Raw genomic sequence first — 115,343 nt, forward strand, 5'->3', positions numbered from 1 at the left:
AAACTTATATTTAACTCTGCTTGAATATATCGTGAGCTCCTGTTCTTAGTTTGCGATCGATTATTCAGCAAACCCTAGATAGGGCTTGCTGAATAAGTTAGAGGATATTTTAAAAGTGGGGGGCTATTGTAAGAAAGCTCACAAAGCTTAAGCTGAGATTTGTAGATAACAGCACTTTGTGAGCAAATGACGTGCAGCATATCCTAACAACTTGACGTGGGAACAGTGGGAACTAATAGCAGACCTGTTTCCAGAAGCTTGCGCCCGGTGTCCTCGCACAGTATCGATTTATGCCGTGATAAATGCAATCCTCTATGTAGGGCTTGCTGAATAAGGAATGATTAATTTTTAAATAGTGGTTCTTGATAAAGCGGCACAGTAAAAGTAACAGTAGCTCCGAGTCCTTCCCCCATACTGTAAAAATTTACTGTACCCCCCATTGCTTCTACCAGTTTTTGAGAAATAGCCAATCCCAAACCGGTGCCGCCGTATTGCCTGGTACGAGCGCCGTCTACCTGAAAAAACGACTCAAATAATTTATCCTGCTTGTCGAGAGAAACCCCAATGCCAGTATCAGCAACTCGGATTTTCACCATTCCGGGGAACTGCTGGTTGTGAACAGTCACCTTTTTCTTAATAACCTCGGCACTGATGCGAATTCCTCCTTCCCCGGTAAATTTAATCGCATTGCCCGTGAGGTTCAAGATTACCTGAAGCAGGCGTTGGTAGTTGCCGTACACAATAATCTCGTCCTCCACAGGGGGTTTTTGGATTTGAAATTGCAATCGCTTTTGCTCGACTTGAACCCGTGTAAAATTCTCAACTTGTTGCAACAGTTCACCGAGTTTGACGGGAGCGAGGTCTAACTCCATTTTGCCAGCTTCGATTTTAGCGACATCCAAAATATCGTTAATCACATTGAACAAATGTACTGCTGAGCGGTAAGCTTCTTCGATAAATTGGTGCGCTTCTTCGGGGTCATCTGCCATGCCGTCCATAAGCAGTTTTAGAAAGCCGAGGATGCCGTTGAGGGGGGTGCGGAGTTCGTGAGAAGTATTAGCAAGAAATTGACTTTTAAGTTGGGAAAGAGCCACGGCTTCGGCGCGGGCCTGTTCTAATTCTTGGTAAAGTGTAGCGTGGGCGATCGCACTGCCGACTTGAGCGACTAACTCGCGGGCGAATTCGAGTTCGACTGGACTCCATTTCGGGGAACTGCCACAGCGGTGCAAACATATCAGTGCATTGGGTTGGTCTTCATAGGAGGTAGCTGCTACGAGCACGGAATGGCGGTGGAAGGGATCGGTGGCGGGGGAGGCGTAATCGACTGCTACTGGTTTTAAGGTGGCTAAAGTTTGAATCCACCCTGGCTGTTCGGCTGCGCGCAATTCTAATCCCAGCATAGAAGAGTAAGCTTCTTGGCGGTATTCAGCTACTACTTTAAAAGTTTTCGATTGGAGATTTTCGATTTGAGTTGGGGAAAGCGGGGGCGAAGGGTAGCTAGCTATTGACTGTTGTAATTCGGCTGCTGCGGCGGTCGATTTTTGCTGATTTTCGGAGGCAAGGAAGGGGGAGGTTTCGAGATTTTCGCTGTCTTTTTTGTAGGAACAGATGATGCAGCGACTCGCGTTTAAAACTTGACCCAAGCTGTTAACAGTTTGCTGCCAAATGGTGGCTAAATCGAGGGTCTTGTGCAGGTTTTGAGCGATTTGGGAGATGACTTTACGATCGATTTCCGAGTACGGAGGGAGCGATCGACCGGGGATACGGCTCGCTGGAAGCGACATTTGTTGGCGGGCGTCCAAGGGGGATGGCAAAGCTCGATAGAGCATGAATTCTGGGGAGTCGGGCCGTCTGTCTGTGGGTTTGTCAGACAGCAGCCTTCCCATAACTAAGACTTTTGTAGCTTTGCCGTTTGAGTCGATCGCCGGAGTGAGTGTCAAATCGAAGAGAAAATATTGTCCGGCGTGGCAAAATGGATAGCTGAACCGTTGCGGTACGAGGGTTTCGAGCGCCCGCCGCAGGATATCGAGATAAGGCGCTGGGGCGATGGGTTGCAGGGTTTCGCTGAGGGGGCGATCGACAAGTTGTTCTGCTGTGAGGTTGTACTGCTCGGCTTTTTGCCAGTAAAAAGATAGATATCGACCAGAGGCGTCTTGGGTAAATACTAATTCTGCTCCTAACTCTTGAAAAAAAACTGTAGAGGCGAGGCTCGATCGCCGGAAATCTGTGTTAGAGTCCATCAGAGTAGGGGATGAAAGTAGTTCGGCTTTTGGATTCTTGAGTTTTTAATAAAGAACTCAAGAGTCCCCATTGTTTTTGGCTTCTACTGTTAATTTGTGAGTTATTAATCACTTAAAAAGTTGTTGGCTTCTTAATTAAGACATTAATTGATCAAAACTCACAATTGGCAATTATTTTAGGCTTATACTATTGACTCTTGAGTGATTAATGAGTTCATAAAATGTTAATTCGTTAATTCTGAACTCAACTCAAAACTCAAAACTATTCGTTCTCAGCCTTTTTGGGTAATTTAAAGATAAAAATTAAGATTGAGAAATTAGGAATCTGCACCGATTAACTATCAAGTGTGAAAATTACGCCAAAATATGAGGCTGCGAACAACTCTAGTCCGGGAATGGCTCACGCATTTTTTCACTCACCTGGAATAGTTCCGAGGTTGTGATTTAGCCGAGTTCACTCGCCCACCACCTGTAGCTTTAGCCACGAAATCTGCAGGAGATCGCCCGCGCGCTCTAAATTTCACAGCCTGCAGATTTGCGCGCGCCGTCTGGGGCGAGAGTACCTCAGTCGTTCCATTCACCACGCGGCGGGACTGGGGGGTTGCGGCGTAAACTCAGAGCCAGCTCGTCTTCGCGGCGCTCGCCTCTGAGCCACTGCTTGATTGCTGTTTCAATGACTTTGCTGGGGTCATTCGTCAAGTGCTTAATTTGGTCTAGCAGTTCAGAATCTATATGGATAGATAGTTCCACTTTTTCTGACGAACTGTGGGAGGGTATACTTGACTGGCTCATAGTTAAAAAATCCTAGTTTTAATTCTTAGGTTTCAATTCTTTTGATGACAAGCGACTGGACTAGATATTTGCAGTCCCTGATTTGCACCCCACCTTTCCTCAACCGCTTAACAGCTTTCTGTACAATGAGACAGAGAAAAGTTTTTTCCTTTTGGGTATCCGGGCTCGGTCGGACACTTGATGGGTAATAACTGATACTCTTGAGGTTTGCCTCAGTTGTGGTTTCATCTCAATCCCCAGTAAGAGGTTGAAGTAAGCACTCTACTCTTGCTTGTGTAATCATACAACAAAAAGTATCCTTTGCCGATTAGCTCTTCGATAAAAAACATGACTAACGTCCCTGTATCTCGCATTCGTAATTTTTCGATTATTGCTCACATCGACCACGGAAAATCGACCTTGGCAGATCGCCTGTTGCAGGCGACTGGGACTGTGCAGGCACGGGAGATGAAGGAGCAGTTTTTAGACAATATGGATCTCGAACGCGAACGCGGCATTACGATCAAGCTGCAAGCGGCTCGGATGAATTATACTGCCAAGGACGGTCAGGAGTACGTGCTGAATCTGATCGACACTCCCGGACACGTGGACTTTTCTTACGAGGTGTCGCGATCGCTCGCTGCTTGCGAAGGGGCGCTGCTGGTGGTTGACGCATCTCAAGGCGTGGAAGCACAAACCTTGGCAAATGTCTACCTTGCCTTGGGAAATAATTTGGAAATTATTCCAGTTTTAAATAAAATTGACCTGCCGGGAGCAGAACCGGAACGGGTAAAAGGGGAAATTGAAGAAATTATCGGTCTGGACTGTAGCGGGGCGATTGAGGCTTCGGCTAAGGAAGGAATTGGTATAGATGAGATTTTGGAGTCGATCGTCGAATTGGTGCCGCCGCCGCAGGATACTGTTGACAAACCGCTGCGGGCGCTAATTTTTGATAGTTATTACGATCCTTATCGCGGGGTAATTGTGTATTTCCGGGTGATGGACGGAAGTGTCAAAAAGGGCGATCGAGTTTTGTTGATGGTTTCGGGTAAGGAATATGTCATCGATGAATTGGGCATCCTTTCACCGACTCAAGTTCAAGTAGACGAACTGCACGCGGGGGAAGTGGGTTATCTGGGCGCGGCAATTAAAGCAGTAGCTGATGCTCGCGTTGGCGATACGATTACTTTGGTCAAAAAGCCGGCACCGGAGCCTTGGCCGGGTTATACAGAAGCAAAACCGATGGTTTTTTGCGGCTTGTTCCCGATCGATGCTGACCAATTTCCAGATTTGCGGGAAGCTTTAGAAAAACTCGAACTCAATGATGCGGCGCTTTCTTACGAACCAGAAACTTCGAGTGCGATGGGATTTGGTTTTCGCTGCGGTTTCTTGGGTTTGCTGCACATGGAAATTGTGCAAGAAAGGCTGGAGAGAGAATACAATTTGGATTTGATTGTTACGGCTCCTTCTGTGGTTTATCAAATCACAACAATTAAAGGGGAAGTGTTAACAATTGACAATCCCAGCCACTTGCCAGATCCTCAGTATCGCGAGAAAATTGAGGAACCTTATGTGCGGGTAGAAATGCTGTCGCCGGAAACTTATGTGGGCGCGCTGATGGAACTGTCTCAAAGTCGGCGGGGCATTTTTATGGATATGAAGTATCTGAGTCAAGGCCGAACTACGCTGGTTTACGAGTTGCCTTTGGCCGAGGTGGTGACTGACTTTTTCGACCAGATGAAATCGCGATCGCGCGGTTATGCGAGCATGGAGTATCACCTCATCGGTTATCGCGAAAATCCGTTGGTGAAAATGGACATTTTAATTAATGGCGATCCGGTTGATGCTTTGGCGATGATCGTACACCGGGATAAGGCTTATAATGTGGGCCGCGGGTTGACGGAAAAACTCAAGGAGTTGATTCCCCGCCATCAATTTAAGGTGCCGATTCAAGCGACAATTGGCGCTAAGGTGATTGCTTCGGAACACATTCCGGCTTTGCGGAAGGATGTGTTGGCAAAGTGTTACGGCGGTGATATTTCGCGGAAGAAGAAGTTGCTGCAAAAGCAGGCGAAGGGTAAGAAGCGGATGAAGTCTGTGGGTACTGTGGATGTGCCGCAGGAGGCTTTTATGGCTGTGCTGAAGCTCGATCGAGATTCGTAATCTGTGTGGCCTTTTGTCAGGAACAGGCAAGATGCCTGTTCCACAAAGAGTCTGTTTTTTGTAGTTGTTTGCAGTCATCTAGAACAGGCAAGATGCCTGTTCCACAAAGAGTCAGTTTTATTGTGGGATTGGCCGGAGAGCCCGTCCCTGTGGAAGCCCAGAATATGGCTGCAGCGTGAGTGGCGATCGCCCGATCGCATCACAGATTACTACAACTTAAACAAGAATGCTTTGTTGCAACTCGCGCCGAATTTCATCTACAACTTTGTGATCGCTCAAATCGCGATGCCACCAGTGGCTACAGCCATCTTGACAATATTTGCAGTACCTGCGCGCATCGGCAATTGCCAATAAACTCATTAACAGGAAAAAGGTTTTGATAAATTCTGAGGGCGGGAGTTTCAAAAGCTTTGCCATTTGTTCTTTTAATCGCCCTCTACTCAGCAACACACAAGGGGTGTAAGTTGGGCGAAGTTTTGATTTGGCAATTGCTAGGGAAACATCTTCTTCTCGCGCCCCTGCTTGGAGGGTCATGTAGGATAGCCGCTGCAATATTTCCTGCTGGTATTCGGTTGGGAAGCTTAAAAACCAGTTTTTTGCATCTTCTTGGCTAATTAATTCTTGTTGAATTTGATTGATTGTAATTTCATCGGCTAGATTCATTTGCCTCTCCTAAGTCTGGCTCAAATATAACGTGAGGTTCTCCTGAGATGAGGGGGCCAGTAAAAATATCGATTCCCGTTTCTCGACCTGAACTATTAATTTCGCCGCCACTTGTACCGCGAGGGACGGAACTGCTAGCGGAATGCCGCTGGCGAGACTTACCTAACATTATATAGTCCCAGTCAGAAGTTGGCGTACTTGTCCCGTTTGCTCGACTGCCAACAACTATGATGGTTTGTTTTGTCCGATCGGCTGCATTCTGAATTCTCCTGGCATCTTCTGGAGATATGCCTGCTTCTTGCCAGGTTTTTACACCTCTCATTTAATGAATATTAGCATTGCAGTAGGGGAGTTTTTTCGCACTTCTCGATTTAAAAATTAAGCACGATAAATCAAGCTTTAGTTTCAGTCATCTGTTGATTTGAGCTTGCCGGATGCTTTTGCTTGGTCGATCGCCTCTTGAATCAGAAGGTAGACAAAGTTGGAGATCGATCGCTTTTCGAGATCGCACAACTTTTCGAGATCCTTTTTAGCCTGTGTTGGCAAAACCACTGAAATCCGCTCGCTGTGGCTCATGCCTTGCAATCTGTTGGAAGTTTCCCTTATTGTGCCACCTCGTCCGTCCAGCTTGCAATGGGCGATCGTCCGTCGCTATCGCAGCCGGATGCGGAGGGACATCTTCAGTTGTTTCGGCAAGGAGTACCCAACATCCGATTTGAAGTGGTGTTTGATTTACCCTCTCGCCGAGGATAACTTTTTTGAGGGAGGGTTTTTGATAAGTTAACAGTCAAATTATTGAGAGCGATCGCACTTTTGGAGATTAAGGGCGATCGCTTTTCAATTTAAGGGGATAGGTGAAGGGGCAACCCACACTAATAAAGGTGAATCAAAACACCCATTCATGGTCTGGATCATTAAGTGCAGCTTTTACTGATGCTAAGTTTGCAAGGTCTTGGAAAGGACTCGACTTAGCTATTTCTGTAATTGAATGTAAAGCTAATGCTAACTGTTCATTATTGCCACTAGCTATTGCCGAATCCACTACGCTAAAAAGATCGCGAAAATTTTCTGCACGCTCATCAAATGAGCGATCGAGGTACTCCATCATCCAATCGCTCTGGGCTTTAATCTGAGCGATGGTTGTTTTTTCCCATGCATCAATTTCACGCCGTTTAGTCTGCTCCTGCTCTGCCACCATCTTGTACTCAGTGTAAGCTGAGACAAGTTCCTGTAAGCATTCAGCAGGACTGGTGATTTTTGAGATGCCTCGCGAAACTTCTTTTGCTATCATGTCAACTTGCCTCAAATAGTACCGTATTTAGCTTGGATTTTAGCAGTCGCAGGGTTGAGGTTTCCTTCGCTATCTAAGACAGGGGTCTTCATAATTTCTGCAAGCGATTTTACCAGAAGCGCTACCTGTTGCAACTTACGCACATCTGCATTTTGATTTCGCTCAAATGCCTGGGATTCAAGTTCGTTAAGTCCGAGAACAGCACGAGAGTTCAAGTTATTCACCACATAGTTAAGTTCATCAATCCGTCGCTGGACTCTTTCCAAAAAGTCTTTAGCAGCATCAATTTTAGCGATTTCTGTATAGACCTTGGCTTCATATTCTCGTGCTTTTGTCAAAGCTTTTTCACCTTCACCAGCAAGCATGAAGCCACCAATTGCCAAGGCTGGACCAACCATAATACCTCCAAGTACAACTGTACCAACTGCCATGCCACCGCCACCAGCAGCCAGAGAACCACCTCCCAGCCATGCAAGAGTCGCATTCCAAGCTGCTGCACCGCTGAGCCCAGCGATCGCAGTGCCGGTACTTGCTGTCCCAAACAGTCCGATCAAGCCAACTGCACCTTGACCTGCCGCTACTGCTGCCCCAGCAGCTTTAAAACCACCTTTGACAAATTGTTCTGCTTCTAAAGCCGCAGCTTTGTACTCATTAATCTGCTGAATAGAAATGCCTTCTAATCCCTCCAAAAACTGCTTGTCGCTTAGAGAACCACGCTGACCAATATGCTCAATAAATTTGACAAATCGCCCAATTGTACGAATTTTGATATTTAGTTGCAGTTGACCGTACTCTTCTGCAAGATTTTGAGTGCATTCCCATTCGTTTTTCAAACGATTGCAAGCACGTTCATGCTGTTCTTGAGCGCTCTTGCCCATTTCCTTTGCATCGTTCATGTCGGAAACACCTGCAATACCAGCTCCAATGCCAAGAGCGGAAGCAGCTATAGCAGCAGCACCCAAAATAATCGGGATTATAAAAATCATAAAATTTTCCTCAAAACTAATGATTCAGCAATGCTCAATGAGTCTAGTTATTAGCTACTTCAAGCTAGCTCTCTCGTCATTTTGACTCATTGCACGTAGATCGGGATATTCTACTTATAATAATCTAACTAACCATAGCTTTTATCTTACACTCATCAGTAATTATGTTAGACTTATATCAGGAATTTTCACCCCACTCCGCTATGCCGCCAGCCGACGAGCAATTTACCGAAGCCGCAAACCACTGGGACTTAGAAAACCTCTACGCAGACCTGGCCTCAGCCAAGGGAAAACGCCTCACCCCAATGGAAAAGCTTCACCTGCGGGGGCTTCTGTGCGGTCATAGTCCCGGAGAAATAGCGGAAAAACGCCAAAAGAACCCCAAGGGAGTTGAAACTGACCTATGCGCTACCTTATATAAGTACGTCAAAAGTCTGGTGGGTAAAGGCGTTGAAAAGATAGAAAACTGGAGAAACATTGCTGAATGGCTTGAAGATGCTGGATATAAAACTAAGCCACCTGCTAAATTCCCTATTCAAAACGGTTTATCTGAAAATAGTAAAGTTAACGTAAGCAATATAACTTTTGAGAACAATCAAATAACAATTGATGTTTTCCTACAAATAACTGTACCGCTACCTTCAGAACTCTCAATACAAAATCTAGACATCAACGATAACAACGTTAACTAAAATTTTGCCACAAATCAACAGATTGGTAAGGTGAAGCGACTAAAATCTGGAAGCGCGATCGCACCTTTACCCGATCGCGCGGGGCGATCGCACATTGCGTTTCTCAAAAAATGGCGATCGCACTTTTATTGTGCTACCATTCAATGAGAGCGTCAGTGAGTAAAAAAATGGCAACAATTACCCTTCAAATTCCCGACGAACTAGCACTGCGGCTAGATACTCTCAAAGATGAGTTACCACAGATTTTGATGCTGGGATTGAGGGAAGTCGAAGCCAATCCTTCAAGCGGATTTTCGGGGCTAACGAAGATATTAGAATTTATAGCAAGTTTACCCTCGCCACAAGAAATATTAGCCCTGCGTTTATCCGACGATCTTCAAGCTGAAATCGATACTTTATTAGAGAAAAACCGCACGGAAGGACTCACGCCGATCGAGCAGCGCCTGTGGCAACAATACGAATTTGTCGAACATTTAGTACGCATTGCCAAAGCGCAAGCCCTGCTGAAACTGAGCGAGGCAGCATGAGTAAAACCTACGTTTCAGCTAGTCTGCGACGAATGGTATGCGATCGCGCCAACGGATACTGCGAATATTGTTTAATCCCAGAAACACTCGCCCTCTCGTCTCATCAAATAGACCATATTATTGCAGAAAAACACAGTGGCGAAACAGTAGAAAATAATCTGGCTTTGTCTTGCTCAATTTGTAACAAAAATAAAGGCAGCGACATTGCCTCGATCGATCCAGAAACAGATGAAGTGGTTCGACTTTACAACCCTCGAAAAGATAGCTGGGAAGACCATTTTCAACTTCAAACTGAAAGTGGTACAATCGAACCTCTAACTGCGATCGGTCGAGTCACTGTGCGTTTATTGCAGGTTAATCGTGCAGAATCTCTGACCGAACGTAAGCTATCGCTCAAAATTCGATCGTTAACAAAACCCGATTAATCGATTGTGTTCAAGCCACACCATAACCTCTATATTGAATTTGATATAGAAGACTATGAGTAAAAGTTGAAGCGCAATTATGCCAAATATTTACATTATTTGTAGCCCTAACGGTTCAGGTAAAACTACAGTTTCCCTGAGATTATTACCTGATTTTTTAGAATGTTTTGAATATGTAAATGCAGATGCGATCGCCGCCGGAATGTCCTAATTCACTTCACAGTCAGTTGCATATTCTCGCAGGACGCTTAAGGATACAAAGACTGCGAACTTTATCAGACTCTGGTACTGATTCCGCGTTCGAGACAACTTTAGCCGATCGTAACTTTGCTCGATTCTTGAGAAACTGTAAAACTCAAGGCTACACAATCAACCTGATTTAGTTCTGGCTGCAATATCCAGAAATCCCAATTGAACGGGTGCAACGCAGGGTTGGAAGTGGCGGACATTCTTTTGGCGAAATCGATATAACTTCTGTCATATTGGTTTTGAGATAAATCGACTCTTGTTTTTTCCAAAAAGCCCGTGAAGCGCACCTATCCCGTAGAGCATCGCCCAACCTCAGACCGAAGTCATCAAATAACCAATAAGCCGTAACAAATAACATAACTAATGTCAAGAGTGTTTTTTCGGAAATATTAAAGCTTAAATAAAAATTGCTACCGACATTTGCGAATTATAGCACTTTGTTCCAAGTATTTGAAAATGCTAAGTTAATTAAAGATTTTATAAAAGTGACGCATAAGTATTTACATTGTCGATCGCAATTTTGTTATTCTATTAGTAAGTTTCATTCGAGCGACTGAATTTTTGTACTCCAGTCCTACCCCTAAACAGAACGGCAGTTTCCACAATGAGAATTTTAGTCACAGGCGGTGCGGGTTTCCTCGGTTCCCACCTAATCGATCGCTTAATGGCCCAAGGACACGAGGTAGTCTGCCTGGATAATTTTTACACCGGGACTAAACGCAATATCCTCAAATGGCTGGACAACCCGTATTTTGAGCTGATCCGCCACGACATCACGGAACCGATTCGGTTAGAGGTAGATCAGATTTACCATCTGGCTTGTCCCGCTTCCCCCATACACTATCAGTACAACCCTGTCAAGACAATTAAAACAAACGTCATCGGCACGATGAATATGTTGGGATTGGCAAAACGGGTAAAAGCAAGATTTTTTCTCGCTTCCACTTCCGAAGTGTACGGAGATCCTGATGTCCACCCGCAAACAGAAGATTATCGCGGCAACGTTAATTGTATAGGAATTCGCAGTTGTTATGACGAAGGGAAGCGAGTAGCTGAAACCTTATCTTTTGATTACCACCGTCAAAATGGAGTAGACATTCGAGTTGTGCGAATCTTCAATACCTACGGCCCCCGGATGTTGGAAAATGACGGCAGAGTAGTCAGCAATTTTATTGCTCAAGCTTTGCGGAATCAACCGCTGACAGTATACGGCGACGGTTCCCAAACACGGAGTTTCTGCTACGTTTCTGATTTGGTAGAAGGATTTATTCGTTTGATGAATAGCGACCAAATCGGGCCGATGAATTTGGGGAATCCCGGCGAATACACTATATTGGAACTGGCACAAAAAATTCAAAACACGATTAATCCAGGGGCAGAAATTATCTTTAAACCGCTGCCGGAAGATGATCCTAAACAGCGACAACCGGATATTACTCGTGCTAAAAATTGGTTGGGGTGGGAGCCAACTGTGCCGCTGGATCAAGGTTTAGAGTTGACTATAAAGGATTTTCGCGATCGCATCCAGGGAAACCAAAAGTAGAGACTGGGAGAGTGAGGGATGGAAAAAATCTTCCTTATTCCCAATTCCCAATTCCCAATTTCCAATTCCCAATTCCTACCTGATTTATTTACTAGCTTTGAGGAGATTTCTATGCAGGTTTGCGTCATCGGTACAGGATATGTTGGCTTAGTCACCGGCACTTGTTTGGCCCACATCGGCCACCACGTGATTTGCGTAGACAACAACGAAGAAAAAGTTAAATTAATGAAGTCGGGACAGTCGCCTATTTTTGAACCTGGACTGTCTGAATTAATGTCTTCTGCATCTGCGTCTGGCAATCTAGAATTTACTTCGGATTTAGCAGCAGGAGTGTCTCACGGGGATATTTTGTTTATTGCCGTGGGGACGCCTCCATTGCCCACTGGGGAAAGTGATACTCGCTACGTGGAAGCGGTTGCTCGTGGCATTGGAGCTCACCTCGACGGCGATTACAAAGTAATCGTAAACAAATCGACAGTGCCCATCGGTTCGGGGGATTGGGTGCGAAGAATTGTACTAGACGGTTTAGCAGAACGTCAAAAACCTCAAAGCGGTGAGGGCGCTACTGGTGAGGAAGTCGCAGCAAAAACAGGTGTTCAATTTGATGTGGTTAGCAACCCGGAGTTTTTGCGGGAGGGCTGTGCTGTTTTCGATACTTTTAATCCCGATCGCATTGTTCTTGGCAGCAACTCTCAGCGGGCTATGGATATGATGCTACAGTTATATCGGCCGATTGTCGATCGCAAGTTTGCAGAAAATCCGTCTTTGCCGGAGGTTCCTGTGGTGATGACTGATATCAGTTCAGCGGAGATGATTAAGTACGCAGCTAATGCTTTTTTAGCTACGAAGATTAGCTTTATTAATGAAGTTGCTAATATTTGCGATCGCGTCGGTGCAGATGTTAGTCAAGTTGCCCGAGGTATCGGCTTAGATTCACGGATTGGCAACAAGTTTCTCCAAGCTGGAATTGGTTGGGGCGGTTCTTGTTTCCCCAAAGATGTCTCGGCTTTAGTTCACACGGCTGAGGATTACGGTTACGAGGCGCATTTGCTAAAAGCGGCCGTGGAAGTTAACGAACGCCAGCGGTTGATTGCTATTGAAAAGTTGCAGCACGTTTTGAAGATTCTCAAAGGTAAAACCGTCGGACTTTTGGGTTTGACTTTCAAGCCGGATACTGACGATTTGCGAGATGCTCCCGCGCTGAATTTAATCGAGAATTTGAACCGATTGGGAGCGAAAGTTAAAGCTTACGATCCGATTGTTTCTCAAACGGGGATGCGTCACGGTTTGTCGGGAGTTTTGGTAGAAACTGACCCGGAAAGGTTGGCAGACGGTTGCGATGCTTTGGTGTTGGTGACTGACTGGGAACAGTTTCGTAATTTAGATTACGAGAAAATGGCAAAGTTGATGAATCATCCGGTGATGATTGATGGCCGCAATTTCTTAGACAAGAAGGCTTTAGAAGCGGCTGGTTTCCAATATGTGGGGATTGGAAGGTAAAGAATGAGCGTGAAGTTGCGATCGCAATTATATCTTGAGGATAGCGATCGCAACTTATCCGTTAGGTAAGAATTCAGGCTGAGAGGGTGACAACCGAGGGAAAACCCAGACGGGGCAATTGTTTGAGATAATGCAGAAGTCGTAAAAAAGCGAGTGGCCTTGGGAGCCACCCCACAAAAAATACTAAAGACATTATACCAAAAGTTATTACCAATCCACTTGAGCGAGAGTCAAGCACTCACCTTAGAACTCTTAGTTCTGACGCTTCAAAGCCATCGACAAGTCAGATTATCAAGATTGGCTAACATCTTTCCACAACCGATTAAATACAATAGTCGCGTCCGAAGTCTCCAGCGATTTCTTAAGCTCCCCCAGCTTTCGGCCAAGTTGCTGGGGTTTCCTATAATCAAAGTGGCTTTAAAGTCTGAATTTAGAGAGCAAAGATTTAATAAAGCGCAACGGAGAAACCGTTCAGAATTAACATTCTCAACTAAAAAATATGTAGCCGTTGCTCTCGAAAGAACTCAATGGCGAGACCGGAATCTAATCATAGTCACGATAATTTGGGGCAATCATGCTTTGGAATAAAAAATTAATAACTTGATAAATTATTAGATATAATCAAGAACAAGGCTAGATCGCTGAGTTTACCAAAACACCAGAGCAACTGGCAACAGTTTTTTTATTACCGTACACTATTTTACCTTTAAACCCATGTTTTATTCGAGTTCAATTGAGTCTAAAATGAAGAAGCTTTATAACTCTTTATCAGAGAAGGATAAAAGAAGCTATGTAGGGATAGAGGCTCAAAAATTGGGCTGGGGTGGAATTAGCTATATAATACGACTTTGGGGATGTAGTCGCAATACCGTGGTTTATGGAATTGAAGATTTAAAAAAAATGGAGCAACAGATAGAGACAGTCAATAATTCAAGAATTATAAATTGTGGCGATGGGAGAAAAAGTATTTTTTCTAGCCAAATCGGAATTGATGCCGCATTTTTATAAGTTTTAAAATTTGCGACAGCCGGAGACCCAATGAATGAGTTAATTTAAGGGACTAATTTAACACATAAAGAAATAGCTTAGGGACTGAAGTCGATCGGATTTATTATCAGTCTTCCCTAGTAAATAAACTCTTAAAAAAGCATGGATATGTCAACCAAAAAACACAAAAAAAGCAAACAATAGGAACTAATAAAAATCGTAATGCTCAATTTTACAATATTGCCATGCTCGACACACAGTATGGAGAAGCAGGCAATTCCATTATTAGTTTTGATACCAAAAAGAAAGAAGTTTTAGGTAATTTGTATCGTCCCGCTACTTTTTATACAACCGAACCTGTCATTACTTTAGACCATGATTTTTGGAGTTTAGGTTGCTGGAAAGTGATTCCACATGGAATTTACGATTGCAAAAAAAATCGAGGTTATGTAACATTAGGTAACAGTAAGGAGACCAGTAAATTTGGTTGTGAATCCATCAAACACTGGTGGAACAATTATGGAAAAGCTACCTATCCTAATCCCAATTCGATTTGAGCTATAGTTATTTCAAATAAAAATGAGACACTAAGTTGCACAATAAGCGCGAATAATCTCATCAAGAGATGTGGCAGAATGTGAATACATTCTAGCTCTCTTTAATGCACTAAAATCATGCTCAATATCATTTAAGTCAGGAGAGTATTTTGGTAAAAAAAGTATCTGATGGCCTGCTTCCTCCACCAGGAGTCTAATTGCTGTCTTACGATGAATCGGTGCATTATCCATGATTAATATTGATGGTATTGTTAAAGATGGCAATAAATATAAAGCTAACCACCCTTCAAAGCTTTCTGCAGTCAAGCTTCCTGTAAAGACCATAGGTGCAATCAAGTCCTTGTTTCCTTTTCTTCTTCCTGCTACTAAATTTTCTCTTTTTCCCCGTTTCCCTTGTCTATCCCCATAGACTTTTTTTCCTTTTCTTGACCAGGCATAAACACAAGCATGAAACTCTTCAAATCCTGATTCATCAATAAATACCAGGCTTTTACTGCCATGAACCTTAATTAAATTTCTCAGTGTTTGGTAGTATTTTATTCTTTCTTCTCTATTCCTTTCTCTATAACGAAATTCTTTTTTTTTCTCGTAATTTTCATTTTCTTTAAGGCATAGCATATGGCACTCGCTCTCACCCCGAATTTCCTTGCTCTTTCTATTAATCTTGCTTCGGGATTTTCTTCTACATCTTTTCTGAGCGCTTCCCAGTCTATCTTTCGCTCACGGTGTTTTACCTTAGTTGCTCGAAGGTCTTCCCTCCCTAGCCATCTGTATATTGTTGCTCTTCCTACTTTAAATAGGGCGGCGGCTTTGGTTATACCCCCTCCATTTTCCACATAATCCACTACTCTTTTTCTCAAATCTAGACTGTAAGCCATTTTTCGGCTCCGAGTTAACAATTTTTCTTAATTTTACATCATCTTGCATTTGTCTCACATTTATTTGAAATTACTATAAGTGTGATGGTGGCGGCAGCAATAATGCTAATCATTATATCTTTAAACAAGATCTACAAAAGTTAGTAGATCAAATCGGAATTGAGCTCAAAATTGCTCATTATCATCCCTATAGCTCTAAATTATAATTCCATTAAACATCGACTCTTCCCTCATATTACCAAACCTGAGCCAGGAGTATTTTTTACAAGTCTAGATTTAGTCAAGAGTCTCATGGAAAAAACTCACACTAACTAACGATGGTCTATCTGTAGTTGTAAATGTGGCAGATAAAATCTATAAAATTGGTCGAGAGGTGACTGATGATTTCAAACTCAATATGAAAATTGCTTTTGATGAATATTTACCCAGATGGAATTCTCGAGCCGTACCTCAACTCAATCATCAATCAAGTTATTAATTTTTTATTTCTTAGCAAAACATGAACGCAACCTGAAAAAAAAGCAGCAAAAACTAGCCCGAAAGGAGAAAAGAAGCAAGTCTAGAAATAAAGCCAGGAAACTGGTTGCTAGGGTTCACGAACGAATTAGCAATGTCCGTCAAGACTACTTACATAAGCTACCCTTGAAAGCTTGTTGACGATCACCAAGTCATCGTAGTCGAAAGTCTCAACACAAAGGGCATGGTTCGTAAGCACAAACTAGAAGAGAGCAATTTCTGATCTAGGTTGGAGGATGTTTGTCAATTTCTTGCAGTACAAACTAGACCGTGAAGGTAAAGTGTTGGTAGAGATTGACCGATGCTTCCTTAGCTCGAAACTCTGTTCAAACTGCCACTATCAGGTGAGTGAAATGCCATTAGATGTTAGGGCATGGACTTGTCCTAGTTGTGGTACCCATCACGATAGAGATGGCAACGCTTCAGCAAATATTAGAGCAGAAGGACTCAGAATGCTATCAGTCTTGGGAAGCAGGACTGCTGAGTAGAGGAGGGGATGTGAGTCCGAGACGGGGACGCAAGTCTAAGTTGACGCAATCCCCGTTGAAGTCAGAAGCTCACGCTGTACCTTTATGTCAGCGCTGGGTAGTTCACGAAAACAGGACGCTCTCCGTTCTATGTGAAAATCATAAAGATCTTGTAAAGACACCGCAAATACTTAGTAATGTTTGACTGTCTGTGGCAATATTTAAGTAGAATTACGTAATCAATAAGTCGGACAGCGGCAGGCTGGCAAATTCAGTAACTCCCTGCTCTGTTGCCGGAGTGGTAAACTTTTGCCAGTCTAGTAGAAAAAGGGTTGCTATGAATCAGCAAATATCAGCTCAATCGCAAAAGCTTTTACTCCAAATTGGCAGAAATATTCGTCGAACATTGGATCTCAATACTATCTGGCAGCAAACAGTTAACAGTCTGGGAGAAACACTAGGCGTCAGCCGCTGTATCCTTTGTCCCTATGAAAGTTCTAGCCTGCAAGTCAAAGTAGCTGCTGAATACTGCCAAGAACCATTTTTACCCATGCTGGGAATGGAAATCTCGCTCACAGCAGCACCTCATTTCCTTCAAGCTCTAGCCACCCTCGAACCGGTGGTAGTAGAGTCCTTTGCAGCCAATGACTCTTTTGGGCCGCAGTCGCTGCTAGTGGTGGCTACCGCTTACCAAGAGCAACCTAACGGCATAATTAGCTTGCATCAGTGCAAAAGTCGATCGTCGGGAAAGGGTAAGACCGATCGACCTTGGACTCAATCCCAGATCGAATTCGCACAAGAACTTGCCGAGCAAGTAGGAAGTGCGATCGCCCTTGCTACCCTCTACCAAGAGCGCACCAAGCGAGTACAAGGACTATCCCAGCTCAAAAAGCAATTTTTGTTGAAGGCGTCCCACGAGCTCCGCACTCCCCTAAATCACATCATCGGCTATCTACAACTAACCATAGACGACCAAGCTGACGATCCCATAGAGGAGAGAGATTTTATCCAAGAAGCTCACCGTTCAGCTATTCATCTTTCTCAGGTAATTTCCAATATCTTAGATTACATTGAGTTAAGTGAAGCTTGCCAAACTCACGCAGAGTTAGCCACTTTCAGGAGTCAGGAAAAATCGGGGCATCAGTAAACCTTCTAGTGGCGTATTTAACAAATCTAATATTTACGTTTCCACAAGTTTTACCAGGAAAAACCGGACACTTTATCGATAGATTCCCTCACTAAATTCGATAGCTGGTTCATCAATTATTTTTAGGGAATTATAGTTTTACACAGTACAGCATAGCAACTACTACACGTAGTAAGCTGTCGAGCATTTAAATTACATATTGTCTGTTCCCCGTTTCCCATTTCCTGTTCCCTTTCACCAAATCCTCACACCCTATTTAAATGCACAACAGCTTAGCGCGGTGTATTTATCATATTATGTCCGCTCGAACGACTCACATCAAATAGGTTATTTGACCGGAAAGGATATTGCAAGCATAAGATTACACTTTTGCACTTTTAATGCTTTTAACTTGTGCTTGATAGAATTACCCGCCGCCCTTTTTTTTCGGAGTTTTTGGAGGGCTGACATAGCGCGCCCAAAAAGGTTCCTCCATATCTTTCATCGCTGCTAGTTTTTGGCGCTCTTCCTCTATGCGCTTGCGTTCTGAAAGATTAGAAAATATGTTGATACTGCCGACAGTCTGGCCGCCCGCATCTCGCACACGTGCGGCCCAAAGCCAAACATCGATCGAACTACCATCTTTTTTCAACAAAGATATTTCCAAACCGTTTTGCGGTTTGCCATTAGACGCAGACTTTAGCAGCGCGTAAAAATCTTGCTTTTGGCCTTCAGGAATATTCGGTAAAGGTTTCCCTAAAACCTCAGCCGCAGTCCAGCCAAAAAGTTGTTCGGCGGCGCGGTTCCAAACAACGGTATTCCCGTCATTGCTGGTACAGTTAATTGCCAGCGGCGCCGATGCTATCTGGGCTTGCAAAACTTGGTTAACGAGTTGCAGTTTCAATTCTACTTGCTTGCGATCGGTAATTTCCTGACAAGCACCCCACAAACGGACAACCCGTTCAGCAGTTTTGTCCCACACCACTTGCCAGTAGTCCCGCACCCAGCGCACCTCGCCTTTTTGATTAATAATGCGATACTCATTAGCTCCAGTGCGGCTGAAAGTACAGCCTTCTAACTGTTTAATTAACATTTCCCTGTCGTCGGGATGAACGAGTTCCGAGTTCCACCAACCAAACGATTCTAATTCTTCAGGAACGCAACCGGTGCAGCGCTCAAAAGCTTCTGTCGCCCACTCGCAGGCGAACTTGCCGTCGGGCTGCCCCTTAAAAGAATAGGCAAAATCCGAAGTAATTTGCGACATAACTCTGTAGTGGAGTTCCGACTCTCGGACTGCAATTTCCGCTTGCTTTCGTTCCCCTATTTCCCGCGAATTAATTATAATTCCCTGCACGCTAGAATCGTAAAGCAAACTGTTACCTATCGACTCCATGTAGATCCAAGAACCGTCAGCATGGCGTTTCCGATATTCAATTGTCCCCCCAATTCCGGGAGCTTCTAACAACTTACCAAAATACGTCTGCCAAGCCAGCAAATCGTCTGGATGGATTAACTCGCCGTGAAATTTGCCAATTCTTTCTTCGGGATTGTAACCCAAAAGCCGCTGTAGAGATCCGCTGTGGTATCGAACTCGTCCGTCGGAGCCAATAATGCTAATTAGATCCGGAGAATTACGCAGCATAGCTTGCAGTTTGGCTTCACTTTTAGTTAATGCTTGATTGTCCCTGCGATGCTGGCTGATTTGTTTTTCCAACTGCTCCCGTAACTGTCTAATTTGCCCTACTTGCTGGGCTACAGTGCGTTCCAATAGGCGATTATTTTTTTCAAGGTCAACCAGCTTTGCGGCGTTATTTGTGGCGCTTTCAAACAAGCGACTGCCTGCCATTTCTTGTAGAGAATTTGATAAATCTTCCAAAATTTTTGTAAAAATTGCCTGTTGGGGGTGTGGCAATTCCCTAGCTTGTTCCTGCAATGTTTCTAAGTGTTTGTAGACAGTTTCTAGCATTTTATTAAGGGGGGAATCTAATAGTTGCCTGCGGGTGCAACCCCTAAAAAGCGGACACAAGTTTTTTCAACATAACCCATAACTAAGACTGGTGTCTGGCGATCGACCAATCGCGCTCTCAATAACCAGGCATTTTGGGACTTTCTCTTCAAATCATAGCAACCGATAGAGAAAGTAAATTCTTGTTGCGCCCTAATTGCCAGCCCAGCCGCACCCCCAAGAAGTGCTCGCCAGGAGTGCGGGTAACTCCCCTACCCAGTGAATGTAGGGCTTCTCGCGGTTAAGCTAAACTAGATGGGTGTCAAGAGAAAGAGGGATTTATGACAGAGCAAGCCAACGCTCGCGATTTGTTTCGCGCTGCTTACGAACACCGCTATACCTGGGATGCCAATTTTCCCGGTTACAGTGCCGATATTGAACTCAAACAGGGCGACGAAGTATATACGGGTCATGTTTCCATCAAACCCGACATGAGCGTGGAAGTCAGTGGCATTGAAGATGAGGAAGTGCAGCAAAGCGTCTACACCCAAATGCGCGATATTGTCACCCACCGCAAACGCTCGACATTTGAAAAATCTCACGGCAAAAATAGCTTCACCCTGGGCGAGAAAGACAGCACCGACGCTGTGGACATCTTGGTGCAAGGCGACTCAATGGGATCGAATTATAAAATCCGAGGTCTCTCAATTTGTCAAGTCAGCCGGGTGATGGGCCGCATGGCTTTCGTAATTGACACGCACAAAAGCTTAGAGACACCCGAAGGTTCTTTGGCCAGCCACTACGATGCCGTTTTCCGCAACCCTCAAACCGACGAAATCATCAAAGAACTCGAATTTGAAGATACCTTTGACAAGATAGGCGACTATTATGTCATGACCAAGCAAGTAGTTCGAGCCAAAGAAAAAGGTCAATTGACAACAACCGAGTTCAACTACTCCAATGTCAAACTGCTAGAACCAGCAGTAGTGTAGCGCGATCAAAAACCCGATTTCTTAAATAAAACGGGTTTTTTTGATTAACGTATCAGAATCAACTTGATTTGGCGGCAAGTAACGCTACGATCGAACGAGAGAGCGAATTCAGATCGAGCATCAGCGTGACAGAAACCGGGTTTACGGCAGCCAGCTCATCTGAGTACGCAAGTCTTTTTTCAAGAAACCCGGTTTCTTAAATCTCGCGCGGTTGAGAATGCTGTCCTTGAGTCAAATCGAACTTTCATCAACTGCAATAAATCATCACAGAGGCGAAATATGACACTAGCACTAACCAGAGATAACGTCGAAACAGTTCTCGATGAAATGCGCCCCTACCTGATATCCGACGGTGGCAACGTCGAACTCGTAGAAATTGACGGCCCCGTGGTACACCTGAGACTGCAAGGAGCTTGTGGCTCTTGTCCGAGTTCTACAATGACTCTGAGAATGGGCATTGAACGTCGCCTGCGCGAGGCTATCCCAGAAATTGCTGAAGTCGAACAGGTAATGTAATTAGTCAGTTGGCAATTGGTAGTTGGCAATTGGTAGTTGGCAGTTGACGGTTGACGGTTGACGGTTGACGGTTGACAGTTGCCAATTACCCGTTGACTGTTGCCAATTACCCAATTTAATTGCCAATTACCAATTACCCAATTTAATTACCAATTACCAATTACCAATTACCAATTACCAATTACCAATTACCAATTACTAAATGCAATGTCTCACCCCCTTTATGTAGCCTTCATTTGGCACCAACACCAACCGCTCTATAAATCCAGAGTATCAGCTAGCGCAGGAGCCGCCCAGTACCGACTGCCTTGGGTGCGCTTGCACGGAGTCAAAGACTACTTGGATTTAGTGCTAATGCTGGCAAAATATCCCAAACTGCATCAAACCGTAAACTTGGTTCCATCCTTGATTTTGCAGATAGAAGACTGCATCGCAGACAAAGCATTAGACCCTTACTTGACGGTGACATTAAAGTCAGCAGAAATTTTAACCCTCCCAGAACAAGAGTTCATTTTAGAACACTTTTTTGACGCCAATTACCACACTCTGATTCAGCCGCACCCCCGCTACGCTCAACTCTACACTCAGCGGCAGGAAAAAGGCATTCAGTGGTGTTTGGAAAACTGGAAATTGCAGGATTTTAGCGACTTGCTGGCTTGGCACAATTTAGCTTGGATTGACCCGCTGTTTTGGGACGACCCCGATATTGCAGGGTGGCTAAAACAAGGACAAAATTTTAGTTTGGTAGACAGAAAAAACATCTACTCAAAACAAAAAGAAATCCTCGCTCGCATCATTCCCCAGCACCGTAAAATGCAAGCTGAGGGACAGTTGGAAGTCTCCACAACCCCCTACACGCACCCGATTTTACCGCTGCTTGCCGACACTAATGGCGGCCGCATAGCTATTCCCAACATGACGCTGCCACAACACCGGTTTCAGTGGGCAGAAGATATTCCCCGACACCTGAGAAAAGCCTGGGAAATGTATGAAGACCGGTTTGATTGCCAACCGCGCGGTTTGTGGCCGTCGGAACAAGCAGTTAGCCCGGAAATTTTGCCCTACATTGCCAAACAAGGCTTTAAATGGATAGTCTCGGACGAAGCAGTATTGGGGTGGACAATTAAACACTTTTTCCACCGCGACGCGACAGGGAATGTCTACGAACCAGAATTCTTATATCGCCCTTACCGTTTAGAAACTCCTGACGGCGATTTAGCCATAGTATTTAGAGACCACAGATTGTCCGACTTGATTGGGTTTACTTACGGTTCGATGGAACCGGAAAAAGCAGCATCAGATTTAGTGGGACACTTAGAAGCGATCGGCAGAACTCTCAAACACCGACAACCCGACGGTCAAACCGCTTTAGAAAATCCCTGGTTAGTGACGATCGCCCTAGACGGCGAAAATTGCTGGGAATTCTATCCCCAAGACGGTAAACCGTTCTTAGAATCCCTCTATCAAACTCTCAGCGACAATCCAGATATCAAATTAGTCACAGTCTCGGAATTTCTCGACAAATTCCCAGCAACCGAAACAATTCCCGCAGCCCAACTGCACACTGGTTCCTGGGTAGACGGTTCCCTCACAACTTGGATCGGCGATCCCGCGAAAAATCGCGCTTGGGACTTGTTAGGGCCTGCGAGACAAATGCTGGCAAACCATCCAGAGGCCACAGAAGAAAACAACCCAGAAGCTTGGGAAGCGCTTTACGCTGCCGAAGGTTCCGACTGGTTCTGGTGGTTTGGCGAAGGCCACACGTCGAACCAAGATGCTATGTTCGACCAGCTATTTCGGGAACACGTAGCGGGAATTTACGAAGCTCTCGGCGAGCCCGTACCCCCAGAAGTGCGACGGCAAGTAGAGGTGCACGAGGTTCAAGGCGACCACCTGCCGCTGAGCTTTATTCACCCGGTGATTGACGGTATCGGCAACGAACAGGATTGGGACAAAGCCGGCCGGATTGAAGTTGGGGGAGCAAGGGGTACGATGCACCGGAGTTCGGCAATTCAGCGCCTTTGGTACGGGGTTGACCACTTGAATTTTTACATTCGTGCCGACTTCAAGGTAGGGGTGCGGCCGGGAATTGATTGCCCGCAGCAGTTAAATTTGTTCTGGTTTTATCCCGATCGCACGATGAACAACAGTCTGATTCCGCTGTTGGGTTTGCCTGACGAAGCACCGCTAAACTATAGATACCACCATCAGTTAGAGATTAATTTGCTGACGAAATCGATTTGGTTTCAGGAAGCAGAAGATGGGGATGAGTGGCAGCCCCGCATTAGCCGCGCCCAAGTGGGAGTGGATAAATGTTTGGAGGTAGCAGTGCCCTGGGCGGATTTGCAGATTATGCCCGACTGGCAGGTGAGGCTGATTGCGGTTTTATCGGAAGGGAGTCGTTACTCTAGCTGTATGCCGTTCGATTCTTTGATTCCGATCGGAATGCCGTAAAAAGTCATTAGTCATTAGTCCTTAGTCATTAGGGTGTAGGGGCGGGTTTCACGAGCAAAGTAGAACTGCTAACCCAAATACATATAAACCCGCCCCCGCCAACAGTCATTCAACAGTCATTAGTCATTAGCCCTTGTTTGAAGGAACAAACAATTAAATAATTATCAATTATTATTGAATAGGGGCTTCTACTCTGGCTGCCTAATGCCTTCATCATTCGGATCGCGTCCGGTCGATCTAGCGCTATAAAACTTGTGGGTAGTGAGGGCTTCAATCCTCATAAAAAATAGGACTTTAGCCCTCACTACTAACGAATACTTAATTTACCGCACATCATATCATTAGGCATGGGCAAATTAACAAACTCATGAGCCGCATTTTACTATTGGTCGATCGCCACCAACAACTTAATTTGCCGATCGCCCACCTCAACACCGAGCATGAGGTGATCGTACTCGATCGCGCTTTAGATCCCAACTCCGAATTTCCCATTCCCCCAATCGCTTTTGACTTGTGCATTCTCGACGAGGCAAATTTCGATCGCATCGGGCCGCTGGTAGAAGCATTAAAAACTGCCGCCGAACCGATATTTTTACCGTTCTTGCTGGTTAGTAAATCCCAAACGCCTGCTCTTGCTGAGCAGCCATTTTCGCAGCAGATCAAACAACTCGAACGCAGAATAGACGAGGTGATAGTAAGTCCTGTCGAACCCACCCAACTGCACTTGCGGGTAGAGAATTTGTTGGCCCGCAGGCGACTGTCGGTAGAACTCCACAGACTTCAAGAAGTAATTAAAGAACGGAATTTTACAGAAAGTTTGTTAAAGGACTCGCTGCAAACGGCAAACGAAAACCTGCAACGGGAAATCGCCAAGCGGGCGGAGGTAGAAACTGCACTGCGAGAAAACTCCTATCTCAACTCGCTGATCAATGCCATGCCAGATATTGTGTGCTTCAAAGATGGCGAGGGCAGGTGGCTGGAGGCAAATCAAGCGATTTTGGAAGTGTTCGACCTAGAAAAAATAGACTACCGCGGTCTCAAAGATTCTCAACTAGGAGAACTCAGCAGTTTTTACCGCGAGGCCCTACAGGCGTGCGAGGTCAGCGATAGAGAAGCGTGGGAAAAAGGCGAGCTTTCTAGGGGAGAAGAAGTGATTCTCCGCTCAAACGGTACTGTGAAAATCTACGACGTGATTAAAGTACCCGTATTTCACCCCGACGGGAGACGCAAAAGTATAGTGATTTTGGGTCGCGACATTACCGAACACAAGCAAACTAGAGACGAACTCGTGCGCTTGGCGTCGATTGTTGAGTCTTCAGACGACGGCATCGTCGGCAAAACCCTCGCGGGGACAATTCAGAGCTGGAACTCAGGAGCAGAGAAGATTTACGGCTACTGTGCTGCGGAAATCAAGGGCCAGTCGATCGAGATTTTAGCCATACCCGAACGACCCAAGGAAATGCCTCAAATATTGGAAAATATTAGGGCGGGAGCCAGCATCGACCATTACGAAACCGTACACTTGCGGAAAGATGGTCAACAGATAGATGTCTCCCTGACGATTTCTCCGATTAAAGACGCCACTGGAGCGGTAACGGGGGTTTCGACAATCTCTCGCGACATCAGCGACAGCAAGCGAGTCGAAAAAGCCTTTGAACAACTCCGTCACCAAACAGAAATGATTTTGTTCTCCGCAGGAGAAGGAATTTGCGGGTTGAACAAAGAGGGAAAAGTAACTTTTGTCAATCCTGCGGCGGTGAGAATGGCTGGGTGTGAATCGAAGCAATTGATTGATCGACCACTCTATGAAAGCTTACACCGTGCACAGGAAGAATGCTCAAGGGCCATCAAGCAACTGTCACCTGCAACAAACATCAATTCAGGCTCTGAACTTGTCCCACACTGCGCCGCACAGCAGGCGGGCAAACTGCTGCCGAACCGGGTAAGTTCTCAAATTTTAGCCACCTTGGAAGACGGAGAGGCGCGGCGCGTCACCGATGAGATTTTTTGGCGGCGAGACGGCAGCAGTTTTCCGGTTGAGTACGTTGTCGCTCCGATGCGAGAAGAAGGCGAAATTATTGGAGCTGTGGTGAATTTTAAAGATATCACGGAGCGGCTTGCCGTCGAGCGCATGAAAGATGAATTTATCTCTGTTGTCAGCCACGAACTGCGGACGCCCATGACCTCAATTCACGGCGCCCTCGGCCTCCTCAACAGCGGTCTGCTGGACGCTTACCCCCAGAAAGCTAAGCGGATGCTGGAGATTGCTGTCACTAATACTGACCGCTTGGTGCGGTTGGTCAACGACATCCTGGATTTAGAGCGGATGGAGTCGAGTTACAGCACTGTCATCAAACAAACTTGCAATGTGGCTGAGCTGATGTTGCAGGCGGCTGACGAGATGCAGGGAATGGCTCAGCAGGCGGGAGTTACTCTGTCGGTGAAGCCTGTGGGGGCGCAATTGCAAGCTGTTCCCGATCGGCTAATTCAAGCCTTGACAAATTTACTCAGTAATGCTATAAAATTTTCTCCCTCCGGCGCTACGGTTTGGCTGAGTGGGGAGTTGACCCACAATCTGGATGTGGCAGAAAAAGCAGCGCACAAGTTGGTGTCGTCTCCGTCTTTGTTATCTCCTGAGCCTGCCGCCGCGCCTCCGCATTTGCCAGTTCCGAGCTCGTGGTACATCGTGATTGCTGTGAAAGACCAAGGGCGGGGTATTCCGCCAGACAAGCTGGAGATGGTTTTTGAACGCTTTCAACAAGTTGATGCTTCTGATTCTCGCCAGAAGGGAGGTACTGGTTTGGGGCTGGCTATTTGTCGCAGTATCGTGCAGCAGCACGGGGGGCGGATGTGGGTGGAGAGCGTTGTGGGGGAGGGCAGCACTTTTTTCTTAAGTCTGCCACTTCTGACGGAGGGGCTGGCAACTGAAAGTTAATTTCTACGCAGGTGTACCCAAAGTTACTGATTTTGTGCAGATTGTTCGATCGAGTCATCGATAAACAATCTCAGCCTTTTCTGCAGTTTGGGGACTGGGGGCAAAAAGCACAATTTGAGGTCGAAAAGCGGCTATTTTTGGGTGGGATATTGTACAGCAACTGCGCCAGACGGTTAGGACGATCTTAGTTGAAACCCTGGCTGTCGATGGCAACTTAGGCCTTCCTTGTTCCTTCTTCCTTCAACATTTGCTATACAGTTTTGAAAATTTACTGTACAGTCCGATCGGGTAAGATAATTTGCTTTACAAAATATTCACATTTCGCCTCTAATCTATGATCAGTTCTCATTCATAAAAAAATGTTAATTTTGACTGCCAAGCGCATCTTGGTTATTGACGATGCGGAAGATATTCGGGAAGTAGCTCAAGTCAGTCTTGAACTGGTGGGGGGCTGGGAAGTCCTAACAGCGAGTTCGGGTCGCGAGGGTGTTGCTAAGGCTCTTGCCGAACAGCCTGATGCTATTCTATTGGACGTGATGATGCCCGACCAAGACGGGCCTACTACTTTTTTACAGTTACAAGCTAATAATGCTACGCAGCACATTCCGGTAATTTTATTAACGGCTAAGGCTCTGGCTGGGGACAGGCGGATGTTCGCGGATTTGGGGGTGGTGAGCGTGATTGCTAAGCCTTTTGAACCGATGTTTTTGGCCGCTCAGGTCGCTGAGGCTTTGGGCTGGGAGCAAGAATAGATCGATCGCGCGCATTGAATTGTGCAGCTTTTCAAGCAGTAGTTTTGCAGGCAAAGAGAGTTAAAAAAACTTGGTTTCTTTGGTATGGTTCATTAGATCCAATCGGGGCGATCGGACAGGATATATGTAGCGACTTAGGCGCCGTACCTTTCGTCCTGTCAGCTTAAGACTAAAAACCTCAGTGGGGTATCAGTTTCAACCCTGTTGGTATTGGGGTGAAGTTGATACCAATTAGGGATGCCTAAATCCCTATGGGTAGTGAGTTCATTTAACCGAATTCGGCCTCAGCCATGAGAACAGTATTCCTACTGATGTATCGGGAAAATATAAGCTAGCAGGATTATTTTACTTTTTGTAACAACTCACTCGTCTTCATAAGTTCTTCAGGTTTTAGTTTTATGTTTAAGCAGAACGTCAGGGATCGCTCCTGACTGTTGGCAGACACATTGGGAGAAGACGACTATGCCCTCAGCTTACATTTTGCTACTAATAGTTTCTCTGGCAGCAGTCTGGGTTTACTGGCAAACCTCTCAAGATATTTTTGTTCTTGTGGCTTGGGCCGGGCTCGGTTGTTTTATTTGGGGTTTCTCTTGGGCTCCTTGGAGCGTTCAGCTTTTGATTGTGGTGTTACTGTTGGGCCTCCAAAAGTGCTACTTGCGCGACACTCAAAGCTGTGAGTGAAAAAGATTTTTTATTTTTGTGCCTGGAATTGAGAAGTGCAGGCATTCGTGAATCTCTCTAATGATTGGGTTATCGCTCCATATCTTCAAAAAAGGTTTAAAATATCATGAATAGTTGCCCTTGTTGCTCCTCTCAATTGCTCCGCCACGCTCGCCACAATCGCGTTTATTGGTTCTGCTCGCACTGCTGGCAGGAAATGCCGGATCTGTCGGAGATGATTTTACTTAACGGGGGGCGGACTAACAAACGCGACGGTTTGGTGAAACATCCGGCTTTGACTCCTAAATTGAGGATTTTGGATTCCGTAGGAATTGCTTAGTTTGCTGGAGTTAGTCTCGCGATAAATATTGAGACGGAAAAGATTTTTGATCGTGCCATTTGTTGGATTTTTTGATTAAAAATGCAAAAGCCCCCTCCGTGTGAAGTGAAGGGGACTTATTAGCGGGGGGCTTTTGCACTTGTGATGGGGTCGATCGCCTGAATTTCAGCTATTGTATGCAGAAGAGCTGATTACATCAAACCGATTTGAGAGAGAATGCCTTGACCGGTGAGGAATTCGGTAGCTAAGCCGATAACGAAGCCCAACATTGCCAAACGGCCGTTCCAGGTTTCAGCAAACTCAGTGAAGCCAACTTTTGCGTTTTTGTTTTCCATGACCAGAAACCTCGTTTAATTTCAACCTTATGTAACTAAACTTAACACAGCAGTACAAAGTTTGCAACATATTTTTACATTGACTGTTCAAATGCCGGAGATCAGCGGGAGAGGCCTGCAGGGAGAGGGGCTCGCGGGGGGAGAGATTGACATCGAGCTTCGCTGTCTGCTAGGCTTGAGCGAAATCATTGGGTCATCAAAATTCCAGTGCCAAGCGTGGGCTGCTGTCTCACCTATCGTATATGTATATTTTTTTACATATATGCTTCAATATGGGATTAGTAAATAACATTGCTAAGTATTTATCTAAATATCTATTGCAGTTGTCTATTAATCTCATATAGATGTATACATACTAAGAATATTTACATATACGGTAGATGAGACATCAGCTCACACCTAGCGTCACCTGAAAAGTGTTTGCTTAGTGTGAGTTGTTCTCATTTATGAATTTTCCGACAGCAAATTATCCATATAAGATAAGTAAATTAGAAGTAGCATTAATCCCTACTTTTAAATCTTATTTGTTTGGGAATATTCATCTCTTGCCAATCCCTAAGCAACATTCCTTATGTGCTGGATAACTGATGTTTCAATGCTGTTGTAAACAACAAGCAAAAGGAAACCGAAATGAATCCAAAGCAGAAGCATAACAAGAAGCACAAACTGATCGATGATTATGGTCAGAACTGTTGGTGGTGCGGTAAATGTCTCCCAAAAAATCAACTGACTATCGAACATTTGCGCCCCAAAAGTCGCGGTGGATCTGACTGTATAGAAAACCTACGACTTGCTTGTCTTTCATGCAACCAGTCTCGCGGAAACAGTCTCTACCCTCCCAACTGGGTAAAGGGTAATTGTCTATAGGTAACATCTCAATTCACAAACCCGGTTTTTCAAATAAACCGGGTTTGACCCGGAAATAAAAAACCATAATCTACCCTAAGCGATCGAGAGAAGGAAATAACAAAAATGGCTATGAACAATAACGAACGAGTTGGCAATGCTTTAAAATTTCTCTGTCAGAGATTGTACCCTTATGTGGAACAGCAAATGCAAGCATTTTACGGCGAGCGCTGGCTGGCCAAGGCTCAAGATTGCTTGGTCAACAATAAGATCCCCAAAAGAAAAATAATAGAGAATATTCTGCGTGAAGATGTTTTAACCCTGTTATCAGTCATGTCAAAGCAGTGGGATAATGTCTTCAAAAAGCATCTAACTCCTTTTGAAAATGCTCTAGTGATTGAACTTATAGAAGTCCGCAATAATTGGGCGCACAATTCCTCATTTTCCAGTGAAGACACCTATCGCGCTCTCGGCAGTATTGCCAAACTACTTAAAGCGATATCTGCCTCAGATGCAGATATTAAAGAATTAGAAAAGCAAAAACAAGATGTCATGCGACTTCTTGCTCAAGAGCAAACTCGTCACGAAACTAGAAGTTCTTCTGCTGAAGAATCTCGCTTTAGAGCAAGTTTAGCAGAATTACTAGAAACACTCAATTTTCAGGATGCTTCTTTGTTAAACCAGGCACTTACTCACCGATCATTTCTTTTTGAAAATCCGAAAGAAGTAAGTGAAGACAACGAGCTACTAGAGTTTCTTGGTGATGCCTTGTTAACTTTCCTGAGCGCTGAGTATCTCTATCGTGATTATTCAAATAAAAGTGAGGGTGAACTGACTTGCATACGTTCGGCGTTAGTAGATAAGGCACAGTTAGCGAAGTTTGCCATCGAGTTAGACATGGGCAAATGGATGCGGTTAAGCAAAGGTGAAGTAACAAGTGGAGGAAGAACAAAGAACACGCTGCTTAGTAATACTTTTGAAGCTGTTATCGGCGCGTACTTTCTCGATTCTGGTATTGAGGCTGTGCGTGAGTTTGTAGAGCCACTGTTTACTTCAGTAGTTGAAAACTTCTTGTCTCTTACGCCTGATATCGATTCTAAACACCTTGTAGATTCAAAAAATCGGTTTCAGGAATGGGTACATCGCAATATCGGGTCAATTCCACCTCAATACATCACAATTAATGAGGCTGGCCCTAGTCATGCTAAAGAATTTACTGTTGAACTGCGCGTGAATGATAAGCTGTACGGTCAAGCTACAGCTAGCAGTAAAAAAGACGCTGAAAAGCTTGCTGCTGAAACTGCACTCAAAAAAATAGAGCGAATGTAAAGACTTTTTCCCTACAATTGATTTGCTGAATAACTAAACAAACACAAATGCCAAAACTTCCAAAATTTCCAAAACTTCCAAAATTTAAAAATGAATCACTTCTAAGTCGCGCGCTCACTCACCGTTCCTACGTTAACGAACACCCAGAAGCAGGCGAACACAACGAGCGACTAGAATTCCTCGGCGACGCCCTGCTAGGTTATCTAGTTGGCGAAGTCTTGTACAAGCGCTATGAAAATTTTAGCGAAGCTCAATTAACTCGCTTGCGTTCTGGATTAGTCGATCAGGATCAGCTAGCAAAGTTTGCTGAGCAACTAGGTATAGGCAAGTTAATGCGCCTGGGAAAAGGGGCAGAACAAGATAAAGGTCGCCAAAATCCCTCTTTGCTTTGCGATACTTTTGAAGCGATTATTGGTGCATACTATCTCGACTCAACCATTACACCTGTCCGCGCCTTTGTTAAAAAGCTGTTTATTCCAGTTGCTGATAGTATGATTTACCCTCAGTCCGATGCTGGGCAAAAAAACCTTGTAGACTCTAAAAATCGATTTCAGGAGTGGGCTCTGGCAAAATTCGGTCAAAATCCCGAATATTCAATCATTGATGAGGAAGGCCCGGATCATGCCAAAGAGTTCACTGCTGAAGTGTATGTCAGCGGTAAAATGTACGGTGTTGGCAGGGGTCGTCGCAAACAAGATGCTGAGAAAAGTGCTGCTGAAGATGCGCTAGCAAAGCTGAAAAAACGCGAACTGATATAAACTTGAAAACAGCGGTAAAAACTACTAGCTTTTTTGTGCGATTCGGGCATTGGCGAAGTCCTAGAAGACGATCGCCCGAATTGATGGCCAGAGCACACAATGGGCTATAATCAGGACTTGTGCAAGTGTTACCGCCGTCGATCGAGGGTTGCAATGGCAGAAATTCGTTGACGAGTACCCCAGTGTCGATCGTAATTTTGGGAAATATCAGAGCAATTCATGTCTACTCACAACCCGACTACCCTAACTGTTGAAGAAGCACAGCAAATCCTCAAAGATTTCACTTGTCTGGATATGCAATCTGTAGCATCGCCGCTGGAAAAAAAGGCACTCCGTCAAGCGATTTTGCTGGTAGCAAGTTTGTCGGATTATCAAATGTTGGGAGTGTGCGCTTCTTCGACGGATGAGGGGTTTTTAGCTTTAGAAGCTTATTTAAAAGCTTTGGGATATCAAGCTGTTTTAGATCCCAATGCTGTCTCGACCTTTGCGGGTTCCGTTTATATTAAGTTCAATACTTTGAAGGGGTCGTATTATGTTGACGGCTATCCCGGAACTTACCGGGGCGTTTTGGTGTCGTGTCAATCTGCCTCAGAAGATGGAGTTACTGGCACTTACGGTCATTTACCTCTCGATTTATTTATTGATTAATTGGTCAGTAGTCAGTAGTCAGTAGTCAGTAGATCGATTAAATTGAATCAAAAACCGACGGAAAGCATCCAGGATACAAGCCCCCGGATTCATCCGTGGGGTCAATGCTTCAATGCTTCAATGCTTCAATGCTTCAATCTAAAATCGATTGACTGATGCACCTTACAAAGCTGTAGGGTGCGTCAGCCGATCTCCCTTCGATTCAGTTGAATCAAACACCGACTGACGCACCTTACGAAGATTAACCCTTACCAACTATCAATTCTGCCTCTGGTGCGGGTGCGGTTTCTTCCGGCGGCAGTCCCAAAATATCGCTGTACAAGTTGACGTATTTCCGGGCCGAAATATCCCAGCTAAAATCTTCTCTCATGCCGCGCTGTTGCAGTTCTCTCCACTTATCTTTGTAGCGGAAACCTTCCCAAGTTCTGATCATGCAGGTGAACAAGTCGAGGGGTTCGTAGCGATCGAAACAGTAACCGGTACCGGTATTGTCGATCGGGTTGTTGTGGGAAACGGTATCGACTAAACCGCCGGTGCGACGAACCATTGGCACGCACCCGTAGCGGAGGGCGAGCATTTGGCTGATGCCGCAGGGCTCGAAACGGCTGGGCATCAGGAAGCTGTCGCAGCCTGCGTAAACGCGCCGGGAGAGGGCCTCGTTATAAAGTAGTTGGGTGGACATCCGACCGGGATAGCGGGCTGTCATTTGCCAGAGTTGGGTTTCGTAGTAGCGATCGCCCGTTCCGAGTACAATAAATTGAGCGTCCGTATAGGCCATGAACAGATCGAGCATTTGAATTATCAAATCCAATCCCTTCTGTTCTACCAGCCGCGTCACCATGCCGATCAAAAAGGCATTTTTATTTACTTCCAAGCCGACTTCTTCTTGCAGCGCAATTTTATTAGCGGGGCGCTTTTCAATAGTATCAACACTAAATTGTTGATGGAGGTACTTGTCAGTTGCTGGGTTGTAAGATTCTGTATCAATTCCGTTCAAAATGCCCGATACTTTACCGCCGAGGTAAGACAGCAAACCTTCCAAAGTTTCCCCATAAGCTGGGGTTTTGATTTGCTCCGCGTAAGTCGGTGAAACTGTATTTACTCGATCGGCAAACTGTACTGCGGCAGCCATTGTATTGTGACCTTGCATATACCAAGGACACCAAGTCATCTGCTCCAAACGCCAGCGCCACGGTCCTTGATAAGCTAAATTGTGAATAGTAAAAACCGTGCTGATATCGGGGTCTTGGCTCATCCAAACAGGTATCATCCCCGTATGCCAGTCGTGACAGTGAATAATTTGGGGCTTCCAGTGATTCCAGGCAAATTCAGCCGCAGCATTGGCAAAGAAAGTGAACCTCCAATCTTCATCTAAACCGCCGTAAACGCGGCGCGGCAAGAAAGATGGATGTTGCATTAAGTATAAAGGTACATCGGTTCCCGGCAAAACAGTTTCAAACACCGAGAAGCTTTGGAACATGGCAGACCCATCCCAAACAGGTTTTTTGGGAACGTCCATTTTGTCGGGGACGAAACCGTAGTAGGGCATGAAGATGCGGACATCGTGGCCCATGCGCCGCAGAAATTTCGGCAAAGCGCCGACGACATCGCCCATACCGCCGACTTTGGCGAGGGGTGATGCTTCGGCGGATACAAATAAAATACGCATTATTTTTTTGTGTTCCTTGAGATTGTTAGTCTAGAGTGAAATACCTAGCACTGACCTTCGGTCAGCGTGTAGGCTTCGTGTATCATCTGCCGTTGCTCTGTTAGGTATCTCATTACTGAGATTCGTCACTGAAGACGATCCGAGTCTGACACTGCATCTCTAGCTTTGCAGCCTTTATCCCTTCGTAGGGAACCCACGCAGAAGTCCTGTTTCCCAAGACCAAAAACTGTTTTCGTACAACAAACATGGTTTATATTTTACGGTAGGGCATTACCTTGCCAACCAGCGGTCTGTTTTTTCCCCCTTTCTCTCGCAGTTATCCTTGGTAAGCATACTACTGCTACTGTGACCTGTTGTTTGCAGTGGAGTGGGTGGGTCGCAACCACTTATATCTTACAAGTTTTTTTGCTAGAGAAACAGTAAATTGTCGCTCTTTTTCATATACCTTGCTTGGCTTATATCCCAACGCCCAATTGAGTACAATTACAGCGTGGGACTTACGCCAATTGAGTTAAGGAAATAGCGATCGCCTTTTCCATCCCCTCTGATAAAAAGGGCGATCGCCCGAATCACATATTACGGAAACTCCCGACTAATTCTGAGAATTGTCCTCAAAAGTCTCCTCAAATCCCGCTAGAAAATCATCCAAAGCTTCCGAGGCGATCGCCAAATTAATACTGTCGGCATCTTCCAATCCCCAGGTATTCACACCAACCACTTGACCAGCCATATTAATCAACGGGCCGCCAGAATTTCCCGGATTAATCGCCGCATCAGTTTGCAACACCTTCACCTCAGCAACATCATCTTCATCGTCGCCTTCCTCATATTCCTCGGGTTCGCGAATTGCACTCACAATACCTTGAGTTACAGTTGAAGCAAACTGCCCCAAAGGATTGCCGACGGCAATTACTCTATCTCCCACTTTCACATCAAAAGACAACTCTAGGGGAGGATATTCTTGGGGAGAGTCCACTTGTTCCCCTGTGTTCGGGTCGAAGGTAAAATCGCTAATTAAGAGTAATGCTAAATCTTCTTCAGCATTACCAGTAAACACCACCTCGGCCAATCTCAATTTTCCGTCGTGAGTTTCGACTAAAACCTGTTCGATTTCATCTTCTTCATAGAAGTAATCTTGATCGGCAATATCTTCTACAACGTGATAGTTCGTGACAATTATGTCCGGCGATACAAAGAACCCACTTCCTGAAGAAATCTCTTCTTCTGTATCCCAATCCATGACGTAAATTGAAACTAAGGACGGCAAGACTTGCTCGACTACATCAGAAAAATTTCCTGCTTGAGTTTTGAACTCTTTCAATTGCTTCTGCAAAGCTTGTTGGTCTGCTTGCATTTTGCTATATAGTTGCTGAACCTTTTTCAATTCCAGCTTTAATTGAATTTCTCTAGCGCTCATATTGGGCCTTTACCTGAAATAAATTGCTGATTAATTTTGGATGTGTGGTTGTAGATTTTGGATGGGTATGTTAAGAATTATAGGACTTACGAAAAAAAACCGGTTTTTACCATAAATCTTGGGCTATACAGCGAGACTTACATCAGAAACCGGGTTGCTTAACACCCGTGCGGAGCGTCCTAAATTAGTCAGATATTTTTGAAATCTATCGCACAAGTCCTACCTAAAATCCCATCAAAAATCTACAATCAGACTGCTACTCTACCTGTGAAAGCCAAAGCAAACCGCCTGTTATTTTTATTTTACAAAAGGCGATATATTGCGTCTCAAAGCATTTACAAAGAGATGCGGATCGGTTTTATGAACCACGTTGAACTTCGACAAATATTTCCTCCAAAATTGCACTAGCACCCTGTTGGCGCAGTCGGTGAGCGAGGTCAATTCCCAGCATTTCAGCAGTCTCGGCGGCGCCGGAAACAGTATCTTTGACGAATCGCTGGCCGTCGAGACTCGATACCATTCCGGTTAAGGTTAATTGACCGTTTTCTATTTTGGTATTGACGCCGATCGGCACTTGACAGCCGCCTTCTAATTCCCGCAGAAATGCGCGTTCAGCATAACATCTTTGGGCGGTTTCCGAGTGTTCGAGAGCTTTAATCACTGCCATGATTTCTGTGTCTCCGGCGCGGCATTCGATGCCCAAAGCACCTTGTCCTACGGCGTGAAGGGAGATATCAGCAGGGATAATTTGGTGTATGCGATCGCCCATTCCCAATCTTTCGAGGCCGGCAACTGCTAAAATAATCGCGTCGTAACCGCCCTCATCTAATTTAGCGAGTCTAGTATTGAGATTGCCGCGAATATCTTTAAATTCAAAATGAGGGAAATGGTGCCGCAGTTGAGCCAGCCGCCGCAGGGAAGAAGTGCCAATTACTGAACCTTCTGGGAGGGTGTCAAGTTGCTTGTCTTTGTGCTTGGAGTGAACTACCAGGGCGTCAGCGGGATTTTCCCGTTCGGTGACGCATCCTAAAATTAAACCTTCGGGCAAATTGGTAGGCAAATCTTTGAGGGAATGAACGGCAAAGTCCGTTTCATTGTTAATCATCCCCGTTTCTAATTCTTTGGTGAAAAGTCCTTTATCGCCAATTTTAGCGAGGGCGACATCAAGAATTATGTCCCCTTGGGTGGACATGGTGTGGACTTCAAAAGTGTGTTGCGGGAAGTGTTTCTGTAGCTGTTCTTGCACCCAGTGGGTTTGCACGAGAGCGAGTTGGCTTTTGCGGGAACCGATGCGAACGGTTCGGGAAGGGGCAGATGTGGTTGGGGACATAAGATCGATCGGAGGATAGCTTGAAATCAGCCAATATATTCACCTGATCTAGCGTACCGCAGGTGGGGACTTTAATTGCTGGTTGGGATAATTCGGGCGATCAAATAGAAATACCAGATTTTGACCGCCTGTTTGAACAAAGGATGCAACGGCAGGCAAGCTCCAAACCTTTACATAATAAGCCCTTGCCAATCTAAAATCTAAAATCGTATGACTGCCAGTAGCAGTGAGTCTTGATGATGTTTCCCCTCCAGCAGTGGGCGTCGCTGGCACGGGGGCGATCAACATTCCGAAGCAAAGGCTGCCGGCGATGTACGATTTACCTAGGGTCGAGCCGGATGAACCTGGTTGACATGAGGAGTTAGCTTAGCTGCAGCGAGAAAGAATTAGCTCAAAGGTTGCGAGATTTGGGGAGAGAAATGTAGTTGTGAGGGGAAAAGGTCGATCGTATTTATTTTTACCAGCTTCCTTGACAAAAGGGCGATTCCCTACCGTTGGGGAACGCCTGCGGGAAGATAGCTTCGCTGGCGCGTACCTTTTCCATTTCTAACCAAAATTTAACGCTGTCCTGCTTGAAGTGCAGAATTTGCTATCTGGACAACTTCTTGCTGCCGTGCGTTTTTCCTTGTGACTCGGTACAGAACCCCCAGCCTTTGCCACTCAACAAAAGCAGTGCAGTAAGCACCGCAATTATTGAAATAAATCCCCCTGAATCCGCCCGCCAATTCAACGCTTCTGTAAGTATCCTGCGGCAATCGCGAAGGAGGCGAAAACGGTTCATTTCTTTTAGCTTCGATTGTGCCGAAATAACAAGCTCCCGCACGGCATCCTTTGCCTAAATACATTCCCACAATGTAACCGTTGGCACCGGCTTGCACATCAAAATCAAGTTGCTGAATGTCAGATAAAGGAAGTCTACTCGGAAGAAAAACAGGCACTCGCGTTTTGCCTTTGATTTGTCTGAAGATGTTACTCGCAGGAAAACGACTGTTAGCCTGTTTTGCACCTGAGTTATCGGGGAGTGAGGGAAACTTTTGCACAAACTCCCTCCACTGCACAACTCTATTTTTAGCAATGTTGAGAGTGGGAATCGAGTATTTTTCTAGCGCAAAAGAAGGGCGACCGTTGTTCAGGTTGAAGTTGCGGCGAATCACTGTAATTTCGGGTTTTCCTAAGCCGTAAGCTGTTGCTATGGAACGGGCGAGATTGCAGGTAATTTTGAAGCGTCCCATCTCAATACTGCCATTTTCTGCTTGATAAGACCAATTGTAACCCTCAGAAGCCCGATCGCGATCGCACAGAAAATGAGAAATCTCAAACATCTTGGCAATATGAACATCGTACAACCGCAACTTGCGCGGGCCGACAGATTTTGCAGTGTTGCGATCGGGTACAATAAATTGTATCGGTTGCCAGCTATCTTCAGGGGAAAAATTAAACCAGCGGATTTCTGTAATCGGGAGTTCAGTCCTTGCTAACGCTGAGTTTGGTGTCAAAGGTGCGATGGTAAAAGCAGTCACCACACAAGCAAAAATCGCCGCAAATAGCCATCTTCTCCTCATCCTGATTTCCCCCTAAGTAGGTCAGCGCAAAAAAACCATAGCATCTTGTAAGAGGCGAGTGCGAGTTAAGATATATCATACAATAACGGTCAGGTACGCACGGATCACCCTACAGATAGAAGTTGTGCGTCCCCGACTACAAAACTTAACGCTTCCGAGCTAGAATAGCTGAATTTGCTATTAAAATTAAATCAGATTCTCGTCCGTTCTTAAGGGCTACGGTATACATAAAACCCTGACTTTTCCACTCAAGAGTTGCTGTGCAGTAAGCCCCGCAACCATTGTGAAAAACTCCTTTCACTCGGTCAGCCAGTTGAACATTTTTTAAAGTCTTAGTTACCCCTTCTACTTTGGTCGAAAACTCACCGCCTTTCTGACCTCGAATTTCCCCAAAAGTGCAAGCTCCCGCACCTCGGCAATCTGCTGTATACTCCATAGAAATAGTATAGCTGTCCGTTGTCGCTTGGCTTTGATAGTAAAGCTTCTGCGAGATAGGAAGCCGGCTGGGGAGGAAAATTGGTACTTGTGTTTTGCCTTTTAACTTTTGCAAGATTTGACTTACCGGAACAACAGTACCCGCTACAGCAACAGATTGGGTTTCCCGCGGTCGCTGCGACAATTCGCACGCACCAAAAACTCCCGGTACAGGTACTAAAACAGTCAATACACACGTAGAAGTCGCCAAAAGTAATAATTTATTGTTCATTATTTTTTTCCTTACTGTCGAAATAGTCCTGTTTTTTTGTGAAGCGCATTCACCTATTTACAACCATACTCCAAAATACAAACTTCACAATAGGCATTCCGAAAAAAAGCAAGTTTAATTTTTTCTGACAAATTCACTAAAATATGCAGTTACCGATAAAATATAAAAGGCGACAAATTTAGGAAGAGAACGTGGAACTGCAAGATTATTTACGCCAGCACGGATTGGAAACCTTGTCCGAAACTTATCATATCAAAGTTACCCGCCACCGCCAATATCCCGATTTAGTCTGTCTGAAATACTCGCAGATAGAATCTCCCCTAGGCGAAAAAATAGTGCAGCAGTGCCGAGGCATTATTTTAGATTCATCTCAAGATTGGCAGATAGTTTCTTATCCCTACAACAAATTTTTTAATTACGGAGAAATTCACGCCGCTGCAATTAATTGGACAAATGCCAAAGTTTACCAAAAACTAGACGGTTCTCTGACTGTACTGTATTTTTACAAAGGAGAATGGAGAGTGCAATCTAGGGGCACTCCCGACGCCGCCGGCGAAGTTAACGGTTTTGGATTCACTTTTGCCGAACTTTTTTGGAAAGTCTGGCAAGAATTGGGATATCAATTGCCACAAGAAACCGACCAGTGTTTTATCTTTGAGTTGCTGACGCCTTACAATAGAATAGTTGTCCAGCAAACTAACAATCAAATCGTCTTGCACGGCGTTCGCAACACTCAAACACTGCTAGAAAATGACCCCAGTATTTGGGCAAATAAATATGGATGGAAATTGGTCGAATCCTATCCTTTAACTAGCTGGAAAGAAGTTATCGAAGCGGCTCAACATTTAGATCCTATGGATTCGGAAGGGTATATTATCTGCGACGCTAACTTCAACCGAGTTAAAGTTAAGTCTCCGCAATATGTCGCGATTTCCCATCTTCGTGAAGGGTTTTCGACCCGCCGGATGATAGAAATTGTTTTAACTAATGAAGGGGAAGAGTTTTTAGCTTATTTTCCTGAGTGGAGTGAGTTGTATCAACAAGTTAAGGAGAAATATCAATCTTTGGTTGAAGAAATCGAGGAAGTTTACCGACAGCACGAACATATCGAAGTTCAGAAAGATTTTGCCTTAGCTGTGAAACATTTGCCGTATTCCGGGATTTTGTTTTCTTTGCGGGCCCGAAGAGTTGCGGGAGTGAAAGAAGCTCTCCGTGATGTTACGATCCATAAAATAGAGGAGTTGTTGGGTTTAGATTACATCCATTTAGGTTTGTAGAAGCAGAAAGGCACGACACGGATTTTGACACGGATACACGGATTAATGATCGAGCGTGAGGCAGATGTTGAAGGAAGAGGGAAGTTCGGCAACGAGCAATGTACGGGATGTAACGGATGTAACGGATGGAATGAAGAGGTAAGTATTTAAACAATGCCCAATGCCCAATGCCCAATGCCCAATGTCCAATTACCAATTACCAATTACCATGAAAAGAGTTATTGTACTTGTTGGTTTACCTGCTTCGGGAAAGTCTCAATTTGCTAGGGAGTTGCTGCTGTCTGAACCTGCAAAGTGGGTGCGTAGCAATAAAGATTTGCTCAGAGAAATGGCTCACGCTTCTCATTGGTCGCCTGCGAATGAAAAGTTTATTGTACAGTTGAGAGATACGATTATTTTGATGGCTTTGGAAAGTGGCAAGCACGTCATTGTTGATGATACTAATTTCGGGCCTCACATCGAGCAGATCAAGGAGTTGGTTAAAGGTAAAGCTGTTGTGGAAGTTAATGATTCTTTCCTACAAGTTCCGGTTGAGGAATGTATTAAACGGGATTTGAAAAGGCTTAATTCGGTGGGCAAAGATGTGATCATGAAGATGTACAATAAGTACGTTCGGGTTCCCGTTGTGCCGCCGGAATATAACCCGGATTTGCCGGATGCAATTATTGTGGATATGGACGGTACACTGGCACTTCTCAACGGCAGAAATCCTTTTGATGCTTCTACGTGCGATCGCGATTTGCCCAATCAGCCCGTCTTAGATACCGTTCGCAAATGGCAGTCTAGCGCCCATATTATTGTAGTGTCGGGCCGCACAGATGACTGTCAGCCTCAAACTGAAAAATGGTTGCAGCAGTATGAGGTTAATTATGCCGCTCTTTATATGCGGAAAACCGGAGATATGAGGAAGGATGCGATTATGAAGGAAGAATTTTATCGGCAGCATATTGCAGGGAAATATAATGTTAAGTTTGTGTTGGACGATCGCCAGCAAGTTGTTGATATGTGGCGGTCTTTGGGATTGACGGTATTCCAAGTAGATGAAGGGGATTTTTAAGGCCGGGTTTGTTTGCGCGGGCGATCGCAACTTTCAACCATTGTCCCACCCCTAATGCTACAATCAAAGTAACATTGCAAAAAATTTTGTTATGATATCCATTCCCCAAGCGCCCCAAAAAATGACCGTTGAGGAATATCTCGAATGGGAAGCTCAACAAGAGATTCGCTACGAATATGTCAACGGCGAAGTTTTTGCCATGACAGGCAGTACAATTCCTCATAACGATCTTGCACTCAACTTTTACAGGAACTTGTACCCACATCTGCGTTCCAGAGGCTGTCGGATGAACGTGTCAGATGTGAAATTGCAAGTCAGTTTTCAAAGCCGTTACTACTACCCTGATGTGATAGTCAGTTGCGACCCTCAAGACCTCAATTCCCGCACATTCATTCAGAATCCTAAAATAATTGTGGAAGTTCTTTCTCCCAGTACAAGTGCTAAAGATCGGGATGAAAAATTCACTTGTTACCTAAAAATACCGACTTTGCAAGAGTATATCTTGATTGACGCCGAAAAGATTTTTGTTGAGCGTTACTGTCGGGGAGAGGGGAGAATGTGGCTTTACTATTCTTACACTGCTGGGGAGATTATCACTCTATCAAGTATTGGGTTTGATTTGCCGATCGCACTTTTGTATGAAGGTGTTGGATTTGAAACAGAAACAGAAGGATAAAAACACACCTAATTTTGCAGCTTTTTTATGAACCGGCAAGATGCCTGTTCCACAGAGAGTGAATTTTATTTTGTGGTAGGCTCAGACGCCGCCCATAAAAGCCAATAATGAACAGGCAAGATGCCTGTTCCACAATTATTTATCTATCGCGTCCAACCCAGCCAGCGATTAAACAAATTCTTAACAAGCGGAGTCAAACGAGTGCGATTGTAAGCATCTCCGGCTTTCCGAATTGCATCAGCTTGTGTCGGATACGGGTGAATTGTGCTAGCAATCTTTCCCAAACCAATATTGTTAACCATTGCCAAAGTAATCTCGCTGATCATATCCCCAGCGTGTCGCGCTACAATAGTTGCACCTAATATTTTATCGCTACCTTTTTTAACGTGAATTTTCACAAATCCTTCCTCTTCGCCGTCAATAATTGCCCGATCGACTTGACTGAAAGGGATTAAAAATGTATCGATATCAATGCCTTTTTCCTTAGCTTCGTGTTCCCCAATTCCGACGCGCGCAATTTCCGGGTTTGTGTAAGTACACCAAGGTATCGTCAAAGCGCTGAGCTTTTTGCGCCCGAAAAATAGAGTGTTTTGAATTACCATTCTCGCGGCAAAATCAGCAGCGTGAGTAAATTTATGTTTCATGCAAATATCCCCAGCGGCATAAATGCGGGGATTAGTAGTTTGCAAATTGTCGTTGACAAATACACCCGTGTGTGTATCGTATTCGACACCCACAGCCTCCAGATTCAATCCTTCCACGTTGGGCGATCGCCCTGTACTCACAATAATTTCATCTACTGTTACCGATGCTTCCTTACCTTGACATTTATAATAAATTACTTTGCCTGCATTTGTTTTCTCAACGCGCTCTATTTGGGATTCTAGTATTAGTTGAATTTCTTCCCGTAGAAAAGCCTCCTGCACGATTTTAGCAGCATCCGCATCTTCTTTGTCTAAAATCTGAGCATTTTTGTGCAGCAATACGACTGCCGAACCCAGCCTGCGGAATGCTTGAGCCAATTCGCAGCCGATCGGCCCTGCGCCAATTACTCCCAAACGCTGAGGTTTTTCCGTGAGGTTAAAGACTGTTTCATTTGTCAAATATCCAGCTTCTTGTAAACCGGGAATTTGTGGTTGTAGCGCCCTTGCACCTGTGGCAATTACTGCTTTTTTAAACCGGAGAGTTTGACCTGCAACTTCTACTGTATTATTGCTAGTAAAACGACCCGAACCCAGAAAAACATCGACTCCTAATTTCTCCTGATATCGTTGAACAGAATCAACATCGCTGATTCCCGCCCTAATCCGGCGCAGCCGTTCCATCACAGCAGCAAAATCCACTTCTACACTGTCAGAAACATTAACACCAAATTTACTTGCTTCCCAGATATCGCCGACAGTGCGAGACGATCGAATTAAAGCTTTTGACGGCACACAACCGACATTCAAACAGTCGCCGCCCATTAAATGTTTTTCAATTAAAGCAACTTTCGCGCCCAAACCTGCGGCACCGGCAGCAACAATTAATCCAGCGGGGCCCGCGCCAATTACTACTAAATTATAACTGCTAGCAGGCTGCGGATTTTCCCAATCTGGCGGATGCAAATAGGAGACTAATTTCTGGTTGTGTTCGTCCATCGGGGGGACAGTTACGCGATCGACTTTTGACTGCGGCATTCACAAATCCTCCTAATTAAATACTTTCTTCCAAAACCTTGCTGGCTATGCGAGTGATAAAGACAGTAACAGCGACTGTAGCAAGAAAACTGATAATATTAATCAACCATTTTACGGCGGAATCTTGAGGACTTGCATACACACTTTCCGTGCCTATCGCAGCAACCTCTCCCACCAAAGAACCGGAGTAAACGTACATAATTGTACCCGGTATCATGCCAAAGGAACCCAGCACGTAATCTTTCAAAGAAACCTGAGTAATTCCCAGAGCGTAATTCAATAAATTGAAAGGAAATAAAGGACAAAGACGAGTTAAAAAAACTATTTTTAATCCTTGTTGGGAAACTGCGCGATCGAGAGCTTTAAACTTGGGGTGAGATTCCATATATTTTACCACGCGATCGCGGCACAAATAGCGCCCGATCGCAAAAGCAAATACAGCACCTAAAGTCGAAGCCGCAAAGACGTAAACAGCACCCCACCACAAACCAAAAATCGCCCCCCCTCCCAGCGTCAGTAACGAACCCGGTACAAACAGCACAGTAGCCAAGTTATAAGTAGCGACAAAAGCCACTGGCCCCCACCACCCTAAATCCTCAATCCGCATTAACAGACTTCTCAAAACATCTTGAACGTAGGCAGATCTAGTTGCTACAATTAAGAGAGCGAGCAAAAGTGTGATCGAAAAAAACAACACTATGCGTTTAAATTTTACCCTAGCATAATCTTGGATTCGTTCTTTTGCCATGATTCACCCGCAAATATTTATCAGCATTATACTCCAAACTTAAATTATTACGGTCAACTACCATAAAAGCGATAGGTTATGACACCAAAAGCCCAACTTCCGATCCCCGAACATTTCGACCCCAAAAAAGTAGGCGAAGTCTGGCGAGTCCCCTACCAAGAACTGGGCACCCAAGCGAAAGATTGGACAAAGCAGCACAGCATCCAGCCAGCATCCAGCGACAAAAACCGTATTTGTTTGCTGATAATCGATGCCCAAAATACCTTTTGTTTGCCCGAATTTGAACTATTTGTGGGCGGGCGTTCCGGTAGCGGTGCTGTCGATGACAACCTGCGACTGTGCGAATTTATTTATCGCAATTTAAACGCAATTACAACCATTGCGCCGACAATGGATACCCACACCGCCATGCAAATTTTTCATCCAATCTTTTGGATCAACGAAGCAGGCGAACACCCCCTACCAGCGGCAACTTCTATTACACTCGAAGACGTGCAGCAAGGCATTTGGAAAGTCAATCCCGCCATAGCCCACAGCATCAGCGGGGCTAATTTTTCAGCACTGGAAAAACAGGCTTGCCACTACGTCAAAAAACTCAGCGACGATGGGAAATATCCCCTGACAATTTGGCCCTATCACTCAATGTTAGGTGGCATCGGACACGCGCTGGTTTCTGCGGTGGAAGAAGCAGTATTTTTTCATACTATAGCCCGCAACAGCCAAGCACTTTTTGAAATCAAAGGCGGGAATCCACTGACAGAAAACTATTCTGTTTTGCGGCCGGAAGTTTTAGAGGGATTCGACGGCAATCCGATTGCGGAAAAGAATGCTAAGTTTATTGATAAATTACTCGATTTTGATGCAGTAATTATTGCCGGACAAGCCAAAAGTCACTGCGTTGCTTGGACAATTGATGATTTGTTAACGGAAATTTTGGCGCGAGATACGAATTTGGCAAAGAAGGTTTATTTGCTAGAAGATTGCACTTCGCCTGTGGTTGTTCCGGGTGTTGTTGATTTTACAGAACAAGCAGATGCAGCTTATCAAAAATTTGCGGCGGCGGGAATGAATGTTGTTCAATCTACTGAGTTAATTCTGGGCGATTAAAGACGAGTGTTTTATCTTGCGGTTTTCCGTGCAAAAAAGTATACATGATTAACCAGATGCGGTAATTTTTGTTCGCTTGGCACTCGACTGCGATCGCATTTAACTGATTACGTATGATATCATATCCGGTAAATCACTTACGACACAAGCGTAGTTAAGGAGTTTCCCGATGGCTGAAAACAAAATTTATAGTGTTGTTCTGTTTCGGGATGCGAGTGTGCGAGCAATTTCAAAACTATCGGTGGCCATCGCCACTACTATTCTGAGCACAGTTGTAACTGCAACCCAAGCTTACGCAGTTCCCGTAACCTACGATTTCACCATCACTGTTACTAAAGGCGGGTTAGCGGGCAATTCATTCGACGGTTCTTTCAGCTACGATGATGCCAAATTGAAGGGAACGGGAGTCGAAGAATTGGGAATTACTGAGGGATTAACTACCTGCCTAAATTACCTGGGACGCACTTATCGCGAAACCGATGATACCAGTTATCCTAACTTTCCCACACTCAGATTTGAGGATGGTAAGATTACACAACTAAACTTCTGGATTCAGCCGAATCAGCGAGTTAATTGGTGGAATTTACCTGGATGGGAAGTCAAGCTGTCTGAGCCTAAAATGAGCGATTCAACTGTTCCCAATTGTCAAAAACGGTGAGGCGTACTCAATGTGCGATCGACCGTAAAAATATAGGAGGAATTAGATGCAACTGCCTACGTTTACGGTAATTTCAGGCAGCCATGCTACGAAGGTGCAAGCGATTTTTTGCGATCGCTAGGAACGGATGGCTCAACTATTGTTTAAAAAAGACTGCACAATTCCTCTTGCCTCTACGGTTGACGATTTTCAATAACTATTTCCCATCCAATCTGGGGACTTCTTGCAAAAAACTGCCGCTCAACATTAATTCCGTCATCCGGTCTAAGTGGCCGCTGACTTGCAATTTTTTATCTGTTTGAAAGCGCTCGATATCTGCTTTTAAATTGCCGCTATTATATCCTAATTTACTCAAATAGTCAACAGCTTGTTTGTTACTTAACAAGATATCCGCCGAACGAAAAATCGGCACGTATTCTTCGCGCCAAATCTGGGTAAAAGTTGCCCTATCTAAATAGAAAATCCTGCCCCGCGCCGGGTCTCCAATGGCAGCTACACTGTCATTCATGCCCAGCAAAGCGACCGCGTGGGGTAGCTTCCGAGGGCCGTCAAATAGCCAAACTGCTAGAACTCCGGGGCGATTAATTTGCTGAATTTGCTCCCAAGTAGGCCTTAGTTCGATCGCATTTACGCCCAAAGCTCTTGCTGCTATAATTAACTGCGGCATGGAAGTTCCCAAACGACTCGTCCGGGCAAAACGCGCTACACTCGATTCCGTCGCCTCGATTCCCCAACGCCTTAACACTGTTGCTAGGGCCGCGGGGGCGCAACTGCTGTTAGATGTTTGCCGAAATACACCGTTTGGCTGCAAATTATCTATTAAATCATCGTAAATTGGCGCCATAAAATAGTTTTCAGCGCCTGTAAATCCTCCCAATCCCAACAAGCAAATTAAAATTACTGCGATTACTTGGGGTCGCGCTGTCAACCAACTTATACTAAAGCCAATACCGCAGACTCCCATCAACATCACTCGTAGCAAAGTCCAAGTAACTTGCATCCCGTGAAAGCGCCACTCGATCGGCAAAACAGGCATTTGAGGCATATTTAGAGCCAGTAGCAGCAAGGCAATATAAAAAACCAAAAAAGCTAGGGCGATCGAATTTCTGCCCTTAAACAAATCATTAGCCGTCACTCCCGATCGAACTAACACTCGCCCGAACCGCATTCCCCAGACAAACAGCACCGCACCCAGCACCAGCGTCACTACTATTTCCATGAACTCAAAATTTTGTTGCTTAACTAAGTTGTAACATTTATGCGATCGACTTGAACCTCAATCAATAGTGGGAGAGAAGAAGAGTGGGGGAGAGAATTTGACGATGTGTGGGTTTCGTTCTTCAATTTCCCGCTACAATCGAATAAACAAGATTTATCCAACCAAAATCGCAGCAGGTAGAACAACCGTTAATCCTAAAGACTTGGCCTGCATCGCTTGCTCGACATTAAGTTTTGCCAGGTTTTTATTTATGAGTGTGAATCAATGGTGACAATCAGATAATTCAGCTACCTAACCCCAAAGGAGAGATTGCTATGTTTGTCAACTTAAAGCTGAGAAACCAGATGTTACTCGGATATGCAGTTCCCATTGCTTTATTTGTAGGATTAGTAGCGCCAGTTTTCTCTAGCGCTAGTAAGATAGCCGAGTCATATAAACAAACAAAAAGCTCGCTTATTGCCATAGAAGGGACAGATTATATGAGTTTTTACATGGCCCAGATGGTGGCAGATACTAGGGGCTATCTTCTGATCAAGGATGGAGATTATTTAAATGCTTACCAGAAAACTTTACAAACATTTGAAGAAACAGCAGCATCTCTAGGCAAGACGATTGAAAATCCCAGCCAAAAAGAGCGATTGCAAAAATTAATGGGCTTACAAAAACAATATAATGATTTTTCTGGACAAATGATTAATTTAGTCAAGCAAGGAAAGCAAAAAGAAGCGCTAGAAGTTTTTGCCACAAAAAAAGGGACATTAATCATCAATGAATTTAACGAATTAAATCGCTCTTTTAATGAAAAAGAGCATGAAATTTTAGACGCTGCAACTTCCAACGCAGAAGAAAATATCAGATTTTTAGTCGCTGCCGTTTTGGTTGGTGCCGTCTTAGGCATCACGATCGCCTTACTTGCTGCCTTTTTAATCTCTTCAGGTATTGCTAAAACAATTAGTGACGCAGTGAATGCGATCGCCAGTTCTTCCACAGAGATTGCTGCCACAGTTGAACAGCAGGAACGCACAGCCAAACAGCAATCTAGCTCTGTAAATCAAACTACAATCACAATGGATGAATTGGGCGCTGCTTCCCAACAATCAGCCCAGCAAGCCCAAGCTGGTGCGGAATCTGCACGGCAAGCTTTAAAGAGCACTGAAAGGGGAACCCTAGCAGTGGAGCAAACCCTGAAATCGATGACAATATTGAAAGAAAATGTCGGGGCGATAGCGGCACAAATTCTGCAATTGAGCGAACAAACCCATCAGATTGGCAATATCTCTACTGATGTCACAGATTTAGCCAATCAAACAAATATGCTGGCACTGAATGCCTCAGTAGAAGCAGTCCGGGCGGGCGAAAACGCCAAAGGTTTTACTGTCATAGCCACAGAAATCCGCAAACTAGCAGACCAAAGTAAGAAATCAGCCGCGAAAATTAACCGCCTAGTCGATGATATCAAGAATGCGATAAATTCTACCGTAAGGGTGACAAAGGAAGGTACTAAAACAGTAGAATCAGGAACAAACATCAGTCAAGAAACGGCAGCAGCTTTCTCGGAAATAGCAAATGCTGTTAACAATGTGGTATTGAACAATCAACAAATTTCTCTAACTGCTCAACAACAAGCAGTGGCCATTCAACAAGTAGTGGAGGCGATGAACAGCCTCAACCTAGCAGCAAAAGAAACTGCTAGTGGTATTACTCAAACCAAAGTAGGCACTCAACAATTGAACGATGCAGCCCAAAATCTCAATTCAATTGTCTAAATGGCGCTCAGTTTTTTGGGATAGCAGACGAGCAATTGATAGCATTGAGTCATGAATTGAGCTCCCTGCCCTCCCAGCTTGTCAAACAGTCGGCATCCAAGTCAAAGTGTTCGCAGGCGCTCGCATCCCGAAAGCCAGGGCGATCGAATTTCGGCCCTTAAACAAATCATTAGCTGTCACTCCAGAGCGAACTAACACTCGCCCGAACCGCATTCCCCAGACAAACAGCACCGAACCCAGCACCAGCGTCACTACTATTTCCATGAACTCAAAATTTTGTTGCTTAACTAGGTTTTAGCATTTATGCGATCGACTTGATCCCAAATCAATAGTGGGAGAGAGGAACAGTGGGAAAGAGGAACAGGGGGGGAGAGAATTTGACGATGTTTGGGTTTCGTTCCTGAATTTCTCGCTACAATCGAATAAACAGGATTTATCCAAAATCGAAGCAGGTAAAACAACCCTTAATCCTAAAGGCTTTGACCTGCATAGCTGGCTCGATATTAAGTTTTTTCAGGTTTTTCTTGATGAGTCTGAGTCAATGGTTGAGAATCAGATAATTTAGCTACCTAACCCAACAGGAGATATTGCCATGTTTGCCAACTTAAAGCTGAGAAACCGGAGGCGGCTCGGATATGCAGTTCCCCTGGCTTTGAAGTGGCTTAATTTGTTTGTTTTTTAAAGATAGGAAAAAATTAAGATGATTAACTTCAAAGCCACCAAATTAAGAGAGCGTATTCTGTGGGGATATTCCCTACCGATTTTGCTTTCAGTTGGAGCAGCTAGTTTGGTTTTCTTTAATGCTAAAGAAGTCGAAGAAAAAGCCAAGGTTCTAAATAATTCTCATGCGGTTGTTCTAGCATTAAAAGCTCAACAGCTAGGATTTGCAGGTATGCAAAAAGCTGCTCGTGGGTATTTTTTGGCCAAAGATAGTGCTTTCTTAACTGAATACAATGAAGAGGAAAACAGCTTTGACAAATCCTATCAGGATTTACTTAATCGGGCACAAAACCCGCAACAGCGCCAGCGGCTAGATGAAATGAAGGTCTTAAAAAATCAGATAGACCAAGGCTATAGACAAGCCTTTTCTTTGGTTGATAAAGGTAAGCAAGACGAGGGACTTAACTTATGGAAGAGCCAAATTGTACCAAAGCTTCGTCAGGTTGATGCTATAGCTAAGGAGTTTCAAAGCACCGAGGAAGGGATTTTAATTGATCAAGAAAAAGAGCAAATTCAAGCTTTGCAGTTCCTGACTACAGTGGTGATTTTAAGCACTGCTTTAGCTGCACTTACGGCAATTGCGATCGCTTTGTGGATTGCTTCAGGCATTGCAAAGAGCATGAATCAGTCAGTCAATATGATTGTTAGTTCTTCCACAGAGATTGCAGCCACAGTGGAACAGCAGGAACGCACAGCCACACAGCAATCGAGCTCTGTAAATCAAACTACAATCACAATGGATGAATTGGGCGCTGCTTCCCAACAATCAGCCCAGCAAGCCCAAGCTGGTGCGGAATCTGCACGGCAAGCTTTAAAGAGCACTGAAAGGGGAACCCTAGCAGTGGAGCAAACCCTGAAATCGATGACAATATTGAAAGAAAATGTCGGGGCGATAGCGGCACAAATTCTGCAATTGAGCGAACAAACCCATCAGATTGGCAATATCTCTACTGATGTCACAGATTTAGCCAATCAAACAAATATGCTGGCACTGAATGCCTCAGTAGAAGCAGTCCGGGCGGGTGAAAACGCCAAAGGTTTTACTGTCATAGCCACAGAAATCCGCAAACTAGCAGATAAAAGTAAGAAATCAGCCGAGAAAATTAACCGCCTAGTCGATGATATCAAGAATGCGATAAATTCCACCGTAACGGTGACAAAGGAAGGTACTAAAACAGTAGAAGAAGGAACAAACATCAGTCAAGAAACGGCAGCAGCTTTCTCAGAAGTAGCAAATGCTGTTAACAATGTGGTATTGAACAATCAACAAATTTCTCTCACTGCTCAACAACAAGCAGTTGCTATTAAACAAGTAGTGGATACGATGAACAGCCTCAACCTATCGGCAAAAGAAACCGCTAGTGGTATTACTCAAACCAAAGTAGGCACTCAACAATTGAACGATGCAGCCCAAAATCTCAATTCAATTGTGTAAGTTAGTGGGTAGAGGCTGGTTTTCTGTGGCTGTCAAGTAATAATATTTATTATATTGCCCATTAAACCCGCCCCTAGAGTCGCTAATGAAAAACCCTACTAACATCGACGGATATCTGCGTAAAGAAATAGACTAATAACGCAAGTTGCTAGTTATTCCCCCTCATCCCCCAGCCCGCAAATCCGCACCGGGGGAGAAGGGGAGCAAGAGCAGGATTAAAGCTTCTCGCCCATCTATAAAATTTTTTCCTTTTCCCCCCCTCCTCTTGTAGGAGCGGCTGGGGGAGGTGCGAGAGGGGTTGGGGAGAGGGTGAATCAATGTATAGGACATAACTAGCAACTTAGGTTAATAGGACTTACGCAAGGAATCATTTTTCACACTATCTGTTTTGCCAAAGTAAATAACTAATCAAGGAGTAAAAAGGGAAATGTCCCCAAATATTATTCGGCTTAGGAAAGTAGTTCCGTTGGGCTTCGGCTCAATTTTTTTGTTAATGATTAGCATCGGATTGGCCACTAAATTGAGTATGGATAATTTAGCCGCAGCTATTGAGTTGCAAACGCACACTTATGTAGTTAAGACAAATTTGCAAGCCCTAGAAAAAGATTTATTGGATGCTGAAACAGGACAGCGGGGGTTTATCTTCGCTGGAAATGAGGAATTTTTAGAACCTTACCAAAAGGGGAGACTCGCCTTTTATAAAACAGTAAATAATACAAAAGAGCTAATAAAAGATAACCCTGAGCAAGTTAAAAGGTTGGAGCAAGTTGAAAATTTTGCTCAGCAAAAACTAGATGAATTAGCGGCAACTATATCTCTGAAAAGAGCTGGAAAAGAGCCCGAACTAAGAGCATTGGTAATTTCAGGTAAAGGCAAGATATTTATGGATGAAATCAGGGATAAGCTGGCAGAAATGCTTAAGGTAGAAGATGCTTTACTGGTTCAACGAACAAAATTAGCAAAACAGTCGGAGCAATTAGCGACGATTGTTTCTATAGGAGGTACGGTTGTTGCTGTAGTATTGGGTTCATTTATTGTATTATTTATTTTTGATAAAATTATCCGACCAATCAATGAGGTAGCAAATACGATCGCCAGTTCTTCCACGGAGATTGCGGCCACAGTTGAACAGCAGGAACGCACAGCCGCACAGCAATCGAGCTCTGTAAATCAAACTACAATCACAATGGATGAGTTGGGTGCTGCTTCCCAACAATCAGCCCAGCAAGCCCAAGCTGGTGCGGAATCTGCACGCCAAGCTTTAAAGATCACTGAAAAGGGAACCCTAGCAGTGGAGCAAACCCTGGAATCGATGATAATATTGAAAGAAAATGTCGGGGCAATCGCGGCACAAATTCTGAAATTGAGCGAACAAACCCATCAGATTGGCAATATCTCTACTGATGTCACAGATTTAGCCAATCAAACAAATATGCTGGCACTGAATGCCTCAGTAGAAGCAGTCCGGGCGGGCGAAAACGCCAAAGGTTTTACTGTCATAGCCACAGAAATCCGCAAACTAGCAGACCAAAGTAAGAAATCAGCCGAGAAAATTAACCGCCTAGTCGATGATATCAAGAATGCGATAAATTCCACCGTAGCGGTGACAAAGGAAGGTACTAAAACAGTAGAAGAAGGAACCAAAATCAGTCAAGAAACGGCAGCAGCTTTCTCGGAAGTAGCAAATGCTGTTAACAATGTGGTATTGAACAATCAACAAATTTCTCTAACTGCTCAACAACAAGCAGTGGCAATTCAACAAGTAGTGGATACTATGAACAGCCTCAACCTATCTGCAAAAGAAACAGCTAGTGGTATTACTCAAACCAAAGTAGGCACTCAACAATTGAACGATGCAGCCCAAAATCTCAATTCAATTGTCTAAAGGGTACTCAGTATTTTGGGATAGCAGACTAGCAATTGATAGCATTGAGTCAATCGATTTTAGATTTGAGATTTGAGATTTGAGATTCAAGCATTGACTTGCGCGAGATAAATACGTTCGGCAAGTTTCATCGGATACAGGTTTTTTATTTCTGGACGGATGAATCCGGGGGCTTGTATCCTGGATGCTTTCGGTCACAACGATCGCACGCGAGTGCATCGCGACAGCCAGGGCGAGGGAATTTCTGCCCTTAAATAAACTGCGATCGATAACTCCTGACTCGTGCTCAATAATGAATCCGTGTATCCGTGACTTCCGTGTCCTCCCTTTCTTCAACACATCCTAAAATTTGCAAAATGTCAAGGGATTCGATCGACTTTTCCCCACCTTAGCCACCAAGTCCCAAACAAGATTTAGCGCCGGAAAAAATCCCCCAAATTTTTTGCCACAAACGGCCACATCCGTTGTAATATAGATGTAAGTCACAGCCCGTTAAAGTAATCAACCAACAAATAAGCCGCTCAATATATTCACGCTCCAACGAGCGATGAGTTGTATTGAGCGTGCCTATTAAAGAGCGATCGAAGCTCGTCAGACACCCCCAATATTCAGGAAGAATCATGCCATCAAGATCCGCCAACGATGTAGACGTAGCAGAGCAATATTGGCACTACCTAGAAATATCCAAGGTTGCAACTATCTTAGAAACCAACCTGGAAAGCGGTTTAGAACCGACAGAAGCCAACCATCGCCAACAGAAATTCGGGCCCAACGAACTCACGGTTAAAGCAGGGAAACCAGCCTGGTTAAAATTTATCCTGCAATTTAACCAACCCCTCCTGATCATCTTGCTGAGTGCAGGTTTAATCAAAGCAGTGATCGGAGAATGGCTAAACGCTAGCGTAATTTGGGGCGTAACAACCACCAACGCTACTATTAGTTTCATCCAAGAAGCTGGAGCAGAGAAAAAAATTGAAGCCCTAGCCCAAGCTGTCACCACCGAAGCCACAGTCATTCGGGGTGGTAAAAAATTAAGAATTCCCTCCAAAGAACTCGTTGTCGGTGACTTAGTAGTCCTGACTTCCGGCGACAAAGTACCGGCAGACTTGCGCTTAGTGAAAGTGCGCGACTTGCAAATCGACGAATCGGGACTCACCGGGGAATCTGTTTCGGTAGAAAAAGAATTAGGACAGTCTGGAGACATAGTTCTGCCAAAAGAAACGCCACTAGCAGAACGGGATAACATGGCCTATGCCGGCAGTTTTGTCACTTTTGGCCAAGCTAGCGGCATCGTAATTGCGATCGCCAATAAAACCGAAACCGGCAAAATCTCCCAACTATTAGATCGGCACATCGACCTCACCACCCCCTTAACCCGCAAATTCAACCAATTCAGTCAAAACTGGCTGTTATTCGTGTTGGGAATGGCAACCTTGACCTTCGCCGTCAGATTGGGGCGGCCAGTTCCTGCGGGAGTTTCAGCGTTTAAAGAAGCAGTCGAACCCGCAGTCGCCCTGATTGTCGGCGCCATTCCCGAAGGCTTACCCGCCGTCATCACCGTTACCCTAGCCGTAGGCGTTTCCCGGATGGCAAATCGCCACGCGATCGTCCGCAAATTGCCCGCAGTGGAAACCCTCGGCGGCGCTACAGTCATCTGTTCCGACAAAACCGGAACTTTGACGGAAAACCAAATGACGGTGCAAGAAATCTATTCTGGCGGCGAATCCTACTCGGTTACGGGTACGGGATACAGCCCCGAAGGTGAAATTCAACTCAACCAACTGCCAATTACTGTCAGCCAAGCTCCAACTTTGCAAGAATGTTTACAAGCTGGACTCCTTTGCAACGACTCTCACCTGGAATTTAAAGACGATAATTGGATAGTCGTCGGAGATCCGACAGAAGGAGCGTTAATTGCTGCGGGCAAAAAAGCTGATTTGAGCCAGCAAATTTTGTCCAAGTCAATGCAGCGGCTGGATTCAATTCCCTTTGAATCTCAGTTTCAATACATGGCGACGCTGCACCGAACTCCCACTGGCAAAATTTTGTACGTCAAAGGTTCCGTAGAATCAATTCTCGGCCGCTGCGGTTCCAGTCTCGATACTCAAGGAAATCCGGTAGAAGTCGATCGCGAACAAATTCACCTTTCTGTCGATGAAATGGCAAAGCAAGGCTTGCGCGTCTTGGCTTTAGCGAAAAAGCCAGTACCCGAAAGCCAAAATTCCGTCGATCACTCGGATTTGGAGTCAGGCCTGGTTTTCTTGGGGCTGCAAGGCATGATTGACCCGCCGCGGGCAGAAGCGATCGCAGCCGTCCAAGCTTGTCAAACCGCCGGCATCCAAGTCAAAATGATTACCGGCGACCACATCGCTACAGCCAAGGCGATCGCCCGCCGCATGGGATTCCGCAAAACTAAACACCACAGAGAACTTGTAGCCTACACCGGTGCTCAACTCGCCGCAATGAGCAAGCAGGAACTCGGCGAAGCTGTAGAAGCAGGCTCAGTTTTTGCCCGCGTCGCCCCAGAACAAAAACTCCGCCTCGTAGAAGCTTTGCAACTTCAAGGCGAAATCGTGGCGATGACGGGAGACGGCGTTAACGACGCGCCGGCGCTGAAACAAGCGGATATCGGTATTGCGATGGGCAGCGGTACTGAGGTTTCTAAGGAAGCCGCCGACATGATTCTTACCGATGATAACTTTGCGTCGATCGAATCTGCTGTCGAAGAAGGGCGATCTGTTTACAAAAATCTGCTCAAAGCAATTAGCTTCATTCTCCCAGTCAACGGCGGGGAGTCAATGACAATTTTGCTCAGCACGCTCCTAGGTCGAGAATTGCCGATTTTGTCGCTACAAATTCTCTGGCTGAATATGCTCAACTCGATCACCATGACTGTGCCCCTGGCTTTCGAGCCCAAGTCAGCGGGAGTCATGAAACAGCAGCCCCGACCAGTAAACGAACCTTTCCTCACCGGAAATCGGATCAAGCGGATCATCGCTATTTCTCTTTACAACTGGACTCTGATTTTCGGGATGTTTGAATGGGTACGCCAAGCTCCTTGGGGAACCTTGGAACTGGCCCGGACAATGGCGATTCAAGCTTTGGTAATGGGAAGAATTTTTTACCTGTTGAGTCTCAGCCAGTTGTTGCCTTCTTTAATTGCTAAATTTAGCGGTTCTAAGGAAGAAGTTAGCGGCGCTCCTGCCCTCGGTGTGGGAATTGTCCTGGCGATAATTTTGCAGATTATCTTTGCGAATTCTCCGTTTGTCAATCGCATATTTGAGACGGCTCCGATGAACCTGGATCAGTGGTTGATTTGCTTCGGTGTCGCTCTGCCCATGATCGGTGTTGCTCTCTCCGTCAACCGCTTTGACCCGCCCAACTAATCGAACTTGTAGGTACTGCGATCCCTTAGTAATTTCGGGTGTTTAGAAACCGGGTTTCTTGAAGAAACCCGGTTTCTCTGTTTTACGGAAATCGAACCTGAAAGCCCACGCCATATCATATCCGGTAAATCATTTATGATTAAGCGCCAATTTTAGTCCACCAATGAAAACCAGTTAATCGTGTGAAAACAGCTAATTGGTAAATTAGTAATTATTTCTGTATAATTCACTACAATTACTAACCCCAAAACGTAAAGATATATTAACCAAGTAAATGTGTGGTGGGGGCGATATTTGCCACTTATTGACCATGGATTTGAATGCCCCCCGATCGCCATTCGCTACAACCCTTACCCATCCTGTCTTGGTTTGAACCAGTTTGGATGAGCAAACCAGATCGCCCTTCCCCACGATTCGTTATCGATAGCCCTCTCAAAAGATTTACTTATCAATCAAATTTAATAATTGTTTTAGAATTTCTGCAATAGTACGGTAGAGTTAATTATCAAGCCAAGAAAATGTGCTGCTCGCTTTTTGGGAGATCGCACCGCTCGGCCGATCGTCGAGATATTGAGTTAATCAAAAGTGTAAAATCAGCAGGGATAGTTTAAAGACTTATGCTAGCGATAAATCTTTTGCTCCCTCCTGCCAACCAGCGCTCAAAACAGTTCGCTAAATTCCATTAACGAACAGAAAAAAAGCGCATTGATAAACTTCAGTGATGTCGTTACAGAAGATTATGAATTGCAGCGAGGCTAGACTATGACAAAATTTTCAGAGCAATTTTCTCGGCGTAAATTTATCGTTACAGCAGGTGCATCTGCCGTCAGTTCAATACTGCTCAAAGGCTGTTTGGGAAATCCTCCAGAACCCGGTGCCACTGCCGGTGCTGACGGCGCGAGACCCGCAGCTACCTCAGTAATGGCTGTTGCCAACGAGAAAAGAGTCGAAGGAATTGAAAGCACTAAAATCACATTGGGATACATCCCGATCGTCGAAGCAGCACCTTTAATCATTGCCCAAGAAAAAGGCTTTTTTGCCAAATACGGCATGACTGAGGTAACAGTTGCTAAGCAAGCCAACTGGGGGTCTGCCAGAGATAACCTAGAAATTGGATCTGCAGGCGGCGGCATTGACGGTGGCCAGTGGCAAATGCCCATGCCTTATCAAATTAGTAAAGGGTTGATTACCAAAAACAGCGTCCAAATCCCCATGTATGTTCTAGCCCAGTTGAACACTCAGGGAAATGGAATTGCGATCGCGAGCAAACACCAAGGCAAAGGCATCGGGCTCAAACTAGACCAAGCTGCCCAAGACTACATGAAAGGCCTCAAAAAAGCAGGCACGCCCTTCAAAGCAGCCTATACCTTCCCCAAAGCCAACCAAGACTTTTGGATTCGCTACTGGCTAGCAGCTAACGGCATCGATCCCGACACAGAAGCCGAGTTGCTAACAGTACCGTCAGCGCAAACCGTAGCCAACATGAAAACCGGCAGCATGGACGGTTTCAGTACCGGCGACCCCTGGCCCCTGCGGATCGTCACAGAGAACATCGGCTTCATGTCCGCCCTGACTGGCCAAATCTGGAAAGATCACCCCGAAGAGTATCTAGCAATTCGTGGCGACTGGGTAGACAAACACCCCAAGGCCACAGAAGCCCTGCTAGCAGGACTGATCGAAGCGCAGCAGTGGTGCGACAAACCAGAAAATCGCCCAGAATTAGTAGCCATTACTTCTGGCAGAAACTACTTTGACGTAGCTCCGGCAGTTTTGACACCTCCCTACCAGGGCAAGTACCTCATGGGTGACGGCCAACCAGCGATCGACGATTTCAAGATGAGTCCGCTGTACTGGAAAGACGACCTCGGCAACGTTTCTTATCCCTACAAGAGTCACGATTTGTGGTTCTTAACCGAAAGCGTGCGCTGGGGTTTCTTGCCAACTAACACCTTGGCAGATTCTAAGACAATCATCGATAAAGTCAACCGAGAAGATTTGTGGAAAGCCGCAGCAAAATTAGCCGGAGTTGCTGATGCTGACATTCCAAAAAGTACGTCTCGGGGCGTTGAGAAGTTCTTTGACGGCACAGAATTCAACCCGGAAAAGCCAGAAGCTTATCTCAAGAGTTTGGCAATTAAAAAAGTGTGATGGGGTCTTAGCTTCCCATAATTTAGTCTCAAAATTTAGTCTCGAAAATACACAGCACCAGACATAGGAGATTAGCAGCATGGCTGTAAGTACAAGTCGGAGAGGCGGCAATGCACAAGGAGCTTTTGGCGAGTTTTGGAAGAAGAATTCCCCAAAGATCTTGCCGCCAATTTTAGGAGTTTTGGGCTTTCTGTTGGTTTGGCAATTCTTGTCAAGTACGGGACTGATCAAACTGCCGGGGCCGATCAGCATTTGGACTGACGAACGGACGCGGATTTTGTTGCTGTATCCTTTCATGAACTCCAAAACCTACGGAATTGGATTATTTTGGCAGACTTTGGCGAGTTTGGAACGGGTGGCAAAAGGCTACACTCTCGCGGCAGTTGTGGGAATTGGTACGGGTGTTTTGGTAGGTACAAATCCTTTTCTAAACCGCGCTTTAGATCCGCTTTTTCAGTTTTTGCGGATGGTGGCCCCTTTGGCTTGGGTTCCCATTGCCCTGGCTGCACTGCAACAAAACGAACCTGCTGCTTTGTTCGTGATTTTTATCACTTCAGTTTGGCCGATTTTAATCAACACGGCTGAAGGTGTTCGCCAAATTCCCGACGATTACAACAACGTGGCGAAAGTGCTGCAACTTTCTCGTCAGGAATATTACATGAATATTTTGTTTCCGTCGGCGCTTCCTTATATCTTCACAGGATTGAGAATTGCGATCGGTTTGGCTTGGCTGGCGATTATTGCTGCGGAAATCGTGATGTCTGGGATTACGGGTATCGGCTTCTTTATTTGGAATGCTTACCAGCAAAACTACATCAGCGAAATTCTGTTAGCGGTGTTCTACATTGGGGCTGTTGGTTTATTGCTCGATCGCATGATGGCTTGGTTGCAGCAAAAGATTGCTCCTTCTCAAGGAAAGTAGCTAATTAGATATGTTGACTGTTCACAGTTGACTGTTCACAGTTGACTGTTGACGGTTCACGGTTACAGCAATTACGAACTCCCTGGCTGAGAAACCTTTTTTTTTAACTGTTGTTAATGGATTAAAAAAAGTTTTTTGGTTGATTTAAGAAACAGGTTGCTGTCTCCAGTCATATATTAACTATTAGCTGTTATATATCAACAGCGAACAGTCAACAGTCAACAGTCAACAGTCAACAGTCAAATAACAAACTTACAAAAAAGGCAAGAAAATCATGTCTGTTTTGATTGCAGTAGAACAAGTCGGAAAAGTATTTAATTTAACAGACGGCGGCACATACATAGCCCTCAAAGGCATCGACTTAGAAATTAAAAAAGGAGAATTTATCTCCTTAATCGGACACTCCGGCTGCGGTAAATCTACGCTACTAAATATGGTGGCAGGTTTGGATCTACCCACAGAAGGATTGGTGACGATCGACGGACAAAGAATCACCCAGCCAGGCCCCGATCGCATGGTAGTATTCCAAAACTATTCGCTGCTACCTTGGCGGACGGTCAGAGAAAATATTACCCTAGCCGTAGACTCGGTAATGAGCGGCTTACCCAAAGCCGAACGCCTCGAAATCATTCAAAAACACATCGATATGGTGGGCTTGACGCCCCACGCCGAGAAGCAACCCGCACTGCTATCAGGCGGACAAAAACAGCGGGTGGCGATCGCCCGTGCTCTGGCCCTGCGCCCCAAACTGTTACTCTTAGACGAACCCTTCGGCGCTTTGGATGCTTTGACTCGTGGCAACTTGCAAGAAAAGTTGATGGAAATTTGCCAAGAGTACGAAATTAGCGCCCTGATGGTAACGCACGATGTGGATGAGGCGGTGTTGCTGAGCGATCGCATCGTCATGCTCACCAACGGCCCAGAATCGAAGATTGGCGGCATTCTCGAAGTAGACATCCCCCGCCCCCGCAAACGGATGGAAGTAGTCTCACACCCCAGCTACTACGCTCTACGTAGCGAAATGATTTACTTCCTCAACCAGCAGAAGCGCGTCAAAAAACTGCGGGCGCGGAAAGTACCCGCGATCGCCCGCCACGGCCTGGAAAAAGTCAACCTCGAACTCGGCTTTATTCCGCTGGCAGCCTGTGCTCCCCTGGCTGTAGCCAAAGAAAAAGGCTTTTTTGCCAAGCACGGCCTCGATGAAGTCCACCTCGTGCGGGAAACAAGCTGGCGCGGCATCGTAGACGGCATCGCCGCAGGTTACTTAGACGCAGCTCAAATGCCCTCTGGGATGGCGATGTGGTTGAGCTTGGGGGGCCACCAAGAGAAGCCGATTCCGACGGTTACAGCCCTCACCATGAGCCGCAATGGCAACGGAATTACCCTCGCGAGGCGCTTTTACGACCAAGGGATCTACACTCTGGCAGACTTTAAAAAAATGCTCCAGAGAACGCCCGCGCAAACCCACCGTATGGGCATCGTTCACCCTTCTTCGATGCACAACCTGTTGCTGCGTTACTGGCTGGCTTCCGGTGGCATTGACCCGGATCGCGATGTGTTGCTGAAAAATATCCCACCAGCTCAAATGATCGTTGACTTGCAGGGCGGCACTATTGACGGTTTCTGCGTCGGCGAACCTTGGAACTTGCGGGCATCGATGGAAGGAGTCGGCTTTACAGTGGCTACAGATTTGGAACTGTGGCCCGGACACCCCGGCAAAATTCTCGGAGTTCGGGAAGACTGGGCAAATGCTTATCCCAACACTCACATTGCTCTAGTCAAAGCTTTGCTCGAAGCTTGTCACTACTGCGCCGATCCAAATCACGCCGCCGAGGTTTCGGAAATTGTCGCGGGAAGGGAGTACGTCGCTACTGATAAGAGTTACATCCAACTAGGCGACCCGAGATCTGTTGCTTGCAACCTCGATACTCCGATGCGGGAATACGCCCACCACTTGTTTTCTGGAGATGGGGTGAATCGCCCAAGCCGCACCGAACAACTCTGGCACATGGTGCAGATGGCGCGCTGGGGCGATACTGTGTTCCCGCGCAACTGGGTGGAAATTCTGGAGCGGGTGGTGCGAGTCGGTGCGTTCAGCACGGCGGCGCGAGAGCTGGGGATGGCTGATATTACTTACACTCGCGGTTCTCTCAGCTTGTTTGACGGCTCGGTGTTTAATGCTGACGATCCGATCGGCTATCTCAACAATCTGGCGATTAAACGCGATTTCACGATGGCGGAAGTTGTACTCGATTCCGGCCGCCGAGCTGCTTAGAGCGGTTTTTAGTTAGATAAAAACAGGGTAATTGCTAATTGTTAGTTGTTAGTTGTTGGTTGTTAGTTGTTAATTGTTAACTGCTAATTGCTAGTTAGTAATTCCCTCTTCCTTCTTCCCTCTCGCCTCTTCCTTCTTTCCTCGCAAATCACCCAATCACAATTTCCTAAACCCATGCTCAACACCACTAAAAACCAGACGAACACCAAAACTCAAATCCAGCCGGGAAAAGGCCGCCGCCAACCTTTTTTGGTGATGGACAATGTTTATAAAGTATACCCAAACGGTTACAGGGCTTTAGAAAACGTCAATCTGAATGTAGCTGAGGGAGAGTTTATTACTCTGATTGGACACTCGGGCTGTGGCAAATCAACACTGTTAAATATGGTGTCGGGTTTTAGCCATCCGAGCCAGGGCACTGTGTCGATTAACGGAGAGCGGATTACGAAGCCGGGTCCCGATCGCATGGTGGTGTTTCAGGGTTATGCTTTGCTACCTTGGCGCACGGTGTTTGAAAATGTTTATCTGGCGGTTAATGCTGTATTTCCTGAGAAGTCGAAGGTGGAAAAAAATGCGATCGTCAAAGAGCATTTGGCGATGGTGGGATTGACAGAAGCTGCTGAGAAAAGACCGCCACAAATTTCGGGGGGGATGAAGCAGCGGGTTTCTATTGCCCGCGCTTTGGCAATTCGCCCAAAAGTGCTGATTTTAGACGAACCTTTTGGTGCTCTGGACGCAATTACTAAGGAGGAATTGCAAGAAGAGTTGCTGAAAATCTGGAACGATCACCGCTGTACGGTGTTGATGATTACTCACGATATTGATGAAGCGCTGTTTTTGGCCGATCGACTGGTGATGATGACTAATGGCCCATCGGCGACAATTGGCGAAGTTTTGGAGATTCCTTTTCCGCGTCCGCGCGATCGGGTTCAAATGATGGAAGATCCGGAATACTACAATTTGCGGAACTACGCCCTAGATTTCCTGTTCCGTCGTTTTGCACACGATCACGATGCCTAATCGGTTGGCAAATCAAAGTTAAAGAGGAGAATTAGGAGACTTCTCGAAAAATTTGAATTCTTTTGCGGAGTAGGGGTTAGGCATCCTGCCGCCCCAAGACGAGCTTTTTTGCAGAAGTCTATTGAAAAGTTTAAGCCCCAGTGTTCCCCGATGTCCGGGGCACATCGCTGCGGGCGCAATTTTCCCGATCCGGTTGGGTAAACTGAAGCTTAATGGTGGGCGATAAGTTTTTTCGGACGTTCGGATCTTTTTCCGATATTTTACGTCTACCAGCGAAGAGACCCGATTGCCTAGCTGTCGGTAAGCTGGCATGAACTGAGCCCACCTTCGATCGAGGGTGGGCTTCTTCTTCATGTTATTAAGAGTTTTTGGGCGATCGGTGGTTGGTGCATTCCACCCTTGGAACTGGCACACTGCAGGAACGCTTATGGGTGTTTCATGGATTAAGGCTGTTGTCAATATAGCGGTTTTCAGTGGAGTAAAGTACAGACTATCGGGTAGGGAAACGGCTGATCCTAAGTCGGGCGCGGGGTTCTGTGACTTTTAACAATTGATATAAGACTAATGATTGTAGCAAGACTTTTTTAAATTTGTATTACTCAGCTTTGTACGGAAAACTCCTCTGGGTCAATATCCCAATTTACCCAGCGAATTGCTTCTTGAGCCGATCGCATATCAGGTGGCACTCGCAAAGCGTGAATGAATCCCGTGCTCGGACAGGTCATTTTTAATAAATAAATATCTTCTTTTTTCGGAGCATCTCGATCCCCCTCGAAATCATCAGAATCGAAGCCGTCAATATCAGTATTAATTCTGAGCAGCGTGTATTCTTGCCAGCAATCTAACTCTGTTGCTTCCAGTTATTCGCAAATTCTAGCATAACCAATTCCCTGAATTAATACTCGTCTTAATTCAGCATTGTCTTCTTCTAAAAACCATTGCGATCGCCAGTTGGCGGGGTGAATTTTCCCGTATTTTTCAGCTAATGTTACGCCGTGATAGGAATAGAGTTTGTAACCATCGGGGAATTCCAGTGCGCTTTCGGCATCTGCATGAAGGCGGTACTTGCTGTCAAGGCGAAACTGGCAAGGGCGCGAACACACATAACAGACATTCTCAAACGCAAAAATCCAGCCGCATTCTGCTAAAAGCTGCTTGACTGCTTCAAAAAATTTCTGTGCCTCTGGTTTGAGAACAATGCCCAAGCCAGAAACATAGAAATCTAGAAGAGTTAGAGCCTGAACTAAGTCTTGCGTAGTAACTTTAGAGCTTGAGTATTTCCAATAGTCATAAAATTCTTTATACAATTGTTGTTCTAGCTGTCCCCATCTATTGGTAAAAATATTGAACCTCGAAACTTCACTCAACAATTCATTTATTAAGGAAAAGGGGCACACCGCATCTTTTAACTGTTTGTCAAGTCGCTCGTTAAACTCAGTTTTATTTGACGTTTGCAGCATTTGTATTTGTGCTAGCGCTTCGTTAGGGCTACTGCAAAAAGTTATTTCTGGAGCTTCTAAACCGAGGAGATCGTAGGCAGCTTTAACGGCGGCTGTGGCTTTGGGAGCATCGATGGGTTTGGTAGAGTTGGCGAGAGATTCCCACGAATGACGACACTCTTCAATGAGAGCCTTCTGTTCTGGTGTAAAGTTTACCCATAGCACAGTCAAATTAGTCAGAGATTGCAGGGGCGTGATATCTGATATTTGATTGTGCCTCAGATCCAGAGAAGTCAAATTAGTCAGAGATTGCAGTGCTGTGATGTCTGATATTTGAGTGTCGAACAGAGTCAGATGAGTCAAATTAGTCAGAGATTGCAGTGCTGTGATGTCTGATATTTGATTGTCGAACAGAGTCAGATGAGTCAAATTAGTTAGAGATTGCAGTGCTGTGATGTCTGATATTTGATTGTTGTAGTACAAATTCAGCTCTGTCAAATTAGTCAGAAATTGCAAGGGTGTAATCTCTGATATTTGATTGTTGAATAACAAAGTCAGCTCTGTCAAATTAGTCAGAGATTGCAGTGGTGTGATGTCTGATATTCGTTCGCAGCCCACAGTCAGCTCTGTCAAATTAGTCAGAGATTGCAGTGGCGTCAGGTCTGATATTCGATCGCAGCCCACAGTCAGCTCTGTCAAATTAGTCAGAGATTGCAGAGGTGTGATGTCTGATATTTGATTGTCGTGCAGAGTCAGATGAGTCAAATTAGTCAGAGATTGCAGAGGTGTGATGTCTGTTCGATCGCAGTACAGATTCAGAGAAGTCAAATTAGTCAGAGATTGCAGGGGTGTGATGTCTGATATTTGATTGTGGCTCAGATCCAGCTCATTGCTACTTGACAGTATCTGGTTCGCTTCATAAATGTCAGAAGTGCCAGCTTTTTTTAACAGCACATCAACTGTATATCTTGCTGCTTCACAAAGGCTGTCTTTGTGCAAGCACCAGTCGGCAAAGCTGCTGAAAGTTATCGATGGTTTTGGTTGTTGTTCAGACATAAAATTGTTGTAAATTAGGAGAATATCAGACTAGGACTTACGCACAGGTGACCAGAAACCGGGTTGTTTACGAAAATTATTCGATGGAACTAGGAGATTGGGTAAAAAACCCGGTTTCTTGGATCTTGGTGCCTCCATAACTGTAGTTGTTAAACAGGGTTGGGGGAGTTTTAAGTTTGCACGGAAAACTCCTCTGGGTCAATATCCCAATTTACCCAGCGAATTGCTTCTTGAGCCGATCGCACATCAGGCGGCACGCGCAAAGCGTGAATAAATCCCGTGCTCGGACAGGTCATTTTTAACAAATAAACTGGCTTTGCATTACCCCTAATATCAAAATCATCGTCAAACTCGATGCTTAAAAGAGTGTATTCCTGCCAACTATCTAATTCTTTAACCGCTAATTCTTGACAAATGCGATCGTAAGTAATTCCCTGAATTAACGCGCGCCGAACTTCTGCATTCTGTTCCTTCAACACCCACTTAGACTGCCACTGGTGCGGATGTAGCCTACCGTACCATTCGGGCAAAATCACGCCGTGATAGGCGTAAATCGAAACACCGTCGGCAAATTGTACCGCTGGTGTTCCTTCAGCGTGCAAGCGGTAGTTGCTATCTGCGGAAAGTGCGATCGGCTTGGAGCAGACAATGCAAACTTTGTCATAGGGATAAATCCAGCCGCAATCCCGGACAATCGATTGAAAAACAATCCAATTTCTGGCGTAGGAATGAGGTAAATTTAGAACGGAAATGCAGAAATCCAACAAACTCCCATAAGCAGCCCACAATTCTGGTTGAATGCAATTACTGAGGTGTTTTCCTAATGTTGGCCGGATTTCTCCACTCCGCTCATCGATCACCTGTTGCGGTGGCAATTGGCTTGATATTTCGCCAGCTAAATAATTTCCCTCCGGCTCCCACAATTGCGTTTTTAGTTGAGTATAAAGTCGTTGTTCCAGTTGAGTTGGCAGTTGGTTTTGCAGTTCGGTTTCTAGTTGGCTTCCCAAATAACCCCGCAGTTGTTTTTCTAGCGGGCTACGAAGTTTTGTCTCGAATTGGCTCCGCAGTTGGCTCCTGGGATTGTCAAATCGACTGACGATTAGATCAGCAGCTTCGTAGGGGCGATCGACAAAAATGATTTCCGGTGCTTTGAGGCCGATCGCACTGTAAGCCGATTTAACTGTTTCCGCAGCTTGCGATCGATTTATCGGGCCAGTGGAAAGCGATCTCGCTCTCCACTTTTCCCGATAAACTGGAATCAAAGCTGCTTGTTCTGGCGTCAGTTTTTTAACCTTAGTCTGTGACATACCTCCAACCTTGCGGCTCATATTCCCGCTGAATTCGCACCATCCAATTACCTTCGGGAATTGCGATCGCATGGTGTTCTTCGTGACTCAATAAAGCTGTCGGTGAAAGCACCCGCAAGTACAGAGTGCCGTCTTTTTCGTAAAGTTCAGCTTGTCCCTCAATAATCTGGTGAGAATGTCCGGTGACTTCACCTTCGGCGAGAGTGAGGTGAGGTTTTTTTTCTCCTTCGATTTTCGGTACGGGGGTGAGAATCACGTCGCCTTGTCGGATGGGTTGCATAGGTTTTTTCTAAATTTTGTTTACTGGTGTCGATCGATCGAGCTTTTCTACCGTAACTCAATACTACATTGGTAATACACGGGAGTCAAGATCCACAAACCACATTCCATAACTCTTTGCTGCACTGACAGGCGTTATCTTGGATCGTGAAAGTCGCCTGGGTGAGGGCGGGTTTATAGATATTGTCGATGTGAATGAAAGATTGTTGGTGAAACCGGCCACTACAAATATTGTGGTTAATTTATGGAATCAGTTATTACTTGACATATTTGGCATTGCAACCTATTAACCTCGTCTGTGTTGACGAGAGAAGCAAAAAGCTGTTCGTGTTGGCTGGATATGACGAGGAAATTGAGATTGAAATTGCTCCAAATGGGGAGGTAGTTTAATGATCTAAGTAGATTATACTGCAATCTCAGATGGAGAAGTGAAGCGTTATTTTCTTAAAAATCGCGGGAATAGAGCTGCACTACAAGCCTACTTAGACAGGCGTAAAAAGCGGTATAATTCAATCATAAAAAAAGTGGAGATTCGGATTTAGATACTAAGATTGAGGCAGCCATTTGCCAGCAGATGCAAGAATATAAAGGTTAGTCTTCAGTCCGCGCACTTGGACGAAAGTTTGTGTAGGATAGGTGTCAACTGCCGACTCTTATCAACTAGGTTTCTAACTTGCCCTAAATTTCAAGTTGGCACCTAAAAATCCTCATAATCGACCTCCTAATTCACCCAGCGAATCGCTCCCCTTGCAGATTGCATCTCAGGCGGAACCAGCAAAGGATGAATGAATCCGGTACTCGGGCAAGTCATTTTTAACAAGTAGATTGCCTCTTTTTCAGGAACATCATCATCAGGATCGAAATTAGCAGGATCGAAGCCATCAATATCAGCATCAATTCTTAGCAGGGTGTATTCTTGCCAGCAATCTAATTCTGTGGCTTGCAATTCTTGGCAAATTCTGGCTTAACCAATTCCCTGAATTAACACTCGCCTTAATTCGGCATTTTCTTCTTCTAAAATCCAGGTAGATTCCCACTGATTGGGGTGAATTTGTCCGTATTTTTCGGGCAAGGTGACGCCGTGGTAGGAGTAGAGTTTGTAGCCGTCGCTAAATTCGATCGCGCTTTCTCCTTCTGCGTGTGGCCGATGTTCGCTGTCGAGGGAGAGTTTTAAAGGGCGATCGCACACATAGCAAACCTTGTCAAACGCAAAAATCCAGCCACATTCAACTAAAAGCTGCTTCAAGCATTCAAAAGCTTTTTGTGCATCTGGGTTGAGAACAATTCTAAGTACAGAGACACAGAAGTCAGCCACACAGATTTTATCCCACAGGTATGCCCGATTAACGATCGACGTTGAGTTGTCTCTACAATAGTCCCAAAAATCACGTTGCAATTCTTGTGTGAGCTGCCGCTCCCATTCTATTAATTGTGGCAAATACGAACTACTATATCTTATTAAATTAAACGGCCTATATGCCGATTCTAGCTGTTCGTAAATAAGCTGGAAGAAATCTCTTTTTAGCGGTCGCTCACCTCTTGTTACTACGAACAGATACACGCAGCAATATATGATATATTCAAATGGCAAGCAGGCGGGCTTTAGGTGTTTGTAAAAAGACTGAAAAAATTTATTTTTATTAGTGGGATCATTCAATTGTTTTAACTGTGTTAGGGCGGAGTGGGGACTAGAACAAAAAATAATTTTCGGGCAAGTCTTGCCGAGAGCTGTGTAGGCAAATTCGATCGCGGCTGCGGCACGGGTGCGATCGACTCGCTCTGTGGAATTGGCGATAGCTTTCCACAGATATTGGAGGGGTGTTAGGTCTGATAAAAGATTGTTAGGCAGAGACAGCTTTTTCAAATTGGTCAGACATTGCAGGGGTGTTAGGTCTGATATTTGATTGTTTTCCAGCAGATTCAGATCGGTCAAATTGGTCAGAGATTGCAGGGGTGTTAGGTCTGATATTTGATTGTTTTCCAGATTCAGATGGGTCAAATTAGTCAGAATTTTCAGGGGTCTTAAGTCTGATATTTGATTGTTTTCCAGATTCAGATGGGTCAAATAGGTCAGAGATTTCAGGGGTCTTAAGTCTGATATTTGATTGTGGGACAGATTCAGATTAGTCAAAATGGTCAGAGATTTCAGGGGTGTTAGGTCTGATATTTGATTGTGGAACAGATTCAGATTAGTCAAAATGGTCAAAGATTGCAGGAGTCTTAAATCTGATATTTGATAGTGGGACAGATTCAGATAAGTCAAATTCGTCAGAGATTGCAGGGGTGTTAGGTCTGATATTGGATTATTTTCCAGAGACAGCCGCTTCAAATTGGTCAGAGATTGCAGGAGTCTTAAGTCTGATATTTGATTGTGGGACAGATTCAGATCTGTCAAATTGGTCAGAGATTGCAGGGGTGTTAGGTCTAATATTTGATTGTTTTCCAGATTGAGATCTGTCAAATTGGTCAGAGATTGTAGGGGTGTTAGGTCTGATATTTGATTGTTTTCCAGATTGAGATCTGTCAAATTTGACAGTATCTCTTCAGTTTTATAATAGTCATACTTTCGTGCTGTTTTTAACAGCACCATAACTGTATGCTTCGCTTCTTTTGAAAGGCTGCCCAAGTGCAAGCGCCGGGCAAAGGGGATGTAAGTTGCCGTAGGGTCTGGTTGTTGAGAGGACATAGGGCAATAACCTCCTAGAAAAGTTGCTAAAATCTGATGTCGGTATCTACCTTAAATAACATATCTCTGGCGTTTTGGGGATTATGCCAGCGATCGCACGCACTTATTAACCACCCGATCGCGATCGCCAGTATTGCAATTTGTAACTCGGACTGCGGGCGATGTCGCACTCACAAAACACTTTTCATCTAATCTCCCGAAATGCCTCGCCTCCATTCTTTAACCGCTTCCACCCTTGAAGCAATCAGCAGACAGCGAGACAATAAATTAATATCTAAATTAGGCAATATTTCGCTTTGGTCAATTTTTTCATATCCGTGCGATCACAAATGATACAGGCTAAATACTCCCTCCTCCCAAAACCAAACTTCGGGGAATCCCAAGGCTTGGTAACGATGCAACTTGCTTTCGTTGCCGCTAGTAGATACAACTTCGATCGAGAGGTCTGCCATGCCTCCCGATGCTGTGCCAATTAAGTAAGATTGGTCTGCTTGTGCGGAGGCTTTTCCTTCTTTTTCCTGGGTAGAACTTCCTGTGGGTAGAACTTCCTGTGGGAGTAAAAGCGATTTCTTTTTCTACAAAATACGTACCCAGCAACAGGGCGATGACACCGCTGAAGACTTCATGTTCTTGCGAAACTGCCAAGATTCCTACCTCACCTTTGAAATAAAAAACTCGGATGCCGGGGGAGTCAGAAAACCCCTGCTCGATTAGCTTGAATTGTTGCCAATCAATCCCGGAGTGAATTAGGCGCTGGTCTTTTGGTTTGTCTAAGGTTGCTGTCATGGCACGACCTCCTTTAACTATATTTATAGCAATTTAAATTCACCCAAGTTTGCCAGCACATTGGTATGGTGCGTCTGACACAAAAAATTTGTTTAAATCGAAACGATAGATTTCTGACGCACCATACAAGTGGATTTAACTATTATATTATCCTTGAAATGTGGCAACCGAAACCCGATCGCGCCCTGCTTCTTTCGCCCGATAAAGCGACTCATCGGCCATCGCAATTAGCTCCCCCGGCTGCGACCTCACCCCCGGAATGCAGCAAGCTACACCCAAACTCAGCGTCACATATTCGCTGACAGCAGACTTAGCGTGAGCTATGTGCAAACCCCGCACCTGTTGTGCGATCATTTCAGCTACGGAAGTGGCACCTTCAATATCCGTATTCGGCAAAACTACTACAAATTCTTCTCCACCGTAACGCGCTACTAAATCTGCCGCTCGCTTTACCGAATGCTGGATCACCCCCGCCACTTGCCGCAAACATTCATCCCCCGCTTGGTGACCATAAGTGTCGTTGTAAAGTTTGAAATAATCAATGTCGCACATAATTAAAGACAGCGGTGCTTCTTCCCTAGCCAAACGCCGCCATTCCGTATTGAGGTATTCATTAAAAGAGTGGCGGTTTCTTACCTCAGTCAAACTGTCGTAATTTGCCAAATACTGCAAGGCTCGATTCACTGTTTCTAACTGCTGTTTCTGCTGCTGCAACTGACGGTTGAGCTCCGCCAACTGCTGTTCGGCTGAGTGCGATCGCAACAAATTTCTCACCCTCGCCAGCAATTCCCTCTCGTCAAAAGGTTTTGAAATATAATCGTCAGCACCCGCATCCAAACTTTCGATCCGAGCGTCCATCCCCGATCGCGCTGTCAAAAAGATTACCGGAGTAGATTTCAATTCTGGCGTGTTCCGAATCTCCTTGAGCAAATCCAGTCCGTTTTGTCTTGGCATGATTTGGTCGCTCACAATCAAATTTGGCTGCAAACTTTTGGCTTTTTCTAAACCTTCAACGCCGTCCATCGCCACAGCGACTCGATAGTACGGAGTTAATAAAGTTTGGAGGTAAGCCAGCAGAAAATTGTTGTCTTCTACTACCAGCAACAACGGTAATTCTCTACTGTCACTTGTTAATTGTTCCAGATAATTTTTGTCGTCAAAACTGTTAGGTTCCGGCAGCGTTTCCTGGGGTGTGGTCGCCCGGACATTTCCCGATCCCCACTCTCCGGAGCCGAATCCAGTCAGTCCAGCCAATTGGGCGATCGCCCTCACCAACTGATTCGCTTCCACCGGCTTCGACAAATGCCTCTGAAACCCCGCCTCCAGCGCCGATGCCGAATCTTCTTCCTCAATGCCTCCCGTCAGCGCCACGGCCGGCAGCAGTTCCCTGTGCTCGGACATTTCCATTGCTCTGATGCGGCGGATTAAATCGCAGCCGTCGGCTCCCGATACCGTCATATCGCTGACCAACACGTCGGGGCGCGACTGTTGCAACTCCGCCATCGCTTCGCCGGCGCTACCCACCGCTGTTACCTTGGCTCCAAATGCTTCGAGGCCAGTTTTGAGAAATTGCCGGATCTCGGCGCTACTTTCCACCACCAGGACTTGCTTTCCCGCTAGGGGTTTGGAAACCGATCCGGGTCTGCTTTCCCTTTGGGCAATCGCAGCAGTGTGCTCGTCGGGTGCATTTTTGTTGGCAATCGGTAGCAGCACCCCAAAGGTCGCCCCCTGACCGATACCGGGACTCGAAGCCCAAACACTTCCCCCGTGCAGTTCCACCAACTGCTGCACAATTGAGAGCCCCAGCCCCAGCCGATTTTGTTCCTTGGTCTGGAAGTTGTCTGCGGGGCGGAAGTAGTCAAAGATGTGCGGCAGAAATTGGGGATCTATGCCACAACCGCTGTCGCTGACCTGAATCAAGACGCCGGACGGAGTAGGCTCGATTCGCACTTGAATTGGGTATGGTGTCGCTTCTGGGGTGAATTTTATGGCGTTTGCAAGGAGGTTCCAGACTACTTGCTGCAAGCGTTCTGCATCTGCCAAAACATAGCTGATGGCGGGGTCGAAATGTTTTTCTACGCGGAGGTTTTTGGCATCGGCGGCGGGACGGAGGGTGTCAATCGCAGATTCTATGATAGACGGGAGGTGAACTTGGCCGATGTTCAGGCACATTTTCCCTCGCAGCAACCGCGAGAGGTCGAGGAGATTGTCTATTTGTCGGTTTTGTAATTTGGCGTTGCGCTCGATGATTTCCAAAGCGTGGCTGGTGGTGGCTTCGTTTAAATTGCGCGATCGAGCTAGCTGTGCCCATCCCAAAATCGCACTCAAGGGCGATCGCAGTTCGTGGGAGGCGATCGCCAGAAATTCGTCTTTTGCCCGGTTGGCTTCGGCTTGGGCTGCTTCAACGGCTTTGCGATCAGTGATGTCGAATCCGATCGCCAAATACTGACAGGGTTTTCCCTTACAGTCCAACAGTGGAACTACTGCTGCGTACACCCAATAATCACTTCCATTCTTGGCTTTATTCTGAATGTCTCCTTGCCAAATTTCACCTTTGGCAACTGTTGATAGCAGATTTTTGATGATTTCCGAAGATTTATATTCCGAATGGAGGATGCCGAAGTGGCAGCCGATTAGTTCGGCTTGCGAATAGTTGGTGATTGAGCAAACTCGTTCGCTGACATAGTTGATAATTCCTCGCGCGTCCGTCCTCACCGCAAGTGTCGCTCGGTCGATCGCTCTTTTAAAATCTAAACATTCTTGTAGCGACCAATCTAGTTCTTTTGTCGTAGAAATTTGACCGAGCCGATCGGACGCGTTTTGTTGCTGGCGATCGGGCTTATCCTTACTCCGTTGTTGGATTTCCATTGCTTCTATTTTCCCCTGACGGCTGACACCTAATCTACTCGCATCCTGATTCATTATCACAATTTTCTTTCCCGCACCGGCGGGTGTAATATTTTGTATCTCTTCATCTTCCTGAAAAATTGGCAGGCACCACATCCACTCGGGAGTCACCTTAATTTTTGTTTATAGTTGGCTAAAGTTTGTCAATCTGAGGACTGATTTTTTCATGTCTAGCCGATCGTCGGCTGGTGGCTCATTCCTTTTTATCTGGTATCTTTTATATTTTACTAAGGGGAATCACTGAGAATTTTATGGTGTGGATCACACACCGACAGTTGCATTCTTGTTTGAAACGGGTATCATAACCGTCAACTTTTTGCTCACAATTACTCCTAGTATCTGGCACAAAGTCTCGTCTTCGGCAGGCTTTCGCGTCTGTGGCATTCTGCCTCATCTGCACTGAATGAGATATATGTGCATGACTAGACAGTTCCCAAATCAGGGGCGGGTTTGGGCGCACAAAGTCCCTATCTGGCGATCGTCCGTAACTTCTTTTAAATTATTTTCTTCAACATCTTGACAGGTCTGTATATTTTTTGTATTATAAAATGTAATATGCCTTCAGAGAAGAGAACCGGCTAACTGCCTTGACGCACTCAACTATTAACAATTTGAGGAAAATCGTCTGTGAATTTAGACGCTGTACGCGAGCAATTTGAACAAAGAGCCTTTGATTATGACGGCTTAATTCCCCGCATCATTCCGCGCTATGGCGAGCAACACGATGTAATATTGCAGTTAATCCCTTCTGAAACTAATGGTAACATAAAAGTTCTGGATTTAGGTGCGGGAACTGGCATACTGTCGGCTATGATTCTGCAAGCATTTCCTCAAGCAAAAGTCCTAGCCTTTGATATGGCCCAAAATATGCTGAAAACTTGCCAAACAAACTTGTCTGCTTTCCGAGAACGGCTGACCTTGCAGCAAGGAAACTTTGCCGAAGATGATTTCGGCAGCGGTTACGATTTGGTAGTTTCAGGCTTGGCAATCCACCACCTCGACAGCGCAGGTAAACAACAGCTATTTCACAAACTTTTTCACTCCATGAATCTAGGGGGAATCTTGCTAATTCGAGATATTGTGACAGGTGCTACTCCCCGGCTGACTGAGCAATACGAACAGTTGTGGCGGCAGTACATGAAAGCTAACGGAGAAGACGATGCAGCATGGTTTCAAAAATATCGAGAAGAAGATATTCCCTCCTCTGTTGAAGAGCAGACAAAGTGGCTTGCAGAAGCTGGTTTTGCCGACGTAGGATGTCACTGGCGCTATCTAAATTTTGCTGTTTTTGGCGGAGTTATCCCAAGGTAGAAGGCATTCGACAGAATGCAGAGTTTTTTGATAATTATCAAAAGCTCGTGAAAAGTCGCACACTGAAAAGTTTTTCATTCCCGGACGCAGCACCTAATTTTTTAGGTTCTTAAGGGCAACTTTACCACTATAATTCGCGCGTAAAACCATTCATTTTTTGCGATATGAATAAGTTTCAACAAACCTGTAGAGGCGGGTTCAGTCAAGCGCTCTCTGGCAGTACCAAGAGATTCAATAAACCCGCCCCCAGCCCACAATATAACCCGCTAGTGACATTTGGCAAAATGTGATTTAAAAGCTCAATAAATAAAGTAAAATCATGAGCGATTCTCGCTTAGTCAAAATTAGCAAATACCTGAGCAGACATCTGCGCCACGCGCCAGGGCGCATCGGCGTTGAACTCGATCCAGGTGGCTGGCTTCCTGTTAGCGAACTCCTCGATGCCTGCCAAAAAAATAAATTTCCTGTTCAGCTTGCAGAACTCAAAAAAGTAGTCGCGGAAAACGACAAGCAGCGCTTTTCATTTGATTCCACAGGCACTCTAATTCGTGCTAATCAAGGACACAGCGTAGAGGTTGACTTGCAGTTAGAACCCAGTGTTCCCCCGGATATTTTATATCACGGAACAGGTAGCACAGCCGTCGAGTCTATTTTCAGTCAAGGAATTAGGAAAATGTCGCGGCATCATGTTCATTTGTCCGTGAATATCCAGACGGCGCGCCAAGTAGGTGCAAGACATGGCATCCCGGCAGTCTTTACTGTAGATGCCGCAGCAATGCAACGCGACGGTCATACATTTTACTGCTCGGCAAACAAAGTTTGGCTAGTAGATTTTGTGCTGCCCGCTTATCTCAAAATAAGTTGATAATTTTCACTTTTTTTGTAGAATCTGTACCACAAAAAATGTAAAATAAGAGAAGTAGGAGTTTGGCAAAATGAGTGCGGAAGATATGGGCGATCGCGAAAACAATTTTAATCAAAACAATTCTCCAAATAGAGGTCTGCTAGGCTCTGGTTGGCGACCTTTTTACCGTCAATTGGATTGGGAACACCTGGTACATTTAGCGTCTAGCGATCCCTTAGAACTAGCTCAAAAAACTTTAGGGGTAGCTAGCGACCTTGCCGACGCAATGGGACGACACCAATATACTTGGTGGGCAAATATGTTAAATGTATTTTCGGAAAATACTCGCTACGAAATAGATGATTTTTGGGATTACATTACTCCGCAGCCAGTTTACCCGGATTACCGCTACAAAGACGTTTTAGTTACCGAAACGCCTGTGGTGCAATTGGTCAGCCGCGCTAGCATTCCCATCGACTACGTTCTCAACAAACTCCAAGAGATTACTGTTTTCAAAGTTCTGGATTTGCTAGGGAAACCGGATGCAATTACCCAGTCTTTTATGGAGCGACATTTTTCTTATCCCCCAGAGCGGTTTGTTAGCTGGGAACGCTTGGAAGTTTTGGGTACTGTTTATGCTTCTTGGGCTCGATTCGGCTGCTGGCTACAAATTGACAGCTACGACAGGGGAAGACGCTGCTACACTCTAATTTGCCAAGATATTGCGCCTCTCGTTAGCAAGGCAACTTACAATTTAGCGGTGATTCTGGGCGGGTACAAAAGCCGCGTCGGACAGGTTCACAGCCAGTTCCCAATTCGCACGTTTTCTGCAGAGGTTCAAAGTTTTACCGATACAGTTCAGCAGGCAATTTTGGATCAAAATCAGTTGGCTGTTTTGGTTAGTGGCGAACCGGGCACGGGCAAAACTGCTTGGACGCAAGCGGTAGCAAAGGAAATTTTAGTGCCGCTGGGTTATGTGATTTTTATCTTAGACCACGATGCTGTGGAAAATTTTGTGCCGCCGAGTTATTTAGAGCGGATTTGTATTATTATCAACGAGGCTGATAATTTGGCTCAAGATCGATCGACTGCCGAGGCCCAACGCACTAACAAAACTGAACATATTTTGAGTTTGCTGGATGGAACTTTGTATCAAAGCGTCATCGACGAACACGGCATTCAATTTCAGCAAAAACTCGTAGTTTTGATGACTTGCAACACGACTGAAAGATTAGATCCTGCAATGTTACGGAAAGGGAGAGTGGATTTTACCAGTGAATTTACGCACAAATTTGTTTGAGCGCTCTCTTGCATTCTCAAGCTATCTGGCGATCGCACTGGCTACACGATCTCATACCATGTTCGATGTGGGATTTGCATTTAAAGAATTGGGAATGACTGAGGAAGCTCATGGTTTGGCTCACGGGCCTACAGTTGCATTCTTTTGGGAACTTGTCTAAAATACCCAACAATCACTAGGAAATCTTCTGACTCTCAAAGTGTGGGGGAAAATTTCTTGAGTACCTATAGACCCATTGGTGTCACCAATCGTCTAAAACCCTTTGTCTCTCTCGTTTTTTGCCTAGTGTCGCTGCCATGTTGCGCCCCGGAATAGTCGGGGCAGGCAAGAGATATCTCCAGTCCCCTCCGACTATTCCGGGGGCGCCGACGTGATCTATGCCTAATGGTCAAACACCAGCAGGGCACTAGCTTTAGCCTTAAGTTGATAGCAATGCCTATAGACATATCCCCATCAAAAATGATATCAATGATGGGTGATACCCTCTAAGGGTATTGTCCGAGAGAGCAAATCAGGGGAAAACAGCATTTTTGGTCTCAAACAGAGTTTTTCAAACTTGACAGCTATGGAGGAAATCCCAAACCGTGCAAACTAAGCCAGTTCAGCAAAAAAGTCAGGGACTGGGAAGGTACGTTGACGGGAATGTCCCTATCGCCCAACAACCCGCAGAGGCAGCAGTGTCGGAGAGTAAAGAGCGATTTCGGCGGTTTGTGGAGCGCTCCGCCGAAGCCGTGGCAATGGTAGATTGTGAAATGCGCTATCTGTCGGTTTCCCGTCGCTGGGAAACAGATTGCGGGTGGGGCGACGGCGAGGCGATCGGCCGCTCTCATTGGGAACTGTTCCCGAATCTCCCGGAATATTGGGAGCAAAATGCCCAGGCTTGTTTGACGGGAGTTTTGGAATATAGCGAGTTTGTGGCAGGGCGATCGATCGCATCTGTATCAGGAAAAACCGCAAGCGGCTCTGTCAGCGAGTCGGTAAGATGGGTATTTCAGCCTTGGAAAAATAACGAAGGTGCGATCGGCGGTTTGATTTTGTTTGCATCTAAGATAGCTGAGGCTTCCGCTCAAACCAATTGCTATAATAAATTTCAGTCCGAGGTCAAAAGAAAGCAGTTAGAAACAATACCACAACTAACTCAAATTGCCCTCGAAAATGCTGCTGATACAATCTTTTTTAGTACCTCAGACGGTCAAATTTGCTACGCGAACAAAGCTGCTTGCCATCTTTTCGGCTACTCGGAATCGGAACTGCTAAACATGAGGGTTAGCGACATCGATTCGCAGTTGCCAGCATCGGATTGGCGAGAACACTGGGCTCAACTCAAGCAGCAAACCAACCTCACTTTTGAAACCAGTTACAAAACCAAAGACGGCGCCAGTTTTTCCGTCGAAGTTAAAGTCAATTATTTAGAATACGGCGGCTGCGAATACCGCTGCGCGATCGCCCGCGACATTTCCGCTCGCCAAGTAGCAGAATCAGCGCTCGTAGAGGCGAAAGAGCAACTTCAAGCCGTTTTGGACGCGGTGCCGGGATTAGTTTCTTGGGTAAGTTCAGATTTGCGCTATTTGGGAGTAAACCGACATTTAGCTAGCGCTTACAAAATGCCGTCCGAACTATTTATCGGTCAAAAAGTGGGTTTTTTAGATACAAGTCCCAAATTTAACGATTTAGTATACGATTTCTTTGGCAGCCATAAAAAAAAGACATCTCAAGAAGTAACAGCTAGCATCAGAGGAGAAAATAAAACTTATCTAATAGTAGCTCAAAAATACCATAACAATACGGCGGCGGTATTTGTGGGATTGGATATTACAGACAGCAAACAGTCTCTTTTCGCTTTGCAAGAATCCGAAGAACGCCTGCGACAACAAGCGGCTAAATTAGAGCAGACGCTGTTAATTTTGCAGCAAACTCAAACTCAACTGATTCAAACAGAAAAGATGTCTTCTCTGGGGCAGTTGGTAGCAGGAATAGCGCACGAAATAAACAATCCAGTTAGTTTTATTTCTGGCAATGTCAGCCACGCCACTGGCTACATTCAAGAACTGCTGCGAGCGATCGACCTTTACCAAAAATATTATCCCCATCCCGTGCCGGAAATTAAAGATTTGATGGAAGAATTAGACTTAGACTTCATCAAAAAAGACTTGCCAAAACTGCTAAATTCAATGAAAATCGGTTCCGAAAGGATTCGCGATGTCGTGCGATCGCTCCGCTTGTTCTCGCGTACCGACGAAGCCCAAATGAAGCCTGCTGATATCCACGAAGGTTTGGACAGCACTTTGCTGATATTGCAAAATCGCCTGCAAGCTAAAGGGGGACGGCCGGGGATTTCTCTAGTTAAAGAGTACGGGGATTTGCCGCGAGTTCACTGCTATGCGGGACACTTAAACCAAGTGTTCATGCACTTGTTGACTAATGCGATCGACGCTTTGGAAGAAGGGGGGAGAAATGCCGAAAAGTATGGTAAAATTCAAAATCAGTCTTACTTGTCTTCAGGCAGGTCGAGAGCTGAAGTATTCAATCCCGAAATTCGGATTCGGACTTCCGTGGTAGGGGAAAACGAAGTTGCGATCGCCATTAGTGACAACGGCCCTGGCATGACTGAAGAAGTCCTCGACTGCATCTTTGACCCTTTGTTTACTACTAAATGTCCAGACACCAGCACTGGTTTGGGTCTAGCCATATCCCAACATTTAGTAGTAGAAAAGCACGGCGGTAAGTTGCACTGTGTTTCGCGTCCGGGAGAGGGAACTGAGTTGATAATTAAAATTGCGATCGGCAACGATTAATTAGCTCTTTACAAATAGGAAATAATATGGTAATTGAGTGGCTCAAATTTAAAGTACCTCAAGAAAAGTGGGAGCAGTTTATTCAGCGAGATCAGGAAGTTTGGACTGAGGGACTAAAAAATTGGGACGGTTTTTTAGGCAAAGAAATTTGGGTAGATCCGGTGGAAAATGAGGTGGTGATGTTGATTCGCTGGGAAACTAGGGAGAAGTGGAAGTCGGTTCCGCAAAGCACAATAGATGAGTTGGATGCCCAAATGGGCGATTTGCAAATTGCGATCGCCGAAAGTCGCGAATATCAAGTTCGCAAGTTTTTGCATTAGTTAGTCAGCAGTCATCAGTCATCAGCCATTAGTCATCAGCCATTAGTCAGCATTTAGGAGCTTAAGGATTGTGGGATTCTCTACCGGCAGTTCCAGAGTCAATGTGCTTGTTTTTTCACCGACTTTTGGAGTGCTTATCAGAGAGTGTTTCCAAACAAGAGACACCAATCAGTAGTCAAGGAAAGTGGGCAAACTTCCTATATAGAAAGATTTAACAATAAGATGAGACAAAGAATATCTCGTTTAGTCAAAAAAACTCTTTCCTTTTATAAAAAAATCTCCAATCATATTGGAGCAATCTGGTCTTTTATTCATGAGTATAACGCCTGTTTATTTATAGAGTGAAAGCCTTGTTTTTCATGACTATGCAGGACTACCCACTTCCGAACTATAAAAACAAGTTATCTCATTGTTGGCGACAGAAAACCAACCTGTCAACTGCGCCAAATTGCTACAAAACGGACAACTATTATCATCAGATTTGCTAAACGCATTGCAATCTCTATGGCGGTGCTTGATAGAAAAACAGGAAAGTCTTTACACTTTGCCACCTGTACTGAAGCAGTATATCAAAGGATTGTAACTGATATCTTGGACGATTCTCAATCAGTCTTTTACGGGCGGGCAGGATGCCCACCCACAAAAAAATTAATTATTTGTGGGTGGGCATCTTGCCTGTTTTTGAGAATAGTACAAGATGTGAGTTGTAACCCAAATCCCAAATCCCAAATCCCAAATCCAACTGTGCTATCATAGAATACAAAACTTATTGAGTCGAATTATATGACCACAATAACTACAGTCACAACAGCCTCAAAACTCGCTGATTACTACATCTGGTTCGCGAATGACGTAGGTTCCTATCTCAGCAACCACAAGCTACAAAAACTATTGTACTACGCCCAAGCATGGTATTTAGCTTTTGAAGATAAACCGCTTTTTGATGAAGATTTTGAAGCTTGGGTGCACGGGCCGACTATCCCGGCTTTATTTTATGAATACAAAAAACAATTTGACTGGAAGCCAATTCTCAAAGAAGTCGAAAAACCCGAGTTTCCAGAAGAAGTACAAGAGTTTTTAGACGAGTTATCCGATGATTACTTCTTTCGGGATGCCTATGAGTTAGAATTGATGGTGCGACGCGAAGATCCTTGGATTAATGCTAGAGGTGAGTTGCCAAGAGATGAACCTTCTCATGCTACTATTACGAAGGAATCAATGAGAAAGTTTTACAAAACCCGTGTCATCGAAGAAGCATAAAAAAAGACAAGATACAGAGATTCGCAGTCAACCATCTTCGGCAAGGAGAGAGGTTGTCAATATCCAAATCCCAGAAGGAATTAGTTTTTCCTTCCGGTACTATCAGGATGATAAAGAGAAATTCTCCATTGGTGGTAGAGATGCTAAGTATCTAGCGTCTTTACTGAGAAGGCTGCGCGATTTGTCACAATTGAAAGCTCAAGAAATTATTAATAGCCAGAGTAAAAGCCTGCGCTGTCATGGAATAGTATGGCTAGATACAACTGAGCCTAATGGCTTCGGGATTCCCAATGAAGCTGCGCTAGTAAATGTTCCCTACCAGTTCCAAATATCTGCTAATGAATACGGCAGGGTGCATGGATTTTTTAGTGAAAATGTTTTTTATATTGTCTGGTTAGACCCAGACCACAATCTTTATAGTTGAAATTATAGCCGAAGGAAGAACGAAGAAGGAAGAAGGAGAATGCAATCCAAACAAATGATCTCGTGCTTAAGATTCGAGATTTCTTCAAGAAGTTGGGAATTTCAAACAGTCTGGGACTCACTCCGACTAAAGAAACCGGGTTGTTTACCGATTATGCGGACTGCGACGAACTATTATCTTAAAAAAAACGGTTTCTCCAACCTATGCGTCTAGGACTAATTTTAAGAAAATTTTGCATAGAGAGCTGAAAGAAAATTAACGCTTAAAAAGCCTACTGCGAGTACGAGAATGATAAAGATTGCGATACTGAAAATAGACTTTAGCCGATCGCCCATTCCGGGTTTTTCTGAGTTCATTGGTCAATTTTGGCAGTAAACTTGATCCGGGCAATTGAGAAAGAGTAAATTATACCAATGCGCGAACAAAAAGGCAACTCCAGACAAGCTCCAAATCCCGAGCTCCATCCGTAGGTCGCATTTTTTTAACTTTTAATCTCAAATCTAAAATCTAAAATCGTCTTAGGCATTGTTCGGTTAGCCTGGGCAGCTATTGTCGATCGCCCGAACCCGATGACCCTAACTCCTGTAAAATAGAGGGCGCGTTGGGGCGAACCTTTTAACAGCCGGAATTGGGCGCGATCGTCACAGGCTCCCAAATACATAATAATATGGCAGTCATCCTTAACTTACTCACAAAGGTAAAAATAGAAGAGAGCCAAGAAATAATCTAAAACATATAACTGAAAAAAGGATAGAAATCGATGCTCCACCCAATCTCGCAACCTTACCAACAACGAGTAAATACTATGACCCAAAGAGCCGTGCGGAAGCCAAAACCCTCTGTTGCAAACCACTTGAGACCAAGTTTTCCTCAAAGGCACTGGCTGGAGATGGCAGAGTACGCCTCTCTGGCGGCCTCTGGTTTGGGTTCCCTGGCGGTGGCAGTGTCGGGTCAAGCTTTTTACGGGGTGGCTCCCCTAACTTTGGCTTTGTCGCTGAATGTTGCTAACCGGTATCGGTTCGAGCAGCAAGTGCGGGTGCATCAAAATTCGGAAATGGCCCAAGTCCAAAAGTCTGTTAATAAAGTCGAAAAAACGGCGGTGACGGTAATTGTTAAATTACGCAAGCAGTTGTCTGCGGATATTGCAGCGCTGCGCCAGCAAATGGCTGCCATGCCTAGGGCTGAGGGCTTTGAGGAGTCGATCGATATTCAGCGGCAGTTGCTGAGTTTAGGAGAGTCGGTAGCTTCTTTGCAAGAAATCGTGGCGTCTGCTGTGCTCGATGTCCGCCAGCAGGTGAGCGAACAACTGCAAGATTTATCGGTTGGCCAACGGGCGAATCTCCAAGCTGTGGAACAGGCTATAGAGCAACTGCAAAGCGCCACGCAAGGCTTGGCAGAAACTTCTATCACCAGAGACGACTGGGAAGTAGTAAATACTCGATTTTTGGAAATCCAGAAAGTCATGGCCAATTTGCAAAGCCAACTGCAAGCTCCCGCACAGCAATCGACTGCGGATTTGTCTATTGTCCAAGCTCAAATCCACCGTTTGGAACACGAGCAGCAAGAAGTTGTCAAACCTCACCTCAAGCGCTTAATCTCGGTTGTCAAGGAGTTGCAGCACACACCAGAGAATCGTCAGTAGTCATTAGTCAGCAGTCATTAGTCATCAGTCAGAAGGAAGATTTTTAGACTCAGACATTCTGCAACTCACGCCCGATCGAGTCCAAATTTTTCGACAATTGTGTTACAAAATGAAAAGCTAATCTGTCTAGTTCACCTGTTCTCAACCTGTTACAAGAAAAATCAATGACTGCAACCGTAACTATTGCTGATAACCCGTTACTAATCGGTCAAGGATTGCCTCCATTTGACGCGATCGAACCAGAACACGTAGTCCCCGCTGTTACCCAACTGCTGACCGAACTAGAAGCCTCGCTAGCTGACTTAGAATCGTCTGTAGAACCGAGTTGGAGCGGCTTAGTAGAACCATTGCAGCGACTCGGAGAGCGTTTAAATTGGAGCTGGAGCATTGTCGGACATTTGATGGGTGTGAAAAATAGCCCGGAACTGCGATCGGCTCACGAAACAGTGCAGCCGGAAGTAGTAAAATTTTGGAGCAAGCTCAGTCAAAGCAAACCGCTTTATGAAGCTTTTAAAGCACTGCGGGCTAGTGAAAATTGGGACAGCTTAGAGTCAGCTCAAAAGCGAATTGTCGAAGCCGCTCTCCGAGACGCCCAACTCTCCGGCGTCGGTTTAGAAGGCGAGCAAAAAGAGCGTTTTAATGCCATTCAATTAGAATTGGCCGAAATTACTACCCAATTTTCTAATCACGTCCTCGACGCTACCAAAGCATTCAGCATCACCCTCACAAACAAAGACGAAATTGACGGTTTGCCGCCGAGTTTGTTGAGTTTAGCAGCTCAAGCCGCTCGCAGCGCTGGCGAAGAAAATGCGGATGCCGAAAACGGCCCTTGGCGGATTACTTTAGACTTTCCGAGTTACGGCCCTTTCATGCAGCACAGCACCCGCGGCGACTTGCGCGAAAAGTTGTACAAAGCTTTTATCGGCAGAGCAAGTAGCGGAGAATTGAATAACTGGCCGTTGACCGATCGCATTTTAGCTTTGCGCCAGGAAAAAGCTGCTTTGCTCGGGTTTAGCAGTTATGCCGAATTGAGCTTGGCGAGCAAAATGGCTCCCGACGTGACAGCAGTGGAAGCTTTGTTAGAAGAATTGCGTCAGGCTAGTTATGATGCTGCTGTCAAAGATTTAGAAGAATTGAAAGCTTTTGCTGCCGAAAAAGGCGCGGCGGAAGCTGGGGATTTGAAGCACTGGGATGTGGGTTTTTGGTCGGAACGGCGCAGGGAAGAAAAGTTTGCTTTTAGTGCCGAAGAATTGCGCCCTTACTTTGCTTTGCCACAGGTATTAGAGGGGTTATTTGGATTAGTCAAGCGGCTGTTCGGCGTGACAGTAACTGCGGCGGACGGTCAAACTCCTGTGTGGCACAAAGATGTGCGCTATTTCCAAATAAATGACGAAGAAGGAAATACGATCGCCAATTTCTATTTAGACCCCTACAGCCGCCCCGAGGAAAAGCGCGGCGGTGCTTGGATGGACGAGTGCGTGGTGCGCGCTAAATTTGTGGAAGCGGGAAAAACAACCACGCGGTTGCCGGTGGCTTATTTGGTGTGCAACCAAAGTCCTCCTGTTGACGGCAAACCGAGTTTAATGACTTTCTTGGAAGTCGAAACTTTGTTTCACGAATTCGGTCACGGTTTGCAGCATATGCTGACAACGGTAGACTATCCGGGGGCTTCGGGCATCAATAATGTTGAGTGGGATGCAGTGGAATTGCCCAGTCAATTTATGGAAAATTGGTGTTACGATCGCGCGACTTTGTTCGGGATGGCAAAGCATTACGAAACCGGGGAAACTTTGCCGGAACACTACTACCAAAAACTGTTAGCAGCGCGCCACTACATGAGTGGCACCGTCATGCTCAGGCAAGTACATTTTAGCAGCGTTGACATTGAATTGCACCACCGCTATCGATCGGGCGGCAGCGAAACTGTGGCAGATGTCCGCAACCGCATCGCTAAAACTACCACTGTTTTGCCTCCTCTGGAAGAAGACGCATTTTTGTGCGCTTTCGGACACATTTTTGCGGGTGGCTATGCGGCGGGGTATTACAGTTATAAATGGGCGGAAGTGCTCAGCGCTGATGCTTTTGCGGCGTTTGAGGAAGCGGGTTTGGAAGATGAAAGTGCGATCGCATCTACAGGCAAGCGCTTCCGAGATACAGTGTTAGGATTGGGCGGCAGTTTGCACCCGATGGAAGTGTTTAAAACTTTCCGGGGACGCGAACCGAGCACTAAAGCTTTGTTGAGACACAGCGGTTTAGTTGCAGCTTAATTTAAGTGTGGAATAACTGGGGATTAATGCGGGTGAATTTATCGGCATTAATCCCTATTTTTTGTTGAATAATATTTATACATCTCCTGTATGTGTAGGGTGCGGTGTGGATGAAGTCTTACCGCTATAATTTATATCAAATCAGGTAGCATCGGAATTATTTATCTCTCCGTTCTCTGACTCTGTGTTCTCTGTGTCCTCTGCGGTTTAATCATTCCAATTCAACCGGAATTCATCTCATGGGTAAAACCCCTTTCTGCCTAACTTTTGCTGAATTCAAAATGTTTGTAGTAAAAACTAAAGTGCTCAGATTTTTATACTAATTCCCACAATTATTGCTACATATAATCCTGCGACCATCTGTAGGGAAACGGCAGTGCCGTTTCCGGCGCGAGACTCTGCAAGTTTTCAGATTTGTTATAAAATTGATAATTGTAGCCACACTTTTTTATTGGTATTAATAAAACTCAAATTTTCACTACAAACCCATTTTATTGTAGAACATCATGCAATAAAAATCTGTAGTTTGGCACATCATCCCCCATCTTTTGGTAAAAAATCGGGCAAAAAGTGCGTTTGCGAAGCCCTCGAAGAGGATCGCCAGCGGCTTTTAGTTGAGCTTGGAAAGCTCATAAAACCAGCATTTGCGAATATTTACTGTTATTGATCACTGATTATACTTAAGTTTCCCTCTCCCGGAAATCAAGTTTATATTTCGCAACATTTATCGGCTTTGGTCTCGATACAGGTAATGCTTTTATTAGCAACTAAAAATTGAGGAGTTTACCGAATCTTTAAGATAGAGCGGCAATAGCGAGTCTTTTTTAAAATTTTGATAAAGAACCGGGGACTCGGCGTCAAAAGGGTAAAAATTTTAGGTAGAAACTAAAAAACTTAGTTGGGATTAATTTGAGGATTGTCATAAAAAATCTTTGTATATTATATGATCAAAAGTAAGGATTGATAGTTAGCCGTTCACCCATAGATTAAGATTTTCATGGATATTCAATTAATTAATATCGGTTTTGGTAACATTGTGTCTGCTAATCGAGTGATTGCCATTGTCAGTCCAGAGTCAGCGCCAATTAAGCGGATTATTACTGATGCGCGGGAGCGGGGACAACTGGTTGACGCAACTTACGGCCGTCGCACGAGAGCGGTAATTATTACAGATTCGAGTCACGTCATCCTCTCGGCGATTCAGCCGGAAACGGTTGCTAATCGTTTTGTGGTGAGCAAAGACGGTCAAGGTCGGGATGATTAAGGTTTGTCAGTTGCAATTTGAGCGTTTACAGTCTAAAGTAAGCAGAAACTTAAATTGTTACACGTTTCTATTCTAAAGATGAAATCTGGTAAATTAATTGTTCTGACGGGGCCTAGCGGTGTGGGGAAAGGCACCTTAGTACGATCGCTCCTCAATCGCCATTCCGAATTGTATCTTTCGGTATCCGTGACAACTCGATCGCCCCGTGAGGGAGAAATTGAGGGACAGCATTACTATTTTGTCAGCCGCAGCCGCTTTGAACAAATGGTTGAGGCTGGAGAGTTGGCGGAATGGGCCCAGTTTGCCGGTAATTTTTACGGTACTCCTTATTTTGGTCTCAAGCAAGGAATTGGTGAGAGAAAATGGGTAATCCTCGAAATTGAGTTGGAAGGGGCAAGGCAAATTAGGAATAATTTTCCAGAGGCGCTGCGAATTTTTATTTTACCTCCTTCTTGGGAAGAATTGGAGCGGCGGCTGCGGAGTCGGGGTCAAGATTCCGAAACTGCGATCGCCCGTCGGTTGGTACGGGCTAAAGAGGAAATCGAAGCTGCGGGGGAATTTGATTTCCAAGTTGTTAATGACGATTTGGAAGTTGCTTTGAAAAAGCTAGAATCAATACTTAATTTGGTTGAGCTGTCAGGTAACTAATGACTAATTACCCATTTCTCAGTACGCGCTAAAACTTCGCTACTTTGTTTGATAGCAACACAAACTTTTAAATTCAATTCCAGAATATTTAAAGAAGGCGGAAATTTCCGTATCGGTTCGATTTCGCGAGGAGAACAGCCCAACATTTCCATATAAGCTAGCGTCCAGCCAATAGCTGCAATGTCCTCTACATTGCCTTCTCCGGCGCAAAGGTAACAGCCCAATTCGCCCTCCGGCCCACACTCAGGACAAACCCAATTGCCCAGTTGTGAATGGGGCAGATTTGTGCGGGAGGCGGACGCAATTGTTAATGCTTTAATATGATTTTGAACTACTTGTTGAAAACCTCGGCTTTGGTTGCTGCGGTAGTCGGAATTGCCGTGCGATCGCCCGATTTCTTCTACTGGCTGTTGTGGCGAAGCAAGAGAGGCTGTTTGATTATCCCTGCTTACTCTAGATTCGCCTAGGTTCGCAGTTAGCTGAATACCATAGTCTTTCGACTCCGCAGTCTGAGAGTGGTTGAGTGCGCTGGAGGAATCGGGTTCGGAAGTTGTGAAGGATTGTTCTATGCGATCGGCAAAATCTTGCATTGAGAGGTGATGTTCGATCGCCAAAGACCAAGTTCTTTTATGTCGGAGGTCGCCATATTTTCTGGCTTCTTCCTCAGTAATGCCGATCGCCGCAGCCTCTTGGCGCAGCACATTCATCGAAGTCATTGTATCTGATATCATTAGTTTGTTTGCAGTTAAAATTACGATCGCCCACTCAGCCTACAAATAAATTACCTTAGATATACTACAATAGTCCGGACTATTTTGAGATCCTAGTGGGAAACCCTTGATTTTCCGTTATGAAAGAGATTGTACAATCGCCCTGACACCCTTATTTTACGCTTGGCAATCACACACTGTCCGAAGCATTGATAGTAGCCTAAATCTAAAATCTAAAATCTAAAATCTAAAATTGGATGACTTCAATTCTTCCCGATACAGCTTTATCTGTTGCTGGACTAACATCATACCTGCAAGAGTTGTTGGAGGGCGATCGCAACCTGCAATCAGTTTGGCTGACAGGCGAGGTGTCGAACGTTTCGCACCACCCCAGCGGCTGCTTTTTCACTCTGTGCGACACCGACAAAAGCGCTGCTATTCGCTGCGTGGTGTGGAATTCTCAGCGGCAAAAATTGGTGCAAATGCCGGAAAAAGGCGAACAGTTGCTGGTTTTGGGAAGCATCCGGGTTTACAAAAATCGCGGCGAGTACCAGTTGACTGTTGTGCAATCGCTACCGGCTGGGGCAGGATTGCAGGCTTTGCGGTTGCAGCAATTGCGATCGCGCTTGGATGCTGAGGGTTTCTTCGATCCCGCCAGAAAGCGCCCGATTCCGGCACACCCGCAAATTGTGGCAGTGGTGACATCCGATACCGGCGCTGCTTGGGGAGACATTCAGCGGACTCTAGCCCAAAGATATCCGGGTTTGCGGGTGTTGCTATCGCCGACAGGAGTGCAGGGAGAATTGGCTGCTGCTGCCATTGCTAGGGCGATCGCCCGTGTAGAATTGGACGGTAGGGCGGATGTGATCATTTTAGGGCGGGGCGGCGGTTCTGCGGAAGATTTGGCTTGTTTTAATGATGAGAGAGTTGTCAGGGCGATCGCCAATTGTGCGATTCCAATTATTACAGGCATCGGGCACGAAAGAGATGAATCTCTCGCGGATTTAGTAGCAGATAAACGAGCCCACACTCCCACTGCGGCGGCGGCTCAAGCTGTACCAATTTTAGCAGATCTTTACTTTGAACACAAGCAGCGAATGGTCAATTTAGCAAGTGCTGTGCGGGCAAGATTTCAGACAGAAGAAGAGCATTTGCAACTGTTACAAAATCGATTAAAACGTTTGCCTGCGACCTCCCGAACTTTGCGGCAAGCAACTGGTAAACTGGAGGTATTGCAAGAAAAGTTATCCGCACTGAATCCGGCGGCGGTATTGCAAAGGGGTTATGCGGCGGTAATCCAAAGTGACGGTACGATCGTCCGCACAACTGACGGTTTGGAATTGGGAGAGGAATTGACTGTGAGGTTGAGTCGGGGCGTGCTGAAAGTTAAGATTGTAGAAGTATTGGATGCGGAAGAAAAGTTATGATTGATTCGCAGTTGCGCCAGTCTGACTGGAATTATGAGGAAACGGTCGATCGAATTGAAGCGATTATCGATCGGGTGGAATCGGGAGAGTTGCCTCTAGAGGAGGTTTTCGAGCAGTTTGGGGTGGCTGTGGAGTGTTTGCAGGAGTGCGAAAGCTTTTTGGCGCGGGGGAAGGAACAGATGGATTTGGCGATCGAGCTTTTGGCCGCAGAACCGGATTTTTAAGCGCAGGTGAACGGGGATTAAGGCGGATAAATGTAGGTGAAATAGCAGGTGAAACCGAAAGTCCGACAGGGAATTAATTCCCTGTCTCATAGCGAAAGTCCTCTGAAGAGGACTGTTAAATTCATTAGTCCTCTTTAGAGGACTTGCGCTATGAGGCGGGGATTTCAATCCTCGCCGGAATGTGTGTCAGACGTGTTTGTTAACACCATCAAACACCACAAATCAATGCAAACCCTGACAAATAAACCCCGACCAATAACTCAAATCATCAAAAGGATTTGGCATAGTGTAAATATTTTCTTTCAAACTTTCATATCCTTTCTTCTGTTTCTGAATCTGATTCTCTTGCTTCGTTATTTTCTTCAACTCCGCCCCCAACTTATTAAACTTATCCGTCTCATTGTGGTAGGATTTCTGCCGCAATTTTAATTTGTGTTTTTCCTTTTGAACCACAGCCAATTTTGACTGTAAATCCCCAATAATTCTCTGAAGCAACGGATCGATTTGCGGTTGATAAAGCTCTTTCAACTCCGCACCCGAAATTGTCCGCAACCTCACCTGTGCCCGCCACAAAGCCTCTGGACGACTCAAACCTTCCTTGGGACTGCGATACTGATAGTAAAAAATCGCAAACAACGAAGTAGCAAAATCATCCACCGCCCACAAAGTGCTGACCACACTCCGAGCTCCCGCACACAAAAACCCCGTTCCCAAACTAAGAAGATTATCGGTAATTTCCGTCCCTCCTAAATTAGTTTCGCAGCAGGACATAAACACATCGGATAACTGCGGCAAGCGCCAACCAGGTGTCATCAATTCCCCTAATGTGATACTCCCGTCTCCTAAAAACAATCGCGATTCTAAAGGATTGTCCAAACGCGAAACAGCGTGGTGACTGGAGTGGATTACATTCACATTTTGGGCGAGGTTTCGATAGGCTGCGACTGTTGCTTCTTGACTTCCTTTTAAGCGCTCAGGTTGGGTCACAATTTCGGCAATTTGTTCGCACTCAAAAGGAGTGAAGTACAAATCATCAGTGGCATTTTCCACAATCCCGTATTTGGGCGATTCGATGGTTTCGTCTTTACTGCAATACTCCAAAATTCTGCAACTGGGAACGTAACGAATCAGGAAATAATCGCTAAGAGCCCCCCCCGGCCCGCCCTTGCTAAGGGGGGGAGAAAGAAGAGATTCTTGTTCCTTAGCAAGCCCAGAATCCAGATTTTTAAGCCCCCCCTTAGCAAGGGGGGGTTGGGGGGGTTCTATCGGCAATGCCGCCAGCGGAATCTGATGCAAATACAAATGCGGAATCACAATCAATTCCTCAATCCCATCCAAACAATTACCAATCAACTCATCAACTTTCAACCGCTGCGACACCTGAGACAAAAACTCACCCATCCCCTGTTGCCAAATTTTCCGATCCTGCAAATAAGGAAACAACCAACTCTCGCGAATCCACTTTTGAAATTTTCCCAAACCCTCTCCCTGACAAGTGTGAATCTGCGGCGCTTTATCCTTGTAAATCACAAAAACATGAGTGTCATCAGTCGTGGTATAAAAACAGAGAATCGCCCTCTGCGAATTGTCAATCAATTGTTGTATCGCCGCAAACTCCATCGGCTCGACTTGAACTTGTCCAGCTAAAACTGGATCTAAACTGCGAATATTTTCCCAGATTTGCTGTTTTTCCCTTTCCAATTCTTGAATCTTCTCCGTGTAAGCAGAAGTATCCGCCCGACTGCGCGACTGACTCGCCACACTGGCTAATTCTTTATTGCCTTCAGAAGGTTTGCGGAGTTGTTCAACTTCTGCGTCAATTTCCCGCTGCTTCGCCTCAAATTCCTGCAAATATTTTTGCACTGCGGGCGGAATTTCGCCGCTAGCATACAAGTCATTGCTGTGCATTAAATCGACTAACCGCTGAGCACGGGTTCTGTCACAATATTCTATGGCTTTCTCCAGTTGGTTGTTGTTGACACAAGCTTGAATTGCCTTTTCGTAAACACCTATAGATTCTGCTAAAATCTGCTGGCGGATATCGTCGGAAGTTGCCCAACTTCTGCTTTTTTCCACCGCTTGAATCGCTTTCTCGAATCCTTCAATGGCGATCTTCCAGAAACCAGCAGTGAAAGCGGTATTGCCGAGGTTTCTTCAGGTTGTGAGACAGTTTAAAGGGAAAGCAGCAGGAGTGCGAATTTCTAATGCTAAGCGATAACAGGCGATCGCATCTTCTATATTCTTTGCCCTGACTCCTTCTCTGTCACCATAGGCATTCCCCAAATTGTTTTGAGTCATTGCCCATTGTTCGGGATAATCCTCGCGGGTATAGACATCTAAAGCTAGCAAATAACAAGCGATCGCATCTTCTATATTCTTTGCCCTGACTCCTTCTCTGTCACCATAGGCAGTCCCCAAATTGTTTTTAGTCCTTGCCCATTTTTCGGGATAAGCCTCAGGGGTATAGACTTTTAATGCTTCCCGATAACAAGCGATCGCCTCTTCTATATTCGCCGCCCTGACTCCTTCTATTCTGTCACTATAGGCATTCCCCAAATTGTTTTGAGTCGCGGCCCAATCTTCGGGATAATTATCGGGGGTACGGACTTTTAATGCTTCCCGAAAACAGGCGATCGCATCTTCTATATTCTTTGCCATGGCTCCTTCTCTGTCACCATAGGCAGTACCCAAATTGTTTTGAGTCATTGCCCAATATTCGGGATAATTCTCGTGGGTATAGACATCTAAAGCTAACCGATAACAGGCGATCGCATCTTCAATATTCTTTGCCCTGACTCCTTCTATTCTGTCAGTATAGGCAAGCCCCAAATTGTTTTGAGTCAATGCCCATTGTTCGGGATAATCCTCGTGGGTATAGACATCTAAAGCTAGCCGATAACAGGCGATCGCATCTTCAATATTCTTTGCCCTGACTTCTTCTATTCTGTAACTATAGGCTATCCCCAAATTGTTTTGAACCGTTGCCCATTGTTCGGGATAATCCTCGGGGGTATAGACATCTAAAGCTAGCCGATAACAGGCGATCGCCCCTTGAATATTCTCTGCCCTGACTCCTTCTATTCTGTCCCTATAGGCATTCCCCAAATTATTTTGAGCCCCTGCCCATTGTTTGGGATAATCCTCGCGGGTATAGACTTCTGATGCTGTGCTATAACAAGCAATACCTATTTCTAAATTCCATGCCCGCCGCCCCAGGGGAAACTCCTGAATTAAGTTGCCAAAATTGCCAATAACTGCTGCTAGGTATGCAGCTTCTTCTGAGGTAGCTTCTATGAATTTGGATGTAGCCCAAGCTTGTAATATTAGAGCAAAATTTAAATCCAATTTATCGAAGTTTTGTTGTAAATTAGGATAAACAACTTGAGGATTTTTGTCACTGTATGACGTTGCTTGCAACACCTCTATCAAGAAAAATAAATACTCTTCAGCAGTTGCTGTACTGGTGACATAATTTGCCAAATTTGCCGCTAGATTCTGCAACCAAGCTGCCTTGGAGTTACCCTCTGCCGCCATCTTCTCCGCTTCCGCTTCCATGACTTGCACAAAATTAGCATCAACTAACTCTCGATTCGCGTTGAGAATATCATTTGCACCGTTAGGGCACTCAAGCAGGGCTTGAATCAGTTGGAGATAGGCGGCGAGGCGTTGTTCGTCCATTGGAGTTTACCTTTATTCTGTATATATATCGATCGGCAATTTGGGCGAGAATTATGCAGATTCCTGAAAAATTCTAGATATTTGTCTTTGGAATGTTGTATGGGCGGGTTCACCAACCATCAGCGCCAAAAACAAACTCGAAAACCCGCCCCCACCCCATGCAAAAAACCCAAAAACGCAATATTTTAATGGTTTTTTCGTATTGATGACTTTTAGGGGCGGTTTTTTTTAATTTTTGATTTTTATCAGATATGGTTAGTGAACCCGCCCCTAAAAGTCATGGAAATTTATCCATATTTCTGGGAGATTGCCGATTTATGACAAGGCAAAATCATCACCATCTCCCCAAATCTCAGCTAACTTCTCCAACAAATCTTCAGCAATCAGATTCAGTTCCGCTTTCACATTCTCCTCAATATCTGAAGCTTTCTCAACAGGTGAAGATTTATCACGAGAGAAAGATATATCTCTATTTTCCAAACCTCGACTACTATAACCACTTCCCGCTAAAGCCTTCCCCCCTTCATATCCCCAGTCAGATTTCTCACTACTGTGCAAAACTTTATTCAAAATTGCCACAATTTCAGAAATAGATTTGTTTTGCAATTTCTCCCGCACTTGTGCTTGTACGGGGTCATCTTCTTCCAAATCAGATAGCAACTCTTCAATTTCACCTTGCAACAGCGGAATTGCCAACTCAATCCGATCCAAATAATCCCACAATTCCTCAACTGGTTTGAGATTAGTTAGAGAAATTTCTTCAGTGTCATCCTGAATTTCTACAGCCGGAATAAAGCCCAAAAGTTTCACCTTATCGAAAGGTTCGGCAAACTGAACGACGATATATGCAATGCGGTTTCCTCGCACTTCCGGCAGAGAAATCGCCGATTCTCCAAGCTGAACCGGACAACATTCTATCTTGCCAATCCCCGGCAAAACCAAATCGCCGACATCCAAAACCGCCCGCCTTGCTGGATTCCAACTATCACCACCATCAATATCAGTTTCCATTTCCATCCATTCCAAAAAATAGTTAACCGCCCAAACCGCCAGGGTATTGAAATAAACCCGCTTGCCTTTTTGCGGATTAGCTTGCTCTGAAGCAAATTGCAGAGCAAAATTGCGGGCACTTTGCTCCAGAGGAATTTGTAACAAATAAGTATCCATGCTATTCACCATTATTCCTCCGGTTGATATCCACATTCTTTAGCAATTCTATTGCCAATCTCTTTAACGAGTTCAAAACCTGTTCTTTTCCAGTGAGAGTTGAGAGTTTGATAGTCAATATTTAACTCTCTGGCAATTACCGATAATTTATCAGGAGGGTCTTTCAGCAGCAATCGCACTGCCAGTATGTGACAATTGGCATCCGGTCGAGGGCGACGATTTTCGGGAGTGTTTGGCTGAGTCTTATCTATTTTTTCATTGGGATAACTGTTTCGCAGTTCTCCCGTCGGATCGTCTTCAATACACTGCCATAGTTTGCGGCCGATGCGCTGCTTATTGTGAGCTTGTTCTCTCTCGATGAGTTGCTCAATCCCATTTTTTGTGGTATCGTCTATCGGTTGTTGAGCCTCAAATTCTTCACCGGGGTTGCTCGTAATCGGAGTATCAAAACTAACAGTAAAAATCTGTTGCTGCATCCGGCGATATTGGTCATAGACTTTGTTCTTGAGAGTTTTATTGAACCGCTGAACCACTCGGGTTCGCAAAACATCAGCAGCGAGATTGTCGAGGTCAATTCCCCGCAAAAATGCCGAAAGCGTTTTGATAAAACCGCAAGAAGCTTCCTGCATCATTTCCTCTAAATCAATATTAGGATAAGGATGCTTGCGAATTCCGGGCAAATGGGGAATGAGTTGGCACAATTGATTTTTGAGTCTTTCTTTTTCCTTACTACCCTCTTGCGAGTCTTTCAAGAGTTGTAGAAGTTGGCGTAACTGTTCGTCGGTGTTCACAGGCACGTTCGGATGACATCGAGATAATTCGATTATCCCAGGGAAAATAGCGCTGTAACGTGCCAGCAATAACAAACTCAAGGAAATCGGTTTGAGTTCCCAACCCGTGGGTGGAAGCAACAAGTTGAAACTTGCCGCTACAGGAACTAAACCTGCTAAGGCTTCGACGGGGGTATCATGTCTCGTCATAGTCCAGTTTTTGCGTGTTGATACTCTGATATCGCAGGTTTTGGCGGCTTTATGCAGAATAGAGCAAAAATTTTTCGTAAAGGCAATGCGATAAGGAGTTCAGTCCTTACTACGAAATTAATCCGGTGTAAAATTAACAATTATAGGGACTTCTCCATTGCGCTTTTGAAGAGATATCGCAGGAGTCACTCAGTTTATGCACATTCCAAAAATAAATCATATCAAACCCTATTGATAGCAAAGGATTTGATATGAAGCGAATTCTATTAGCCAGGATTGGGTATAGCGCGGTTTCTACAATTTGTCGATCGACCTTTTCGCTTTATCTGCCAGATTTTTCACGGCATTTTTAGCATCTTCTGCTGCGTGGCGGGCGGCAGCTTCGGCTTGTTTGGCTTTGCCTTCAACCTGGTCTTTTCTGTTGCCCGTAATATTACCGAAAATTTCCTGAGCTTTGCCTTCTAAATTTTTGCCGATCGCCTTCGCTCTGTCTTCTGTACTCATGATAAGCTCCGTTTGGCAAGTTGCTATACTAAAATTGTAAAATCAACTCGCCTGCAATTACCTTTAACTTCATATTAATTTATATTCTGCTTGACCTCGGTCTTCTGCTGATGATTTACTTGCGGCAAACTCGTCACTAAAAAAGCCAAGGATTTTTTTTGACAACTGTATAAGTCGGCAAAATTCGTCCTAAAAAACTATTTCAAACTCGCCGCAGCAACCTTAATCGGTTCCAGTAATTCTAACGGCAAATGCAGCATATTCAATTGGGTGCTATCTGCTGCTTTCCTTTCCGGATCGGGGCCGTGATAATCGCTGCCACCAGTTGCCAGCAAACCGTAATCAAGACACAAATCTTTCAACTTTTGGATTTGGCTGGAACTGTGGCTAGGATGGTATACTTCAACTCCCATTAAACCAGCATCTACTAATTCTTTTAAGACTTCCTCAACACCGCCGCCGCGAAATAAATAAGGGTGAGCCCAAACTGGTACTGCGCCACAACTTTTCAGTAAATCAATGCCTTCGACGATCGAGAATTTATCGTAATGCACATAAGCCGGGCCGTCATCTCCCAGCCAGCGATCGAATGCTTCCCGCGATGATTTCGCGTGACCAGCTTTTACAAGTGCAGAGGCAATGTGAGGCCTTCCCGGTGCCATTCCTGGGGATGTTTTTGGCAGTTCGATCGCGTATCCCATTGCTGCTAATTTTTCGACCATTTCTTGCGATCGGCGAAACCTTCCTTCCAGGCGATCGTTCAAAGGAACTCGCAACTTATTTGCATCGGGATAAAAACCTAAAATGTGCAGCGAACGGCCGTTGTGAACGGTGCTGAGTTCGAGTCCGGGGACTATTTCGATACCGTACAAAGCAGCAGCAGCGAAGGCTTCATCCCAACCCGACATCGTATCGTGATCGGTGACAGCCAAGGCGCGAACCCCCGAAGACGCGGCGGCGGCTACGAGTTCGGCAGGGGTGAGAGTGCCGTCGGAATAAGTAGTGTGGCAGTGGAGTTCTAGCATTTTTTTCGGTAAGTTAAAGTCTGTGAAACCTGCAATTATTCCCCTCACTCATGTGACATATATCGTCCCCTGCGCTCGACAAGTTTTTAGGTAATTTCCATCTGTGAGCTGTAATAAGTTTTCGCGCATTTAATGGGGAAATTTCTGTTTATTAAAAGCTTGCGTGGGGTGGGCATATTGCCCGCCTTTCAGTTTAATTTAGATGCAGAACACCTTAGCTATTTCTTGATTTCTCGCATTGGGTAAAGGACACCCTCTGGCAATTTGGGAGGAACCGGCGATATTTCAATACTTTGTATGTTGTGAACTGGGATAACTACCAGTTTATCTGCCAATTCGAGAATTATCGGGTCTGCAGTCAACATTTTGTGCAGGCGAGTGCCTAAAGTTGCTTGCTCTCCTACTGTTCCCTCTGGCGCAATGAACTGGAAGTGTTGCTGTTTGCCGTTGATATAGTGGATTGTCAGATTGATAATTCCTTCTTGGTTGGTTGCTTGCATAATTTTTTCCCCCTAACAGTCGATCGGGACTTCGCAAAATTAACAATAAATCAAAACTGGCGATCGCACCACCGTTGGAAAGCTCGTTGCAAAGCTTTTGACCAAACGAGGCTGTCGATATGAAAGTTCGCGTGCTGCTAATTTTATCACAAAAACTGTACGGAAACTCGCCAACTTACCCAGTATACAATTGGCAGTCGCGCTGTCTTTGCTCCTCAATGCGCGAGAGCCTTCGCCAGCAATATTTGGTCGATCGGGCTTTCTTCTATGCCAGTTGGCAAAGTGGCTCAATTTAGCCTCTCTAGCGACTTGAGTCAAAGCGGTCTCAAGTCATACAGCAGAGGCATTTGACCGCTTTGGGTGTCAAGGTTTTTCGAGCTGGGAACTGTGGAGGTTAGGATAGCGGCATTCTGCTGTCACTGACCTAGAGGATTTTTTTATAAATTAATAACATAACATTCAGGTACAGCTTATGAAATCCACACTTTGTTTTCCCGAAACTTCTCTTCACTCTAACGCAGTCACTGTTAACAATAATGCTATTGACTCTTGTATCCTTACAGCTTGGATTGACTTAGTAGGAGGAGACTTTGATAATTTGGGAGGAGATGATTGGCTTCCCTTGTGCGGCGACATTGATGACGGCGAAATTTACCGCGAATGGTTTTTGTGGCAAGACAGCGAAGTAACTCAAGAATGGGAAGCTTACGATCCCATTACTAATTATCGAGTTGTGGCACCTAGCCGAGAAATGATGATTGCTAAAATCGACCAAATAGAAGCTTCCAGAACAATTTAGTTGAATGGGAGAATGTTAAATCTTGATTTTCAACTTTAATAAAAATTCTGTAAAAAAAACCGGTTTCTCCCAACCACACTCAAGAAACCGGGTTTTTCAGACCTAAACTCTAGGTGTGAGTTAGTTGAGTTTCACGGCAGAACATAATAATTTAGGTCGCTACTGCTTTTTGTTTTTCTCGTTCTAATTTGCGCTGCTTCAAGGCGGCCAGATTTTGTTTAATTGTGTCGATCGCAAATCCTGCCCCCTGCTGTTGGTATAATTCGCTGGCACGTATCAAATCTGCAACAGCCTCCTCATCCGATCGCAAATTTGCACAAGCCAAGGCACGATTGTGGTAAGCTTCTGCCAAAGTTGAAACTTGTTCTACAGCGCTGGTAAATTTATCTTTTGCTTTGCGGTACTTTCCCGACTGATAAGCCTCAATTCCTTGTTGAAAATAAACGGAAGCCTTACTGCCGCTTTCGGTATCGGGAAATTCTGGGTAAGTTAAAATTGGTTCTTTAAAGAGTACAGAAATGCTGCCCTTGCCGAAGTAAGCCCAAGTCATTGTTCCAAACCCAATCCCCAGCACGAGGGCAATAATGACAGACAGAGCAATAAAATTGGTGAGTTCCATAGAGCAATATTTGTTGTATTATAATATGATAAGTTAATTTCTAACTTCTGCACCAATGGCTGCGCGAATTTACCTTAACTGGAAATGGTTTTTCGGATCGCTAGCTTTAGTATTGTCGATCGGCTTAATTACTGCAACTGCAAGTTCTGACGCAGCAACCAACGCGCAAACTCAAGCAGGGTGGCAATTGTTGCAGCGGGGGGAGACGGGGTTGGTGGTAGCAATGCGACACGCGATCGCCCCAGGTACGGGAGATCCTGCTAACTTTAAGTTGGGTGACTGTTCCACCCAGCGCAATTTATCAGTACAGGGACAAACCCAAGCCAAGCAAATTGGAGCCGAATTTCGCAGCCGCAACATCAAAGTTGCCAGAGTTTTATCCAGTCAGTGGTGTCGGTGTTTGGAAACAGCAAAACTGATAAATATAGGCAAACTCGAACCGTTCCCAGCATTGAACTCGTTCTTTAGCGACAGCAGCAAAGAAGCCAGACAAACAGCGACCATTCGCAAATTAATTGTTGATAATCGCAACACAAAAGGCGTGATTATTCTGGTAACTCATCAAGTAAATATTACCGCTATCACTGATATTGTACCGCAAAGCGGCGAAGCTGTGATTCTCAAAAGCGATAGACAAGGTAAAATCCAAATAGTCGGACGAATTGGAGGATTTTAAATCGATAGAAAGTTATAATATTACCAATTCCCCATTACCAATTTATATGAGTTTCCAATACAGCGCCGCCCTAGTAACTTTAGCCGACCTTGATAAGGAAGTTCTCGTTAAATTTTACACAAAATTTCTCGACATAGAACCAAACCCTTATATTCCCAATACTTATGCTGAATTTCAACTCCCAGGCTTAAGACTCGGCATATTCAAACCCAAAGATTCCCACAAATCGGAATTTGCCAATCGAGCAAAAACAGGCATGAGTTTGTGTTTGGAAGTCAGCGATATCGAAACTGCGATCGCCCGAATTTGGGCTTTAGGTTATCCGCCCAGCGGAGAAATTATCAAAGCTTCTCACGGTCTAGAAATCTATGCCTTCGATCCTGTCGGCAACCGCATAATTTTACATCAATCTAATGAGAATGTAGGATGAGGGCTAATTATTGGTGAACTCTCGATCTCCTCTTCTATCCTCTCCTCTTCCTTTGGGGAACAGGCGTCCCGCCTGTGGTTCTTCCCGTCTTCGCGGTTCGTCAAAAACAACATCAACTATCTAATCAGTTCAGCAAAACTATAAAAACTGATAATTAATAACAACAATGCTGTCAGATGAGTTAGTTGAAATTGTGGCCGTGGACCCATGGATTCCCGCACCAAAATTGAAAAAGACGAACCAATTATATAACTCAAAGACAGCGTTAAATACTGCCACTGCAATGTTACACTCCACAGCCCCAGCAACATCATCGCCAAAGTCAACATCACCAACTCAACAAAGCGAGGCGGATTGTGCTGAGTAGACAGAATCAAAGTGTCCAACCAATATTGCCAAGGTCTCATGTTTTAGCGATCGAGCTTTTGGATTTAGCCTTCTAGCTTAACCTACGATCGCCATTCAGTTTGTTGCTGCAAACACCTTAAAGCCTCCGCCGTCTCCACCTGCGGAAATTGCCCATAAAAGCGACTAACACTGTAAAAAGGGTGAGGAGTCTCCAGAACGATCAACTTATCGCCCATCTGGGCCAAAAATCCCATCAAATCTGCCGGGGCGACAGGCGCGCAAATCCACAAAGCCAGCGGTTGCTGCGACTCCAAAGCCTTAGCCGCCACAGCCATCGTCATCCCCGTAGCAATGCCATCATCTACCAAAATCGCCAAAGCCCCGGCCGCGCTCACATTGGGGCGTCCAGGAGACAAATCCGCCAGCAGAGATTGAGCATTATTTTGAGCCACGGGCAGGGCTGATTTTTGCAAGCGTAAATTGTGCTGCTTTTGCTTTTCCCAGAGGACGTGACCGTCAGCAGTTGCAGCCCCGATCGCCAATTCTAAATTATCTGGGCGAGTAATTTTCTTGGCGACAACCACATCCAAAGGACAGCCCAAGCGACGCGCAATCGGCACAGCAACGGGCAAACCCCCGCGCGGCAAGGCGTAAACAATCGGTTTCACCGCCTTCTGTGTCATTAAACTCAACTTGCCGAACTCGTCCACAACTGCCTCGGCCAGTTTTTCGCCTGCATCGGCGCGATCGTCAAAAAACGGGTTAGAGAACATATTTTTGCCTGTACGAGCTCAACCAAACAATTGGAGATTGTGCCAGTCTTAATTGGAGATTGTACGCGCGAGCGTAGCTATCCCGTAGGGAATCGACAGCATCGCACACAAGCATCTAGCCAATCTCAAATCACCAAACCCGATCTAAACTATAAACTCTAGACTCGAAAAAATCTCCCTAATTGTAAAATGTATGTCCAGCGACTTGCAACTGAGCCTTTTTGACAACAATCAAAGTGCCACTTTCCAAACAGACTCAATACCAGCAAATGCCAAAATTCCCATTCCTCCCGGCACTTATCAAAATATGGAACAAATCGGCGAGCACTGCAACCGCTGCTACCGCTGCGAATTGGGCAACAGCCGCACTCACGCCGTCATCGGGCGCGGCAATCCTCAAGCCTCAATTTTGATTGTGGGAGAAGCGCCCGGACAAAACGAAGACGAAACCGGATTACCCTTCGTCGGGCGATCGGGCAAACTGTTAGATAAGATTTTAGAATCCGTGGGATTGAGTGCAGAAACCGACGTATTCATTGCCAACGTCATCAAATGTCGCCCTCCCAACAACCGCCCTCCGACAGCAAAAGAAATCGAAGCTTGCAAACCTTACTTGCTCGAACAAATTCGCATCTTAGACCCCAAAATTATTTTATTAACCGGTGCAACAGCCCTCAAAGGTTTGCTAAGCGACAAGCGCCCCATTAGTAAAATCCGAGGTCAATGGATTGAATGGGAAAATCGTTTGTGTATGCCGATTTTTCACCCATCATACTTGTTGCGAAATCCCTCCCGTGAACCGGAAACTCCGAAATGGTTTATGTGGCAAGATATGCAACTAATCAAGGCTAAATTAGACGAATTCAAAGAGCAATTATAATATTTTTTGTTTGTGCTTTGTATGGGCGGGTTTCACCAACAATAATTGCCTAAAACAGATAATCTCTCTCGTAAACCCGCCCCCCACGGTAAATCCCTCAACCGAAAATTCGTGGATTTTCTGATACCTCTTTCAGGAACAGGCAAAATGCCTGTTCCACAATAAAATTATTTTCTGTCAGGAACAGGCATCTTGCCTGTTCCACAATAAAAATTATTTCATGTGGGGAGTAGGGGTTGGGCGTCTCACCCGCCCGCAAGATGGGGAGCGTGTCATTTTTGCGATGAGTATAAATACTGGTTAACCCCACCATGACTTTTTTGCCGATCATCAGTATCAATAGTCGGGACAGTTTTTATATGGCCCAATGGCTTATGCTCGCTTGACTTTGAGCCACTGTGGATAATTAAATCAATGTCAGCTCCACCCCTGACTTACATTTAATTCGACTTTTTTACGATCCTTGCCCCGCGTAAGCTTGTAGTATCGTTCCCAGAACTGTCCGGAGTATTGCAGTATTATAGGGAATAATTATCATCTCTTCCCACTTGATATATAATCATGAAAAACTTTATTGAAGCTATTGGTGGACTAATAGGAATCCTAGCTTTTGTGAAAGGCATTCTTGAGTTCGTAGAGCTCAATAGGATAAGTAGATATGAGAAGTTTCATGAGATGAGCAAAAGATTCGATGAGAACGAGTCAATCCAGAAAGTCTGTGAGCTTTTGCATGATAGCTCTAGCAGCATATCAGTCACAAAACAGGAAAAAGAGGTATTTATCTGCTTTTTGGAAGAGATTTACTTTATGATTATGTCTGGTATAATGAAAAAGGAAATTGCACTGTACACATTTGGCTATTATGCAAGAGAAGCAATGCACAGCCAAAGATTTTGGCACGATCTTGATAGGGGGGAAGAGTATTACACAGTATTCCATAAATTCTGTCGAATGGTCTCTATCTTTGAGCCAAGCAAACTCGGAGTCAAGAAAACGCTGAAATACTGAGCACCATGAAGATAAATTCTTAGGTCACAATGTACTTTTGAGGGGTTATCCTTTGATTTAGAATTGAGTATTTCCTAATTGAGAAGGTCAAACATCTTCGGAATTTCCAACTTATCTATTTCCACCTCGTGATTTATTAATAGCGGAAATTATACTAGATTTTATAAAAAAAGGTGTTATTAAAAAAAGAGGTACCAGTAATGACACAGGTATAAGTCGTACAACCATCGGCACTCCAACCCAAGGGCTAGAACTAACAAAAGACATGAAGCCGCTCCAATCCAGACTGTTAATTAGACCCCAACCCACAACCAACCGCAAGATGCCTGTTCCACAATAAAATTATTTTCTGTCCGGAACGGGCAAGATGCCTGTTCCACAATAAAAATTATTTCATGTGGGGTGGGCATCTCGCCCACACAAAAATATAATTTAGTTGCCGGACAACTTATTTTTTGCATGACAATCGCGCAACCACAAACGAATAGCCTCAGCAATTTCGCTGGCACTATCTTGACTTAATAAAGGACGAATATTCGCCGCAGTACCAAACCGAGAAACGATTTTTGCCAACTCCCAGCCGTTCTCCGTTTTAGCGAAAAATAACCAATGATATTGCTGAATTTCAACTCGTTGTCCCCCGCGATACTGCCGTTCCAAAGTAGTAATGAAAACTTGACTGGCATTTTCAGGAAGTGCATCCCCAAAATTTAAAGGTAGCGGTTCAAACTCCGGGCGGCCGGCTAAAATTATTTGAGGCAGCGGGTAACCGGGCGGTGTGTTAGTGTTAGGAGAAAAGTGCGATCGCACAATAACGCGATTAGCATAACTCGGCAAATCTTGCAACAGGCGATCGACCAAAGTTTCTAAATCAGCCGGACAGGGCGATCGCACTAACAAACCATACCGACTGGCATTGATACTGTTAGTATGATTTGTCACAAAATTAACTGCAATAGTCGGAGTTGCAACCGCAGATATCAGCAGATAAACACAGATGAACGCAGATAAAATTCCATTGGCGTTCATCGGCTTTTATCGGCGGTAAAAAACAACATTTCTATTGTTACTCCAACTCTTCACAAATCCGCGCAAAAGCCGCCACTGGATCATCCGCAGCAGTAATCGGGCGCCCAATCACCAGATAATCCGCACCAGCTTTCAAAGCAGTCTTCGGAGTCATCGATCGCTTTTGATCGCCTCCATCGGCCCATTTCGGACGCACACCGGGACAAACTAACACAAAATCATCCCCGCAACTCATTCTTAACTGTTCCACTTCTTGGGGAGAACAAACAGCACCAGCTAAACCCGTTTCCTTAGCCAACAATGCCATGTGCAAAGCATATTCCGGCAACTCCAAAGGTATTTTCAACTCAAAAGCCAACTGTCGCGAATTCAAACTCGTTAATAGAGTAATTGCAATCAACTTAGGACTCGGTTTATCCACAGCCGCCGCCCCTTCAGTCACAGCCAACTGTGCCGCTTTCAAAGCATCTTTACCACAAGTAGAATGGATAGTCAATAAATCCACATTGTACTTAGCAGCAGCCCGACAAGCACCAGCCACAGTATTCGGGATATCGTGAAACTTCAAATCGAGAAAAATCCGCTTTTCCCGCTGTTTTAAAATTTCCAAAATCCCCGGCCCGGAACTCACAAACAGTTCCAAACCCACTTTCCAGAAAGATACTTGCGGCAGTTTGTCCAGAAGTGCGATCGCCTCTTCTTGACTCGAAACATCCAAAGCAACAATAATTCGGTTATCAGCGTTCATCAGCGTTCATCTTCAGTATTCATCTGCGGTTAAAAAAGAGATTCAAGACACCAATCGCACAAACTTATTCTTCCCAACCTGCAAAACCTTACCGCATAAATCAGCAGGTGATTCAAAAGTAAGATTAACATCAGAAACCCGATCGCCCTCCAACTTCACCCCACCGCCCTGCATCAACTTCCGCGCATCACCGCTGCTTTTACAAAGCCCGCTAGCACTCAGAATATAAAACAACTTAGCCGGAAACTGCACACTTGCCAAAGAAAACTCCGCCACAGCATCAGCTTGTCCCGCAGCACCTTTAACCAGGGCAATTGCATCTTGTTGTGCGCGTTCCGCCACTTCCGAACCGCGATACTGGCGCACCACATCCACAGCCAAAAGTTTCTGTTTTTCTCGCGGATTTTCGGGCAATTCATCAAGTGGCAAATCTGTCAATAGTTCAAAATATTGGGCGATCGAAGTATCGGCAATTTTCTCCAACTTAGAATACATCGTCAGCGGATCTTCCGACAAACCCACATAATTATTCAAAGACTTCGACATCTTCTGCACGCCGTCAGTCCCGATTAAAATCGGCATCAGCAAACCAAACTGCGGTTTCATCCCAAAATGCCGCTGCAAATCTCTTCCCACCGCAATATTAAACTTTTGGTCGGTTCCGCCCAACTCCACATCAGCTTGCAAGACTACTGAATCGTAACCCTGCATGACTGGATACAGAAACTCGTGCAGGAAAATCGCATTTTCCTGCTGCATCCTGTTATCAAATCCCTCTTTAGCGAGCATCTGCTGCACCGTCATCGTGCCTAGCAGTTCCAAAATCTTCGCCATGTCCAATTTTGACAACCACTCGGAGTTATAGCGAATTTCCAAACGTCCGGGCGTGTCAAAATCTAGAATCGGACGCACTTGGTCTAAATAAGTCTTGGCATTTTCCGCCACTTGTTCGGCCGTCAACTGGCTTCGCATCTCGGACTTTCCTGTCGGATCGCCAATTCTCGCGGTAAAATCTCCGATGACCAGTACCGCTGTGTGACCGGCATCTTGAAAAGCCCGCAGCTTGCGGAAGCAAATGCTGTGTCCCAAGTGAATGTCCGCCCCTGTGGCGTCAATTCCCAGTTTGACGCGCAAAGGTCGATCGACTTTTGCCAGCAGTTGGGCTAAATTTTCGTCAGGGTTGCTAGAATCAGGTCGATCTGGAAAAATCTCGCTGACGCCGCGGTAAAGCGCTGAAAGGTTAGGAGTTATCATCGGGGAGCGATCGTCCATCATATTATTTTGCCAAAGTGCAGCAGAATTAGTTACACTCACTGGTTGACGCATAAAAACATAACTATCAAGCTACTATAATCCCAAAGCTGACCGGCTTTCATTAGCTGACCCCGCCCAAAAACGGATACCAGCCCCCGACAACAGTTGTGGAGATACCCAAATTTTAGACTCTTGTTCAAACATCCAGATTCATCTGTGGAATAAATCTAAAATCTACAATCTACAATCTAAAATCGACTGACAGTCTCTAGGGTTCGCATCTAAAATTAAAAGTCTTAAACCCCAAATCGAGTGAGGAAGTGAAATCCACGTGTCAACCAACGCAGTCCGCAATAACACGGAAAACTCAGCCCCCGTATTCGAGTTTGTTCAGTCAGTCAGTAAAGTGACCGCCGGAACCATACTCAGCATAACAATGCTTGCCAGTTCCGTAGTCGCTGGTGGACTGGTTGGCTTAGCGATCAGCTTCCGCAATTTGCCAGATGTTCGGATCTTGCAAACCTACTCTCCTACAGAAACTACCCACATTTACGACATCAACGGCAAGCCGCTAGCCAGCATCCACGACGAAGCCAACCGGGATGTCGTACCGCTTGACCAAATCTCCCCGAACCTGAAACGAGCTGTTCTGGCGATCGAAGATAGCAACTTCTTCACCCACAAAGGCATCAACCCCGGCGGGATAGCCAGAGCTCTCATAGCCAACCTAGAGAAAGGTAGAACCGTTGAAGGCGGCTCAACTATGACTATGCAGCTAGTCAAGAACCTGTTTCTTTCTCCCCAGTCAAAACTTAGTCGCAAGGTAGCTGAAGCGGTAATGTCTATCCGCTTGGAGCAAATTCTCAACAAAGACCAAATTCTGCAACTATACCTGAATCAAATCTACTTAGGTCACAACTTGTACGGCGTAGAGACAGCCTCTCGAAGCTATTTCAACAAGTCAGCCAGTAATTTGACTCTTTCAGAAGCAGCGATGCTGGCAGGCTTAATTTCTGCCCCCGAAGAATACAGTCCTTTCGTCAATTACAAATTGGCAAAAGAGCGGCAAACCCTCGTTTTAGGCCGCATGAAGGATCTTAAATGGATTACGCCGGCCCAAGAGACTGCTGCCCGCCAGGAAAAAATTAAGCTAGGCAAAATTACCTCTTTTGGTGGCTCTCAAGTTCCTTACGTAACACAAGCCGTAGTCCAGGAACTGACGAGGCGTTTTGGGCGAGATGCCGTGGTTAAGGGAGGAATGCGCGTTCAAACGACGATCGACCTCAAAATGCAGCGCATAGCCGAAGAAACAGTCAAAGCGTGGCACAATCGGCTTTACTACCAAGGCCTGTTTTACGATCGCGAGGAAGGTCAAATTGCCCTAGCCGCCGTCGATCCCCGCACCCACTTCGTCAAAGCAATGGTGGGCGGCGTCGATTACGAAAAGAGTCAGTTCAACCGCGCCATTCAAGCACGTCGCCAGCCCGGATCTTCTTTTAAACCTTTTATCTACTACGCTGCCTTTGCTAGTGGCAAATACAGCCCCGATTCAGTTGTATACGACTCCCCTGTCGGCTACCGCGACGGCGACGGCTACTACTACCCTCAAAACTACGGTGGCGGCTTCTCCGGTGCCGTCAGCATCCGCAGAGCTTTGGAAGTATCTCTCAACATTCCCGCCGTCAAGCTTGGCCAAGAAGTCGGATTGAATAAAGTGATTGAGATTTGCCGCGTGCTAGGCATCAGAAGTCCGATGGAACCGGTGATTTCTTTGCCCTTGGGTGCCGTTGACCTCACTCCTTTAGAAATGGCCGGAGCTTTTGCTACCTTCGCTAACAACGGCTGGCATTCTGACACCACGTTTATCGTGCAAGTTACTGACAGCAGCGGCAACGTCTTGCTCGACAATACCCCCAAACCCAAATTAGTTCTCAATTCCTGGGCGGCCGCATCTGTCAACAGCGCCCTGCAAGGGGTAATCAACAACGGAACGGCAAGGGCTGCTCAACTTGGGCGACCGGCTGCTGGGAAAACTGGTACAACTTCCTCAGAACGGGATATCTGGTTTGTGGGTTACGTGCCACAGTTGTCGGTGGCTGTTTGGATGGGCAACGACAATTACAGACCGATGAGCTACGGTGCTACTGGCGGTACTATTGTCGCCCCTGTTTGGCGTGATTTTATGAGCCAAGCTTTGCAGGGAGTTCCCGCAGAAAGTTTCAAACCTGCTTCATCTTTTGAGCGGCCTTAACTATCAGTCATTAGTCATTAATCATTAGGGATTAGGCATGGGGCATGGGGCAGGGGGAATACTTTCTTTTTCTTCCTTCTTCCTTCTTCCTTCTTCCGACTTCCATCGGACTGACATCCGTTACATCCGTTACATCCGTCGAGCGAATCCGTTGCCGAACTTCCTTCTTCCTTCTTCCTTCTTCCGACTTCCATCGGACTGACATCCGTTACATCCGTTACATCCGTCGAGCGAATCCGTTGCCGAACTTCCTTCTTCCTTCTTCCTTATGACACTAGGATTGTTTTTCCAGCTCAGATTTCATCCGCTCCAGCGTTGAGTTCATTTGCTCAAACATCTGCTGGGGCGTGATACCAAATTGATTGAGCTGTGTTTTTAACTGCTCTACAGTCATCTGAGCCATGAAGTCCTCAGACAGCTCAAAGCGCTTCATAAAAATACGGTAGCGCTCCATCATCGATTCCATCTGAGCGATGAACATTTTCTTGCCTTCGCGATCAAATTTGCCGTAATTGCCGCCTAGTTTGATGAGAGATTGATAGTCTTCAAACAACAGTTTGGCTTCTTGCTGAACAATTTCTGAATCAAAAAATCCCATAGCTTTCCTAATTTTTTAATATTCTACTAATTTTGCTCTAAGCGAGAAATCCCGCTGCTTTTTCTACTATTTTATCAGTTGCCGGAGGAAGTCCCTACCCCTCAAGGTACAAGAATAAGTAGAAATTTCCGTACAGGAGAGGCATCGGGCATCGGACATCGGGCTTGCGATGACAACAGTCAACAGTCAACAGTCAACTGTCAACTGTCAACTGACTTCAAACTTCCCCGATTCGTTCTAGAGGCCAAAACCGCACTACAGCGCGGCCGATGATATTCTGCTTAGGTAAAAATCCCCACCTGCTGGAGTCGTTGCTGTTGTTGCGGTTGTCTCCCATCACAAAGTATTCATTTTCTGGAACGCGATAAGGCCCCCACTGGTATTTAGGAGGTTCGGCAATATATTTTTCGACGAGGGGTTTGTCGTTGAGATAAACTAAACCTTTTTTAACGGCGACGGTTTGACCCGGTAAGCCAATTACCCGCTTGATAAATGCTTGGTCTTGGGTAAAGCCTTGTTCTTGCAACTTTTCGGGCGGGGCAAATACTACGATGTCCCCAGTTTTGGGCGGTTCGAGGTAGTAGGAGATTTTTTCGACTACGACGCGATCGCCCACGTGCAAAGTGGGTACCATAGAATCTGAGGGTATGTAGCGCGGTTCGGCGACAAAGGCTCGAATCACTATTGCTAAGCTCAAAGCAATAATCACTATCTGAAGATTTTCTCGCTGCGACTTCCACGCTTTTTGCCACCAGCTTTCAGGCGGATTGTCTGCTACTTCTGTACCCAAATTCTTTTTTTCAGATGTCATGAAAGTCCTCGCTATATAGTTGCCACTAATTATCTGATTAAGCTCGCTCAGCATTTAAATTGCATCTCAAGAAATAATCAAACCCTGAGCGAGCTGGGCACACGATCCCGCCCAAAATATACAATTTAAATGCTGTCCAGCTTACCATTGAAGTATGTCGCTGTTAATTACTAGACGTGAAGTGCAGGCATTCGCAAACAATCTTGAAAAGCATCTGCGGTTTCCCTATCAATCAAAGATTTATGCCATAACTCTCCTCTTGAGATTAACTCATAAAAAAGGCAGAGAATTTAAATTCTCTACCTTTTTTATTTGAGGATTTTGAGTTGTTTGCGATTACGTGATTGGTTATTTCCAAACTTAACTCGTGATCGCACACAACTCAAACTTACTCAGCGCCTTGGGGCAGCAATTCCCGCTTTTGACCTTGCAGCACCTTAACAATCCCGTCCTCGCCCACATCCACAACAGCGGTGTCACCGTCTTTGATGCGGCCAGAAAGGATTTCCTCAGCCAAGCTGTCTTCCAGCAAACGCATGATGGCGCGGCGCAGGGGTCGGGCTCCGTAGCTGGGGTTGTAGCCTTCTTCTACCAGCCGTTCTTTGAATTTTTCGGTCACTTCCAGGGTGATGCCCTGTTCTGTCAAACGACCGAACACTTCTTTGAGCATGATGACCGCAATTTCCTTGACTTCTTCCTTGTTCAACTGGCGGAAGACGATAATTTCGTCGAGTCGGTTGAGGAATTCGGGGCGGAAGTAGTTTTTGAGTTCTTCGTTAACCAAAGAACGAATGCGGTTGTAATTAGCATCGGCTTGGTTGTCGCTGAACTCGAAACCGAGACCGCCGCCGCCTTTTTCAATCACCTTAGAACCGATGTTTGAGGTCATAATTAGCAGCGTGTTTTTGAAGTCCACGGTGCGACCTTTGGCATCGGTTAAGCGGCCGTCTTCCAATATTTGCAAAAGCATATTGAAGACATCGGGGTGGGCTTTTTCGATTTCGTCGAACAGCACGACGGTGTAAGGACGGCGGCGGACTGCTTCTGTGAGTTGGCCGCCTTCGTTGTAGCCGACGTACCCAGGCGGAGAACCGATGAGTTTGGAGACGGTGTGCCGTTCCATGTATTCGGACATATCCAGCCGAATCATCGCGTCTTCGGAACCGAAGAAGTAGCCGGCTAAAGCTTTCGTCAGTTCGGTTTTACCGACGCCTGTGGGGCCAGAGAAGATGAAACTGGCGATCGGGCGATTCGGATTTTTCAAACCAACGCGAGCGCGACGGATGGCGCGGGAAACGGCTTTCACTGCTTCTTCCTGGCCGATCAAGCGCTGGTGCAAGGTATCTTCCATGTGCAGCAGCTTTTCGGATTCGGATTCGGTCAGTTTGTTTACCGGGACTCCCGTCCAGCTTGCCACGATTTGAGCAATGTCTTCTTCGGTGACTACTGGCGATGGGTCGGTTTCGCCGGTGCGGGCCGAGTCGGTTTTTTTGGCTTGGGAAATAGCCCGAATTTCGGCTTTGATCGTCATTTCTCGATCGCGCAATTCCCCTGCTTTATCAAAGTCTTGAGAACGCACCGCTTCGTCTTTATCTTTGAGGACTTGGCGGAGTTCTTTGTCAAGTTCTTTGGCTGCGGGGGGCAGTTGGGAGTTGATCAAGCGAACTCTAGAACCAGCTTCGTCTACCAAGTCAATTGCTTTGTCTGGGAGGAAGCGATCGGAGATGTATCGGTGAGAGAGTTTGGCTGCAGCTTCTAGGGCTGTATCCAAGATTTTCAGCTTGTGGTGCTGTTCGTAGCGTTCTCGCAGACCGAAGAGAATTTCGATCGTCTCGTCAACGGTGGGTTCGCCGACCATGACGGGCTGGAAGCGCCGTTCTAGGGCTGCGTCGCGCTCGATGTGCTTGCGGTACTCGTCTAGGGTGGTAGCACCGATACACTGGAGCTCGCCTCTTGCCAAGGCTGGCTTGAGAATGTTGGCTGCGTCGATCGCCCCTTCCGCCGCACCTGCACCGATCAAAGTATGCACTTCGTCAATCACCAAAATCACGTTACCCGCAGTGCGGATTTCGTCCATGATTTTTTTGAGGCGTTCTTCAAATTCGCCCCGGTATTTCGTACCGGCAACCAGCAAGCCGATGTCGAGGGTGACGACGCGCTTGTCTTCGAGGATATCTGGGATGTCGTTGTTAGCGATGCGCTGGGCCAGGCCTTCGGCGATAGCTGTTTTACCGACTCCGGGTTCGCCGATGAGCACCGGGTTATTTTTGGTGCGGCGACCGAGGATTTGGATTACCCGTTCGATTTCTTTTTGGCGTCCGACTACTGGGTCTAGTTTCCCATCCACCGCCATTTGAGTCAGGTTGGCACCGAATTCATCCAGGGTTGGGGTTTTGGTGCGAGCGCCGCCGCCAGTGGCTGCGACTTCTGCGGTTTCTCCCAGCATCCGAATCACTTGGGTGCGGACTTTCGACAAGTCTACTCCCAGGTTTTCTAAGACTCTGGCCGCTACTCCTTCACCTTCGCGGATCAGGCCCAGCAGCAGGTGTTCAGTACCTATATAGTTGTGTCCGAGTTGGCGAGCTTCTTCTAGGGATAGTTCTAGAACCCGCTTGGCGCGGGGGGTGAACGGTATTTCTACTGCTACGAAGCCGGAACCGCGCCCGATGATTTTTTCCACTTCAATCCGAGCGTCTTTGAGGTTGACCCCCATTGATTTGAGGACTTTAGCTGCAACCCCGGTTCCTTCACCAATCAGACCCAGGAGGATCTGTTCTGTCCCTACGAAGTTGTGACCCAGGCGGCGAGCTTCTTCCTGGGCCAACATGATTACTTTTATTGCTTTTTCTGTGAAGCGTTCAAACATGATTTATTCCCATCACCTGCTGCTATGTGCCCGTTTCGAGGTCACGCTCGCACAACGAGCGTTTGTGTTCGAGTGTTAACTCGTACTGCTTATTCTAGCGCGACACTCCCAACCTATCTGCCGCACTCGGCTGCGGTTGCAGATTCCAGGCTCATGTTGCAGGGTGGCTTTCAACTGGGAAGACCCAAATGGTGGCTGACCTACAACCTCCCCTAGACTGCAAGAAGATTGCTCTTCTCGGCCCGTGCCCAACCTACGACTGCGTATTGATGGATTCTAGCATAATCTTTTTGGCTGTCATGCAGGTGCAAAAGTGATAATTCTCGAAGTACAGGGCGGGTTTTGTACAAAAGTTATTGGTTAGATGGGCGATCGATCCCCTAAACTCATCCTTAAGCTGCTGTCCCTCTCAAGAATCTTTGGGTTTGCGAGGGAAAGAGTGAGCTGGGCTTTTTTTATCTAAAATTTTGTCTCAGATCCTTTGAAGATTTGGGTGTTCTTCATGTTGTCAGTTGTGCGCTCGCTCCCGATCAATTAGTAAGTGTTGCTACACTCCGAGGGGTTTGGCTCAGACTATACTCTGCACGGTTCAAACGAGCGCGAAGCAAAGCGGTAAGTATGATCGTGCAGGCAGAGGTTTCTTCCCATGCTGAAGTTGATTGCCTATGAGGATTTTGAACTAAATTTATATGGAGTAACCCATTATTGGTCAATGCAAGTTAAAGACTCAATAAATTACATTTAAAACTCAAAACTATCGATCGCCCAATGCCAATTTTTCTGATGCAGCCGATCGTACATCTCCTGTTCCTCAACCGTCAAACATCGCTGAAACTCCGGTTTTTCCAAGCCACTGCGCCACATTACCAGAGCATCTTCTCCGGTGTCTTCGTAGTATCGCTTGCGCCGTCCAGCCTCTTTAAAACCAAACTTTTTGTACAGGTAAACTGCCGCTAAATTAGAATCCCGCACTTCTAAAGTTGCGCGCTCTAATTGTCTGTCACAAGCCGATTTTAGCAAAGCCAAAAGCAGAGCTTGTCCCAAACCATGACGTTGAAACTGAGGATGAATTGCCAGCATTATAATGTGAGCTTCTTCTAAAATCGCCCACAAACAACCGATACCAATGAGAGTTGGCGGAATCTGTAGGGGCGGTGCCCCCGTGCCCGCCGGAATCTGTAGGGGCGGTGTCCCCGTGCCCGCCCGGTTTGGATCTGATTCACAGTCCTCAGTTTCCCACGTCCACAAACCTAATAAATCGCTGTTAGGACTCTCTAACTCGCGCTTGTAGCCTTCTAAAGTCCACAGTCCCCCAAAACAAAGTCGATCGAGCTCTACCGCGCTAGGCAGGTGTTCTGGGGCGAGATGTTTAATTTCTATAAAACGCACAGGGGATTTTAGATTTTAGATTTTAGATTTTAAAATTACTCAAAAGCATCAATCTGGGCCCTTATGACCCAATTGCTTGCGGTCAATTGTACACTGAGAAAGACCGTAAGGATAGTTATTGCGAGATGGTATCAACTCAATCGATCGGGGTAGAATCGGGACTTAAGTATCTGTCTGAGTCTCAACAAGCCCTGCAAAATCGATCGCCCAATCAAGAACTTTTACCGCTGACAGCCAGTGTTAACAGTCGCGATCGGTTGGAAATCGGAGGCTGCGAGGTGACAGCTTTGGTGGAGCAATTTGGCTCGCCACTGTACATTTTAGATGAAGAAACGCTGCGGGCCACAAGCAGCCAGTACCGAGATGCTTTTAAACGGTACTATCCGGGCGAATCTCAAGTGCTATATGCTTCTAAAGCTTGGAGTTGTTTGGCAGTTTGCGCGATCGCCGCTTCGGAAGGTTTAGGGATAGATGTGGTATCTGCAGGAGAAATCCACACAGCACTACAAGCTGGTGTGAATCCCGACAAAATCTACTTTCACGGGAACAACAAATCCCGCGAGGAAATCCAGCTCGCTATCGAAAGCGGCTGCGTTACCGTAGCCGACAATTGGCTTGATTTGGAGACTCTAGCAGAGTTGGGAAAATTGGGTGTCAGCAGCAAGACAGGCGGGCCGACACGAGTTATGGTGCGGTTTACTCCTGGAATTGAGTGTCACACCCACGAGTACATTCAAACGGGTCAAATCGACAGTAAATTTGGCTTCGATCCCAATTCCCTCGATCGAGTTTTTGAATTCATCAGCCAACAATCGTCGTTATTTTGCGTGGGAGTACACGCTCACATCGGCTCTCAGATTTTTGAACTGCAACCCCATGACGATTTAGCTGAAGTCATAATTCAGGCCTTGACAAAAGCACAGAGTTATGGTTTACCAGCGACAGAAATTAATATTGGCGGCGGGTTGGGCATTCGCTATACTGAAGCGGACGATCCTCCCAGCATAGAAGATTGGGCTCGTACAATTTGCTCCGCAGTGGTAGCAGCTTGCGAGCGGCAGCAATTGCCATTACCAAAATTGCTTTGCGAACCGGGTCGATCGCTCGTCGGTACAGCCTGTGTCACTGCTTATACTGTTGGCTCTCAAAAAGTCATTCCGCAAATGCGGACGTATCTAGCTGTGGATGGAGGTATGTCGGACAATCCGCGTCCCATTACCTACCAATCAGTTTATCGAGTTCTCGCAGCCAACCAAATGTCTGCTCCCTTAACGGAAACAGTGACAGTTGCTGGCAAACACTGCGAATCAGGCGATATTCTGATTAAAGATGCTAAGTTGCCAGAGTGTAAGCCTGGAGAT

112 protein-coding genes and 3 pseudogenes (1 of these 115 running past the window's edge) are annotated in these 115,343 nt (G+C 45.4%); 66 read left to right on the forward strand and 49 right to left on the reverse strand.

Features of this window, described 5'->3' with window-relative positions:
- Positions 1 to 341: 341 nt before the first annotated feature.
- On the reverse strand, positions 342 to 2,240 hold the full coding sequence (locus QUA34_RS04090; RefSeq protein WP_333324032.1) for an ATP-binding protein: 1,899 nt from the start codon (positions 2,238 to 2,240) through the stop codon (positions 342 to 344).
- 564 nt (positions 2,241 to 2,804) lie between these two features.
- The gene (locus QUA34_RS04095; protein ID WP_015176471.1) at positions 2,805 to 3,032 is read right to left on the reverse strand and encodes a type II toxin-antitoxin system CcdA family antitoxin; all 228 of its coding nucleotides are present in this window, start codon (positions 3,030 to 3,032) and stop codon (positions 2,805 to 2,807) included.
- A gap of 327 nt (positions 3,033 to 3,359) precedes the next feature.
- On the opposite strand from QUA34_RS04095, the gene lepA reads away from it, so the two are divergent.
- A complete protein-coding gene (lepA, locus tag QUA34_RS04100) occupies positions 3,360 to 5,174 on the forward strand; it encodes a translation elongation factor 4 (RefSeq protein ID WP_006632512.1) in 1,815 nt (604 codons plus the stop codon).
- Positions 5,175 to 5,390: 216 nt separating this feature from the next.
- On the opposite strand, the gene QUA34_RS04105 is transcribed toward lepA, so the two are convergent.
- The 3 genes from QUA34_RS04105 to QUA34_RS04115 form a co-directional block, all read right to left on the reverse strand.
- Positions 5,391 to 5,837, reverse strand: coding sequence for a DUF5958 family protein (locus tag QUA34_RS04105; RefSeq protein ID WP_333324030.1), 447 nt, complete (start codon positions 5,835 to 5,837; stop codon positions 5,391 to 5,393).
- The gene (locus QUA34_RS04110; protein ID WP_333251062.1) at positions 5,821 to 6,159 is read right to left on the reverse strand and encodes a hypothetical protein; all 339 of its coding nucleotides are present in this window, start codon (positions 6,157 to 6,159) and stop codon (positions 5,821 to 5,823) included. The genes QUA34_RS04105 and QUA34_RS04110 overlap by 17 nt, the downstream gene beginning before the upstream one ends.
- An 83-nt stretch (positions 6,160 to 6,242) precedes the next feature.
- A complete protein-coding gene (locus tag QUA34_RS04115; protein WP_333324027.1) occupies positions 6,243 to 6,413 on the reverse strand; it encodes a ribbon-helix-helix domain-containing protein in 171 nt (56 codons plus the stop codon).
- Between QUA34_RS04115 and QUA34_RS04120 the strand changes: the two genes are divergently transcribed.
- A complete protein-coding gene (locus tag QUA34_RS04120; protein ID WP_333384227.1) occupies positions 6,405 to 6,590 on the forward strand; it encodes a hypothetical protein in 186 nt (61 codons plus the stop codon). The two genes, QUA34_RS04115 and QUA34_RS04120, sit on opposite strands and share 9 nt — an antisense overlap.
- A 133-nt stretch (positions 6,591 to 6,723) precedes the next feature.
- Here QUA34_RS04120 and QUA34_RS04125 read toward each other — a convergent pair whose 3' ends face one another.
- Both QUA34_RS04125 and QUA34_RS04130 read right to left on the reverse strand, forming a co-directional pair.
- Complete coding sequence (locus QUA34_RS04125; protein WP_190740856.1) at positions 6,724 to 7,128, reverse strand: hypothetical protein; 405 nt, start codon at positions 7,126 to 7,128, stop codon at positions 6,724 to 6,726.
- Positions 7,129 to 7,139: 11 nt separating this feature from the next.
- A complete protein-coding gene (locus QUA34_RS04130) occupies positions 7,140 to 8,114 on the reverse strand; it encodes a hypothetical protein (RefSeq protein ID WP_333324025.1) in 975 nt (324 codons plus the stop codon).
- Between the two features lie 164 nt (positions 8,115 to 8,278).
- Here QUA34_RS04130 and QUA34_RS04135 point away from each other — a divergent pair, with 164 nt between their 5' ends.
- From QUA34_RS04135 to QUA34_RS04150, 4 genes are all read left to right on the forward strand, one after another.
- Positions 8,279 to 8,806, forward strand: coding sequence for a helix-turn-helix domain-containing protein (locus tag QUA34_RS04135; RefSeq protein WP_333324023.1), 528 nt, complete (start codon positions 8,279 to 8,281; stop codon positions 8,804 to 8,806).
- 167 nt (positions 8,807 to 8,973) lie between these two features.
- Entirely contained in the window at positions 8,974 to 9,333 is a 360-nt protein-coding gene (locus tag QUA34_RS04140) for a hypothetical protein (RefSeq protein WP_333324021.1), read from the forward strand.
- Positions 9,330 to 9,758 (forward strand): HNH endonuclease signature motif containing protein, encoded by a 429-nt coding sequence (locus QUA34_RS04145; RefSeq protein WP_333324019.1) that lies wholly within the window; start codon positions 9,330 to 9,332, stop codon positions 9,756 to 9,758. Before QUA34_RS04140 ends, QUA34_RS04145 begins: the two co-directional genes overlap by 4 nt.
- Before the next feature lie 79 nt (positions 9,759 to 9,837).
- Entirely contained in the window at positions 9,838 to 9,969 is a 132-nt protein-coding gene (locus QUA34_RS04150; RefSeq protein WP_333324016.1) for a hypothetical protein, read from the forward strand.
- 100 nt (positions 9,970 to 10,069) lie between these two features.
- Here QUA34_RS04150 and QUA34_RS04155 read toward each other — a convergent pair whose 3' ends face one another.
- The gene (locus QUA34_RS04155; RefSeq protein WP_333324014.1) at positions 10,070 to 10,207 is read right to left on the reverse strand and encodes a hypothetical protein; all 138 of its coding nucleotides are present in this window, start codon (positions 10,205 to 10,207) and stop codon (positions 10,070 to 10,072) included.
- Positions 10,208 to 10,611: 404 nt separating this feature from the next.
- Between QUA34_RS04155 and QUA34_RS04160 the strand changes: the two genes are divergently transcribed.
- The 5 genes and pseudogenes from QUA34_RS04160 to QUA34_RS04180 all read left to right on the forward strand — a co-directional run bounded on the left by QUA34_RS04160 (position 10,612) and on the right by QUA34_RS04180 (position 14,594).
- Positions 10,612 to 11,550, forward strand: a complete 939-nt coding sequence (locus QUA34_RS04160) for a UDP-glucuronic acid decarboxylase family protein (RefSeq protein WP_333384230.1) — start codon at positions 10,612 to 10,614, stop codon at positions 11,548 to 11,550.
- Positions 11,551 to 11,661: 111 nt separating this feature from the next.
- Positions 11,662 to 13,050 carry a UDP-glucose/GDP-mannose dehydrogenase family protein gene (locus tag QUA34_RS04165; RefSeq protein WP_333384497.1) on the forward strand — a complete coding sequence of 463 codons (1,389 nt, stop codon included), beginning with the start codon at positions 11,662 to 11,664 and terminating at the stop codon, positions 13,048 to 13,050.
- 180 nt (positions 13,051 to 13,230) lie between these two features.
- A pseudogene (locus QUA34_RS04170) lies at positions 13,231 to 13,632 on the forward strand (IS4 family transposase); the annotation flags it as partial.
- Between the two features lie 162 nt (positions 13,633 to 13,794).
- Positions 13,795 to 14,058 carry a hypothetical protein gene (locus QUA34_RS04175; RefSeq protein ID WP_333384233.1) on the forward strand — a complete coding sequence of 88 codons (264 nt, stop codon included), beginning with the start codon at positions 13,795 to 13,797 and terminating at the stop codon, positions 14,056 to 14,058.
- A gap of 98 nt (positions 14,059 to 14,156) precedes the next feature.
- Entirely contained in the window at positions 14,157 to 14,594 is a 438-nt protein-coding gene (locus QUA34_RS04180; RefSeq protein ID WP_333324205.1) for an ISAzo13-like element transposase-related protein, read from the forward strand.
- Positions 14,595 to 14,624: 30 nt separating this feature from the next.
- Here the strand turns inward: QUA34_RS04180 and QUA34_RS04185 are convergent.
- A pseudogene (locus QUA34_RS04185) lies at positions 14,625 to 15,472 on the reverse strand (IS630 family transposase).
- A 116-nt stretch (positions 15,473 to 15,588) separates the two neighbouring features.
- Between QUA34_RS04185 and QUA34_RS04190 the strand changes: the two are divergent.
- The 5 genes from QUA34_RS04190 to QUA34_RS04200 all read left to right on the forward strand — a co-directional run bounded on the left by QUA34_RS04190 (position 15,589) and on the right by QUA34_RS04200 (position 17,602).
- Positions 15,589 to 15,678, forward strand: a complete 90-nt coding sequence (locus tag QUA34_RS04190; protein ID WP_333384499.1) for a hypothetical protein — start codon at positions 15,589 to 15,591, stop codon at positions 15,676 to 15,678.
- 134 nt (positions 15,679 to 15,812) lie between these two features.
- Positions 15,813 to 15,950 carry a hypothetical protein gene (locus QUA34_RS30140; RefSeq protein WP_445242793.1) on the forward strand — a complete coding sequence of 46 codons (138 nt, stop codon included), beginning with the start codon at positions 15,813 to 15,815 and terminating at the stop codon, positions 15,948 to 15,950.
- The gene (locus QUA34_RS30145; RefSeq protein ID WP_445242794.1) at positions 15,902 to 16,129 is read left to right on the forward strand and encodes a transposase; all 228 of its coding nucleotides are present in this window, start codon (positions 15,902 to 15,904) and stop codon (positions 16,127 to 16,129) included. The genes QUA34_RS30140 and QUA34_RS30145 overlap by 49 nt, the downstream gene beginning before the upstream one ends.
- 95 nt (positions 16,130 to 16,224) lie before the next feature.
- Positions 16,225 to 16,476, forward strand: coding sequence for a zinc ribbon domain-containing protein (locus tag QUA34_RS30150; protein ID WP_445242795.1), 252 nt, complete (start codon positions 16,225 to 16,227; stop codon positions 16,474 to 16,476).
- A gap of 316 nt (positions 16,477 to 16,792) precedes the next feature.
- Entirely contained in the window at positions 16,793 to 17,602 is an 810-nt protein-coding gene (locus QUA34_RS04200; protein WP_333384236.1) for a GAF domain-containing protein, read from the forward strand.
- Between the two features lie 406 nt (positions 17,603 to 18,008).
- Here the strand turns inward: QUA34_RS04200 and QUA34_RS04205 are convergent, their stop codons facing one another.
- Entirely contained in the window at positions 18,009 to 19,547 is a 1,539-nt protein-coding gene (locus QUA34_RS04205; protein ID WP_333326496.1) for a PAS domain S-box protein, read from the reverse strand.
- A 320-nt stretch (positions 19,548 to 19,867) separates the two neighbouring features.
- On the opposite strand from QUA34_RS04205, the gene QUA34_RS04210 reads away from it, so the two are divergent.
- A complete protein-coding gene (locus QUA34_RS04210) occupies positions 19,868 to 20,518 on the forward strand; it encodes a DUF3386 domain-containing protein (RefSeq protein ID WP_333167621.1) in 651 nt (216 codons plus the stop codon).
- Positions 20,519 to 20,797: 279 nt separating this feature from the next.
- A complete protein-coding gene (locus QUA34_RS04215; RefSeq protein WP_006632519.1) occupies positions 20,798 to 21,034 on the forward strand; it encodes a NifU family protein in 237 nt (78 codons plus the stop codon).
- On the opposite strand, the gene QUA34_RS04220 is transcribed toward QUA34_RS04215, so the two are convergent.
- Complete coding sequence (locus QUA34_RS04220) at positions 21,035 to 21,160, reverse strand: hypothetical protein (protein WP_333326494.1); 126 nt, start codon at positions 21,158 to 21,160, stop codon at positions 21,035 to 21,037.
- Between the two features lie 81 nt (positions 21,161 to 21,241).
- On the opposite strand from QUA34_RS04220, the gene QUA34_RS04225 reads away from it, so the two are divergent.
- The 5 genes from QUA34_RS04225 to QUA34_RS04245 all read left to right on the forward strand — a co-directional run bounded on the left by QUA34_RS04225 (position 21,242) and on the right by QUA34_RS04245 (position 28,175).
- Positions 21,242 to 23,488: a glycoside hydrolase gene (locus QUA34_RS04225; protein WP_333326492.1), complete on the forward strand. Its 2,247-nt coding sequence runs from the start codon at positions 21,242 to 21,244 to the stop codon at positions 23,486 to 23,488.
- 367 nt (positions 23,489 to 23,855) lie between these two features.
- Complete coding sequence (locus QUA34_RS04230) at positions 23,856 to 26,423, forward strand: PAS domain S-box protein (protein ID WP_333384240.1); 2,568 nt, start codon at positions 23,856 to 23,858, stop codon at positions 26,421 to 26,423.
- Between the two features lie 359 nt (positions 26,424 to 26,782).
- A complete protein-coding gene (locus QUA34_RS04235; protein WP_242715629.1) occupies positions 26,783 to 27,175 on the forward strand; it encodes a response regulator in 393 nt (130 codons plus the stop codon).
- Positions 27,176 to 27,637: 462 nt separating this feature from the next.
- Entirely contained in the window at positions 27,638 to 27,856 is a 219-nt protein-coding gene (locus QUA34_RS04240) for a hypothetical protein (RefSeq protein WP_333326488.1), read from the forward strand.
- Positions 27,857 to 27,962: 106 nt separating this feature from the next.
- On the forward strand, positions 27,963 to 28,175 hold the full coding sequence (locus tag QUA34_RS04245; protein WP_333384243.1) for a hypothetical protein: 213 nt from the start codon (positions 27,963 to 27,965) through the stop codon (positions 28,173 to 28,175).
- 191 nt (positions 28,176 to 28,366) lie between these two features.
- On the opposite strand, the gene QUA34_RS04250 is transcribed toward QUA34_RS04245, so the two are convergent.
- On the reverse strand, positions 28,367 to 28,510 hold the full coding sequence (locus QUA34_RS04250; protein WP_333082210.1) for a chlorophyll a/b-binding protein: 144 nt from the start codon (positions 28,508 to 28,510) through the stop codon (positions 28,367 to 28,369).
- Between the two features lie 630 nt (positions 28,511 to 29,140).
- Here QUA34_RS04250 and QUA34_RS04255 point away from each other — a divergent pair.
- The 4 genes from QUA34_RS04255 (at position 29,141) to QUA34_RS04270 (ending at position 32,091) form a co-directional block, all read left to right on the forward strand.
- Positions 29,141 to 29,377 (forward strand): HNH endonuclease, encoded by a 237-nt coding sequence (locus tag QUA34_RS04255; RefSeq protein WP_333167612.1) that lies wholly within the window; start codon positions 29,141 to 29,143, stop codon positions 29,375 to 29,377.
- A gap of 111 nt (positions 29,378 to 29,488) precedes the next feature.
- Positions 29,489 to 30,685 (forward strand): ribonuclease III, encoded by a 1,197-nt coding sequence (gene rnc, locus QUA34_RS04260; RefSeq protein WP_333384245.1) that lies wholly within the window; start codon positions 29,489 to 29,491, stop codon positions 30,683 to 30,685.
- 47 nt (positions 30,686 to 30,732) lie between these two features.
- Positions 30,733 to 31,443 carry a ribonuclease III gene (gene rnc, locus QUA34_RS04265; RefSeq protein ID WP_333384249.1) on the forward strand — a complete coding sequence of 237 codons (711 nt, stop codon included), beginning with the start codon at positions 30,733 to 30,735 and terminating at the stop codon, positions 31,441 to 31,443.
- Between the two features lie 219 nt (positions 31,444 to 31,662).
- Positions 31,663 to 32,091 carry a DUF1824 family protein gene (locus QUA34_RS04270; protein WP_333384252.1) on the forward strand — a complete coding sequence of 143 codons (429 nt, stop codon included), beginning with the start codon at positions 31,663 to 31,665 and terminating at the stop codon, positions 32,089 to 32,091.
- A gap of 241 nt (positions 32,092 to 32,332) precedes the next feature.
- Here the strand turns inward: QUA34_RS04270 and glgA are convergent, their stop codons facing one another.
- From glgA to hemC, 3 genes are all read right to left on the reverse strand, one after another.
- The gene (gene glgA / locus QUA34_RS04275) at positions 32,333 to 33,760 is read right to left on the reverse strand and encodes a glycogen synthase GlgA (protein ID WP_333384255.1); all 1,428 of its coding nucleotides are present in this window, start codon (positions 33,758 to 33,760) and stop codon (positions 32,333 to 32,335) included.
- 592 nt (positions 33,761 to 34,352) lie between these two features.
- Positions 34,353 to 35,177, reverse strand: a complete 825-nt coding sequence (locus QUA34_RS04280; RefSeq protein ID WP_333082204.1) for a S1C family serine protease — start codon at positions 35,175 to 35,177, stop codon at positions 34,353 to 34,355.
- Positions 35,178 to 35,535: 358 nt separating this feature from the next.
- Positions 35,536 to 36,507 carry a hydroxymethylbilane synthase gene (gene hemC, locus QUA34_RS04285; protein WP_333082203.1) on the reverse strand — a complete coding sequence of 324 codons (972 nt, stop codon included), beginning with the start codon at positions 36,505 to 36,507 and terminating at the stop codon, positions 35,536 to 35,538.
- Between the two features lie 226 nt (positions 36,508 to 36,733).
- Here hemC and QUA34_RS04290 point away from each other — a divergent pair, with 226 nt between their 5' ends.
- The gene (locus QUA34_RS04290) at positions 36,734 to 36,859 is read left to right on the forward strand and encodes a hypothetical protein (RefSeq protein WP_333384258.1); all 126 of its coding nucleotides are present in this window, start codon (positions 36,734 to 36,736) and stop codon (positions 36,857 to 36,859) included.
- A 205-nt stretch (positions 36,860 to 37,064) separates the two neighbouring features.
- Here the strand turns inward: QUA34_RS04290 and QUA34_RS04295 are convergent, their stop codons facing one another.
- Together QUA34_RS04295 and QUA34_RS04300 are read right to left on the reverse strand one after the other, a co-directional pair.
- Positions 37,065 to 38,069 (reverse strand): hypothetical protein, encoded by a 1,005-nt coding sequence (locus QUA34_RS04295; RefSeq protein ID WP_333326472.1) that lies wholly within the window; start codon positions 38,067 to 38,069, stop codon positions 37,065 to 37,067.
- Between the two features lie 145 nt (positions 38,070 to 38,214).
- Positions 38,215 to 38,775, reverse strand: a complete 561-nt coding sequence (locus tag QUA34_RS04300; RefSeq protein WP_333326470.1) for a hypothetical protein — start codon at positions 38,773 to 38,775, stop codon at positions 38,215 to 38,217.
- Between the two features lie 191 nt (positions 38,776 to 38,966).
- Between QUA34_RS04300 and QUA34_RS04305 the strand changes: the two genes are divergently transcribed.
- The 3 genes from QUA34_RS04305 to QUA34_RS04315 all read left to right on the forward strand — a co-directional run bounded on the left by QUA34_RS04305 (position 38,967) and on the right by QUA34_RS04315 (position 41,785).
- Entirely contained in the window at positions 38,967 to 40,052 is a 1,086-nt protein-coding gene (locus tag QUA34_RS04305; RefSeq protein ID WP_333384262.1) for a T4 RnlA family RNA ligase, read from the forward strand.
- A 181-nt stretch (positions 40,053 to 40,233) separates the two neighbouring features.
- Complete coding sequence (locus QUA34_RS04310; RefSeq protein ID WP_333384264.1) at positions 40,234 to 41,109, forward strand: phosphatase domain-containing protein; 876 nt, start codon at positions 40,234 to 40,236, stop codon at positions 41,107 to 41,109.
- Between the two features lie 91 nt (positions 41,110 to 41,200).
- Entirely contained in the window at positions 41,201 to 41,785 is a 585-nt protein-coding gene (locus QUA34_RS04315) for a Uma2 family endonuclease (RefSeq protein WP_333326464.1), read from the forward strand.
- Between the two features lie 143 nt (positions 41,786 to 41,928).
- On the opposite strand, the gene QUA34_RS04320 is transcribed toward QUA34_RS04315, so the two are convergent.
- Positions 41,929 to 43,464 carry a mercuric reductase gene (locus QUA34_RS04320; protein WP_333326462.1) on the reverse strand — a complete coding sequence of 512 codons (1,536 nt, stop codon included), beginning with the start codon at positions 43,462 to 43,464 and terminating at the stop codon, positions 41,929 to 41,931.
- 16 nt (positions 43,465 to 43,480) lie between these two features.
- Complete coding sequence (locus tag QUA34_RS04325) at positions 43,481 to 44,212, reverse strand: TVP38/TMEM64 family protein (protein WP_333384267.1); 732 nt, start codon at positions 44,210 to 44,212, stop codon at positions 43,481 to 43,483.
- Positions 44,213 to 44,290: 78 nt separating this feature from the next.
- Between QUA34_RS04325 and QUA34_RS04330 the strand changes: the two genes are divergently transcribed.
- On the forward strand, positions 44,291 to 45,319 hold the full coding sequence (locus QUA34_RS04330; RefSeq protein ID WP_333384269.1) for an isochorismatase: 1,029 nt from the start codon (positions 44,291 to 44,293) through the stop codon (positions 45,317 to 45,319).
- 169 nt (positions 45,320 to 45,488) lie between these two features.
- Entirely contained in the window at positions 45,489 to 45,977 is a 489-nt protein-coding gene (locus QUA34_RS04335; protein ID WP_333384272.1) for a hypothetical protein, read from the forward strand.
- A 196-nt stretch (positions 45,978 to 46,173) separates the two neighbouring features.
- On the opposite strand, the gene QUA34_RS04340 is transcribed toward QUA34_RS04335, so the two are convergent.
- The gene (locus QUA34_RS04340; protein ID WP_333384274.1) at positions 46,174 to 47,196 is read right to left on the reverse strand and encodes a cysteine peptidase family C39 domain-containing protein; all 1,023 of its coding nucleotides are present in this window, start codon (positions 47,194 to 47,196) and stop codon (positions 46,174 to 46,176) included.
- A 314-nt stretch (positions 47,197 to 47,510) separates the two neighbouring features.
- Here QUA34_RS04340 and QUA34_RS04345 point away from each other — a divergent pair, with 314 nt between their 5' ends.
- Entirely contained in the window at positions 47,511 to 48,962 is a 1,452-nt protein-coding gene (locus QUA34_RS04345; RefSeq protein WP_333384277.1) for a methyl-accepting chemotaxis protein, read from the forward strand.
- An 81-nt stretch (positions 48,963 to 49,043) separates the two neighbouring features.
- Here QUA34_RS04345 and QUA34_RS04350 read toward each other — a convergent pair whose 3' ends face one another.
- Positions 49,044 to 49,226, reverse strand: coding sequence for a hypothetical protein (locus tag QUA34_RS04350; protein ID WP_333384279.1), 183 nt, complete (start codon positions 49,224 to 49,226; stop codon positions 49,044 to 49,046).
- Positions 49,227 to 49,662: 436 nt separating this feature from the next.
- Here QUA34_RS04350 and QUA34_RS04355 point away from each other — a divergent pair, with 436 nt between their 5' ends.
- The 7 genes from QUA34_RS04355 to QUA34_RS04385 all read left to right on the forward strand — a co-directional run bounded on the left by QUA34_RS04355 (position 49,663) and on the right by QUA34_RS04385 (position 62,753).
- Positions 49,663 to 51,117, forward strand: coding sequence for a methyl-accepting chemotaxis protein (locus QUA34_RS04355; RefSeq protein ID WP_333326448.1), 1,455 nt, complete (start codon positions 49,663 to 49,665; stop codon positions 51,115 to 51,117).
- A gap of 427 nt (positions 51,118 to 51,544) precedes the next feature.
- A complete protein-coding gene (locus QUA34_RS04360) occupies positions 51,545 to 53,002 on the forward strand; it encodes a CHASE3 domain-containing protein (RefSeq protein WP_333384282.1) in 1,458 nt (485 codons plus the stop codon).
- Between the two features lie 620 nt (positions 53,003 to 53,622).
- The gene (locus QUA34_RS04365) at positions 53,623 to 56,388 is read left to right on the forward strand and encodes an HAD-IC family P-type ATPase (protein ID WP_333384285.1); all 2,766 of its coding nucleotides are present in this window, start codon (positions 53,623 to 53,625) and stop codon (positions 56,386 to 56,388) included.
- A gap of 762 nt (positions 56,389 to 57,150) precedes the next feature.
- Entirely contained in the window at positions 57,151 to 58,536 is a 1,386-nt protein-coding gene (locus QUA34_RS04370) for a CmpA/NrtA family ABC transporter substrate-binding protein (protein ID WP_333384288.1), read from the forward strand.
- 79 nt (positions 58,537 to 58,615) lie between these two features.
- Positions 58,616 to 59,458 carry a nitrate ABC transporter permease gene (ntrB, locus tag QUA34_RS04375; protein ID WP_333384291.1) on the forward strand — a complete coding sequence of 281 codons (843 nt, stop codon included), beginning with the start codon at positions 58,616 to 58,618 and terminating at the stop codon, positions 59,456 to 59,458.
- A gap of 274 nt (positions 59,459 to 59,732) precedes the next feature.
- Positions 59,733 to 61,733: a nitrate ABC transporter ATP-binding protein gene (locus QUA34_RS04380; RefSeq protein WP_333384292.1), complete on the forward strand. Its 2,001-nt coding sequence runs from the start codon at positions 59,733 to 59,735 to the stop codon at positions 61,731 to 61,733.
- Between the two features lie 174 nt (positions 61,734 to 61,907).
- On the forward strand, positions 61,908 to 62,753 hold the full coding sequence (locus tag QUA34_RS04385; RefSeq protein WP_333082180.1) for a nitrate ABC transporter ATP-binding protein: 846 nt from the start codon (positions 61,908 to 61,910) through the stop codon (positions 62,751 to 62,753).
- A gap of 599 nt (positions 62,754 to 63,352) precedes the next feature.
- On the opposite strand, the gene QUA34_RS04390 is transcribed toward QUA34_RS04385, so the two are convergent.
- From QUA34_RS04390 to QUA34_RS04405, 4 genes are all read right to left on the reverse strand, one after another.
- Positions 63,353 to 63,478 (reverse strand): hypothetical protein, encoded by a 126-nt coding sequence (locus QUA34_RS04390; RefSeq protein WP_333384296.1) that lies wholly within the window; start codon positions 63,476 to 63,478, stop codon positions 63,353 to 63,355.
- A 135-nt stretch (positions 63,479 to 63,613) separates the two neighbouring features.
- Entirely contained in the window at positions 63,614 to 65,248 is a 1,635-nt protein-coding gene (locus tag QUA34_RS04395; RefSeq protein ID WP_333384298.1) for a leucine-rich repeat domain-containing protein, read from the reverse strand.
- Between the two features lie 170 nt (positions 65,249 to 65,418).
- Positions 65,419 to 66,555, reverse strand: a complete 1,137-nt coding sequence (locus QUA34_RS04400; protein ID WP_333384301.1) for a DUF6745 domain-containing protein — start codon at positions 66,553 to 66,555, stop codon at positions 65,419 to 65,421.
- Entirely contained in the window at positions 66,542 to 66,835 is a 294-nt protein-coding gene (locus QUA34_RS04405) for a hypothetical protein (protein WP_190661966.1), read from the reverse strand. Before QUA34_RS04405 ends, QUA34_RS04400 begins: the two co-directional genes overlap by 14 nt.
- A 230-nt stretch (positions 66,836 to 67,065) precedes the next feature.
- Here QUA34_RS04405 and QUA34_RS30155 point away from each other — a divergent pair, with 230 nt between their 5' ends.
- Both QUA34_RS30155 and QUA34_RS30160 read left to right on the forward strand, forming a co-directional pair.
- Positions 67,066 to 67,224: a DUF6888 family protein gene (locus QUA34_RS30155; protein WP_445242796.1), complete on the forward strand. Its 159-nt coding sequence runs from the start codon at positions 67,066 to 67,068 to the stop codon at positions 67,222 to 67,224.
- A gap of 38 nt (positions 67,225 to 67,262) precedes the next feature.
- A complete protein-coding gene (locus tag QUA34_RS30160; RefSeq protein ID WP_445242797.1) occupies positions 67,263 to 67,376 on the forward strand; it encodes a DUF6887 family protein in 114 nt (37 codons plus the stop codon).
- Between the two features lie 179 nt (positions 67,377 to 67,555).
- On the opposite strand, the gene QUA34_RS04410 is transcribed toward QUA34_RS30160, so the two are convergent.
- The 4 genes from QUA34_RS04410 to QUA34_RS04425 all read right to left on the reverse strand — a co-directional run bounded on the left by QUA34_RS04410 (position 67,556) and on the right by QUA34_RS04425 (position 73,324).
- Positions 67,556 to 67,780: a hypothetical protein gene (locus tag QUA34_RS04410; protein ID WP_333384304.1), complete on the reverse strand. Its 225-nt coding sequence runs from the start codon at positions 67,778 to 67,780 to the stop codon at positions 67,556 to 67,558.
- 18 nt (positions 67,781 to 67,798) lie between these two features.
- A complete protein-coding gene (locus tag QUA34_RS04415; RefSeq protein ID WP_333384306.1) occupies positions 67,799 to 69,520 on the reverse strand; it encodes a leucine-rich repeat domain-containing protein in 1,722 nt (573 codons plus the stop codon).
- Positions 69,521 to 69,937: 417 nt separating this feature from the next.
- Positions 69,938 to 70,306 (reverse strand): hypothetical protein, encoded by a 369-nt coding sequence (locus QUA34_RS04420; protein WP_333384309.1) that lies wholly within the window; start codon positions 70,304 to 70,306, stop codon positions 69,938 to 69,940.
- A gap of 147 nt (positions 70,307 to 70,453) precedes the next feature.
- A complete protein-coding gene (locus QUA34_RS04425) occupies positions 70,454 to 73,324 on the reverse strand; it encodes a diguanylate cyclase (RefSeq protein WP_333384312.1) in 2,871 nt (956 codons plus the stop codon).
- A gap of 516 nt (positions 73,325 to 73,840) precedes the next feature.
- Between QUA34_RS04425 and QUA34_RS04430 the strand changes: the two genes are divergently transcribed.
- The 13 genes and pseudogenes from QUA34_RS04430 (at position 73,841) to gmk (ending at position 87,288) form a co-directional block, all read left to right on the forward strand.
- Entirely contained in the window at positions 73,841 to 74,524 is a 684-nt protein-coding gene (locus QUA34_RS04430; RefSeq protein WP_333326428.1) for a methyltransferase domain-containing protein, read from the forward strand.
- A gap of 319 nt (positions 74,525 to 74,843) precedes the next feature.
- Positions 74,844 to 75,389 carry an RNA 2'-phosphotransferase gene (locus QUA34_RS04435; protein WP_333384315.1) on the forward strand — a complete coding sequence of 182 codons (546 nt, stop codon included), beginning with the start codon at positions 74,844 to 74,846 and terminating at the stop codon, positions 75,387 to 75,389.
- A gap of 70 nt (positions 75,390 to 75,459) precedes the next feature.
- Entirely contained in the window at positions 75,460 to 76,668 is a 1,209-nt protein-coding gene (locus QUA34_RS04440; protein WP_333326424.1) for an AAA family ATPase, read from the forward strand.
- The gene (locus QUA34_RS04445) at positions 76,643 to 76,828 is read left to right on the forward strand and encodes a hypothetical protein (RefSeq protein ID WP_333326422.1); all 186 of its coding nucleotides are present in this window, start codon (positions 76,643 to 76,645) and stop codon (positions 76,826 to 76,828) included. Before QUA34_RS04440 ends, QUA34_RS04445 begins: the two co-directional genes overlap by 26 nt.
- A gap of 424 nt (positions 76,829 to 77,252) precedes the next feature.
- Complete coding sequence (locus QUA34_RS04450) at positions 77,253 to 79,463, forward strand: PAS domain S-box protein (protein WP_333384319.1); 2,211 nt, start codon at positions 77,253 to 77,255, stop codon at positions 79,461 to 79,463.
- A gap of 26 nt (positions 79,464 to 79,489) precedes the next feature.
- The gene (locus QUA34_RS04455; protein ID WP_333326418.1) at positions 79,490 to 79,783 is read left to right on the forward strand and encodes a TIGR03792 family protein; all 294 of its coding nucleotides are present in this window, start codon (positions 79,490 to 79,492) and stop codon (positions 79,781 to 79,783) included.
- 65 nt (positions 79,784 to 79,848) lie between these two features.
- Positions 79,849 to 80,128: pseudogene (locus QUA34_RS04460) on the forward strand (IS1 family transposase); the annotation flags it as partial.
- A gap of 438 nt (positions 80,129 to 80,566) precedes the next feature.
- Positions 80,567 to 81,043: a type II toxin-antitoxin system antitoxin SocA domain-containing protein gene (locus tag QUA34_RS04465; RefSeq protein ID WP_333326416.1), complete on the forward strand. Its 477-nt coding sequence runs from the start codon at positions 80,567 to 80,569 to the stop codon at positions 81,041 to 81,043.
- Positions 81,024 to 81,467: a hypothetical protein gene (locus QUA34_RS04470; protein WP_333326414.1), complete on the forward strand. Its 444-nt coding sequence runs from the start codon at positions 81,024 to 81,026 to the stop codon at positions 81,465 to 81,467. The genes QUA34_RS04465 and QUA34_RS04470 overlap by 20 nt, the downstream gene beginning before the upstream one ends.
- Before the next feature lie 805 nt (positions 81,468 to 82,272).
- Complete coding sequence (locus QUA34_RS04475; protein ID WP_333384324.1) at positions 82,273 to 83,109, forward strand: hypothetical protein; 837 nt, start codon at positions 82,273 to 82,275, stop codon at positions 83,107 to 83,109.
- A gap of 164 nt (positions 83,110 to 83,273) precedes the next feature.
- On the forward strand, positions 83,274 to 85,376 hold the full coding sequence (locus tag QUA34_RS04480; RefSeq protein WP_333384326.1) for a M3 family metallopeptidase: 2,103 nt from the start codon (positions 83,274 to 83,276) through the stop codon (positions 85,374 to 85,376).
- A 997-nt stretch (positions 85,377 to 86,373) separates the two neighbouring features.
- Entirely contained in the window at positions 86,374 to 86,640 is a 267-nt protein-coding gene (gene remA / locus QUA34_RS04485; protein WP_333046047.1) for an extracellular matrix/biofilm regulator RemA, read from the forward strand.
- Positions 86,641 to 86,718: 78 nt separating this feature from the next.
- Positions 86,719 to 87,288: a guanylate kinase gene (gene gmk / locus QUA34_RS04490; protein ID WP_333384502.1), complete on the forward strand. Its 570-nt coding sequence runs from the start codon at positions 86,719 to 86,721 to the stop codon at positions 87,286 to 87,288.
- On the opposite strand, the gene QUA34_RS04495 is transcribed toward gmk, so the two are convergent.
- The gene (locus QUA34_RS04495) at positions 87,285 to 88,019 is read right to left on the reverse strand and encodes a hypothetical protein (protein WP_333384328.1); all 735 of its coding nucleotides are present in this window, start codon (positions 88,017 to 88,019) and stop codon (positions 87,285 to 87,287) included. The genes gmk and QUA34_RS04495 overlap by 4 nt on opposite strands.
- 236 nt (positions 88,020 to 88,255) lie before the next feature.
- Here QUA34_RS04495 and xseA point away from each other — a divergent pair, with 236 nt between their 5' ends.
- Positions 88,256 to 89,425 carry an exodeoxyribonuclease VII large subunit gene (gene xseA / locus QUA34_RS04500; protein ID WP_333384331.1) on the forward strand — a complete coding sequence of 390 codons (1,170 nt, stop codon included), beginning with the start codon at positions 88,256 to 88,258 and terminating at the stop codon, positions 89,423 to 89,425.
- Positions 89,422 to 89,649 carry an exodeoxyribonuclease VII small subunit gene (xseB, locus tag QUA34_RS04505; protein WP_333384333.1) on the forward strand — a complete coding sequence of 76 codons (228 nt, stop codon included), beginning with the start codon at positions 89,422 to 89,424 and terminating at the stop codon, positions 89,647 to 89,649. The genes xseA and xseB overlap by 4 nt, the downstream gene beginning before the upstream one ends.
- Positions 89,650 to 89,871: 222 nt before the next feature.
- On the opposite strand, the gene QUA34_RS04510 is transcribed toward xseB, so the two are convergent.
- From QUA34_RS04510 to QUA34_RS04540, 7 genes are all read right to left on the reverse strand, one after another.
- Positions 89,872 to 91,725 (reverse strand): CHAT domain-containing protein, encoded by a 1,854-nt coding sequence (locus QUA34_RS04510; RefSeq protein ID WP_333384336.1) that lies wholly within the window; start codon positions 91,723 to 91,725, stop codon positions 89,872 to 89,874.
- 78 nt (positions 91,726 to 91,803) lie between these two features.
- Positions 91,804 to 93,327: a tetratricopeptide repeat protein gene (locus QUA34_RS04515; protein WP_333384337.1), complete on the reverse strand. Its 1,524-nt coding sequence runs from the start codon at positions 93,325 to 93,327 to the stop codon at positions 91,804 to 91,806.
- Between the two features lie 315 nt (positions 93,328 to 93,642).
- Entirely contained in the window at positions 93,643 to 94,530 is an 888-nt protein-coding gene (locus QUA34_RS04520) for a DUF1822 family protein (RefSeq protein ID WP_333384340.1), read from the reverse strand.
- Positions 94,506 to 95,474 (reverse strand): hypothetical protein, encoded by a 969-nt coding sequence (locus QUA34_RS04525; protein WP_333326397.1) that lies wholly within the window; start codon positions 95,472 to 95,474, stop codon positions 94,506 to 94,508. The genes QUA34_RS04520 and QUA34_RS04525 overlap by 25 nt, the downstream gene beginning before the upstream one ends.
- A gap of 294 nt (positions 95,475 to 95,768) precedes the next feature.
- Positions 95,769 to 95,978 carry a CsbD family protein gene (locus QUA34_RS04530; protein WP_006632574.1) on the reverse strand — a complete coding sequence of 70 codons (210 nt, stop codon included), beginning with the start codon at positions 95,976 to 95,978 and terminating at the stop codon, positions 95,769 to 95,771.
- A 197-nt stretch (positions 95,979 to 96,175) separates the two neighbouring features.
- Positions 96,176 to 97,003, reverse strand: a complete 828-nt coding sequence (locus QUA34_RS04535) for a PHP domain-containing protein (RefSeq protein ID WP_333384343.1) — start codon at positions 97,001 to 97,003, stop codon at positions 96,176 to 96,178.
- Positions 97,004 to 97,221: 218 nt separating this feature from the next.
- On the reverse strand, positions 97,222 to 97,503 hold the full coding sequence (locus tag QUA34_RS04540; protein WP_333384346.1) for a hypothetical protein: 282 nt from the start codon (positions 97,501 to 97,503) through the stop codon (positions 97,222 to 97,224).
- Positions 97,504 to 97,622: 119 nt separating this feature from the next.
- Between QUA34_RS04540 and QUA34_RS04545 the strand changes: the two genes are divergently transcribed.
- On the forward strand, positions 97,623 to 97,799 hold the full coding sequence (locus QUA34_RS04545; RefSeq protein ID WP_333384349.1) for a hypothetical protein: 177 nt from the start codon (positions 97,623 to 97,625) through the stop codon (positions 97,797 to 97,799).
- A 176-nt stretch (positions 97,800 to 97,975) separates the two neighbouring features.
- Complete coding sequence (locus QUA34_RS04550) at positions 97,976 to 98,302, forward strand: hypothetical protein (RefSeq protein WP_333384351.1); 327 nt, start codon at positions 97,976 to 97,978, stop codon at positions 98,300 to 98,302.
- A gap of 151 nt (positions 98,303 to 98,453) precedes the next feature.
- Here QUA34_RS04550 and QUA34_RS04555 read toward each other — a convergent pair whose 3' ends face one another.
- Positions 98,454 to 98,921 (reverse strand): hypothetical protein, encoded by a 468-nt coding sequence (locus QUA34_RS04555; RefSeq protein ID WP_333384352.1) that lies wholly within the window; start codon positions 98,919 to 98,921, stop codon positions 98,454 to 98,456.
- A 55-nt stretch (positions 98,922 to 98,976) separates the two neighbouring features.
- Here QUA34_RS04555 and QUA34_RS04560 point away from each other — a divergent pair, with 55 nt between their 5' ends.
- On the forward strand, positions 98,977 to 99,597 hold the full coding sequence (locus QUA34_RS04560) for a histidine phosphatase family protein (protein WP_333384354.1): 621 nt from the start codon (positions 98,977 to 98,979) through the stop codon (positions 99,595 to 99,597).
- Between the two features lie 46 nt (positions 99,598 to 99,643).
- The gene (locus QUA34_RS04565; RefSeq protein WP_333384357.1) at positions 99,644 to 100,027 is read left to right on the forward strand and encodes a VOC family protein; all 384 of its coding nucleotides are present in this window, start codon (positions 99,644 to 99,646) and stop codon (positions 100,025 to 100,027) included.
- A 116-nt stretch (positions 100,028 to 100,143) separates the two neighbouring features.
- Here QUA34_RS04565 and QUA34_RS04570 read toward each other — a convergent pair whose 3' ends face one another.
- Both QUA34_RS04570 and QUA34_RS04575 read right to left on the reverse strand, forming a co-directional pair.
- Complete coding sequence (locus QUA34_RS04570; RefSeq protein ID WP_333082151.1) at positions 100,144 to 100,413, reverse strand: hypothetical protein; 270 nt, start codon at positions 100,411 to 100,413, stop codon at positions 100,144 to 100,146.
- A gap of 63 nt (positions 100,414 to 100,476) precedes the next feature.
- On the reverse strand, positions 100,477 to 101,148 hold the full coding sequence (locus QUA34_RS04575) for a phosphoribosyltransferase family protein (protein ID WP_333082150.1): 672 nt from the start codon (positions 101,146 to 101,148) through the stop codon (positions 100,477 to 100,479).
- Between the two features lie 193 nt (positions 101,149 to 101,341).
- On the opposite strand from QUA34_RS04575, the gene QUA34_RS04580 reads away from it, so the two are divergent.
- Entirely contained in the window at positions 101,342 to 102,028 is a 687-nt protein-coding gene (locus QUA34_RS04580) for a uracil-DNA glycosylase (RefSeq protein WP_333343692.1), read from the forward strand.
- 97 nt (positions 102,029 to 102,125) lie between these two features.
- On the opposite strand, the gene QUA34_RS04585 is transcribed toward QUA34_RS04580, so the two are convergent.
- Complete coding sequence (locus QUA34_RS04585) at positions 102,126 to 102,359, reverse strand: hypothetical protein (protein ID WP_333384360.1); 234 nt, start codon at positions 102,357 to 102,359, stop codon at positions 102,126 to 102,128.
- A gap of 230 nt (positions 102,360 to 102,589) precedes the next feature.
- Between QUA34_RS04585 and QUA34_RS04590 the strand changes: the two genes are divergently transcribed.
- The gene (locus QUA34_RS04590) at positions 102,590 to 103,036 is read left to right on the forward strand and encodes a hypothetical protein (protein ID WP_333326376.1); all 447 of its coding nucleotides are present in this window, start codon (positions 102,590 to 102,592) and stop codon (positions 103,034 to 103,036) included.
- A gap of 432 nt (positions 103,037 to 103,468) precedes the next feature.
- Here QUA34_RS04590 and QUA34_RS04595 read toward each other — a convergent pair whose 3' ends face one another.
- From QUA34_RS04595 to tyrS, 3 genes are read right to left on the reverse strand one after another with little or no spacing between them, the layout of a single operon-like run.
- On the reverse strand, positions 103,469 to 104,065 hold the full coding sequence (locus tag QUA34_RS04595) for a hypothetical protein (protein WP_333384363.1): 597 nt from the start codon (positions 104,063 to 104,065) through the stop codon (positions 103,469 to 103,471).
- A gap of 37 nt (positions 104,066 to 104,102) precedes the next feature.
- Positions 104,103 to 104,813: an orotidine-5'-phosphate decarboxylase gene (pyrF, locus tag QUA34_RS04600; RefSeq protein WP_333384366.1), complete on the reverse strand. Its 711-nt coding sequence runs from the start codon at positions 104,811 to 104,813 to the stop codon at positions 104,103 to 104,105.
- A 42-nt stretch (positions 104,814 to 104,855) separates the two neighbouring features.
- On the reverse strand, positions 104,856 to 106,088 hold the full coding sequence (tyrS, locus tag QUA34_RS04605) for a tyrosine--tRNA ligase (RefSeq protein WP_333326503.1): 1,233 nt from the start codon (positions 106,086 to 106,088) through the stop codon (positions 104,856 to 104,858).
- A gap of 310 nt (positions 106,089 to 106,398) precedes the next feature.
- On the opposite strand from tyrS, the gene QUA34_RS04610 reads away from it, so the two are divergent.
- Entirely contained in the window at positions 106,399 to 108,318 is a 1,920-nt protein-coding gene (locus tag QUA34_RS04610) for a transglycosylase domain-containing protein (protein WP_333384369.1), read from the forward strand.
- Between the two features lie 31 nt (positions 108,319 to 108,349).
- Here the strand turns inward: QUA34_RS04610 and QUA34_RS04615 are convergent, their stop codons facing one another.
- The 5 genes from QUA34_RS04615 to rimI all read right to left on the reverse strand — a co-directional run bounded on the left by QUA34_RS04615 (position 108,350) and on the right by rimI (position 113,982).
- Positions 108,350 to 108,523, reverse strand: a complete 174-nt coding sequence (locus QUA34_RS04615) for a hypothetical protein (protein WP_333384372.1) — start codon at positions 108,521 to 108,523, stop codon at positions 108,350 to 108,352.
- Between the two features lie 69 nt (positions 108,524 to 108,592).
- Positions 108,593 to 108,916, reverse strand: coding sequence for a DUF1825 family protein (locus QUA34_RS04620; protein WP_006632589.1), 324 nt, complete (start codon positions 108,914 to 108,916; stop codon positions 108,593 to 108,595).
- Positions 108,917 to 109,133: 217 nt separating this feature from the next.
- The gene (gene lepB, locus QUA34_RS04625; protein ID WP_333326366.1) at positions 109,134 to 109,727 is read right to left on the reverse strand and encodes a signal peptidase I; all 594 of its coding nucleotides are present in this window, start codon (positions 109,725 to 109,727) and stop codon (positions 109,134 to 109,136) included.
- A gap of 388 nt (positions 109,728 to 110,115) precedes the next feature.
- Positions 110,116 to 112,593, reverse strand: coding sequence for an ATP-dependent Clp protease ATP-binding subunit (locus QUA34_RS04630; RefSeq protein ID WP_190733781.1), 2,478 nt, complete (start codon positions 112,591 to 112,593; stop codon positions 110,116 to 110,118).
- 741 nt (positions 112,594 to 113,334) lie between these two features.
- Positions 113,335 to 113,982 (reverse strand): ribosomal protein S18-alanine N-acetyltransferase, encoded by a 648-nt coding sequence (gene rimI, locus QUA34_RS04635; protein WP_333384375.1) that lies wholly within the window; start codon positions 113,980 to 113,982, stop codon positions 113,335 to 113,337.
- Positions 113,983 to 114,107: 125 nt separating this feature from the next.
- On the opposite strand from rimI, the gene lysA reads away from it, so the two are divergent.
- Positions 114,108 to 115,343, forward strand: partial view of a diaminopimelate decarboxylase gene (gene lysA, locus QUA34_RS04640; RefSeq protein ID WP_333384378.1) — the 5' portion only. 183 nt of this gene lie beyond the right edge of the window; the window shows 1,236 of its 1,419 coding nt (coding positions 1–1,236); its start codon is at positions 114,108 to 114,110; the stop codon falls past the right edge of the window.

The sequence above is a fragment of the Microcoleus sp. POL10_C6 genome, from assembly GCF_036701585.1.
In the GTDB taxonomy this organism is placed as follows: domain Bacteria; phylum Cyanobacteriota; class Cyanobacteriia; order Cyanobacteriales; family Microcoleaceae; genus Microcoleus.

Coding starts and splice junctions, on each gene's coding strand:
- QUA34_RS04090 (WP_333324032.1), bottom strand. CDS start 2,240: ATGGACTCTAACACAGATTTCCGGCGATCGAGCCTCGCCTCTACAGTT.
- QUA34_RS04095 (WP_015176471.1), bottom strand. CDS start 3,032: ATGAGCCAGTCAAGTATACCCTCCCACAGTTCGTCAGAAAAAGTGGAA.
- lepA (WP_006632512.1), top strand. CDS start 3,360: ATGACTAACGTCCCTGTATCTCGCATTCGTAATTTTTCGATTATTGCT.
- QUA34_RS04105 (WP_333324030.1), bottom strand. CDS start 5,837: ATGAATCTAGCCGATGAAATTACAATCAATCAAATTCAACAAGAATTA.
- QUA34_RS04110 (WP_333251062.1), bottom strand. CDS start 6,159: ATGAGAGGTGTAAAAACCTGGCAAGAAGCAGGCATATCTCCAGAAGAT.
- QUA34_RS04115 (WP_333324027.1), bottom strand. CDS start 6,413: ATGAGCCACAGCGAGCGGATTTCAGTGGTTTTGCCAACACAGGCTAAA.
- QUA34_RS04125 (WP_190740856.1), bottom strand. CDS start 7,128: ATGATAGCAAAAGAAGTTTCGCGAGGCATCTCAAAAATCACCAGTCCT.
- QUA34_RS04130 (WP_333324025.1), bottom strand. CDS start 8,114: ATGATTTTTATAATCCCGATTATTTTGGGTGCTGCTGCTATAGCTGCT.
- QUA34_RS04135 (WP_333324023.1), top strand. CDS start 8,279: ATGTTAGACTTATATCAGGAATTTTCACCCCACTCCGCTATGCCGCCA.
- QUA34_RS04140 (WP_333324021.1), top strand. CDS start 8,974: ATGGCAACAATTACCCTTCAAATTCCCGACGAACTAGCACTGCGGCTA.
- QUA34_RS04145 (WP_333324019.1), top strand. CDS start 9,330: ATGAGTAAAACCTACGTTTCAGCTAGTCTGCGACGAATGGTATGCGAT.
- QUA34_RS04150 (WP_333324016.1), top strand. CDS start 9,838: ATGCCAAATATTTACATTATTTGTAGCCCTAACGGTTCAGGTAAAACT.
- QUA34_RS04155 (WP_333324014.1), bottom strand. CDS start 10,207: ATGTCCGCCACTTCCAACCCTGCGTTGCACCCGTTCAATTGGGATTTC.
- QUA34_RS04160 (WP_333384230.1), top strand. CDS start 10,612: ATGAGAATTTTAGTCACAGGCGGTGCGGGTTTCCTCGGTTCCCACCTA.
- QUA34_RS04165 (WP_333384497.1), top strand. CDS start 11,662: ATGCAGGTTTGCGTCATCGGTACAGGATATGTTGGCTTAGTCACCGGC.
- QUA34_RS04175 (WP_333384233.1), top strand. CDS start 13,795: ATGAAGAAGCTTTATAACTCTTTATCAGAGAAGGATAAAAGAAGCTAT.
- QUA34_RS30145 (WP_445242794.1), top strand. CDS start 15,902: ATGGAATTCTCGAGCCGTACCTCAACTCAATCATCAATCAAGTTATTA.
- QUA34_RS30150 (WP_445242795.1), top strand. CDS start 16,225: ATGTTTGTCAATTTCTTGCAGTACAAACTAGACCGTGAAGGTAAAGTG.
- QUA34_RS04200 (WP_333384236.1), top strand. CDS start 16,793: ATGAATCAGCAAATATCAGCTCAATCGCAAAAGCTTTTACTCCAAATT.
- QUA34_RS04205 (WP_333326496.1), bottom strand. CDS start 19,547: ATGCTAGAAACTGTCTACAAACACTTAGAAACATTGCAGGAACAAGCT.
- QUA34_RS04210 (WP_333167621.1), top strand. CDS start 19,868: ATGACAGAGCAAGCCAACGCTCGCGATTTGTTTCGCGCTGCTTACGAA.
- QUA34_RS04215 (WP_006632519.1), top strand. CDS start 20,798: ATGACACTAGCACTAACCAGAGATAACGTCGAAACAGTTCTCGATGAA.
- QUA34_RS04225 (WP_333326492.1), top strand. CDS start 21,242: ATGTCTCACCCCCTTTATGTAGCCTTCATTTGGCACCAACACCAACCG.
- QUA34_RS04230 (WP_333384240.1), top strand. CDS start 23,856: ATGAGCCGCATTTTACTATTGGTCGATCGCCACCAACAACTTAATTTG.
- QUA34_RS04235 (WP_242715629.1), top strand. CDS start 26,783: ATGTTAATTTTGACTGCCAAGCGCATCTTGGTTATTGACGATGCGGAA.
- QUA34_RS04240 (WP_333326488.1), top strand. CDS start 27,638: ATGCCCTCAGCTTACATTTTGCTACTAATAGTTTCTCTGGCAGCAGTC.
- QUA34_RS04245 (WP_333384243.1), top strand. CDS start 27,963: ATGAATAGTTGCCCTTGTTGCTCCTCTCAATTGCTCCGCCACGCTCGC.
- QUA34_RS04250 (WP_333082210.1), bottom strand. CDS start 28,510: ATGGAAAACAAAAACGCAAAAGTTGGCTTCACTGAGTTTGCTGAAACC.
- QUA34_RS04255 (WP_333167612.1), top strand. CDS start 29,141: ATGAATCCAAAGCAGAAGCATAACAAGAAGCACAAACTGATCGATGAT.
- rnc (WP_333384245.1), top strand. CDS start 29,489: ATGAACAATAACGAACGAGTTGGCAATGCTTTAAAATTTCTCTGTCAG.
- rnc (WP_333384249.1), top strand. CDS start 30,733: ATGCCAAAACTTCCAAAATTTCCAAAACTTCCAAAATTTAAAAATGAA.
- QUA34_RS04270 (WP_333384252.1), top strand. CDS start 31,663: ATGTCTACTCACAACCCGACTACCCTAACTGTTGAAGAAGCACAGCAA.
- glgA (WP_333384255.1), bottom strand. CDS start 33,760: ATGCGTATTTTATTTGTATCCGCCGAAGCATCACCCCTCGCCAAAGTC.
- QUA34_RS04280 (WP_333082204.1), bottom strand. CDS start 35,177: ATGAGCGCTAGAGAAATTCAATTAAAGCTGGAATTGAAAAAGGTTCAG.
- hemC (WP_333082203.1), bottom strand. CDS start 36,507: ATGTCCCCAACCACATCTGCCCCTTCCCGAACCGTTCGCATCGGTTCC.
- QUA34_RS04295 (WP_333326472.1), bottom strand. CDS start 38,069: ATGAGGAGAAGATGGCTATTTGCGGCGATTTTTGCTTGTGTGGTGACT.
- QUA34_RS04300 (WP_333326470.1), bottom strand. CDS start 38,775: ATGAACAATAAATTATTACTTTTGGCGACTTCTACGTGTGTATTGACT.
- QUA34_RS04310 (WP_333384264.1), top strand. CDS start 40,234: ATGTCCAATTACCAATTACCAATTACCATGAAAAGAGTTATTGTACTT.
- QUA34_RS04315 (WP_333326464.1), top strand. CDS start 41,201: ATGATATCCATTCCCCAAGCGCCCCAAAAAATGACCGTTGAGGAATAT.
- QUA34_RS04320 (WP_333326462.1), bottom strand. CDS start 43,464: ATGCCGCAGTCAAAAGTCGATCGCGTAACTGTCCCCCCGATGGACGAA.
- QUA34_RS04325 (WP_333384267.1), bottom strand. CDS start 44,212: ATGGCAAAAGAACGAATCCAAGATTATGCTAGGGTAAAATTTAAACGC.
- QUA34_RS04330 (WP_333384269.1), top strand. CDS start 44,291: ATGACACCAAAAGCCCAACTTCCGATCCCCGAACATTTCGACCCCAAA.
- QUA34_RS04335 (WP_333384272.1), top strand. CDS start 45,489: ATGGCTGAAAACAAAATTTATAGTGTTGTTCTGTTTCGGGATGCGAGT.
- QUA34_RS04340 (WP_333384274.1), bottom strand. CDS start 47,196: ATGGAAATAGTAGTGACGCTGGTGCTGGGTGCGGTGCTGTTTGTCTGG.
- QUA34_RS04345 (WP_333384277.1), top strand. CDS start 47,511: ATGTTTGTCAACTTAAAGCTGAGAAACCAGATGTTACTCGGATATGCA.
- QUA34_RS04350 (WP_333384279.1), bottom strand. CDS start 49,226: ATGGAAATAGTAGTGACGCTGGTGCTGGGTTCGGTGCTGTTTGTCTGG.
- QUA34_RS04355 (WP_333326448.1), top strand. CDS start 49,663: ATGATTAACTTCAAAGCCACCAAATTAAGAGAGCGTATTCTGTGGGGA.
- QUA34_RS04360 (WP_333384282.1), top strand. CDS start 51,545: ATGTCCCCAAATATTATTCGGCTTAGGAAAGTAGTTCCGTTGGGCTTC.
- QUA34_RS04365 (WP_333384285.1), top strand. CDS start 53,623: ATGCCATCAAGATCCGCCAACGATGTAGACGTAGCAGAGCAATATTGG.
- QUA34_RS04370 (WP_333384288.1), top strand. CDS start 57,151: ATGACAAAATTTTCAGAGCAATTTTCTCGGCGTAAATTTATCGTTACA.
- ntrB (WP_333384291.1), top strand. CDS start 58,616: ATGGCTGTAAGTACAAGTCGGAGAGGCGGCAATGCACAAGGAGCTTTT.
- QUA34_RS04380 (WP_333384292.1), top strand. CDS start 59,733: ATGTCTGTTTTGATTGCAGTAGAACAAGTCGGAAAAGTATTTAATTTA.
- QUA34_RS04385 (WP_333082180.1), top strand. CDS start 61,908: ATGCTCAACACCACTAAAAACCAGACGAACACCAAAACTCAAATCCAG.
- QUA34_RS04390 (WP_333384296.1), bottom strand. CDS start 63,478: ATGACCTGTCCGAGCACGGGATTCATTCACGCTTTGCGAGTGCCACCT.
- QUA34_RS04395 (WP_333384298.1), bottom strand. CDS start 65,248: ATGTCTGAACAACAACCAAAACCATCGATAACTTTCAGCAGCTTTGCC.
- QUA34_RS04400 (WP_333384301.1), bottom strand. CDS start 66,555: ATGTCACAGACTAAGGTTAAAAAACTGACGCCAGAACAAGCAGCTTTG.
- QUA34_RS04405 (WP_190661966.1), bottom strand. CDS start 66,835: ATGCAACCCATCCGACAAGGCGACGTGATTCTCACCCCCGTACCGAAA.
- QUA34_RS04415 (WP_333384306.1), bottom strand. CDS start 69,520: ATGTCCTCTCAACAACCAGACCCTACGGCAACTTACATCCCCTTTGCC.
- QUA34_RS04420 (WP_333384309.1), bottom strand. CDS start 70,306: ATGACAGCAACCTTAGACAAACCAAAAGACCAGCGCCTAATTCACTCC.
- QUA34_RS04435 (WP_333384315.1), top strand. CDS start 74,844: ATGAGCGATTCTCGCTTAGTCAAAATTAGCAAATACCTGAGCAGACAT.
- QUA34_RS04440 (WP_333326424.1), top strand. CDS start 75,460: ATGAGTGCGGAAGATATGGGCGATCGCGAAAACAATTTTAATCAAAAC.
- QUA34_RS04455 (WP_333326418.1), top strand. CDS start 79,490: ATGGTAATTGAGTGGCTCAAATTTAAAGTACCTCAAGAAAAGTGGGAG.
- QUA34_RS04465 (WP_333326416.1), top strand. CDS start 80,567: ATGACCACAATAACTACAGTCACAACAGCCTCAAAACTCGCTGATTAC.
- QUA34_RS04475 (WP_333384324.1), top strand. CDS start 82,273: ATGACCCAAAGAGCCGTGCGGAAGCCAAAACCCTCTGTTGCAAACCAC.
- QUA34_RS04480 (WP_333384326.1), top strand. CDS start 83,274: ATGACTGCAACCGTAACTATTGCTGATAACCCGTTACTAATCGGTCAA.
- remA (WP_333046047.1), top strand. CDS start 86,374: ATGGATATTCAATTAATTAATATCGGTTTTGGTAACATTGTGTCTGCT.
- gmk (WP_333384502.1), top strand. CDS start 86,719: ATGAAATCTGGTAAATTAATTGTTCTGACGGGGCCTAGCGGTGTGGGG.
- QUA34_RS04495 (WP_333384328.1), bottom strand. CDS start 88,019: ATGATATCAGATACAATGACTTCGATGAATGTGCTGCGCCAAGAGGCT.
- xseA (WP_333384331.1), top strand. CDS start 88,256: ATGACTTCAATTCTTCCCGATACAGCTTTATCTGTTGCTGGACTAACA.
- xseB (WP_333384333.1), top strand. CDS start 89,422: ATGATTGATTCGCAGTTGCGCCAGTCTGACTGGAATTATGAGGAAACG.
- QUA34_RS04515 (WP_333384337.1), bottom strand. CDS start 93,327: ATGGACGAACAACGCCTCGCCGCCTATCTCCAACTGATTCAAGCCCTG.
- QUA34_RS04520 (WP_333384340.1), bottom strand. CDS start 94,530: ATGTGGATATCAACCGGAGGAATAATGGTGAATAGCATGGATACTTAT.
- QUA34_RS04525 (WP_333326397.1), bottom strand. CDS start 95,474: ATGACGAGACATGATACCCCCGTCGAAGCCTTAGCAGGTTTAGTTCCT.
- QUA34_RS04530 (WP_006632574.1), bottom strand. CDS start 95,978: ATGAGTACAGAAGACAGAGCGAAGGCGATCGGCAAAAATTTAGAAGGC.
- QUA34_RS04535 (WP_333384343.1), bottom strand. CDS start 97,003: ATGCTAGAACTCCACTGCCACACTACTTATTCCGACGGCACTCTCACC.
- QUA34_RS04540 (WP_333384346.1), bottom strand. CDS start 97,503: ATGCAAGCAACCAACCAAGAAGGAATTATCAATCTGACAATCCACTAT.
- QUA34_RS04545 (WP_333384349.1), top strand. CDS start 97,623: ATGAAAGTTCGCGTGCTGCTAATTTTATCACAAAAACTGTACGGAAAC.
- QUA34_RS04550 (WP_333384351.1), top strand. CDS start 97,976: ATGAAATCCACACTTTGTTTTCCCGAAACTTCTCTTCACTCTAACGCA.
- QUA34_RS04555 (WP_333384352.1), bottom strand. CDS start 98,921: ATGGAACTCACCAATTTTATTGCTCTGTCTGTCATTATTGCCCTCGTG.
- QUA34_RS04560 (WP_333384354.1), top strand. CDS start 98,977: ATGGCTGCGCGAATTTACCTTAACTGGAAATGGTTTTTCGGATCGCTA.
- QUA34_RS04565 (WP_333384357.1), top strand. CDS start 99,644: ATGAGTTTCCAATACAGCGCCGCCCTAGTAACTTTAGCCGACCTTGAT.
- QUA34_RS04575 (WP_333082150.1), bottom strand. CDS start 101,148: ATGTTCTCTAACCCGTTTTTTGACGATCGCGCCGATGCAGGCGAAAAA.
- QUA34_RS04580 (WP_333343692.1), top strand. CDS start 101,342: ATGTCCAGCGACTTGCAACTGAGCCTTTTTGACAACAATCAAAGTGCC.
- QUA34_RS04585 (WP_333384360.1), bottom strand. CDS start 102,359: ATGATCGGCAAAAAAGTCATGGTGGGGTTAACCAGTATTTATACTCAT.
- QUA34_RS04590 (WP_333326376.1), top strand. CDS start 102,590: ATGAAAAACTTTATTGAAGCTATTGGTGGACTAATAGGAATCCTAGCT.
- QUA34_RS04595 (WP_333384363.1), bottom strand. CDS start 104,065: ATGAACGCCAATGGAATTTTATCTGCGTTCATCTGTGTTTATCTGCTG.
- pyrF (WP_333384366.1), bottom strand. CDS start 104,813: ATGAACGCTGATAACCGAATTATTGTTGCTTTGGATGTTTCGAGTCAA.
- tyrS (WP_333326503.1), bottom strand. CDS start 106,088: ATGATGGACGATCGCTCCCCGATGATAACTCCTAACCTTTCAGCGCTT.
- QUA34_RS04615 (WP_333384372.1), bottom strand. CDS start 108,523: ATGTCAGTCCGATGGAAGTCGGAAGAAGGAAGAAGGAAGAAGGAAGTT.
- QUA34_RS04620 (WP_006632589.1), bottom strand. CDS start 108,916: ATGGGATTTTTTGATTCAGAAATTGTTCAGCAAGAAGCCAAACTGTTG.
- lepB (WP_333326366.1), bottom strand. CDS start 109,727: ATGACATCTGAAAAAAAGAATTTGGGTACAGAAGTAGCAGACAATCCG.
- QUA34_RS04630 (WP_190733781.1), bottom strand. CDS start 112,593: ATGTTTGAACGCTTCACAGAAAAAGCAATAAAAGTAATCATGTTGGCC.